Raw genomic sequence first — 114028 nt, 5'->3', positions numbered from 1 at the left:
GGCGATCTCGAGCAGGCGGATGCCGGAGTTGACCGCGAGGGACGACCCGGCGATGAGCAGCACGTCCGCGTCCGAGACGATGGCGCCCGCGTCGCGGAAGCGCTCGGTGGGCACGAGCTCCCCGAAGAACACCACGTCGGGCTTGAGCATGCCGCCGCAGACGCTGCAGACGGGGATCCGGAAGCGGTCGACGTCGTGCACCTGCGCGTCGCCGTCCGGGTTGAGCTCGACCGCGTCGGGCTGGTCGAGCCACGGGTTCTCGGCGCTAATGCGGTCGGCGATCGCGGAGCGCGCGTAGGCCTGGCCGCAGTCGAGGCAGAGGACGCGGTCGAGCGAGCCGTGCAGGTCCACGACGCGACGTGATCCCGCGCGCTCGTGCAGGCCGTCGACGTTCTGCGTGACGAGACCGCCCACCACGCCGGCGGCCTCGAGGTCGGCGAGCGCCCGGTGCCCGTCGTTGGGGCGCGCGGAGCTGAAGGCCTTCCAGCCGAGGTGCCCGCCCGCCCAGTAGCGGCGGCGGAAGTCGTCGCCCTCGCTGCGGAACTGCTGGAACGTCATGGGGTTGCGCTTCGGCGCGCCCTCGCCGCGGTAGTCGGGGATGCCCGAGTCGGTGCTGAGGCCGGCGCCCGTGAGGACGGCGGTGCGGCGGCCGCGCATCAGCTCGACCGCCTCGGCGATCGTGGACCCCGCGGGGGGTCGGGGATCGTCACGGAGAGCGGTGCTCATGGGGCCTCCCGGTGCCGAGCTGGCGCCCGGCCCGGTCGGCGGGCGGCGACGGGGCAGGGCATCATTGTCCTGTCGAGTCTAGACAGCGCATCCCCGCGACGGCTCCGCGCGAACTGGCTCCGCACCCCTCGCAGGCGGACCGAGAGAGGACCGGCGTGCACATCCACCGCATCGAGGACCTCTCCTCGCCGGGCCTCGAGGACTACTCGCGTCTCACGGACGTGGCCCTCCGTCGCGTGAGCGAGCCCGCGGGCGGCCTCTACATCGCCGAGTCGACCAAGGTCATGGGCCGCGCGCTCGCCGCGGGGCACGTGCCGCGCTCGGTCCTCGTGCAGGAGCAGTGGCTCGACGACGTCGCGCCGCTCCTCGATGGCTTCCCCGACGTGCCCGTGTTCGTGGGCGCGGCCGCCGTGCTCGAGCGGCTCACGGGCTACAACCTGCATCGCGGGGCGCTCGCCGCCATGCACCGCCCGCCGCTGCCCGCGGTCGCCGACGTCCTGCGGGACGCGCGCCGGGTCGTCGTGCTGGAGGACATCGTCGACCACACGAACGTCGGGGCGATCTTCCGCGCCGTCGCGGGCATCGGCGCCGACGCCGTGCTCATCACCCCGCGCTGCGCCGACCCGCTCTACCGGAGGAGCGTGCGCGTCAGCATGGGCACAGTGCTGCAGGTGCCGTGGACGCGCCTCCCCGAGTGGCCGGAGGCCGCGCCGCTCCTGCACGAGGCCGGCTTCCACCTCGCGGCGCTCGCGCTGGAGGACGACGCGGTGACGCTCGACGCCTTCGCCGCGGACCCGCCCGAGCGGATCGCGCTCGTGCTCGGCACCGAGGGCGACGGCCTGAGCCGGCACGCGCTCCGCCACGCGGACTCGACGGTCGTGATCCCCATGCTGCACGGCGTCGACTCGCTCAACGTGGCCGCGGCGAGCGCCGTCGCCCTCTACGCGCTGCGGGTCCCCGCGTGAGCCGCACCCGCCGCCTCACGCTGGCCGGCGTCGCCGCGGCGCTCCTGGTCTCGGCGGGCGTGTACGTCCCCGTCACCCTCACGGCGGATCCGCCGGCCGCGGTCGCGCAGGTCGACGCCCCGTCGCCCGTCGTCAACGTCCCGACGCCCGAGACGTGGCCGGCCGCGGGCGTGTCCGCCGTCGGCGCAGTCGGGTTCGACGGCGTCCTCGCGACGAACGACCAGGATCCGACGCCCCGGCCGATGGCGAGCATCACCAAGACCGTGACGGCCCTCGTCGTGCTGAAGGCGAAGCCGCTCGCGCCCGGGGAGGACGGGCCGCAGGTCACCTTCACGGCCGAGGACGAGGCGCTCCGCGGCGAGATCCTCAAGCAGGACGGCATCGTCGAGCCCGCGGTGCCGGGCACGAGCCTCTCGCAGCGCGACCTCCTGGAGGGCGCGCTGCTCGCCAGCGCCAACAACTACGCCGCGGCGCTCGGGGTGTGGGCGTACGGCTCGAACGACGCCTTCGTCGCGGCCGCGAACGCCTGGCTCGCGGAGCAGGGGCTGACCGGCACGCACGTCGCCGACGCGATGGGGCTCTCGCCCGAGACCGTGAGCACGACGTCCGACCTCGTCCGCATCGGCGAGATGGTGCTCGCCGACCCGGTCCTCTCGGGCATCGTCGACCAGCGCAGCGCCGACGTGGCGGGCGTGGGGAACGTGGAGAACCGCAACATGCTCGCGGGCGTGCCCGGATTCCGCGGCATCAAGACGGGCACGCTGGAGCAGGCCGGCAAGTGCCTGCTCTGGGCGGTGGACACGAAGGTGGGCGACCGCGACGTGACGCTCGTCGGCGTGACGCTCGGGGCGCAGGACCACGCCGAGCTGGCCCGCCAGGTGACCGCGCTGCTGCCGACGGTCGCGGCGAACCTGCACGTCGTGCAGGTGGCGACGGCGGGGGAGCCGTTCGCCGACTACACGACCGCGTGGGGCGCGACCGCGCAGGCCGTCGCCACCGAGGACGAGTCGCTGCTCGTCTGGGGCGACACGCCCGTCACCACGGCCGTCGAGGCGTCCGGATCCGGGGAGGCCGCCGCCGGCACCGAGGTCGGCGCGGCCACGGTCACGGCCGGGCAGCAGACCGTGCGGGTGCCGCTGGCGCTCGACCGCGCGATCCCGGGGCCCGACGGCTGGTGGCGGCTCGGCAACCCGGGCGAGCTGCTCGGCTGAGGCCCCGCCGGCCCGTCAGCTCCCGGCGTCGACCCGCGTCCACGGCGACGCGTCCGGCCGCTTGGCCGTCCGCCCGTCGCCCGAGGACTGGTGGCGGAGGCGTCGCAGCACCCACGGCACGAAGTACGAGCGCGCCCAGTCGATGTCGCCCGCGCGCGCCTGGCTCCAGGTGCGCGGCGGCAGCGGCTCGGGCTTGAGGGGCTCGAGGTCGTTCTCCACGGCGAGCGCCTGCAGCACCATGCGTGCGACGGTGTGGTGCCCGAGCGGCGCGAGGTGCAGCCGGTCGACGTCCCACATGCGCGGATCCTGGATCTCGGTGAGCGACCACTGGTCGGCCACGATGCAGTCGTGCCGGGCGGCGACCGCGCGGATGTCCTCGTTGTAGATCGCGACCTTGCCGCGGAGGCGCCCGAACACGGGGGAGAACTTGACGTCCGTGCCCGTGAAGAGCACCACGGTCGCGCCCTCGGAGGAGAGCCGGGCGACCATGGCGTCGAGGCGCTCCGCCAGGCGGTCGGGATCGGCGCCGGGCCGGAGGATGTCGTTGCCGCCCGCCGAGAGCGAGACGAGGTCGGGGTGCAGCGCGAGCGCGGGCTCGACCTGCTCGTCCGCGATCTGCCCGAGGAGACGGCCGCGGATCGCGAGGTTGGCGTAGGAGAAGCCGTCGACCTGGTCGGCCAGCACCTCCGCCACCCGGTCGGCCCAGCCGCGGTGCCCGCCGGGGCTCCCCGGCTCGGGATCGCCGATGCCCTCCGTGAAGGAGTCGCCGAGGGCGACGTAGCGGCGCCAGGGGTGGGGCTGGGTCATGCGGGTCCTTCCGGGTGGGTCGCTCCCATCATAGGAACGCCCTCGCGCGGCCCTCGGGAATGCCGGCGCGGATCCATTGGTTGAGCATTCAAGCAACTGGATGCACCACCGAGGAACGAGGACCCATGCCCGACCTGCTCTCCGCCGACACGACCATGGGTCCCGTGACCCTGCTGGTCGGCGACCTCGACCGGATGACCGCCTACTACCGCGACGCCGTCGGCCTCGAGCAGCTGGACGAGGGGACGGAGTCCGCGACGCTCGGGCGCGGGGGAGTGCCCGCGGTGGTCCTCGAGCCCGCACGCGGACTCGACCTCCCGAGCCCCGGGAACGCCGGCCTCTTCCACACGGCCGTGCTCTTCGACGAGCCCGCCGCGCTCGCTCGCTCCGTGGCCTCGCTCGCGCGGCGCGCGCCCGGCACCTTCACCGGCAGCGCCGACCACCTCGTGAGCCGCGCGTTCTACTTCACCGACCCCGAGGGCAACGGCGTGGAGCTCTACACCGACCGCCCGCGCGACGAGTGGACCTGGCAGGACGGGCGGGTCGTCATGGACAGCCTGCGGCTCGACCCGAACGCGTTCCTCCGCGACGAGCTCGCGCCGGTCGGCGACGCGGCCTCCGAGGCGGCGGGCATCGGGCACGTGCACCTCCAGGTGGGCGACACGGAGACCGCGGGAGCGTTCTACGTCGACACGCTCGGCTTCGAGCTCGTCGCGGGATGGCACGGATCCGCGATCTTCGTGTCCGCGGGCGGCTACCACCACCACATGGCCATGAACACGTGGAACAGCCGCGGCGCCGGCCGCCGTCCCGCGACGCTCGGGCTCGGCACCGTGCGCATCGAGGTGCCCACGCGCGACGAGGTCGAGGCGGTCGACGCGCGCCTCCGGGCCGCGGGAGTCGCCACGCGCGACGACGGCCGTGCTCTCGCCTTCGAGGATCCCTGGGGCAACGCGCTGGTGCTGTCGGCCGCCTGATCCCGCGGCGTCAGGCGGGCCGGGCGATGTGCGCACGAGGGAGGATGGGCGCATGACGCCCGCCGCCCCGGCCGACCCGCTCGATCCGCTCGCGCACCTCGACGACGCGCTCCTCGACCGGATCCGCTCCCGCGCCCCCGGGTACGACGCCCGCAACGCGTTCTTCGCCGAGGACCTCGACGAGCTCCGCGACGCCGGCCACCTCCGACTCCTCGTGCCGCACGACCTCGGGGGGTCAGGGGCCTCCCTCGCCGACGCCGTGCGCGCGCAGCACCTCCTCGCGCAGGCGGCGCCCGCGACGGCGCTCGGCGTGGGGATGCACCTCGTCTGGACGGCCGTCGCCCGGATCCTCGCCGGCCACGGCGACGACTCCCTCCGCGGCGTGCTCGAGGACGCGGGCCGCGACGAGCTGCTGGCGTTCGCGATCAGCGAGCCCGGCAACGACCAGGCGCTCGCCGACGCGCTCACCCGGGCCGAGCCCGACGCCGACGGCGGGTACCGGTTCACGGGGACCAAGTCGACGTCGAGCATGGCGCCCGCCTGGACCCGGCTCGGGCTCTTCGGGCGCGACGACACGGATCCGGAGCGGCCGCTCCTCGTGCACGCCTTCGTGCCGCGCGACGCGCCCGGCCTCGAGATCGTGCCCGACTGGGACACGCTCGGCATGCGGGCGACGCAGAGCCACACGGTGATCCTCCGCGACGTGCGCGCGGAGCCCGCCGACGTGGTCCGCCGCCGCGAGCACGGCCGTCGCGACGACCCGTTCGCGCTCGCCGTCCTGCAGGCGTTCGAGCTGCTCATCGCCGCCGTCTACGCCGGGATCGGGCAGCGCGCGCTCGACCTCGCCGTCGCGTCCGCGCTCCGCCGCACCTCGCGCGCGGCCGGCGGCGCCGCGCTCGCCGCGGACCCCGGGATCCGCCACCTCGTCGCCGAGGCCGCGCTCGCGCAGGACGCGCTCCTCCCGCAGCTCACGGCGCTCGCGGACGACGTCGACCGCGGCGTCGACCACGGCGACCGCTGGGCGTCCCTCCTCGTCGGCGCCAAGGTCCGGTCGACGCGCACGGCGGCCGAGGTCGTGCAGCGGGCGGTCGCCGTCGCGGGCGGGGGATCCCTCCGCACGGGCGACGAGCTCGGCCGCCTGTACCGCGACGTGCTCGCCGGCGGCTTCCACCCGTCGAGCGACCGGCAGGCCGCGGAGACCATCGCGACCACTCTGCTCGGTCCGGTGCCGCGCTCGTCCTGAGCGCCGCCCGGACGGTCCGGGGGAGCCGGTCGGGCGGCCACCGGCGCGACGCGCCCGGACCGTCACGGAGCCCCGGATCCGCCCGCGTCCCGCGCCGCCGATCCGAGGCCGTGGGCCACGCGGATCCGCCCGCCGCGCACCGCACGGACGCCTCCGCGATCGACGGGAGCGATCCCGCAGGCGGGTATCGTGAGGTCGAGTGAGCACCATGCCGACCCCTCCACCGCACGTCGGATCCGCCGCGGCCGAGCACCTCTCGCCGGCCTTCCCGGAGCGCGCCGCCTGGGGCACCGTCAGCAAGCTGCGGGCCTGGCAGGAAGAGGCCCTCACCGCGTACTTCGAGAACGAGCCGCGCGACTTCCTCGCCAACGCGACGCCGGGCGCCGGCAAGACCACGTTCGCGCTCCGCCTCGCCTCCGAGCTGCTGCACCGCAAGACCGTCGACAAGGTCACCGTCGTCGCGCCCACCGAGCACCTCAAGAAGCAGTGGGCCGACGCGGCGGCGCGCGCGGGCGTCCGCCTCGACCCCATGTACAGCAACGCGTCCGGCGCGCTCGGCCGGCACTACCACGGCGCCGCCGTCACGTACGCGCAGGTCGCCGCGAACCCCTACCTGCACAAGACCATGACCGAGTCGAGCCGCACCCTCGTGATCCTCGACGAGGTCCACCACGGCGGCGACGCGCTCAGCTGGGGCGACGCGATCCGCGAGGCCTTCGAGCGCGCCACCCGCCGCCTCTCGCTCACGGGGACGCCCTTCCGCTCCGACACGGCGCCCATCCCGTTCGTGAGCTATCTCCGCGACCACCGCGGCGTCCGCCTCTCGCAGACCGACTACGACTACGGCTACGGCCGCGCGCTCGCCGACGGCGTCGTGCGGCCCGTCATCTTCCTCGCCTACGCCGGCAGCATGCGCTGGCGGAACAAGATGGGCGACGAGATGGAGGCCCAGCTCGCCGAGGGCAACACGAAGGACATCACGTCGCAGGCGTGGCGCACCGCGCTCGCGCCCGACGGCGAGTGGATCCCGCAGGTGCTCGCCGCCGCCGACCGGCGCCTCAGCGAGGTGCGGCAGTCCATCCCCGATGCCGGCGGCCTCGTCATCGCGACCGACCACACGACCGCCCGGGCCTACGCGGCGATCCTGCAGCGGATCAGCGGGCAGCCCGTCACGCTCGTGCTCTCCGACGACGTCGAGGCGAGCGCCAACATCGACCGCTTCTCCGCCGGCACCTCGCGCTGGATGGTCGCGGTGCGCATGGTCTCCGAGGGCGTCGACGTGCCGCGGCTCGCCGTCGGCGTGTACGCCACGAGCGCGTCCACCCCCCTGTTCTTCGCGCAGGCCATCGGCCGCTTCGTGCGGGCGCGCCGCCGCGGCGAGACGGCGTCGATCTTCCTGCCGAGCGTGCCCAACCTCCTCGTGCTCGCCAACGAGCTCGAGCGCCAGCGCGACCACGCGCTCGACCGCGACTCCTCGAAGGAGGGCGACCTCTACAACCCCGAGGACGCCATGATGGGCGAGGCGAACCGCAGCGAGAAGGGGTCCGACTCCCTCCTCAGCGAGTTCTCGTTCGAGGCGATGGGATCCGAGGCCACGTTCGACAAGGTGCTCTTCGACGGCGCCGAGTTCGGGCAGATGGCCGACGTCGGCAGCCTCGAGGAGGAGGAGTTCATCGGGCTCCCCGGCATCCTCGAGCCCGAGCAGGTGCGCGAGCTGCTCGCCCAGCGGCAGCACCGGCAGTCCAAGCACGCGAGCGAGCGCGAGCGGAAGCAGGCCGAGAGCGGCGCCCCGAAGGATCCCGACGACATCCCGCTGTACCGCACGCTCAAGGAGCAGCGACAGCTCCTCAACAGCCTCGTCGGGATGCGCGCGAAGCTGCACGGCGAGCCGCACGGGCTCGTCCACGCGGAGCTCCGCCGCGTGTGCGGCGGGCCGGCGGTCGGCCAGTGCAGCGTGACGCAGCTGCAGCAGCGCATCGACCAGCTCCGGAAGTGGATGCGCAGCTAGCGCGCTCGGGCCGTCCACCTCGGCCGACGGCCGCCTCGGCTACGGTGTCGCGCATGGACTGGCGCGAGGGCCGGATCGGGTCGGCTCGAAGAGGAGAGAACCCCACCGTCCTCGCCGAGCTGGTGGCGGGGTACGCCGTCATCGGCGACGTGCAGTTCCTCCCGGGCTACTGCGTGCTGCTCGGCACGGACCCGGCCGCCACGGCGCTCGCGGAGATGCCGCGCATCGAGCGGGTGCGCTTCCTGGCCGACGCCGACCTCCTCGCCACCGCCGTCGAGCGGGTCTGCCGCGACCTCGTCCCGGGGTCCCGGCGCGTGAACATCGAGGTGCTGGGCAACGCCGACGCCTTCGTCCACGCGCACGTCTGGCCGCGGTACGCGTGGGAGCCGCCGGGGCTCGTCGCGCGCCCCGTCTGGCTGCACCCCGCCGAGCGGTGGCACGACCCCGCGACCGCGCTCGGCGACGCGCACGACGAGCTGCGCGTGCGGATCCGCGACGAGCTCCGGGAACTCGCCCGGGACGACGCGGTCGAGGTCAGGGCGCCGTGACGAACCCGTGGTCCACCATGAAGTCGTAGGCGACGTCCGCGGGCTCCTCGCCCTGGTCGTCGACGCGGAGGTTCATCTCGCGGAGGGCGTCGTCCGTGATGACGGGGGAGATCCGGTCGAAGACGTCCTGGAGCCCCGGGTACTCGGCGAGGGTCGCCGAGTCGAGGACCGGCGCGACGTTGTAGGCCGGGAAGAAGCCGAGGTCGTCCTGGAGGATCGTGAGGCCGAGCTTGTCGATCCGGCCGTCGGTCGTGAACACCTCGCCGAACTGGCACGTGCCGCGGTCCGTCGCCGTGTAGACCGCGCCCGTGTCGAAGATCGACACGTTGCCGTCGGGCACGCCGTCCGCGGATCCGCGCGGGATGCCGTAGGTCTCCAGCAGCGGCGACAGGCCGTCGGAGCGCGAGTTGAACTCCGCCTCCACGCAGAACGTGCGCTGGTCCACAGGCAGGTCCTTGATCTCGGACAGCTTCGTGATGCCGAGCTCGTCGGCCTCCTCGCTGCGGATGGCGAGCGCGTACGTGTTGTTGAGCGGTGCCGGTGTCAGCCAGGTGAGCCCGTTGGCCGCGTCGGCGTCGCGCACGGCCTCGTACTGCGCGCGCTGGTCCGGGATGCCCTTCGCCTCGCCCAGGTAGCTGAGCCACGCGGTGCCCGTGTACTCCCACGTCATGTCGGCGCCGTGGCTCGTCATGAGCTCGCGGGCGGGCACGCTGCCGGGGACGTTCGTCTGGTCGGTGACGTCGAACCCGGCCGCCTTCGCCGCGATGACGGCGATCTTGCCGAGGATCAGCTGCTCGGTGAAGTTCTTCGACGTGACCGTGAGGTGCGCGCCGGCCGGCAGGTCGAGCGGCTGGATGGAGCCGGGCGCGGTGTCCGGGACGTAGGCCGTCGCGGGCTGCAGTCCGCAGCCGGTGAGCGTCGCGAGGGCCGCGGCCACGAGCGCGGGCACGCCGAGCGCGCGACGCAGGCGCGCGGAGCGGGGGAGGGTCGTCACGGTCAGAGTCCCTTCGGGCGGGCGACGTGCTCGACGACGCGGCCGAGCCAGTCGATGGCGAGCGCGAGGAGCGAGATGAGCAGGGCACCCGAGATCAGCACGGGGTAGAGGTAGAGGCTGACGCCGGTGGTGATGAGCACGCCGAGCCCGCCGCCGTTGACGAACGCGGCGAGCGCCGCCGTCCCGACGAGGAGCACGAGCGCGGTCCGGATCCCCGCGAGCATCACCGGCACGGCGAGCGGCAGCTCGATGCGGAAGAGCACGGACGTGCGGCTCATCCCCATGCCACGGCCGGCCTCGACGAGGCGCTCGTCGACGCCGCGGATCCCGATCATGGTGTTCCGCAGCACGGGGAGCGCCGCGTAGAGCACGAGGGCCACGAGGCTGGCGGTGAACCCGCTTCCCGTCATCACCATGCTCAGCAGCACGACGAGCCCGATCGCGGGTGCCGCCTGGCCGAAGTTCGCGACCGCGAGCACGGGTGCGGAGTAGCCGCGGAACCGCCCGCGGGTGAGCAGCACCCCGAGCGGGACCGCGATGACGAGCACGATCGCCGCGGCCGAGAAGGTGAGCACCAGGTGCTCGAGCGTGGACTTCCCCAGCGCCGCGGGGTCGAGCGTGGTGCGCTCCGCGGCGGTGAGCGGCGCCACCGCGAGCCAGACGAGGTACGCCCCCAGCACCGCCGCGATCGCGACCGGCTGCGCGATGAGGCCGCGCCAGCCCTGCGCGCCGCCGACGGCGTCGGTGCGCGCGTCGGTCACGGCGCTCATCCGTCCTGCCCGTCGTGCGCGGCGGGCGACGCGTCGGCCGCCGCCTGCTCGGCTCGCGCGGCGTCGGCGCCCACGGTGCCGATCGTGCCGGTGTTCGTGCCGACGGGCGCGCCCTCGACGCCGCCGGCCGCCTGGGCCCGGACGCTCGTGATGGCGTCCATGACCGTCTCGACGTCGATCACGCCGAGGAAAGCCCCGCCGCGACCCGTGACGAGCGCGGCGCCCGCGCTGGAGACGAGCATGGTGTCGAGCGCGTCGTTGAGGGTCGCGCGGGAGCCGATCACCGGCAGGCGCGGCTCCGGCACGGCGCCGATCACGTCGAGCCGGCCGAGCTGGCGGCGGGACGGCCACTGGAGCGGGCGCTGGCGGGCGTCGACGACCACCGCGTGCCCGTGGCCGACCTCGTCCATGCGGGCGAGCACGTCGCGCGCGGCGTCGCCCGGGTGCGCGACGACGGCGTCCGCGAGCGGCACCTCGTCGACGCGGCGCAGCGTGAGCTGCTTGAGGCCGGCGCCCGAGCCGATGAACTCCTCGACGAACGCGTCGGCGGGCTCGGCGAGGATCCGCTCCGGAGTGTCGTACTGCACGATGCGGGCGCCCTCGGCGAAGACGACGATCCAGTCGCCGAGCTTCACGGCCTCGTCGAAGTCGTGCGTGACGATGACGATGGTCTTCTGCAGCTCGGCCTGGATGCGGATCAGCTCGTCCTGCAGGCGCTGCCGCGTGATCGGGTCCACGGCGCCGAACGGCTCGTCCATGAGGAGCACGGGCGGGTCGGCGGCGAGCGCCCGGGCGACGCCGACGCGCTGCTGCTGGCCGCCGGAGAGCTCCTTCGGGTAGCGGTCGCGGTACTGCTCGGGGTCGAGCGAGACCAGCTCGAGGAGCTCGTCCACGCGGGCGCGGATGCGGGCGGCGTCCCAGCCGAGCATCTTCGGCACCACGGCGATGTTCGCGGCCACGGTCATGTGCGGGAAGAGGCCGCCGGCCTGGATCACGTAGCCGATGCGTCGCCGCAGCTCGTCGCCGTCGATGCCCGTCACGTCCTCGTCGCCGAGGACGACGCGGCCCTCGGTGGGCTCGATGAGCCGGTTGATCATCTTCAGCGTCGTGGTCTTGCCGCAGCCGGAGGGGCCGACGAGCATGACGATCTTGCCGGCCGGGATCTCCAGCGTGATGCCGTCGACGGCGGGCTTCGCCTGTCCCGGGTACCGCTTGGTGACTCCGTCGAGCAGGATCGAGCGGCCGCTGATCTCGGGGGTGGTGGTGGTCTCAGACACGGATGCCTCTCGGGGTGGTGAGCCGGCCGATGCCGACGAGGACGAGGTCGAGCAGGAGGGCGAGCAGGACGACGCCGATGACGCCGGTGAGGACGGACTCGGTCGCGTTCGCGCCGCCGAGGCGGGAGAGCCCGGAGAAGATGAAGCCGCCGAGCCCGGGGCCGAGCACGTAGGCGGCGACCGCCGCGATGCCCATGACCATCTGCGCCGACACGCGGATGCCGCCGAGGATCACGGGCCACGCGAGCGGGAGCTCGACGCGCAGCAGCGTGCGGACGCGGCCCATGCCGATCCCGCGCGCGGACTCCACGATCGCGGGGTCGATGCCGGTGAGGCCGACCACCGCGTTCCGGAGGATCGGCAGCACGGCGAAGAACGTGACGACCGCGACGGCCGGCGCGACGCCGAACCCGAGCGGCGCGATGAGCAGCCCCACGAGCGCGAAGGCGGGGAGCGTCAGCCCGATCGCCGAGACGCTGTTGGCCAGCGAGCTGAGCGGTCGGCTGCGGTACACGAGCGCCGCGATCCCCACGGCGATGACGGTCGCGAGGACGAGGCACTGCACCACGAGGCTGAGGTGCTGCCACGCGGAGAACGCGATCTGGTCGGCGCGGGAGGACAGGAAGTCCCACATGTCGGTCTCCTCAGGATGTGTCGGTCACCGGGAGGGGCATCGGCGGTGGCCCACCCTACGCAGGCGACATGGATGCGCGAAGTTCGCCCCCGGCCGCCCTCCGGTGGTATCACGCGCGTCGCGCGGGCGAGCGCGCGCGCTGTCGTGCTGTACCGGCCTGGGCCGACCCGCGCTCGGGCGTCGTCCAGGCGGGCTCGCCTACGCTCGTGATCCTGGGAGCCGCCCGACCGGTTCCCGCGAGGAGCAATCGATGCCCGTCCCGTCGCGCGACGCCGACGCGTACGCCGTGCTCGGCGTCGAGCCGTCCGCGTCGCAGGACGAGATCCGCCGGGCCTACCGCCGCCGCGTGCGGGACGCCCACCCGGACATGGGCGGCAGCGCCGACGCGTTCCAGGCCGTGCGCGACGCGTTCGAGGCCGTGGGCGATCCCGAGAGCCGTGCCCGCTACGAGCGCACGCTGCGCGACGCGCCGGCACCCGAGGAGCCCGTCGGCCGCGCCCACCCCGCCTCCCCGGGCTCCGCCTCGGCGGGCGACGCATGGGACCCGGCGTCCCGGCGCGGTCGCCCCGGCGCCCCGCGCGAGCGTCCGACCGCGCGCACCCGCAGCTTCGGCCACCCGGGCGGGTTCGCCCGGCTCCGCTACCTGTCCCTCGTGCGCGAGTGGCTGGCGGATCCCGCGGAACCCTCCGTGCCCGCGGCCCCGGTCCCGCCGCGCGGCGGCACCGCGCTGTCCGACCGGCCGGAGCCCTACGTCCGGCGTGCACGCGCGATCGCGCCGCCCGTGCTCGGCGTCCTGCTCGCCCTCGTCCTGCTCGTCTCGGGGCTCGGGGCCCTGGCCGCCGTCATCGGCCTCGTCGTGGGCGCCGCCGCGGGTCTCGCCGCCGCGGGTCCGATCGGGCGCGCCTGGCACCGTGCGGAGGAGCCGCGTCGCCGGGCGGCGGAGCGGATGCAGGAGGAGGCCATCGCGCACGAACGGGCCCTCCGCGCCTATCCGGACCTCATGGCCGCGTACAGCGCGCGCCTCGCCCGCCTCGAGGGGCTGCGCCGGCGATTCGAGGCCGACGCCTACGCACCCGACCTCGTCGCCGAGGTGCCCGAGGCCGCGTCGGCGGCTCTGCGGGCGGCCGTCGCCCAGGAGGAGACCGCGCGCGAGCTGATGGAGCTCGGCCCGTCGTACGCGTTCTGGAACGGCGTCGCCGTGCCGCGCTCGGGCGACGCGATCGACCATCTCGTGCTCGGGCCGCAGGGCCTCGTCGCGGTCGAGTCGGTGCCCGCGGGATCCGCCGCCGCCACGGATCCGTCCGCGCGCGAGGCCGCGCTGCGGAGCCTGGACTCCCGCGCCCGCGCGCTCGCCCGCGAGATGGAGGTGCCCGTCGTCGGCCTCGTGCTCTCGCTGCCGTCCGGGGTCCTCGGCGCCGCGCCCGTCGTCCTGCACGCGGCCGACGACCCGCACGCGCTCCCGGCCTACGCGGTCGCCCGCACGCTCCTGGCCGACCACGTCGCCGCCGGGCTGCCGGGCCTCCACGCGATGGATCCGGAGCGCCTGCTCGCGGTCCGCACCCGCCTGGTGCTCGACGCGCGCTTCGTCTGAGACCGCGACCGCGACCGCGACCGGGGAAGTGTCCGGGCTCAGCGGGGGAGCGGCACGTCCAGCTCGCCCGCGCGCACCATCCACTCGACCGCCTCGCGCGCGGCCTCCTCGCTCGTGAACCGCGGCGCGTAGCCGAGGACGTCGCGGGCCTTGTCGATGCTCGCGACGTGGCTGCGGCTGAGGTGCTGCCAGCTGGCGTCGGCGTGATCCGGCTCGGTCCGGGCGCGGAACCCGTCCCAGTCGAGGTGCTCCAGCTCGGGCTCGCGGCCGAACCACGCGGCGGCCGCCCGGGCGAACCCGCGCACGGACAGCGCGCGCTCGGACACGGCGTGGAAGCTCTCGCCGACGCTCGTCTCGCGGTTGGCGATGGCGAGCTGCACGACCTGCGCGACGTCGTCGGCGTGCACGTGGTGCATCGTCTCGCTGCCGGATCCCGGCACGGCGAGGGGGTCGCCGGTGGCGAGCGCTGTCCACACGGCGGGGTCGAGGTTGCCGAGGGGGGTGATCACGGGCCAGCCGCCGCCGCTGATGTGACCCGGGTGCACCACCGTGCAGGGCACGCCGCCCGACCGGGACTCGGCGATGAGGTAGCGCTCGATCTCGGCCTTCTGGACGCCGTACTCGCCGAACGGCTCCTTCGGGTCGTCCTCGCGCAGCGGCAGGGACGTGCTGAGGCCGTGGGTCCAGATGCTGCCGATGTGGACGAGGTGCCGCACGCGCCCGCGGAGTCCCTCGACGAGGTGGCGCGCCGACTCGGGCGTGAAGCAGACCAGGTCGACGACGACCTCGGGGGCCAGGGCGGCGATCCGGTCGGCGAAGGTGCCGGCCGCGTCCTCGGCGTCGCGGTCGACGCGCACGCGCTCGACGCGATCCCACAGGGGCGACTCGCGGTACGGCTCGCGCGTGCCGCGGCTGACCGCCACGACGTCGTGCCCGGATTCGACGAGTCGGGGGACGAGGAAGGTCCCGATGTGGCCGGTGGCTCCGATGACGACGACGCGCATCCCGTCACCCTAGCGCCGCGCCGGACGCCCGACTCGCCCGCCGATCAGATCCAGCCGCGCTTCCGGAAGGCCGCGTAGAGGATGACGCCCATCACGACCATGAGGCCGAGCGCGAGCGGGTAGCCGTAGGTCCATTGGAGCTCCGGCATGTTGACGAAGTTCATGCCGTAGATCGTGCCGACGAGCGTGGGCGCGAACAGGATCGCGGCCCACGAGGAGATGCGCTTGACCTGGTCGTTCTGGGCGAGGCTCGTCTCGGTGAGCTTCTTCATCTCGTCGTTCTGGCGCTGGCCGACGAGCGTCGTGTGCACCGTGAGCGCGTTCTGCAGCAGCGTCCGGAAGGCGTCCGCGCGCTCGGCGACCCGGATGACGTGGTCGTGGACGTCGCGGAAGCCGCGGCGGAGCTCGAGGTCCACCTCGTGCTCCTCGGCGCGCTGCCGCAGGTCGTCGAGCATCGCGCCGAGGGGAGCCGTGGCCCGCTGGAAGGCCGTGACCTCGCGCATCAGCGCGTAGATGCGGCGGGAGACGTCGGGGTCGGCGCCGAAGATCTGGTCCTCGATCTCGTCAACGTCGTCCTCGAGGCCCGCGGCGACGGGGCCGTACTCGTCGACGACCTGGTCGAGGATCGCGTAGAGGACGGCGCGCGGGCCGAGCGCGAGGAGCTCGCGGTCCTCCTCGAGACGGTGGCGGACGGCGGCGAGGTCGGGCGACTCCGCGTGGCGGATGGTGACCACGAAGTCGGGCCCGACGAAGACGTGCAGCTCGCCGAACTCCACGCGCTCGTCGGCGTCGAGGTAGCGCGCGGGACGCAGCACCACGAACCAGGTGTCGCCGTAGCGCTCCATCTTCGATCGCTGGTGGCCGCTGAGCGCGTCCTCGACGGCGAGCGGGTGCAGGCCGAACTCGTGGGCGACGCGGTGCAGCTCCGCCGGGTCCGGCCGGTACAGGCCGATCCACGCGAGGCCCTGGCGCTCCCGCATCACCTCGAACGTCTCGTCGAGGCTCTCCGGGTCCGCGGTGCGGACCCCCTGGACGTACACGGCGCTGTCGACGACGGTCATCGGTTCTCGCTCTCGGGTCGGGGGACCCGTGCGCGGGCCGAGTGCGACTGTATCCGGGCACGCCGCGAGAAGAGGGGAGCGGGGCCGGAACGAGGAAGAGCCGGTCGGATCCTCGTGGATCCGACCGGCTCTCGTGTGTGTCCGAAGGGGGACTTGAACCCCCACGCCCTAATACGGGCACTAGCACCTCAAGCTAGCGCGTCTACCAATTCCGCCATCCGGACAGGATGTGCGGCCCGCCGTCTCCGGCTGCCGAGAGACGACATTAGCACGGCCCGGGAGGCTCTCCGACCACCCGGCGGCAGGACGCCCGCGTCCGGCCTCGATAGCGTGGACCCATGACCGACACGCTCCCCGACGACCTCGACGCCACCGCCCGGATCGCCCGCGACCTCATCCGGTTCGACACGACCAACCACGGCGAGGGCCGGTCGGAGGGGGAGACGGAGGCTGCGCAGTACGTCGAGCAGCACCTCAAGGACCTGGGCCTCGCGCCCGAGCTCATCGACGCCGCGCCCGGCCGCACGAGCGTCCTCGCGCGCATCCCCGGTCGCAACCGCGACAAGCCCGCCCTCGTGGTCCACGGCCACCTCGACGTCGTGCCCGCCGACCCCGCGAACTGGTCCGTCGACCCGTTCGGCGGCGTCATCAAGGACGGCATGCTCTGGGGCCGCGGGGCCGTGGACATGAAGAACATGGACGCGATGATGATCACCGCGCTGCAGGAGATCATCACCTCGGGTCGCGCGCCCGAGCGCGACCTGATCATGGGCTTCTTCTCCGACGAGGAGGCGGGCGGCGTGCTCGGCTCCGCGTACGTCGTCGAGAACCGGCCCGAGTGGTTCGCGGGCGCCACCGAGGCGATCAGCGAGGTCGGCGGCTACTCCATCGACCTCGCCGGGAAGCGCGCGTACCTGCTGCAGACGGGCGAGAAGGCCCTCATCTGGATCCGCCTGGTCGCCACCGGCACCGCGGGCCACGGCTCGCAGGTCAACCGCGACAACGCCGTCACGCGCCTCGCCGGTGCGGTCGCCCGGATCGGCATGGAGGAGTGGCCCGTCCACCTCACCGACACGACGCGCCAGCTGCTCGACGAGATCGCCCGCATCGTCGGGGCCGACCCCAAGCAGGTCACCCCGGACGACCTCGCGATCGCCACGGGCACGGCCTCGAAGTTCATCGCCGCGACGCTCCGCACCACGACGAACCCGACGCTCCTGCACGCCGGCTACAAGCACAACGTGATCCCCGACACGGCCGAGGCGCTCATCGACATCCGCGTCCTGCCGGGCGAGGAGGACGAGGTGCTCGCGCGGGTCGCCGAGCTCGCGGGGGAGGGCGTCGAGGTGCGCATCGTGCACCAGGACGTCGGCCTCGAGAACCCCTTCCAGGGACCGCTCGTCGACGCCATGGTCGCCACCCTCGGGGCCCACGATCCCGAGGCCGAGGTGCTGCCGTACATGCTCTCCGGCGGCACCGACAACAAGGCGCTCAGCCTCCTCGGGATCACCGGATACGGCTTCGCGCCGCTCAAGCTCCCGGCGTCCATGGACTTCCCGTCGATGTTCCACGGCGTCGACGAGCGGGTCCCGCTCGACGCACTAGTCTTCGGGAGGCAGGTCCTCCGCGACCTCCTCCTGAACTACTAGATCCGAGCCCCAGGTGGGCCACCCGACACGTGGAGCGCACGCTTGAGCTATCTCGAGGCGATCATCCTGGGCCTCGTCCAGGGTCTGACCGAATTCCTGCCCATCTCCTCGAGCGCGCACCTCCGCATCGCCGGGCTCTTCATGGGCGGCGACCCGGGCGCCACGTTCACCGCCATCACGCAGCTCGGCACCGAGCTCGCGGTCGTGGTGTTCTTCCGGAAGCGCATCGGCAAGGTCCTGTCGGCCTGGTTCCGCTCGCTCCGCGGCGGCATGCCGAAGGGCGACCCGGACGTGCGCATGGGCTGGCTCGTCATCATCGGCACCATCCCCATCGGCATCGCGGGCTACCTCTTCCAGGACACGATCCGCTCCACGTTCCGCTCGCTCTGGATCGTCGCGATCGTGCTCATCGTCTTCGGCATCCTGCTCGGCCTCGCCGACCGCTACAGCCGCAGCGACCGCCTCGAGAAGGACATGACCTACGGGCACGGCGTGAGCATCGGCATCGCCCAGGCGCTCGCCCTCGTCCCCGGCGTCTCGCGCTCGGGAGCCACCACCACGGCGGCGCGCGCGTTCGGGTACGCCCGCCCGGTCGCGGCCGAGTACTCGTTCCTCCTCGCCGTCCCCGCCGTGTTCGGCAGCGGCCTCTACGAGCTCGTGAAGAGCTTCGACGAGACCGGCCAGGCGGGCGCCGGTCAGACGGCGGTCGCGACGCTCATCGCGTTCATCGTGGGCCTCGCGGTCATCGCGGGCCTCATGCGGTACATCTCCACCCGCACGTTCATGCCCTTCGTGGTCTACCGCGTCGCCCTCGGCGTCGTGCTCCTGGTGCTCCTCGGCACCGGCGCGATCGCGGCCTGATCCCGTGCGCGCCTGGCCACGACCCTCCGTCCCCGAAGTCGCGGGGGAGCCGCCCGTCCCGTCGCTGTTCGACACGAGCGCCGGTTCCGTCCGCCCCGCCGAGTGCACGGGCGACGGCCGCGTGGGCCTCTACGTCTGCGGGATCACGCCGTACGACGCCACCCACATCGGCCACGCGTCCACCTACCTCGCCTTCGACACGCTGCAGCGCGTCTGGCTCGACCGCGGCTACGACGTCGCGTACGTGCAGAACGTCACCGACGTCGACGACCCGCTGCTCGAGCGCGCCACGGCCACGGGCGTCGACTGGCGTGATCTCGCCGCCGAGCAGGTGGAGCTGTTCCGCACCGACATGGAGGCGCTGCGGATCCTGCCGCCCGACTCCTACGTGGGCGTCACCGAGGTCGTCGACGAGGTCGCGGCCGCCGTCGCCGAGCTCGTCCGGCGCGGCACGGCCTACGCCGTCGCCACGCCCGACGCGGCCGAGGCCGGGGCCCGCGACCTCTACTTCGACGTGGCCCGCGCCGGCGAGGACGGCCCCTGGGCCCTCGGCGACGAGAGCGGCTACGACCGCGCGACCATGGCTACGCTCTCCGCCGAGCGCGGCGGCGACCCGGAGCGTCCCGGCAAGCGCGACCCCCTGGATCCGCTGCTGTGGCGCGCCGAGCGCGCGGGCGAGCCCGCGTGGGACAGCGCCGTCGGCCGCGGCCGGCCCGGCTGGCACATCGAGTGCGCCGTCATCGCGCTCCGGAACCTGGACCGGCCGGTCACCGTGCAGGGCGGCGGATCGGACCTGATCTTCCCCCACCACGAGATGTCGGCCGGCCATGCCGCGGCTCTCACGGGCGAGGACTTCGCGTGCGTCTACGCGCACAGCGGGATGGTCGCGTACCAGGGCGAGAAGATGAGCAAGTCGCTCGGGAACCTCGTGCTCGTGTCGCGACTGCGGGCCGCGGGCGTGGATCCTCGCGCCATCCGCCTCGCGCTCCTCGCGCAGCACTACCGTGCCGACTGGGAGTGGACGGACGCGCTCCTCGCGGAGTCCGTGGCGCGCCTCGCCGCGTGGGACGCGTGGGCCGCGGACGCGACGGCGCCGGCGGGTGCGGACGCAGGGGAGCCGGGCGAGCTCGTGCAGCTCGTCCGCGAGCGCCTCGCCGACGACCTCGACACGCCCGGTGCGATCCTGCTGCTCGACCTCCGCGTCGCGACCGGCGTCCCCGCGACGCCCGTCGAGGTGGCCGCGGTCGACGCGCTCCTCGGCGTGGCGCTCGGGAGTGCGGCGGCCTGAGCCGGGCGCCTACTGGTCCTTGGGGTCCTTCGGGTCCTTCGGCCGCCACGGCTCGTCGGGCCGGTCGTCGCCGCGACCGCGCGGCCCGTCGCCCCGGCGGAGGTACTTCTCGAACTCCTGCGCGATGGCCTCGCCGCTCGCCTCGGGGGAGTCGACCGTGTCGCGGGCCTGCTCGAGCTGCTGGATGTAGGACGCCATGTCCTCGTCCTCGCCCGCGAGCTGGTCGATGCCGGCCTCCCACGTCGCGGCCTCCTGGATCAGCTCGCCGCGCGGGATCACCACGTCGACCATCTCCTCGAGCTTGTCGATGAGCGCGAGCGTGGCCTTGGGCGACGGCGCGCTGTGCACGTAGTGCGGCACCGAGGCCCAGAGCGAGACGGTGGGCATGCCCATCTCCTCGGCGCGCTGGGCGATGATGCTGAGGATCCCGACGGGCCCCTCGTACGTGCTGCGCTCGATGCCGAGCTCGGTGCGCACGGCCGCGTTCTCGCTCGTGGAGTAGACGGAGATCGGTCGCGTGTGCGGCACGTCGGCCAGGAGGGCGCCGAGCAGCACGACGCCCTCGACCCCGGCGGCGCGTGCCGCGTCGAGCACCTCGGCGGTGAAGGCTGTCCAGTGCCTGGACGGCTCGACGCCGAGGAGGAGGTGGATGCTGCCGCCGTTGTCGCCGCTCACGCCGAGCTGCGCGTCGGCGGCCAGGTCCTGGGCGGGTCGGCGTGGGTCCTTCGGGCCGTAGAGCGTGGCGCCCGGCCACTCGAGCTCGCGGCTGCCGTCCTCCGCGAAGCCGATGGTGGGGCGGTTGAACTGGAAGTCGAAGTAGTCCTCGGGATCCACCGACGACACGGCCTCGAGGTCGAGCAGCTCCTTCAGCGCCCGGACCGCTCCGCTGGCGGCTTCGCCCGCGTCGTTCCAGCCCTCGAAGGCGACGACCAGCAGCCGTCCGCTCACGAACCTCTCGGCATCCGCCACGTGACTCCCGTTCCGTCTCGCCCTCGGACCACCCGGCCGGCGGTCATCGTACGATCCTAGGACGCACCGCCCCGCCGGTAGACTCGCTCCCCGTGATCAGCAACAGACCCGCGGCCGTCCTCTGGGACATGGACGGCACCATCGTGGACACGGAGCCCTACTGGATGGTGGCGGAGGAGGCCCTGGTCGGCTCCTTCGGCGGCACGTGGACCCACGAGGACGGGCTCCGTCTCGTCGGCAACGGGCTGGACGACTCGGCGCGCATCCTGCAGGAGGCGGGCGTCGACCTGCCCGTCGCGGAGATCATCGACCGCCTGAGCGACCGCGTCATGGAGCAGATCCTCGTCGAGGTGCCGTGGCGCCCGGGCGCGCGGGAGCTCCTCCGCGGGATCCGCGAGGCCGGCATCCCCACCGCGCTCGTCACCATGAGCATCGGCCGCATGGCGCGCCAGGTCGCCGACGCCGTGCCGTTCGACGCGTTCGACCACGTCGTCGCCGGCGACGACGTGGCGCGCAGCAAGCCGCACCCCGAGGCCTACCTCACGGCCGCCGAGCTGCTCGGCGTCGACATCCGCGACTGCGTCGCCATCGAGGACTCCGCGCCCGGCGTGGCGTCCGCGACCGCATCCGGCGCCACCGTGATCGCCGTCCCGCACCACGTCCCCCTGCCCGCCGACGACGCCTACGTGCTCTGGGACACGCTCGCCGGCCGCACGCTCGCCGACCTCGAGGCCGCCCACGCCGACCGCCGGGCCGCGGCCCCGATCCGCGACGAGGTGGACGCGTGACCGTCGACACCGCCGCCGCGCGCTTCAGCGGACCGTTCCGCGCGGGGGACCGCGTGCAGCTCACGGGCCCCAAGGGCCGGCTCAACACGATCCTGCTCGAGCCCGGCAAGGTGTTCCACACCCACCGCGGCATGATCGACCACGACGACCTCATCGGCCTGCCCGACGGCAGCGTCGTGAAGAACAGCGCGGGCATCGAGTGCCTCGCGCTCCGGCCGCTCCTCTCGGACGTCGTCATGTCGATGCCCCGCGGCGCCGCGATCATCTACCCGAAGGACGCCGCGCAGATCCTCGGCCTCGCCGACGTCTTCCCGGGAGCCACCGTGGTGGAGGCGGGCGTCGGATCCGGCGCCCTCTCCATGTGGCTGCTGCGGGCCCTCGGGCCGACCGGCACGCTCCTCTCCTTCGAGCGCCGCGAGGAGTTCGCGGACGTCGCCCGCGGCAACGTCTCGAGCTACTTCGGCCACAGCCCGGAGAACTGGTCCATCACCCTGGGCGACCTGGCGGAGGCGCTGCCGACTGTCACCGAGCCGCACTCCGTCGACCGGGTGATCCTCGACATGCTGGCGCCGTGGGAGTGCGTGGACGCCGTGGCCGAGGCGCTCACGCCCGGCGGCGTGCTGCTCTGCTACGTCGCCACCGTCACGCAGCTGTCGCGCGTCGCCGAGGCGCTCCGGGACTCGGGGCTCTTCACGAACCCGGACGCGAGCGAGACCATGATCCGCGGCTGGCACGTCGAGGGCCTCGCCGTCCGTCCCGAGCACCGCATGATCGGGCACACGGGCTTCCTCATCACCGCCCGGCGCCTCGCTCCCGGATCCGTCCTGCCGCAGCTCAAGCGCCGCGCGTCGAAGTCCGACTTCAGCGACGAGGACATGGAGGCGTGGACCCCCGGGTCCCTGGGCGAGCGCAGGGTGAGCGACAAGGTCCTGCGCAAGCGGGTCCGCATCGCGGAGCACGGCGCCCAGCTCGCGGGCGCCCGGGACCAGGCGGAGGCGGGCGACGCGGTCGATCCCGACGCCGCGTCCGATGCGCCGGAGCCCGGCGACCCCACCGCCTAGGATGACAGGGCCGATCACGCGGGTGCGTGCCGGCCGCCCCCACCACCGAAAGAGGAGTCACGTGCGCCGTTCCGCCGCGCTCACCGTTTGCGCAGGACTCGTCCTGACGCTCGCCGCCTGCAGCCCCTCCGGCTCCGGATCCGGTCCTGCGGCGGGCTGCACGCCCCTCGCCCAGGCCGGCACGTCGTCGAGCACGGTCACCGCCACGGGCGACGTCGGCAGCGCGCCCGCCTCCGTGACGTTCCCGACGCCGCTCAAGCCCTCGGGCGTCGAGGTCTCCACCCTCGTCGAGGGCGACGGGGCGCCGGTGCAGCCGCACCAGGGCATCACGGCCGCGGCCTCCATCGTCGACGGCAAGACCGGCAAGGACCTCGCGGCCTACGCGCGCATCGCGCCCAACGCCCGCACCACCGGTTCGCCTCTGTTCACCCCGGCCTCCCTGCACGAGTCGCTGCCGTACCTCGAGGACGCGATGACGTGCATGCCCGTCGGCTCGCGTGTCGCGGTGACGGTCCCCGTGTCCACGGTCTTCCCGGGCCAGGACCTCTCGTCGCAGGGCCTCGACGCCACCGACGGCCTCGTCCTCATCGTCGACATCACGTCCGCCTTCCCCGAGAAGGCCACCGGGGAGCCGCGGCCTGCCCAGGCGGGCTTCCCGTCCGTCGTCACGACGGACGACGGCGTCCCCGGCATCACCATCCCGCCGAGCACGCCGCCCACCGAGTACCGCGACGCGCTGCTCCGCGCGGGCGACGGCGCGGAGGTCGGCGACGGCGACACCGTCACGCTGCAGTACACCGGCGTCGTGTGGGGCACGAGCACGTCGGCCGAGAAGCAGGCCGTGTTCGGATCCAGCTGGACCGGCGGCGGCCCGCTGCAGGTGCCCGCCACCGCCACCACCACCGCGCCCTCGACGGGCGCCGCCTCCTCGCTCGTCGTCACGCCGGGCCTCGCGAAGGCCCTGGTCGGCAAGCACGTCGGCGACCAGGTCATCGCGGTCGTCCCGCCGGCCGACGGATTCGGCGACCAGGGCTCGGCCAAGGTGCCCGCCGGGTCCACGCTCGTCTACGTGGTCGATATCCTCGGGACGAGCACCACCAAGTAACGACGCATCGCCACCGGCCGGGGGCTGCACCGACGTGAGGACCACCGCGTGCCCGAGACATCCCGCCGACCGACCGTGCCCGTCGAGGAGCGCCTCTTCAGCCTCGTGCTGGCGCTGCTCGCCACCGAGCAGGGCCTGACCAAGAACGAGGTCCTGTCGAGCGTCCAGGGCTACCGCCAGCGGTACCGCGCCGGCGGTGACAACGCCAACCTGGAGCGCCAGTTCGAGCGCGACAAGGACGACATCCGCGACCTCGGCGTGCCGCTGGAGACCGTGGAGGCGCCGGGCCAGGAGGGCAACAACCAGCTCCTGCGCTACCGGATCCCGCGCGGCGCCTACGAGCTGCCGGCCGACCTGTCGTTCACACCGGAGGAGACGACGCTCCTCAACCTCGCGGCCATGGTGTGGCGCGAGGGGTCGCTCTCGGGGGAGTCGCGGCGCGCGCTCATCAAGCTGCGTTCCCTCGGCGTCGAGTCCGACGACCCGGTCATCGGCTATGCCCCCCGGCTGCGCACGCGGGAGGCGGCGTTCGCGCCGTTGAGCGTCGCGCTGGAGCGGCACGTCCTCGTCGCGTTCGGCTACCTCAAGCCGGGGGAGCGGACCGCTCGCATCCGCACCGTCGCGCCCCTCGCGCTCGTCCAGCACCAGGGCCGCTGGCACCTGCACGGCATCGACCAGGATGCCGACGGACCGCGCACGTTCCTCCTGTCCCGCATCGTCGACCGCGTGCGCGTGACGAGCCGCGGCTTCGTGCCCGAGGGGGAGGACCACGCCGAGCGCGCCCTCGCCGACCTCGATCGCGTGTGGGCGAACGGCGTCGGGGAGGTCACGGTGGCTCCGGGTTCCGACGCGGAGATCCGCCTCCGTCGCCGCCGCGGCACGGAGGACCTCGGCGACGGGCGGCTCCGCGTGCACTACTCGGACACCAACCTCTTCGCCGACGAGGTGGCGGGCTTCGGCCCGGAGGCCCGCGTGATCGCACCGCCGAAGCTGCGGGACGCCGTGCGCGCGCGGCTCGCCGAGACCGTCGCCGCCCACCGGGAGGAAGCATCATGACCGACCGCGCCACGCCGCTCCAGGCCCAGGACAAGCTGGCCTTCCTGCTGGCCCTCGTGCCGTACCTCACCGACCACGGGCGCGTCAGCGTGAGCCAGGCGGCCGCGCACTTCCGGGTGCCGCCCGAGCAGATCCGGCAGGCCGTGCGCCTCATCGCCGTGTCCGGCGTCCCCGGATCCACCGCCTCGTACCAGCACGGTGACCTTTTCGACATCGCCTGGGACGACTTCGAGGACAACGACCAGATCGTCATCACGCACATGGTCGCCATCGACGACTCGCCGCGCTTCTCGGCGCGGGAGGCGGCCGCGCTCATCGCCGGGCTGCAGTACGTCTCGTCGCAGGCGGACGCCAGCGACCTCGATCTCGTCGGCCAGCTCATGGCGAAGCTCGCGCGGGGATCCTCGGCGCAGCCCAGCCAGGTCGCCGTCGCGGCCGGGGCGGGCGACGGGACGCGCGACGATCTCCGCCGCGCCATCGCGGACGAGCGCCGCGTCGAGTTCGACTACCGCAGCCCCCGGGGCGGCACGGAGCACCGCGTCGTGGATCCCCTTCGCCTGGAGTCGATGGACGAGGACTGGTACCTGCGCGGCTGGGACCTGGCTCGCGGCGCCGTCCGCACGTTCCGCCTCGACCGCCTCGACGAGCTCGTCGTCACGGACCTGCCGCCGGAGCACCGGCCGCAGGACGTCGTGCTCGGCGACACCCTGTTCGAGCCGAGCCCCGACGACCTCCGCGTCACGCTCGAGGTCCAGGAGTCGGCGCTGCCGCTCCTCGGCGACTTCGTGGGCGACGAGCGGCCCGTCCCCGTCCCCGGACGCCCGGGCCGCGTCACCGTCACGGTGCGCGTGGCCCACTACCAGGGCCTCGTGCGCCTGGTCGCGGGCATGGCGGGCGTCGTGGTCGTCGTGTCACCGCCGGAGGCGCGGGCGGCGGTGGCCGAGTGGGCCGAGCGCGCCGCGGCGGCGTACGACGACGCCGACTGAGCCTCGACACCGAGCGTCCCGGGGTCGGGCTCCGAACCACGGGCATCGGGAGATCGCCGAGGCGGACCAGTGGCCGCCTCAGGGGAAATCCGGGTGAACCGCAATGCCGCACAGGGTGTCCTGACGGGTCGCGACGGTAGACTCGTCGCGGATCCCGACAACGACTGTCCGGCCCCCGACCTGAAGGAACGTGAACCACATGCTCGGAAACCTGACCGGATGGCACCTCGTCATCATCCTCGTCGTCATCGTGCTGCTCTTCGGTTCCACGAAGCTGCCCGCCCTCGCCAAGAGCGTGGGCCAGTCCATGCGCATCTTCAAGGGCGAGGTGAAGACGATGAAGGAGGAGAGCGGCTCCGACCGCCGCGACGACACCCGCGAGGAGAACCGCCGTCGCGACGAGGAGCGCTACCGCGCGGACGACCGCGACGCCACGCCGCGCGACTACGTGCGCCCCGGCGAATCCCGCGTCGACGAGCCCCGCTACGACGCCCCGCGCTACGACTCCCCGCGCGACGGCGGGGACTCCCGCCCCCGCGCCTGATCCGTGAGCACCACCGAGCGTCCCCGCCAGAAGAAGCGCGACGCGGAGGGACGCATGTCCCTCGTCCAGCACCTGCTGGAGCTCAAGAAGCGCCTGTTCATCGCGGGCGTCGCCATCATCCTGGCGATGGTCGTGGGCTGGTTCCTGTCGTCCTTCGTCCTCGAGGCGCTCCGCCAGCCCATCGAGACGATCAACGCGGAGCAGGGGCGCAATGCCAGCCTCAACTTCCCGACCATCACCTCGGCCTTCGACCTGCGCCTGCAGATCGCGCTCTACGTGGGCCTCATCATCTCCAGCCCCGTGTGGCTCTACCAGGTGTTCGCGTTCCTGGTGCCCGGCCTCACGAAGACGGAACGCCGCTACACCTTCGGCTTCTTCTTCTCCGCCGTGCCGCTGTTCCTGGCGGGATGCGCGGCCGGGTGGTTCGTGCTGCCGCACATCGTCGCGCTGCTCACGCAGTTCGCGGGCGCCGGCGACTCGTCGTTCATCACGGCCCGCGAGTACTTCGACTTCGTGCTGAAGCTCGTCTTCGCGGTGGGCATCGCGTTCGTGCTGCCCGTGTTCCTCGTGCTGTTCAACTTCATGGGGATCCTCTCGGGCGCGACGATCATCAGGTCGTGGCGCATCGCGATCCTGCTGATCATCCTGTTCTGCGCCATCGCCACGCCGGCCGCCGACGTCATGTCGATGTTCCTGCTGGCCGTCCCGATGACCCTGCTGTACCTGGTCGCCGCGGGCATCTCGCTGCTCAACGACCGGCGCCGCGCGCGCAAGGCCGCCGCGATGACGGACGACCTGCTGTCCTGACCCTCGGCGACCACGACGCCCGTCCCGCGAGGGGCGGGCGTCGTCGCGTCGGCGCCCGGCTGACGCGCGGATCCGGAGCCTAGGATGGCGGCATCGTGACAGACCAGCTCTCGCCCGCGGAACGCTACGCGGCCTCCCGCAGCCGCCGCAGCCTCCCGCTCCGCGAGTCGTTCGCGAGCGGCCTCCGCTTCGACCTCGACCCCTTCCAGCGTGCCGCCGCGGAGTCGCTGGAGAACGGCCGCAGCGTGCTCGTCGCGGCGCCGACCGGTGCGGGCAAGACGGTCGTCGCCGAGTTCGCCGTGTACCTCGCCATGCAGCGCCCGAGCGCGAAGATCTTCTACACGGCGCCGATGAAGGCGCTGAGCAACCAGAAGTACGCCGAGCTCGTGGCCGAGTACGGCCCCGACGAGGTGGGCCTGCTCACGGGCGACACCAACGTCAACAGCCGTGCGCGCATCGTCGTGATGACGACCGAGGTGCTGCGCAACATGCTCTACGCCGACTCCGACCTGCTCCGCGACCTCGCGTTCGTGATCATGGACGAGGTGCACTACCTGGCCGACCGCTTCCGCGGCGCCGTGTGGGAGGAGGTCATCATCCACCTCCCGCAGACCGTGCGCATGATCTCGCTGAGCGCCACCGTCTCGAACGCCGAGGAGTTCGGCGACTGGCTGCAGGCGGTGCGCGGGGAGACGGACGTCATCGTCTCCGAGGAGCGGCCCGTGCCCCTCGAGCAGCACGTCATCGTGCGGCACCGCATGGTGGACCTCTTCGACTCGTCGGGCCTCGCCGCGACGCACCGCGTGAACCCCGAGCTCGTCCGCATGACGCACGGCGGCGGACGCGAGGCCGTGCGCGTGCGCGGAGGCCAGGGACACTCGCGGGGCCGCGCGGGGGCGGGCGGCGGATCCGGCCGGAAGGCACCCGGACCGTGGGACCGCGGCCGCATGGACCGCCCCGAGGTCGTCGCCCTCCTCGAGGAGCGGAACCTGCTCCCCGCCATCTTCTTCATCTTCAGCCGCGCGGGCTGCGACGCCGCCGTCAAGCAGGTGCTCCGCGCGGGCGTCCGCCTCACCCACGCCCACGAGCGCGACGAGATCCGCGCCGTCGTGGAGGAGCGCTGCCGCACCCTCCGCGACGAGGACCTCGCCGTCCTCGGCTACTGGGAGTGGCTCGAGGGCCTCGAGCGCGGCGTCGCGGCGCACCACGCGGGCATGCTGCCGGCCTTCAAGGAGGTCGTCGAGGAGCTGTTCCAGCGGAAGCTCGTGAAGGCCGTCTTCGCGACGGAGACGCTCGCGCTGGGGATCAACATGCCCGCGCGCACGGTCGTGCTCGAGCAGCTGGAGAAGTTCAACGGCGAGGCGCGCGTGCCGCTGACACCGGGGGAGTACACGCAGCTGACCGGCCGCGCCGGCCGCCGTGGCATCGACGTCGAGGGCCACGCGGTCATCCAGTGGAAGGACGGGCTGGATCCGCAGGCCGTCGCCTCGCTCGCCTCCCGCCGCACCTACCCGCTCAACTCCAGCTTCCGGCCCACCTACAACATGGCCGTCAACCTCATCGACCAGTTCGGCCGGGAGCGCACGCGCGAGGTGCTGGAGTCGTCGTTCGCGCAGTTCCAGGCCGACCGCGCCGTGGTGGACCTCGCCCGGAAGGTGCGCACGCAGGAGGAGTCGCTGGCCGGCTACGAGAAGGCGATGGTCTGCCACCTCGGCGACTTCCGCGAGTACTCCGGCCTCCGCCGCGAGCTCAGCGACCTCGAGCGCGCCACCGCCGCCCGCGCCGACATGCAGCAGCCGGGCCAGCACGGCGAGCGGGACAAGCGCCAGCGCCAGCTGACGGACCTCCGTCGCCGGATGAAGGCGCATCCGTGCCACGCGTGCAAGGACCGCGAGTCGCACGCGCGCTGGGCGGAGCGCTGGTGGCGTCTCAAGCGGCAGACGGACGCGCTCGGGCAGCAGATCCGCACCCGCACCAACGCCGTGGCCAAGGTCTTCGACCGCGTCACCGAGCTGCTGCTCTCCCTCGGCTACCTGAAGCGCGCCGCCGACGGCCAGGTCGCGCCCACGCCCAACGGCCGCATGCTCAAGCGCATCTACGGCGACCGCGACCTCCTCGTCGCCGAGTGCCTGCGCACGCAGGTCTGGGTGGACCTGGACCCCGCCGCCCTCGCCGCCATGGCCGCCTCGCTCGTGTACCAGCCGCGTCGCGACGAGGGCGACCGCAACGACCGCAACCTCCCGCGCGGCCCGTTCCGCGCGGCGCTCGAGCGCACGGAGGACATCTGGTCACGGCTCGACGACGTCGAGCGCGAGCGCCGCCTGCCGACGACCGACCCGCTGTCCACCGGCCTGTGCGCGCCGATGCACCGCTGGGCGCGCGGCGGCAGCCTGGACGCCGTGCTCGACGAGGCCGACCTCGCCGCCGGAGACTTCGTGCGCTGGACGAAGCAGACGATCGACCTGCTCGACCAGCTCTCGATCGTGGCCGACGGCCCCGTATCGCGGAACGCCCGCACGGCGCTCGACAGCATCCGGCGCGGCATCGTCGCGTACTCGTCGGTGTGACCGCGCTCGTCCGCGCTCCCCGACGGGAGCGCTCCGCGACCGTCTCCGCCCCCGCGGAGACGATCCGTCCGCCGCTGCCGCTAGGGGGCGCGCTCCTCGCCGCCGCGGCGTCCGGACCCGTCATGGACGCCGCGTTCCCCGACCGCGGGCTGTGGCCGCTCGTCTTCCCCGGGATCGCGCTCGTGCTCCTCGCGCTGCGCGGCAGGCGTCCCGGTCCCGCGTTCCTCCTCGGGCTCGTCGCAGGGCTGGCCTTCTACCTCACGCACATCGAGTGGGCGTCGCTGTATCTGGGCCCGGTGCCGTGGATCGCGCTGTCGGCTCTGGAGTCGCTCTTCGTCGCCGTCGGGGCGGTCGCGATCGCGACGGCGACGCGCTGGATCCCGCGCGCGTTCCCCACGGTCGCCGGCCGCGTGGTCCTGCTGCCGGTCGCGGTCGCGGGCCTCTGGACCGCGCGCGAGGCGATCTCCGCGGTCTGGCCCTACGGCGGCTTCGCGTGGGGACGGGTGTCCCTGTCCCAGTCCGAGAGCCCCTTCGCGCACCTCGTGACCTGGCTCGGCCTCTCCGGCCTCTCCTTCGTGCTCGTCCTCCTCGTCGCGCTGCTGCTGGAGCTCGCGGCCGAGGAGCGCGTGCGGCGCTCGTCCCGGGCGCTCGTCGCGGGGATCGCGGTGGCCCTGGTGCTCGTCGTGCCCGCGTTCCCGGTGACGACCACGGGGACCACCCGCGTCGCCGCGGTGCAGGGGAACGCCAAGGCCGGGTACTTCGACGGCGCGCGCTACGGCGACATCCTGCGCGCGCACCTCGCCGCGACGGCGGAGATCCCCTCGGACGCCGGCGTCGACATGGTCGTGTGGCCGGAGAACGCCGCCGACGCGGATCCGCTCCGGGACCCCGGCTCGGCGGCCGCCCTCGATCGCGTGGTCGCGCGCCTCGGCGCCCCGCTCGTCGTGGGGACCGTCACCGAGCGCGATGGCCGCTACTACAACGAGTCGCTCGTGTGGACCGGGGGAGGGGCGACCGACTTCTACGACAAGAAGCACCCCGTGCCCTTCGGCGAGTACGTGCCGGATCGCGCGTTCTGGGAGCCGTTCGCACCCGACCTCATCGGCCTCATCCAGCGCGAGTACACGCCGGGCACGACGGATCAGGTGATGGACGTCGCGGGCGTGACCGCGGGAATAGCCATCTGCTTCGACATCGTCGACGACCAGCTGACGACGGACATGGTGCACGAGGGCGCTCGCCTCATCCTCGCCCAGTCGAACAACGCCGACTTCGGCCGCACCGACGAGAGCGTGCAGCAGCTGGCGATCGCCCGGATGCGCGCGCTGGAGACGGGCCGCAGCGTCGTCAACATCTCGACCGTCGGCACCAGCGCGATCGTCGGTCCGGACGGCCGCGACATCGACCGTCTGCCCTGGTTCACCGCCGGGTCGATGGTGGTCGACGTGCCGACCGCCGACGTCGTCACCCCGGCGATCCTCGTCGGGCGCGACATCGAGTGGCTCGTCTCGGGGCTCGGCCTGGGTGCGCTCGCGGTCTCCGGGCTCGCGCTCGGCCGCCGTGGCCGCCGCGCCGCGCGCTGACCGGCTGCCGCCACCACGCAGAGGAGCGCCCCTCGGCGATGCCGAGGGGCGCTCCTGTGATCGGTTCGCGAGCGGAGGGGTCGGGTCAGGCGCCGATGCGGTGCTGACCGCGCCGCGCGCGGAGGGTGGCGAGGCGCTCCTCGAGGAGCTCCTCCAGCTCGGCGCGCGTCCGGCGCTCGAGCAGCATGTCCCAGTGGCTCCGGGGGACCTTCGCCTCGACCTCGTCGTGGGCGACGGGCGCCCCCTCGGCGTCGAGGAGCCGACCCTCCAGGCCGCTCTTCGGCGACTCCCAGACCTCGGGGACCTCGGCGTCGGCCGAGAACACGACCTCGAACGTGGTGCCGTCGGTCGTGCGGTACGTCTTCCTCTGCCGGGGGGAGAAGCTGACGCCCTCCTCGCTCTGCAGGCTCGTGGAACCGAGCCGCATCCCGCGCAAGCTGCGATCTGCCATGGTGGTCTCCTCTCGCGATGCACTCCCCGTTGTAAACCGTGCGGCTGTGAGGATCCTTTCTCAGGACGCCCGGTTCCCAGGCGAATCCCAGTCCCTGCCGCCCAGGGCGGCGAGCGCGAGATCGGGGCGGTCGGTCACGATGCCGTGGACTCCCGCCCTGACCAGGCGGATCATCTCGTCGGGGTCGTCCACCGTCCAGACGTGCACCTCGCGGACGGCGCGGGCGAGCCGGCCGGCCATCACGGGCGACACGGTGCGGATCCCGATCACCCGACAGGGCATCTGCACGGCGTCGACGCCGCGGAGGGCGAGGCGCACGACCGGCGCGAGCGCGAGCCGCGCGCCGAGGACCGCGAGGACGAGGCGACCCGCGTCGGCGGACGTCGCAGCGCCGGGGAGCAGGGCCAGCGCGCGTCGTCGCCGGGAGCCCGAGAACGACGTGAGGAGCACGCGGTCGACGGCGTCGGCGTCGCGGATCGCCCGAGCGGCGGCGGCTGGCGCGTCCCGGCCCTTCACGTCGACGTTCAGCCGCGCGTCGGGCAGGGCCGCCAGGAGCTCGCCGAGCGTGGCGACGCGCGCGCCGGACCCGAGGTCGATGGCGCGCAGCTCCGAGAGCGTCGCGTCGCGGACGCGACCGGGGCGGCCCGTGAGGCGTCGGAGGTCGGCGTCGTGCCAGAGGATGCACGCTCCGTCGGCCGTGACGTGCACGTCCGTCTCGAGGTGGGTCACGCCGAGCTCCCACGCCGCGCGGAAGGCGTCGAGGGTGTTCTCCACGGCACCGGATCCGGTCCACCCGCGGTGCGCGAGGACGCGAGGCACGGCGCCGTCGAACCAGGCGCTGCGCGTCATGCGGGCCGATCTTCGTCGTCGTCGTCCACGGCAGCTGGGTCGCCCGGTCCGAGGTCGTCGCGCTCGCGACGGCCCTCGACGGGGAGGGCGCGGAGCAGCGCCGGTCGCGCGGATCCGAGCAGAGCGGCCGCGGCCACGAGCGCGACGACCGCCTGCAGCCACCAGCGCGCGCCCACGAGGCCGGAGAGCAGGGCCGCGAGAGCCGCGACGCCGCCGCAGAGACCCATCAGGTCGAGCCGCCGCATCTCCACGACGACCCCCGTGACGATGAGGGCGAGCCAGGCGATCCACGCGTGATCGTCGAGCAGGACCGTCACCCGCTACTCCCTCGCTCCGTGGACCGGATGACCCGAACCTAGCCCACCGCCCGGACGGCGGGCGATAGGCTCTCCTGGCCGTCCGCGTGTGTCCCGCCCGCGCGGCCCGTCCCGCCCCGTCCCTCGCCGGACGACCCGTCGCGCGCATCGGCGCGCACCCCTGGAGGAGTACCGCTGTGAGCACCGTCGACGAGATCCGCCCCTTCGCCCCCGACGAGCTCCGCGGCCGACGCGCGCTCGTCACGGGCTCGTCCCGCGGCATCGGCGCCGACACGGTCGCGTACCTGGCCGAGGCGGGCGCCGACGTCGTCGTGAACTACCGCAACAAGGCCGCGCGCGCCGAGAAGCTCGTCGCGAAGCTGGTCGAGGGCGGCACGAAGGCCATCGCGGTCGGGGCGGACCTCACGGATCCCGAGTCCGTCGACCGCCTCATGGAGACCGTCCGCGCCGAGCTCGGCGGCCTCGACGTGCTCGTCCTGAACGCGTCCGGCGGCATGGAGAGCGGCATGGCCGAGGACTACGCCATGACCCTCAACCGCGACGCGCAGCTGAACGTCCTGCGGAGCGCGCTGCCGCTCCTGTCCGAGGGCGGCCGGGTCGTCTTCGTCACGAGCCACCAGGCCCACTTCATCCGCACCACCGAGACGATGCCCGAGTACGAGGCCGTCGCCCGCAGCAAGCGCGCGGGGGAGGACGCCCTGCGCGAGCTCATCCCCGAGCTCGACTCCCGCGGCATCGGCTTCGTCGTCGTCTCCGGCGACATGATCGAGGGCACCATCACGGCCACCCTCCTCAGCCGCATGAACCCCGGGGCCATCCAGGAGCGCAAGGAAGCCTCCGGTGGCCTCTACAACGTCTCGCAGTTCGCGGCCGAGGTCGCGCGCGCGGTCGTCGACCCGATCCCCGCCGACCACCTGCGCCTCGTCGGCGACACGAGCAGCTTCCGCCCCGAGTGACCCGGGGCCGGGGGACGACCCGGGGCTAGGCTCGATCCGATGAAGACCACGGATCTCGACCTCCTCACCTCCGTCTCCCGCCCCGCCGTCTCGCCCGACGGCCGTCTGGCCGTCGTCTCCGTGACGCGCCCGCGGGTGCACGCCGACGCGTACACCGGGCAGCTGTGGGAGGTGACGACGGACGGATCCGCGCCTCCGCGGCGCATCACGCGCGGCTTCCGCGACACGGCGCCGCGGCTCTCGCCGGACGGCCGCGTCATCGCGTTCCTCCGCGCCGAGCCGAAGGGGCCGCCGCAGCTGCACGTGGTGCGCGCCACGGGCGGCGAGCCGGTCGCCCTGACCGACGAGCTGCTCGGCGTCGGCGCGTTCGACTGGTCGCCCGACGGCTCGCGCATCGTCTACGCCGCGCGTGTGGCCGAGCCCGGGCGGTACGGGAGCGTCGAGGGCGTGTCGCCCGCGGCGGAGCCCGCTCGCCGCATCACCACCACCAGGTACCTGGCGAACGGCCTGGGCTGGTCCACGGACCGGCACACGCAGCTCTTCCTCGTCGAGCTGCCCGAGCTGGACGCGGAGCCGTTCGTGGCCGCCGTCCCGTCCGGCTACCCGGGCGCTGCGGATCCCGCCGTCCGCGGCGACGGAGCCGGCTCCACGCCGTCGGCCGCCGAGCGCGCGGGCGTCCCGCCGGTCGTCCGCCTCACCGACGAGCCCGTGGACCACGACGCGCCGCGGTTCTCGGCCGACGGATCCGAGGTCCTGTTCGTCGCCTCGCGCCATGACGGCCGCGACGACGACCTGCTCTCCGGCGCGTACGCCGTGGCCGTGCCCGCGGCCGCCGACGCGGCTGCCGGCGTGCCCGAGGTCCGCACGGTCTTGTCGCACGAGGCCGGGCTCGGCGTCGCCGAGGTCGCCTCCGTCGACGGCGGTCGGATCTACCTGCTCGCGCAGGACCTGGGGGAGTCGGGCGTCGACTTCGTCGCCCGCAACACCGCGCTCTACGTGCTCGACGCCGACGACGCCGCGCCCCGCGTCCTCACGGACGCGGAGACCGTCGACCTCGGCGGCAGCGGCATCACGGTCGAGGACCGCGACGCCGTGCTCGTGCTCAACGGATCGCGCGGGACCGTGCAGCTGCTGCGCGTCACCGCGGACGGCGCCGTCGAGGCGCTCGTCGACGACCAGGTGGAGGTCACCGGGGTCGGCGTCGGGGGAGGGGCCGTCGTCGTCGCCCTGACCGACCCGCGCACGCACGGCGACCTCGCGCTCGTGCGCACCGACCGTGCGCCCGACGCCGGATCCGCCCTCGTCCCGCTCACCGACTTCTCCTCGCCGCTGCGCGAGACGGGGATCCGACCGCTGCACGAGCTGGTGGTGGAGGGTCGCGACGGCTACCCGGTGCACGGCTGGGTCGTGCTGCCGGAGGGCGAGGGGCCGCACCCGGTCCTCCTCGTGATCCACGGCGGGCCCTACGCCGCCTACGGCGTGCACCTCTTCGACGAGGCGCAGGTCTACGCCGACGCCGGCTACGCCGTGCTCCTGTGCAACCCGCGCGGCGCCGCCGGCTACGGCCAAGCGCACGGCCGGGTGATCAAGGAGCGCATGGGCACGGTCGACATGCACGACGTGCTCGACTTCCTCGACGGCGCGATCGCCGTGCACGAGTCCATCGACGGATCCCGCGCCGGCATCATGGGCGGCTCCTACGGCGGATACCTCACAGCCTGGACCATCGCGCACGAGCACCGCTTCCAGGGCGCGATCGTCGAGCGCGGCTTCCTCGACCCGGAGCTCTTCACGGGAACCTCCGACATCGGCACGTTCTTCGGCGAGGAGTACACGGGTCACGACGAGGAGACGCGACGCGCGCAGAGCCCGCAGGCGTTCGCGCACCAGGTGCGGACGCCGACCTTCGTCGTCCACTCGGAGGACGACCTGCGCTGCCCGCTGTCCCAGGCCGAGCGGTACCACCTGGCGCTCGTGCGCGCGGGCGTCGAGACCGAGATGCTCGTCTTCCCGGGCGAGGACCACGAGCTCAGCCGGTCCGGGCGACCGCGCCACCGCGTGCAGCGCTTCGCGGCGATCCTCGACTGGTGGGACCGGCACCTGCCGGTCGCCGGCGGCGCGCGATGACCGACGAGGTCGTGCGGCACGTCCGTGACACCGCGCGGATCCTGCTGGTCGACGAGCGCGAGCGGCTGCTGCTGTTCCTCACGAACTACTCGGTGGACGTCGACCTGCCGCCGCGCTGGCTCACGCCCGGCGGCGGCATCGACCCGGGGGAGTCGCCCGCCCAGGCGGCCCGCCGGGAGCTCTTCGAGGAGACCGGCCTCCGGGTCGACTCCGTCGGCGAGCCCGTCTGGGAGCACGACTACGCGCGCCGGCGCATCGACGGCGACCTCGACACCGGGCACTCGACCTTCTACCTGGTGCGCGCCGACGCGTTCGCGCCCGTGTCGGACAACTGGATGCCGGACGAGTTCGACGACATCCACGCGCACCGCTGGTTCACGCTCGACGAGCTCGCCGCGACGGAGGATCCCATCGAGCCGGCCGAGCTGGTGGAGGTCGCCCGCGAGGCGCTGTCCTGGCAGTCCTGAGGCGGCTCGATCCCGGCCCGTCCGGCCCGCTCGTGATGAGCCGATAATACACATTATGTCATGTAGGGTGTCTCTCCCGCGCATCTCGGTCGATCGTGCGGCCCGCGCGTCCCCGGAGTCGCGCCACCCGGAGGGCGTCCCCGTCCCCGAGCTCGCTCGTCGTCGCGCATGACGACGCTCCTCCCGTGGTCGCGCGGAGCGATTTGACACCCGCGGACGCCGGCGCCTACGTTGATTGAACGTTCAATGAATGCGCCGGGTCGTCGGCAGATCGATGTCGCGCGACGGAACCGACCGGTCGCGCACGTCATGCCGCCACGGCTCGCGCACGGCGCGTCCGGCTCGCGAGCGTGACCGGTGCGGACCTGCGCGCCCGCTCGGGTGCGCCGGGACGTCGTGCCGACGAGACCGGCAGGTCCGATCCGGGGCCGGGATCCACCCCTCCGGGCGGGATCGTCCGGCTGTCGGCGCTCCATCCGCACGAGGCCGACATCGGGACGTCGGGCGCCGGAGCCGATCCGGCGCGTCCACCCGCTCATCCACCGCACACAACCGACCGAGGAGAGAACCCGCATGCGCACGCTGCTCCACCCTGCCCGCCGGACCCCCGTCCTCCAGGACGCCGCCCTGCTCGTCTCCCGCGCCGCGATCGGCTTCATCCTGATCGCGCACGGGCTGCAGAAGTTCCTCGACTACACGCTCGACGGCACCGCCGCGTCCTTCACGCAGATGGGGGTGCCGGTCCCCGCCGTCGCGGCGCTCTTCGCCGCCACGGTCGAGACCGTCGGCGGGGCGGCGCTGATCCTCGGCCTCCTGACGCCCGTGTTCGCGGCGCTGAACGTCCTCAACCTGCTGGGGGCGCTCGTCATCGTGCACGCCGGCAAGGGCGTCTTCGTCGACGCCGGCGGCTACGAGCTCGTGCTCGCGCTCATGGCCGGTCTGATCGTCGTCGCGCTGGTGGGATCCGGCCGCTTCAGCGTCGACGGGCTCGTCAGCCGACGCGAGCGGGCCGTCTGAGCACGGGCGCCCGGTCCGCCGTCCGCGGGCTCCGCGTCAGCCCACGACGGGACCCGAGCCGTCGCGGGCCGCTGGATGACGGCGGTGGTCGCCGCCTGGCGGCTGGTGGCAGGCGCGTGGCCCCGCGATCGCCACGTCACTCCCCCGCCAGGAACTCCGCGAGGCTCGTGGGTCGTCGACCGAGGATCCGCTCGACGTCGCCGCTCACGTGCCCCATCTCGCCGGCGGCCATGGCCGTGTAGGTGCTGATCCACGCGTCGAGCTGCCACTCGGGTGCGCCCCAGACCGCTCGGGACGCTCGTGCCTCCTCGAGGGTCTCGTCCCGGTACGTGACCGCGCGGCCCTCGGCGGTGGCGACCGCGGCGGCGATCTCCGCCATCGTCAGCGCCTCCGGTCCGGTCAGCTCGTAGGTGGCGCCCGCATGGGTCCCCGGATCCCGCAGGATCGTCGCCGCCACCTCGGCGACGTCGGCGCGCGTGACCGCGGCCACCCGTCCTTCGCCGGCGGGACCGCGGATCACGCCGTCCTCGCCGACGAGCTGGCTCACGAAGTCGATGTAGAACGCGTCGCGCAGGAACGTCCACGCCATGCCGGACGCGCGGATCCGCTCCTCGGTCGCGTGATGGTCGCGCGCGAGCGTGAAGGTCGCGTCGGGAGAAGCGCCCGCGAAGGACGTGTAGACCACGTGACGGACGCCCGCCTCGGCCGCCGCGTCGACGAAGGCGATGTGCTGCGCGAGCCGATGCTCGTCCTCCGCGGCCGAGACCATGAGCAGCGTCGACACGCCCGTGAGCGCCGCCGTCGACGCGACCTGATCCCCGTAGGCCACCGCGTGCACGGTGGCGCCGGGCAGCAGGGGCGCTCGGTCGGGCGACCGCGCGAGGAGCCGCTGCGGGACGCCCGCCTCGGCGAGGCGTCGGGCCGCCGCTCCCCCGATGGCGCCGGTGACGCCGGTGACGCCGATCGCGCCGGTCTGCGTGGTCATGGTGGTCTCCCCTCCGCGCGGCGGGTGGCGCGGATGCGGTGGGATCCGGTGCGCCGCACGATCGTCCGACACTAACCCCGCACGAGCGCCACGCCTCGATGCCGTCGCGATCGAGGACCTGCTCCTGCGGAACGGTCGGCGTCACGATCGACGTCCCGTCCGCCGACGCGACCTTGGACTCTATCCCGACACGACGCTCCTCTCGACCCCGTGACCGGGCATTTGCCCATCCGGGACCCTGCTCGTAGGGTCGGCCGCGAATCCGATCCGAGGAGCGAGCCGCATCCATGACCACCGCGCGTGACGACGACCCGCCCTGGTCGGGACACGATCGCGGCTCCCGGGAGTACGGACGGATCCTCGTCGCCCTCCTCGGCGCCGGCATGGCGACGTTCGCGCAGCTGTACTGCCCGCAGGGCGTCCTGCCGCTGCTGGCGAGCGACCTCCGCGTCGACGCCGCGCAGGCCAGCCTGTCCGTCTCCGGCGCGACGATGGGCCTCGCGATCGGCACGCTCCCCTGGTCGCTGGTCTCCGACCGCATCGGCCGGGTGGCCTCGATGCGCATCTCGCTGACCGCGGCGACCGTCCTCGGGCTGGCCATGCCCTGGTCCCCCACCTTCGGTGCGCTGCTGGTCGTCCGGGTCCTCGAGGGCCTCGCGCTCGGCGGCATCCCGGCCATCGCCGTGACGTACCTCGGCGAGGAGATCCGACGGAGCCGGGTGGCCGTCGCCGCGGGCACCTACGTCTCCGGCACCACGCTCGGGGGGCTCGTCGGGCGGCTTGTCGCGGGTCCGGTCGCCGAGGTCGCCGGGTGGCGGGCAGGGACGTTCGCCGTGGCGATCCTGGGCGCGGCCGCCACGGCGGTCTTCTTCGCGGCGACGCCGCGTCCTCACGGATTCACCTCGAGGTCCGTCTCGGTGACGACCGTGCTCCGCTCCACCGGTCGCCTCCTGCGCGACCCGCGGCTGCTGGTCCTCCTCGCGCAGGGGGCGCTCCTCGCGGGGGCCTTCGTGGCCGTCTACAACTACCTCGCCTTCCGGCTGGAGGCCGCGCCGTTCGGCATCGCTCCCGGCCTGGCGAGCCTGCTCTTCGTCGCCTACCTGTCCGGCACCGTCTCCGCGCGCGTGGCCGGCGGGAGCGTGCCGCGGTACGGGCGGCGTCGCGTGCTCCTGTCCTCGACGCTCGTCATGGCCGCGGGTGTCGCGCTGACGCTCAGCGACCTGCTCCCGGTCGTCATCCTCGGCCTCGTCGTCATGACCGCCGGCTTCTTCGGCGCGCACTCCATCGCCTCGGGCTGGTCGGGGGTCCGCACCGCGCACGACCGGGCGCAGTCCGCCTCGCTCTACAACCTCGCCTACTACACCGGCTCGAGCGTGATCGGGTACGTCGGCGGGATCGCCTGGACGATGCTCGGCTGGCCGGGCGTGGTGGGGATGGGCATGCTGCTCATGTCCGTCGCCGGCACGTGGGCGATCCTGTCCGCGCGCGAGTGACGCTCCTCCCCCGAGGTGACGACGACGATCCCACGCCCTGCGGGAGGCGTGGGATCGTCGTGCCGTCGTCAGCGCATCACGAGCCGGCGCGCGTGACGATCACGTCGAAGTCGCTCGTCCGGACGTTGCCGGCGCGGTCCTCCGCGGTGCAGGTGACCGTCGTGGTGCCGACGGGGAAGATCCCGCTGCGCGGCGGCGCGCACACCACCCGCACGGCGCCGTCGCGCGTGTCGATCGCCGACGGCAGCGCGTACGGGACGCGCACGCCCGCGGCCTTCGTCGCCACCGCCGTGATGTCGTCCACGTCCGCGATGCGCGGCGCCGACAGGTCAGCGGGTCGCGCCGGGAGCTGCCGCGGATCCACCATGCCCCAGTAGGCGGGAGCCGCCTGCAGGTCGTCGTCGAACGGCAGCGGCTGCTCCCACGGACGCGCGATCGGCCACGTGCGCAGCCAGCTGCGCGCGTTGCTCACGCCCCAGAAGGTGACCGAGTCGATGGAGGCCGCCTGCTGGCGGATCATCTGGAACAGGTCGCGGTAGTAGTAGCCGACCTCGGCTCCCGCCTGCGCGTCGTCCGCGTACACGGGCGTGTACGGATCCTGCGGCGCGCCGCTCACGTCCGCGCCCTCGTTCTGGTTCGACGCGTTCACGTCGAGCTCGGTGATCGCCTGCAGCAGGCGCGTGTCGATGCGCTCGACCGCGCGGATGGAGTCGCGCAGCCACGAGACGGGCCGGGCGAAGTCGACGTGCGCCTGGTGGCCCACCCCGTCGATCGGCACGCCCCGGGCGACGAGCGCGGAGATCAGCTCGAGGTAGTCGGCCCGCTTGGTCGGCAGCTCCGTGTTGTAGTCGTTGATGAACAGCTTCACGCCCGGGAAGTGCGCGCGCGCCAGGCGGAAGCCCTCGTCGACGAAGCCCTCCCCCAGCACCTGGTACCAGCGGCTGTCGCGCATGTCGTGCGCGTTGTCGTTCGGGCCGTCGTCGATGACCTCGTTGACGACGTCCATCGCCCAGATGGGGCTGTCCCCGTCGGGATAGCGCGCGGCGATGTGGTCCGCGATGCCCTCGACTTGCGCCTCCATGCGCGCCTTCAGGATCGCCTGGTCGGCGGGGCTGTCGGTGAGCGGCCGGTCGCCGTCGAGGAAGAACCACGCGGGCGTCTGCGAGTGCCAGAACAGCACGTGGTAGTAGACCTTCGTCCCCGTGCGGTCGGCGTAGTCGAGCAGCTGGTCGAGCTGCGTGAAGGTGAAGCGCCCCTCCTCCGGCTGGACGCTCTCGGGCTTGCCCGCGTTCTCCGGGGTGAAGGCGTCGAACTGGCTGCTCACCAGATCCGCTCCGGCGCCGACGGTCTCGCGGCCGTCGATCGCGACGCCCACGTGCTCGATGCCGCGGGCGCCGAGCACGTCCTTGAGCGCCGGGATGTCGGTCTGCACCGGGGTGCCGACGGCGTCGCCGAGCTGGAAGTCGTCGAGGAGGAAGTCGGCGCCGACGGTCCCCTCCACGTACACCTGCGCCCGGTCGACCGGGCCGCCGAGCGTGTACGTGCCGGTGAGCTCGGTCCAGGCGTCGGCGGTCACGCGCGCGGCGGCTCCCGCCACCCCGTCGTAGCCGCTGCCGCCGCCGGTGTCGCGCTGCACGGAGACCTTGAGGGACGCGGGCTCTTCCCCCGCGGCCAGGCGCGCCCACACCGTGACCTCGACCTGCTGGCCCACGGCGAGGGCGCTCGTGACGTCGAGCGCGGCGCCGTGCCACTCCTGCGTGCGGTCGGTCACGAGCAGGCTGCCGGATCCGGTGCGCGCCTCGGTGCTCGGGGCGATGCGGACGCCGTCCCCGCGTGGCGCCCATGCGCCCGTGCCGGACTCGAAGTCGGATCCGATGCCGGCGGGAGCGGCGGCGTCGGCGGCCTGCGCGGCGGGGGCGGTGAGGGCGCCCGCCCCGGCGATGAGGCCGAGGGCGGTGAGGGCGGCCAGGCCGCGGCGGCGGTCGCCTCGAGGGCGGAGCGCGAGCCTGCTGCGGCTTGGGCGCGGGGGGCTGACGTCCGCGAGCGCGGACGTGTCGGTGCGGGGAATGCTCATCGTCGAACACCTCTCATGTGTTCCGACTTCGGTGTCGGATGCTCGCACCGTAGGCACCCTCCCCTACGGGGGGCAAGGTATTCGAAAACCTTTGTTGCGTGGGGCAACGAACGCGGCGCGGCCCCCGTCCTCGACGAGGACGGGGGCCGCGGTGGTCGCTCGGCCGGAGATCAGCCCTTCGGGAGGGGAGGGCGCGGCGGGAGCAGGCTCGGGTTCACGATGCCCCAGTAGGCGGGCATCGCCTCCTGATGGGTCCCGAACGGGAGCGGCTGCTCCCAGGGCTGGTCGATCGCCGGGCTGTGCAGCCAGGTGCGCGAGTTGTCCGAGCCCCAGAAGGTGACCGACTCGAGGCTGCCGGCCTCCTGCCGGATCATCGTGAACAGGTCCTTGTAGAACCAGCCGACGGCCGCGGCCGTGTCGTCCGGGTTCGAGTAGATCGGCGCCGTGTGGTTCCGGTTCTCGCTGTTGCCCGTCGCGGCGGCCTGCGACGCGCTGACGTCCAGCTCCGAGATGGCCTGGAGCAGGTGCGGATCGAGCGCCTTCACCGCGTGGATCGTGGTGCGGAGCTCCTCGATGTCGCTGCGGAGGCCGACGTGGCTCTGCTGCGACACGCCCTCGACCGGGATGTGCCGCTTCAGGAGGTCGGAGACGAGCCCGAGGTAGTCGGCGCGCTTGCTCGGCACGTCGGTGTTGTACTCGTTGATGAAGAGCTTGACGCCCGGGAAGTACTTCTTGGCGAGCTGGAAGCCCTCGTCGACGAAGCCCTCGCCGAGCACCCGGAAGAAGGGCGTGTTCTTCATGTCGTGCGGGTTGCCGTTGGGGCCGTCGTCGATGACCTCGTTGACGACGTCCATCGCCCAGATGGGGCTGTTCCCCTTCGGGTACCGGGACGCGATGTGGCCGGCGATCGCCTTCATGTGGGCGTCCATGCGCGCCTTGAGCAGCGCCTGGTCGGCCGGGCTGTCCGTCAGGGGCCGGCCGTGGTCGAGGAAGAACCAGTCGGGCGTCTGCGGCTTCCAGAAGGGGACGTGGAAGTACATCTTCATGCCGTGGGCGTCGGCGAAGTCGAGCAGCTTGTCGATGCCGCTGAAGTCGAACCGGCCCTCGACGGGCTGGATGGCGTCGGCCTTGCCCTCGTTCTCCGGCGTCATGGCGTTGAAGTGGCGCGCGATCAGGTCGGCGGAGGTGCCCTGCACCTCGCCGCTGCCCATCGCCACGCCGACGTGCTCGATGCCGGCGTCGCCGAGGACGTCCTTGAGCGCCGGGACCTGCATGCCGGGGACGGGCGTGCTCGGTGCGGCGGCGGATGCGGACACCGCCGGGACGCCGACGGCGACGGCGGTGAGGACGGCGGCGGCCGACGCGAGGGCGGCGAGGCCGCGACGGGGGCGACGGCGGGCGTCGCGGTTCGGGAGGGACGGTGTCGTGCGGACGGACGCCTCGGGACGGGGTGGGGTCGGGGTCACTGGTGCCTCTCGTACGGTGGATGGGACACCTGGACCCTAGGGAGGTCCGTCCGGCCGCCGAGCGGGTTGTGGACAGGAGGCAACGAGCTCCGCAGCGGGCGGCCGCACGGGCCGCGGGTCACCGGGGATCCGCGGCCGGCCGGTCACACCGGGCGTCGGCCGGTCACGACCCGGGTGCCGTCGTGTTCGTCGTCCGCGTCGTCCGCGGGTGCGGCGAGCGGGTCGGCTCGCGCCTCGAGGCCGGCGGTCGCGAGGGCGTCGAGGGCGGCGGCGAGCTGCGCGTCCGCGACCTCGACGAGGAGCAGCCCGTCGGGCGCGAGCCAGGATCCGCTCCCGCGCGCCACCCGCCGGAGCACGTCGAGACCGTCGGGGCCGCCGTCGCGCGTGGCCGCCGGCTCGTGCAGGCGCGCCTCGGGCGGCATGAGGTCGAGGGCGGCGTCCGGCACGTAGGGCACGTTGGCCACGAGGACGTCGATCCGCCCGCGGAGGTCGCCCGGCAGGGCGTCGAGCAGGTCGCCGCGGTGCACGCCGACGCCGCGCGGCACGAGGTTCTCCGCCGCGCACGCCACGGCCACGGGATCCACGTCGGCGGCGTGGACGATCGCCCCGGACAGCTGGTCGGCGAGCACGGCGGCGATGGCGCCCGATCCGCAGCACAGGTCGACGACGACCGGGCTCTCCACCTCGCGCGCCGCGGCGACGGCGGCCCCCGCCAGGCGCTCGGTGCGGCGACGCGGGACGAAGACCCCGGGCCGCACGATGATCCGGCGCCCGGCGAACGCGGCCCAGCCGAGGACGGTCTCGAGCGGCTCCCCCGCCACGCGGGCCGCTGTCATCGCCTCGAGCGCGGTCGCGCGCGCGTCTCCCCCGTCGTCCGGATGACGGTCGGCCGCCTCGACGACGAGCAGCGCGGCCTCCTCCTCGGCGAACACGCAGCCCGCGGTACGCAGGCGCGCGACCAGGTCCTCGTCGCGCCCGTCGCCGGTCGCGCGGTGCCCGCTCAGATGTCGTCCGTGGCGCGCAGGTGCTCGAGCAGCGCCGCGGCGCGCAGGAGGTCGTCGCCGTGCACGGGCGGCCGGGCCTGCCGCGCCGCCTGCTCGAGCCACTCGGCGCGGGCCGTCCGGACGCCCAGGAGGAGCGCCCGCCCACCGTCGGAGAGGTGCAGGTAGGACCCGACGGGGTCCTCGGACTCCAGCACGAGGCCCTTCTGCATGAGCGAGGCGAGGCTCGGCACGGTGGCCGCGCGGGCGGTGCGGGTGTCGAGCGCGAGCGACGCGCGGTCCATGCGCTCGGTGCCGGAGAGCCGACGGAGGATCAGGATCTGGACCCCGGTGAGCCCGTCCCAGCTGGCGTCGACTGACGCGTCGATGCGCTCGGACACGGAGCTGAGCGCGTCGGCGAGGCGGGAATGCGGGACGGTGTGATCGGTCACGATGCTCCTGACGGTGGTCCGTGGTCCGGGCTCCGGCGGGTCCGCGGCTCTCGCCTCCGGCCTGAGGGAGCGTCGTGTGGCTCACGCTAGCCCCCTCGCGCCCCCGATACGAGCGCGATGTCGTGCGGCGGTGCCGACGCGACGACGCCCGCCGCGGCGAGGAGCCGGGCGGGCGTCGTGGTGCCGGCGTGCCGGCGGGGGGATCAGGACGGGAACTGCGTGAAGTCCGCCGTCGCCGGGTCGGCGCCGAGGCGCGTGCCGGTCTCCAGGGTGTCGATCTCGGCGAGCTCCTCGACCGAGAGCTCGACCTCGATGCTCTGGAAGTTCTGGACGATGCGCTCGGGCGTGACCGACTTGGGGATCACGATGCGGCCCTGCGCGAGGTGCCAGGCGAGCACGATCTGCGCGGGGGTGGCGTCGTGCTCCTTCGCGAGGCGGGTGACGATGTCCGACTCCAGGTCGGCGCCCTGGCCGAGCGGGCTGTACGCCTCGACCTCGATGCCGCGCTCCACCGAGAAGGTGGAGAGGTCGTGCTGCTGGAACGTCGGGTGCACCTCGATCTGGTTCACCGCGGGCACGACGTCGCTCTCGGCGGCCAGCTTCTCCAGGTGCTCCGGGAGGAAGTTGGAGACGCCGATCGCGCGGATGAGGCCCTCGGCGTGCAGCGCCTCGAAGGTCTTCCAGGTCTCCACGTAGAGGCCGTGCTTCGGGTAGGGCCAGTGGATGAGGTAGAGGTCCACCGCGTCGACGCCGAGCTTGCGGCGGCTGTCCTCGAAGGCGGTGCGGGCGCTGTCCGCGCCCTGGTCGCCGTTGCGGAGCTTGGTGGTGATGAAGAGCTCCTCGCGCGGGATGCCCGTCGCCTTGATGGCGGCGCCCACGCCCTCCTCGTTGTAGTAGCCGGCGGCGGTGTCGATGTGGCGGTAGCCGGCCTCGAACGCGCGCTCGACGGCCTGCTGCGTCTCGGCGGGCGGGGTCTGGAAGACGCCGAAGCCCAGCTGCGGGATGGTGACGCCGTTGTTCAGGGTGATGAGGGGGGATGCCATGTGCTCTCGTCTTCTTCGTCTCGATGGTCACGTCGGATGCGGGAGGCGCCGTGGTGCGCGCCTCCCGACTCGGTCCACCGTACGCCCGGGCCGCACCCGACCGACCGGCACGGGCGCCTGCTCCGCGCTGGGCGAACAGATCGTGTCGGCGGATGACCGAGCGACACGTCAGCGGTGGGACGACGGACGGGCGCCGCCCTCTCGCGAGGTGCGGCGCCCGTCGGGGTCGAGCGGCGGTGCGGGTCAGCGGCCGGAGGTCTCCAGCACGTAACCCTCCTCGCCGTGGACGATCGTGTCGATGCCCGCGATCTCGTCCTCGTTCTTCACCCGGAAGCCCATGGTCTTCTGGATGATCATGCCGATGACGTACGAGAGCACGAACGAGTAGATCAGCACCGCGAAGGCGGCGAGGGCCTGCTTGCCGAGCTGCTCGAGCGAGCCCGAGTAGATGAGGCCGACGTTCGTCGCGAAGATGCCGATGTACAGCGTGCCGATGAGGCCGCCGATGAGGTGGATGCCCACGACGTCGAGCGAGTCGTCGAAGCCGAGCTTGAACTTCAGCTCGATCGCGACGGCGCAGACCGCGCCGGCGACGAGGCCGAGGACGATGGCCCACACCGGCGACAGCGCGGCGCACGCCGGGGTGATGGCGACGAGGCCCGCGACCGCGCCGGACGCGGCGCCCACCGAGGTCGGCTTGCCGTCGCGGATCTTCTCGACCACGAGCCAGCCGAGGATCGCGGCGGCCGGAGCGGCGATGGTGTTGAGGAACGCGATGGCCGCGATGCCGTCGGCCGCGAGCTCGGAGCCCGCGTTGAAGCCGAACCAGCCGAACCAGAGGAGCCCGGCGCCGAGGAGCACGAACGGCGGGTTGTGCGGCACGTGCATGCCCTTGGCGAACCCGACGCGCTTGCCGAGGACCAGCGAGAGGGCGAGCGCCGCGGCACCGGCGTTGATGTGGACCGCCGTGCCGCCCGCGAAGTCGATGGCGCCGACGTTGTAGGCGATCCAGCCGCCGTCGACCGTCGATCCGTCGGCGACCGTGAAGTTGAAGACCCAGCTGGCGACCGGGAAGTAGACGACCGTGGCCCACACGCCCGCGAAGACCATCCACGCGCCGAACTTCGCGCGGTCGGCGATGGCGCCGGAGATGAGAGCGACCGTGATGATCGCGAACGTGGCCTGGAAGGCGGCGAAGGCGAGGGTCGGGTACGCCGACGTCTGTTCGCCGAGGGCCGCGGTGTACGCGTCGCCGAGGCCGAGCTGGCCGAGGTCGATGCCGAGGACGCCGTCGATGCCGACGAAGCGCGGGTTGCCCGCGGCGCCGTCGGGGCCGTTGCCGAACGCGATGGCGTAGCCGTACAGGACCCAGAGGAGCCCGATCAGGCCCATGGCCCCGAAGCTCATCATCATCATGCTGATCACGCTCTTGGCCTTGACGAGCCCGCCGTAGAAGAACGCCAGACCCGGCGTCATCAGGAGGACCAGCGCCGCGGCGATCAGGAGGAAGGCGGTGTTGCCTTGATCCATGGTGTTTCACCTCTCGTAGATCGTGCAGGGGGTCGCACCGACGGAAGGCGAGCGGCCGCCCGTGTGGTCGGGTGGTTCGGCGCGAGCCGGATGCCGGGTACGCGTCCAGTGTCGGGGGGCGAGGTTTCGCCGGCTCGCCGGACGTGTTTCCGGCGCGTTACGCAGGTGGCGCGCGTGTGAACATCGTGTTTCCGCGCGCGGCGGGGATGCCCCCGACGGCCCCCGATCCAGGGACGACGGAGCGTCGTGGGCTAGAGGTCGCGTCCGGCCGCGGTGAGCGAGATGAGCCGCGAGATCGCGCGCAGGTACTTCTTGCGGTAGCCGCCCGCGAGCATCTCGGCCGAGAACGCCTCGTCGAACGGCGTGCCCGATGCGAGGAGCGGGATCTGCGCGTCGTAGACCCGGTCGACGAAGGCGACGAAGCGGAGGGCGTCGGTCTGGCCCTGCAGCTGCGTCACGCCGCGGAGCGCGATCGCGTCGACGCCCTCGATGACCTTGACGTACTTGGAGGGGTGCAGGCGGGAGAGGTGCGCCACCAGCTCGGGGAACCCGTCGACGGTCACGGAGCGGCCCGCGGCCTGCGCGGCCTCCGCACGCGCGTCGAGGTCGTCGGCGTCCACCGTGACCGCGTGGCCCTCGAAGGCGCGGCGCCGGTAGTCGAGCCCGTCGATGCGGATGGTGTCGAACCGGTCGCTCATGGCCTGGATCTCGCGCAGGAAGTCGGCCGCGGCGAAGCGCCCCTCCCCCAGGGCGTTCGGCGGGGTGTTGCTCGTCGCGGCGATCCGCGTGCCGTCGGCCACGAGGTCGGACAGCAGGCGCGTCATCATCATCGTGTCGCCCGGGTCGTCGAGCTCGAACTCGTCGATGGCCACGAGCGTCGCCCCGCGCAGGATCCCGACGGCGCCCTGGTAGCCGAGGGCGCCGACGAGCGCCGTGTACTCGATGAAGGTGCCGAAGTACTTCGGTCCCGGCATGGCGTGCCAGAGCGACGCGAGGAGGTGGGTCTTGCCGACGCCGAACCCGCCGTCGAGGTAGACGCCGGGCTTCAGGGCGGGCGCCTTCTTCCGCGAGAACAGGCCGCCGCGGGATCCGGCGCGGTCGCCCGAGAACGCACGCAGCACCTCGACGGCCCGCGCCTGCGTGTCGTACTCGGGGTCGGGCCGGTAGGTGTCGAACCGCGCGTCGTCGAACTGCCGCGGCGGCACGAGGTGCGCGGCGATCTCCGCTCCGGTGATGCTCGGCGAGCGGCCGACGAGGGCTCCGGGTCCCGTGCCCTCCGCGTCGTGGTCCCGGGATCCGATCTCGGCGTTCGTCACAGGTGGGTCTCCGGCTGTCATGTGGCGGTGTCGGGAAGTCCCGCGCAGGGCGAACCGTTACCGTGGATGGTGGTCGACGCGGTGCGCAAGGTGCCCGCGGGACACCCATCAGACTAATCGCGTCCCACCCAGCGCGGCCCCGCCGGCCGCGAGAGCAGGAGAGCCCCATGGCCGTCGAGCCGGACACCACCCCCAGGTTCGCCGAGTACGCCCACCCGGAGCGGCTCGTCAGCGGCGACTGGCTCCAGGAGCGCCTCGCCGACGGCGCGCTGACGCCGGGTCTCGTGATCGTCGAGTCCGACGAGGACGTGCTGCTCTACGAGACCGGCCACATCCCCGGCGCGGTGAAGCTCGACTGGCACACCGACCTCAACGACCCCGTGCAGCGCGACTACGTGGACGGCGAGCGGTTCGCGCAGCTCATGTCGGAGCGCGGCATCGCGCGCGACAGCACGGTCGTCATCTACGGCGACAGGAGCAACTGGTGGGCCGCGTACGCCCTCTGGGTCTTCACGCTGTTCGGCCACGAGGACGTGCGCCTGCTCGACGGCGGCCGCGACAAGTGGATCGCCGAGGGCCGCCCGACCACCACCGACCGCCCCGAGGCCACCCCGGTCGAGTACCCCGTCGTCGAGCGCCGCGACGAGGAGATCCGCGCGTTCAAGGACGACGTGCTCGCGCACCTCGGCAACCCGCTCATCGACGTCCGCAGCCCCGAGGAGTACACGGGCCAGCGCACGACGGCGCCGGCCTACCCGGAGGAGGGCGCGCTCCGCGCCGGCCACATCCCCACGTCGCAGAACGTCCCGTGGGCCAGGGCCGCGGCCGAGGACGGCTCCTTCAAGACCCGCGCCGAGCTCGACGCGGTCTACCGCGACGGCGCGGGCCTGGGTGACGGCGACGACGTCGTGGTCCTCTGCCGCATCGGCGAGCGCTCGAGCCACACGTGGTTCGTGCTCACCCACCTGCTGGGCTTCGAGGGCGTGCGCAACTACGACGGCTCCTGGACGGAGTGGGGCTCCGCCGTGCGCGTCCCCATCGTCCAGGGCGCCGAGCCCGGGGAGCTGCCCGCCCGATGACCGGTTCCCCCGAGCTGCCCGCGGCGCTCGCCGAGATCCGCGACGACTTCCTCGCGCTCGAGCAGCGCGACCGGCTCCTGCTCCTGCTCGACTTCAGCAACGAGCTGCCCGAGCTGCCCGCGCGGTACGCCGAGCACCCGGACCTGCTCGAGCGCGTGGAGGAGTGCCAGTCGCCGGTGTTCATGTTCGTGGAGGTCGTCGACGGCGACGTCCACGTGCACGCCCAGGCGCCGGCCGAGGCGCCGACGAGCCGTGGGTTCGCGTCGATCCTGGCGCAGGGCCTCGACGGGCTCCCGGCCGACGAGGTGCTCGCCGTGCCCGACGACTACCCGTCCACCATCGGGCTCGACGCCGCCGTGTCGCCGCTGCGCATGCGCGGCATGACGGCCATGCTCGGGCGGGTCAAGCGCCAGGTGCGCGAGCGGCTCGCCGGGTGAGGATCACCCGCGTCCTGCCCGTCCCCGGGCCGGGCGACCCGGCGCACGCGCGCGGGCTGGACGACGGCGGCACGAGGGAGTGGCTGGAGGACCTCTACCGTCCGGGATCCCCCGAGCACGTCCGCCTCAACTTCGTGGCGTCGGTCGACGGCAGCGTCATCGGCGCGGACGGCACGTCCGACAGCCTCTCGAGCGTCGTCGACCGGCGGATCCTCGGCGTGATCCGCGAGCTCGCGGACGTCGTGCTGGTGGGCGCGGGCACGGTGCGCGCCGAGCGCTACGTCCTCCCCCGCCGCACCCCCCTGGCCGTCGCCACCGCATCGGGCGACCTGGAGGGGCACCGCTTCGACCCGGACGCCGGGGCGGGCCGCCTCCTGGTGCTCTGCCCGCCCGAGGCGCGCGACCGTGCCGTGGCGACGCTGGGAGGCGTGCCCGCGGAGATCGTCCCCGTGCCGCTGGGCGCCGCAGCTGACGGGCGGATGGGCGGCGCCCACGTCGTCGACGCGCTCCGCGGCCACGGGCTGGCCCGCGTCGTGTGCGAGGGCGGGCCCGCGCTCGCCGCATCGCTCCTCGCGGCGGGGCGTGTGGACGAGCTCTGCCTCACCACCTCGCCCGAGCTCGTGACGCCGCTCACGCCGCTGGTGCCGGCGGGATCGGGCATCCACGCGGCGATGCGCCTCGTCCAGCTGCTCGTCGACGACGACCACCGCACCTACGCCCGCTGGACGGTGCCGCGGGGCTGATCCCCTGATCGCGAGGTCATCGGCGGCCGTGCCGCGCTTCCCTGCCGCGGCGTGGCTCCCGGCCCGTCGACCGGCGGACCATAGTCTGCACACGTGGTAGAGACCCGTGACAGTGCCGAGGATCCGCCCGAGTTCCGCGCGGCGCTGGACGCGCTGCGGCGCGCGACCACGCGGTCCGAGCTCGTGCTGACGGAGATCCCCTCGCCCTCGAGCAACCTGGCGCCGTACGCCGTGGCGCTCGCCGCGGACGTCTCGCCCTCGGGCCATGCCTCCGACTCGGAGCTCGGCACCGGCCGCTTCATCCTGCTGCACGACCCGGAGGAGCCCGATGCGTGGGGCGGCGCGTTCCGGGTCGTCTGCTTCGCGCAGGCGCCGCTCGAGACCGACATGGGCACGGATCCGTTCCTCGCCGACGTCGCGTGGTCCTGGCTCGTCGACGGCCTCGCCTCCCGCGGCGCCCGGTACTCCTCGCCGTCGGGCACCGCCACCCGGATCATCTCCACCGGCTACGGGGAGCTGGCCCGCCAGGGCAGCGGCGCCAAGATCGAGCTGCGCGCCTCGTGGACACCCGCGGACGCCGACGTGACCGCCCATGTGGAAGGCTGGGGGGAACTACTGTGCATGCTCGCAGGGCTCCCTCCCGCGGGCGAAGGAGTGACACTGCTATCAGCGCGACGCACCCGGACGTGAACGCCCCGTCCGACACCCCCGACCCCGACGCGACCGGCGGCGACGCCCCGGTCTCGCCGCCCGCCGGCCTGAGCCGCCCGGCCATGGGCACGTCCCTGTTCTCCGACGTCCCCGGATCCACCGCCACCGACGCCGTCGTCGCCCGGACGCGCACCCGCACCCGGCGGCCCGCGCCGGATCCGGCGCCCGACCGCGCGCCCGCCTCCGCGGCACCGCAGCAGGAGACGCGCGTGGCGTCGGTCGAGCGCGTCGCCGACGACGCTCCCGACCGGCCGCCCCTCCGCGAGGCCGCGGCGACGGGCGACCTCACCGTCATCGACACCCGGGAGGACTACCTCCGGGCGGTCGAGGCCATCGCGGCCGGCACCGGTCCCATCGCGGTCGACGCCGAGCGCGCCTCGGGCTTCCGCTACAGCCAGCGCGCCTACCTCATCCAGGTGTTCCGGCGCGGCGCGGGCACGTTCCTGTTCGACCCGCCCGCCGTCGGCGACTTCTCGGAGCTCGACGAGGTGATCCGCGACGTCGAGTGGGTGCTGCACGCCGCCAGCCAGGACCTGGCCTGCCTCCGCGAGGTGGGCCTCGACCCGCAGCGCATCTTCGACACCGAGCTCGCCTCGCGCCTGCTCGGCCTCCCCCGCGTGGGCCTCGGCACCGTGGTGGAGGAGCTGCTCGGGATCCACCTGGCCAAGGAGCACTCGGCCGCCGACTGGTCGACCCGACCTCTCCCCCGCGCCTGGCTCGTCTACGCCGCGCTCGACGTGGAGCTGCTGGTCGACGTGCGCGACGAGATCGCCCGCCGCCTCGAGGAGCAGGGCAAGACCGCGATCGCCGAGCAGGAGTTCGCCGCGACCATCGCCAAGGAGGCGAAGCCCGCCCGGGTCGAGCCGTGGCGGCGCCTCAGCGGCCTGCACGGGGTCCGCGGCGGCCGTGGCCTCGCGGTCGCGAAGGAGCTGTGGGAGGCCCGCGACGCCTACGCGCGCGAGGTCGACACGAGCCCCGGCCGACTCGTCCCCGACGGGTCCCTCGTCGCGGTCGCGCGCACCCTGCCGCAGACCAAGCGGGACCTCGCCGCGGTGCGCGAGTTCTCGGGCCGCGCCAGCCGCAGCGAGATCGACCGCTGGTGGGCCGCCGTCGAGCGGGGCCTCGCCGCCACCGAGTTCCCGCAGCTGCGCGGCACGGGCGAGACCATGCCGCCGCCGAAGGCCTGGGCGGACAAGGATCCCGCCGCGGACCGCCGCCTCAAGCGCGCCCGCGTCGCCGTGCAGGAGGTCGCGACCGGGATGGGCGTGCCGCAGGAGAACCTGCTGACCCCCGAGGTGCTGCGTCGCGTCGCCTGGACGCCGCCCGCCGACCTCACGCCCGAGGCCGTCGCCGAGGCCCTCGTGTCGTGGGGCGCGCGCCCGTGGCAGATCGAGGCGACGGCCGCTCCGGTGGCCGCGGCCTTTGTCGATGCTGACCAAGCCGACGACGCGACCGACGACGGGGCCTCGTAGGAACAGTCAACGGATTCGGCCCCCGTCCGGCTTCTTCCTAGGGTGGGGGAAATCGATGCGAGGAGGCGTCAGTGGTCGAGAGAGCCGAAGTCCATTTCGTGGACGGGGTCCGCACCCCGTTCGGACGAGCGGGCGAGAAGGGCATGTACTGGCGGACCCGCGCCGACGACCTGGTGGTCAAGGCCATGATCGGGTTGCTCGAGCGGAACCCCCAGGTGCCGAAGGACCGGATCGATGAGGTCGCCATCGCGGCCACGACGCAGACCGGTGACCAGGGCCTCACGCTCGGCCGGACGGCCGCGCTGCTGGCCGGACTCCCCCGCTCCGTCCCGGGCTTCGCCATCGACCGGATGTGCGCCGGCGCCATGACGAGCGTCACCGCCACCGCAGGCGGCATCGCGTTCGGCGCCTACGACCTCGCGATCGCGGGCGGCGTCGAGCACATGGGCCGCCACCCGATGGGCTTCGACGCAGACCCGAATCCCCGCTTCCTCGCCGAGCGCCTCGTGAGCCAGGACGCCCTCAACATGGGCAACACGGCCGAGCGCATCCACGACCGGTTCCCCGCGCTCACCCGCGAACGGGCCGACCGCTACGCGCTCGCGAGCCAGCAGAAGACCGCCATCGCCTACGCGAACGGGGAGATCCAGCCGGACCTCGTGCCCGTCGCGACCCGCTCCGAGGAGGGCTGGGGGCTCGCGACGCGCGACGAGGCCATGCGCCCCGAGACGACGCTGGAGGGCCTCGCCGGGCTCCGCACCCCGTTCCGCCCGCACGGCCGCGTCACGGCCGGCAACTCGTCCGGCCTCAACGACGGCGCCACGGCCGCCCTGCTCGCCAGCGGTGACGCGGTCAAGGAGCTCGGCCTCACGCCGAAGATGACCCTGGTGTCGTTCGCGTTCGCGGGCGTCGAGCCCGAGATCATGGGCATCGGACCCGTGCCGAGCACCGAGAAGGCGCTCCGGAAGGCCGGCCTCACGATCGACGACATCGGGCTGTTCGAGCTCAACGAGGCGTTCGCCATCCAGGTGCTGAGCCTGCTGGACCACTTCGGCATCGACGACGACGATCCGCGCGTCAACGAGTACGGCGGCGCCATCGCCGTCGGCCACCCCCTCGCCTCCAGCGGCGTCCGGCTGATGAACCAGCTCGCGCGCCAGTTCGAGCAGCACCCCGAGGTCCGCTACGGGCTCACGGCGATGTGCGTGGGCCTCGGCCAGGGCGGCAGCGTCATCTGGGAGAACCCGCACTTCACCGGCAAGAGGAAGAGGACCAAGTGACCGACACCAGCCGCTTCCGGGAGCTCGTGGCGCTCGATCCCGACGAGGTCGTCACGCACTCCTACGTCCGCGACGTCCCGCTGCCCTCGGGCGGCGTGCTCGCGCTCGTCACGCTCGACAACGGGCGCGACCACACGCGGCCGTCCACGCTCGGGCCGGCCACCCTGCTGGAACTCGCCGACGCGCTCGACGGCCTCGCGGCCCGGGCGGCGTCCGGCGAGATCCGCGGCGTCGCCATCACGGGCAAGCCGTTCATCCTCGCCGCGGGCGCCGACCTCAGCAAGGTCGGCGAGATCCCCAGCCGCGAGGTCGGCCGGCAGATGGCGCAGCTCGGCCACGACACGCTGGGCCGGCTGCACCGCCTCGGCGTGCCGTCGTTCACCTTCCTGAACGGGCTCGCGCTCGGCGGCGGGCTCGAGATCGGGCTGAACTCCGACTACCGCACGGTCGACGAGTCCGTGCCCGCCGTCGCGCTGCCCGAGGTCTTCCTCGGCATCATCCCCGGCTGGGGCGGCGCGTGGCTCCTGCCGAACCTCATCGGCATCGAGAACGCCCTCAAGGTGATCATCGAGAACCCGCTCAAGAACAACCGCACGCTCAAGGCGACCGACGTCATGGAGCTCGGCATCGCCGACGCGTCCTTCCCGTCCGCGTCGTTCCTCGAGCAGTCGATCCGGTGGGCCGACGGCGTCATCTCCGGGGCGATCGAGGTGAAGCGCCCGAACGCACCCGGCCGCCTCGAGCGCATCGCCAAGTGGGACATCGCCATCGGGATCGCCCGGAAGTCGCTCGAGCAGCGCATCGGCACGGTCGCCCTGTCGCCGTACCGCGCGCTCGACCTGCTGAAGGCCGCCCGGAACACGACACGCGAGGAGGGCTTCGCCGCCGAGGACGAGGCCCTCGCCGACCTCATCTCGGGCGACCAGTTCCGCGCGAGCATCTACGCGTTCGACCTCGTCCAGAAGCGCGCCAAGCGGCCCGCGGGAGCGCCGGACAAGGCGCTGGCCCGGAAGGTCACCAAGGTCGGGGTCGTCGGCGCCGGTCTCATGGCGTCGCAGTTCGCGCTGCTGTTCGTTCGCCGCCTCCAGGTCCCCGTGGTCATCACCGACCTCGACCAGGCGCGCGTCGACGCGGGCGTCGCCGGCATCCACGGCGAGATCGGGAAGCTCGCCGAGAAGGGGCGCATCTCGCCCGACGAGGCGAACCGGCTGCGGGCGCTCGTCACGGGCACGACCGACAAGGCCGACTTCGCCGACGCGGACTGGGTCATCGAGGCGGTGTTCGAGGAGCTCGGGGTGAAGCAGGCCGTCTTCGCCGAGATCGAGCAGCACGTGTCCGAGACCGCGATCCTCGCCACGAACACGTCGAGCCTCTCGGTCGAGCGCATCGCCGAGCGGCTGCAGCACCCGGAGCGCGTGGTGGGCTTCCACTTCTTCAACCCCGTCGCGGTGATGCCGCTCATCGAGGTCGTGCGCACGCCGCAGACCACCGACGAGACGCTGTCGACCGCGATGCAGGTGGCGAAGCAGCTCCGCAAGAACGCGGTGATCACCCGGGACACCCCGGGCTTCGTGGTGAACCGGATCCTCGCGAAGGTCCTCGGCGAGGCCATGCACGCGGTGGACACGGGTACGCCCTTCGAGGTCGTCGACCGCTCGCTCGCGCCGTTCGGCCTGCCGATGACGCCGTTCGAGCTGCTCGAGCTCGTGGGGCTGAAGGTCGGCGCGCACGTGCTCGACACGCACCACGCCGCGTTCCCCGATCGCTTCTTCGAGAGCCCCAACCTGCACCGGCTCGCGGAGCTCGGGCGCATCTACGCGCGTGACGCCAAGGGCCGCCCGACGGGCTTCGACAAGGAGGCCGTGCGCATCGTGAAGGGCGGCTCCGACCCGATGACGTCCGAGCAGATCCGCGAGCGCGTGGAGACGGGACTCGCGGACGAGGTGCACCGCATGCTCGAGGACGACGTCGTGCACGCGGCGGAGGACATCGACCTGTGCCTCATCCTCGGCGCCGGCTACCCGTTCCAGATGGGCGGCCTCACGCCCTACCTCGACCGCGTCGGGGCGAGCGGCCGGGCGTTCGGCGACACGTTCCACCACCCGCCCATCCGCGGCGTGGCGTAGCGCCACCGGCACGACAGGAGGGCCCGGCCGCATCGGCCGGGCCCTCCTCGCGTGCGACGGGCGGTCAGCCCTGCTCGTCGTCCTCCGCGCGGATGGAGACGCGCTCCTCGTCCCCCGGCAGCGGTCGGGCCGAGGGCACGCGGCTGCCGAGCACCTGGGCCACGACGTCCCGCGCGATGTGCTGGGGCGTGAGCCCGACGCGCTCGAGGATCTCCGAGCGCGTGCCGTGGTCGAGGAACTCGTCCGGCAGGCCCAGCTCGGTCACGCCCGTGTCGATGCCGGCCTCGCGCAGGTCCTGACGGATGCGCGTGCCGATCCCGCCGACCACGACGCCGTCCTCGATCGTCACGACGAGACGGTGGGTGCCGCCGAGCTCCACGACGCTGCGCGGAACGGGCACGACCCACCGCGGGTCCACGACGGTGGCGCCGATGCCCTGCGCGGCGAGGCGCTCGGCGACCTCGATGCCCATGGCGGCCATGGGCCCCACGGTGACGATGAGCACGTCATGCGACGCCGAGTCGTGCAGCACGTCGACGCCGTCGTCCAGGCGCCGCAGCGCCTCGATCTCGTCGCCCACGTTGCCCTTGGAGAAGCGCACGACGGTGGGTGCGTCGTCGACCTTCACGGCCTCGCCCAGCTCCTCACGGAGCCGGGTGGCGTCGCGCGGGGCGCTCAGGCGGATGTGGGGCACGATCTGCAGCAGCGCCAGGTCCCACATGCCGTGGTGGCTCGGCCCGTCGGGGCCGGTGACGCCGGCCCGGTCGAGCACGAAGGTCACGCCGGCGCGGTGCAGGGCCACGTCCATGAGCACCTGATCGAAGGCGCGGTTGACGAAGGTCGCGTAGAGCGCGACGACCGGGTGCAGGCCGCCGTACGCCAGTCCCGCGGCGCTCGTCACCGCGTGCTGCTCCGCGATGCCGACGTCGTGCACGCGGTCGGGGTGCTTCTCGGCGAACCTGTGGAGGCCCACCGGGCGGAGCATGGCGGCCGTGATGCCGACGATGCGCGGATCCGCGTCGGCGAGGGCCAGGATCTCATCCGCGAACACGCTCGTCCAGCTCACGGCCTGCGACGGATCGATGGGCTCGCCCGTCTCGGGGTCGATCTGCCCCACCGCGTGGAACTGGTCGGCGACGTCCCGACGAGCGGGCTCGTAGCCGCGGCCCTTCTCGGTGATGGCGTGGACGATGACGGGCGCGCCGTAGTCGCGGGCCTGCTCGAGCGCCTCCTCCATCGCCTGCTGGTCGTGCCCGTCGATGGGTCCCAGGTACTTGATGTCGAGGTTGGAGTACAGCGCCTCGTTGTCGGTGACGCGCGTGAGGAAGCCGTGCAGCCCGCCGCGGAGGCCGCGGTACAGGCTGTCCCCCGGCGCGCCGAAGACGCCGAACACGCGCTGGCTCGTCTCGTACAGCCCGCGGTAGGTGCGGCGGGTGCGCACGGTGTTGAGGAAGCGGGCCATGCCGCCGATCGTCGGCGCGTAGGAGCGGCCGTTGTCGTTGACGACGATGATCAGCTTCCGCGTGTTGTCGTCGGAGATGTTGTTGAGCGCCTCCCACGTCATGCCGCCGGTGAGGGCGCCGTCGCCCACCACCGCGACGACGTGGCGGTCGGTCTGGCCCGTGATCCCGAACGCCCGCGAGATCCCGTCCGCCCAGCTCAGCGAGCTCGACGCGTGCGAGCTCTCGACGATGTCGTGCTCGGACTCCGAGCGCTGCGGGTACCCGGCGAGGCCGCCCGACTCGCGCAGCCGGGAGAAGTCCTGGCGACCCGTGAGCAGCTTGTGCACGTACGACTGGTGGCCGGTGTCGAAGACGATGGGGTCCTTCGGCGAGTCGAAGACCCGGTGGATCGCGAGCGTCGTCTCGACGACGCCGAGGTTCGGGCCCAGGTGGCCGCCCGTCTTGGAGACCTCCGCGACGAGGAACTGCCGGATCTCGGCGGCCAGCTCGAGCATCTGCTCGCGGCTCAGCCGGTCGAGGTCCCGGGGTCCCGTGATCGTCTCGAGGATTCCCATGCTGACCGCCTTCCATCGGGCGTCATGGAACGACGCCCGCCTCATCGAGTGTACGCAGGGCCCTGCATGCACGAAGGAGGCCGGACGTCGCCGTCCGGCCTCCTCAGGTTGCTGTTACGCGACGAGGCTGCGCAGCACGTACTGCAGGATCCCGCCGTTGCGGTAGTAGTCCGCCTCGCCGGGGGTGTCGATGCGCACGACCGCGTCGAACTCCACCGTCTCCTTGCCCGCGGGCGAGTCGGCGGTGGGTGCCGCGACGACGTGCACCGTGCGCGGCGTGGTGCCCGAGTTCAGCTCCTCGAGACCCGTGATGGTGATCTCCTCGGTGCCGTCGAGCCCGAGCGACGCCCAGGTCTCGCCCGCCGGGAACTGCAGCGGGACGACGCCCATGCCGATGAGGTTGGAGCGGTGGATCCGCTCGAAGCTCTCGGTGATGACCGCCTTGACGCCCAGGAGGCTCGTGCCCTTCGCCGCCCAGTCGCGCGACGAGCCGGAGCCGTACTCCTTGCCGCCGAGGATGACGAGCGGGGTGCCCGCCGCCTGGTAGTTCTCGGACGCGTCGTAGATGAACGACTGCGGGCCGCCCTCCTGCGTGAAGTCGCGCGTGTAGCCGCCCTCGACGCCGTCGAGCAGCTGGTTGCGGAGGCGGATGTTCGCGAACGTGCCGCGGATCATGACCTCGTGGTTGCCGCGGCGCGAGCCGTAGGAGTTGTAGTCCTTGCGGCCGACGCCGTGCTCGTCGAGGTAGCGGCCCGCCGGGCTGTCCGCCTTGATGGAGCCGGCCGGGCTGATGTGGTCGGTCGTGACCGAGTCGCCGAGCTTCGCGAGGACGCGCGCGCCCTGGATGTCGGAGACCGGCGTGGTCTCCATCGTGAGGCCCTCGAAGTACGGGGGCTTCCGCACGTAGGTCGACTCCGCGTCCCACTCGAACGTCGCGCCCGTGGGCGTGGGGAGTGAGCGCCAGCGCTCGTCGCCGTCGAAGACGCCGGCGTACTGGTGCGTGAACATGCCCGTGTCGATGGAGCTGTCGATGGTCGACTGGACCTCGTCCGCGTCGGGCCAGATGTCCTTGAGGAACACGTCGTTCCCCTCGGTGTCGGTGCCGAGCGCGTCGGAGTCGAAGTCGAAGTTCATCGAGCCGGCCAGCGCGTACGCGATCACGAGCGGCGGGCTCGCGAGGTAGTTCATCTTCACGTCGGGGTTGATGCGGCCCTCGAAGTTGCGGTTGCCCGAGAGGACGGCCGTGACGGCGAGGTCGTTGTCCTGCACCGCGGTGGAGATCTCGTCGATCAGCGGGCCGGAGTTGCCGATGCAGGTGGTGCAGCCGTAGCCGACCGTGTAGAAGCCGAGGTCCTCGAGGTACGTGGTGAGGCCGGACTTCTCGTAGTAGTCCGTGACGACCTTGGATCCGGGCGCCAGCGTGGTCTTCACCCACGGCTTGGCCTTGAGGCCCTTCTTGCTCGCGTTGCGGGCGAGGAGCCCGGCCGCGAGCATCACCGACGGGTTCGACGTGTTGGTGCAGGAGGTGATGGCCGCGATGGCGACCGCGCCGTGGTCCAGCGTGAAGTCGCTGCCGTCCTCGAGGGTGACGTGCGTCGGCTTCGAGACCGAGGAGGGGCTCTGCGACGCGTGGTGGTGCTCGTGCGACGAGTGCTCGTCCTCCGGCTGCAGCTCGCCCGGGTCGGACGCGGGGAAGCTCATCGCCGTGGTGAGGTCGACGATGTCGTGGTCGACCTGCGCGTAGTCGTTGAGGTCGCGCTCGAACTGCGACTTCGCGTCGGTCAGCTCGATGCGGTCCTGCGGGCGCTTCGGGCCGGCGATGGACGGGACGACCGTGGAGAGGTCGAGCTCGAGGTACTCGCTGAACGACGGCTCGACGTCCGCGTCGTGCCAGAGCTTCTGCTCCTTGGCGTACGCCTCCACGAGCGCGACCTGCTCCTCGCTGCGCCCGGTGAGGCGCAGGTACTCGAGGGTGACGTCGTCGATGGGGAAGACGGCGGCGGTGGAGCCGAACTCGGGGCTCATGTTGCCGATGGTGGCGCGGTTGGCGAGCGGGACGGCGCCGACGCCCGTGCCGTAGAACTCGACGAACTTGCCGACGACGCCGTGCTTGCGGAGCATCTGCGTGATGGTGAGCACCACGTCGGTGGCGGTGACGCCCGTGGGGATCTCGCCCGAGAGCTTGAAGCCGACGACCTTGGGGATGAGCATCGAGACGGGCTGGCCGAGCATGGCCGCCTCCGCCTCGATGCCGCCGACGCCCCAGCCCAGCACGCCCAGGCCGTTGACCATGGTGGTGTGCGAGTCGGTGCCGACGCAGGTGTCGGGGTACGCCTGGAGGACGCCGCCCACCTCGCGCGTCATGGTGACGCGGGCGAGGTGCTCGATGTTGACCTGATGGACGATGCCGGTCCCGGGCGGGACGACCTTGAAGTCCTCGAACGCCGTCTGGCCCCAGCGGAGGAACTGGTACCGCTCGCCGTTGCGCTCGTACTCGATGTCGACGTTGCGCTCGAGCGCGTCCTCGGAGCCGAAGAGGTCGGCGATGACCGAGTGGTCGATCACGAGCTCCGCGGGCGCGAGCGGGTTGATCTTCGTCGGGTCGCCGCCCAGCTCGCCGACCGCCTCGCGCATGGTGGCGAGGTCGACGATGCACGGCACGCCGGTGAAGTCCTGCATCACGACGCGCGCGGGGGTGAACTGGATCTCGGTGTCGGGCTCGGAGTCCGGGGCCCAGTCGCCGAGGGCGCTGATCTGGCTGCCGGTGACGTTCTTGCCGTCCTCGGTGCGCAGGAGGTTCTCGAGCAGCACCTTGAGGCTGAACGGGAGACGCTCGTGGCCCGCCACGGTGTCGATGCGGTAGATCTCGTAGTCGGTGTCCCCGACGCGGAGTGTGTCCTTCGCGCCGAAGCTGTTGATTGCAGACACGTGGCCCTCTTCCCTCGCTGGATGGGCGCGGAAGTCGATTCCGCCCGTCATCCGATCTTGGTCGCCCGCCGCGGCCGGGTCCAGTAAGGCGACCCTGATCGGGCACGCCGACGCGAGGCGGGACGGCGCCGATGTATCTCGACGTCGAGATGAATCTACCATCGCGTCGCCGTGCTGGACGCCGCGGCGCGTGGTGCCGTCCGTGCCGTCGGGAGAGCCCGGGGATCAGTCGGTCGCGGGCGCCGCCGGGTCCTTCGCGTACACGGCGCGCACGAAGAGCCACGACAGGACGAGGAGCACGCCGTAGAGTGGCGTCCCCATCACCAGGCGCGCGACGCCGAGCGCGTCGATGGAGTCGGAGAGGTAGAGCGGGAGCTGCACCGCCAGGCGCAGGGCGAAGAAGCCGACCCACACGAGCGTGAGGACGCGGAGGGCCCTGGCCTTCCTGCGGTCCTGCCGCCACGCCGTGCCGTCTCCCATGAGGAAGCCCACGGCGACGCCGACGAGGGGCCAGCCGACCACGACGGAGACCAGGAGCACCGCGAAGTACGCGCCGTTCGTCCAGAGGCCGAGCGCGTAGAAGTCGCGCCCCTCCCCCGAGCGGAGCGCGAGGAGCGCGGAGATGACGATGCCGACGAGCCCGCCCACCGCGGGGGCGACGGCCGAGCGCTGCACGAGCCGGGCCACGACCGCGGCGACGGCGACGACGACCGGGACGGCGACCGAGAGCACGATGTCGCGCGTGAGGGTGAAGGCGACGAGGAAGAGGAGCCCGGGCACGATCGCCTCGAGGACGCCCCGGATGCCGCCCATGGCGGCGAGGAGCGTCGCGGCGGTCATGGTCTCGCCGCGCGCCGCCTGCCCGAGGCCCGCGCGCTCGGCGGCCTGGGCCATGCTCGCGCCGAGCGCCTCGCCGGGCGCGGGCGCGGATCGCCGCGACGTGCCATCGGGCGCGGGGAGCCCGTCCGTCGACGCGGGGTGCCGGGGATCCTCCCCGACCGGGCCCTCCCCCGACACGCTCAGGCGCCCAGCGCGGGGGCCGGGCTCTCGCCGGCCGGAGCGGCGCCCGGGGTGGTGCCGACCTGGGCCGCGGGCATCTTGAGCGGGATGAGGTCACGCGGGGGCATGGGCGAGGATCCCCGCACGACGACGACGCTGCGGAAGAGGTCCTCGACGGCGGCGGCGGCCTCGGGGTCGGTCACGGCGCGGCCGGTGATGACGCCGCGCAGGAACCACCGGGGGCCGTCCACCCCGATGAAGCGGGCCTCGCGCGTGCTCGCCGCCGGTTGACCGGGCTGCTGCACGACCGGGATGACGGCGTGGAGCTCGGGACCGAACGGCCCATCGGCCAGGCGGGTCGTGCCGCCCTGCCGCTGGATCTGCTCCCCGATGGTCGTGCGGATCTCATGCCACAGTCCGCTCGAGCGCGGCGCGGCGAACGGCTGCACCTGCAGGCTGGACTCGGCGAAGTCGAGGCCGATCGCGACGACCTGCTGCGTGCCCTCGGCCACCTCGAGACGCAGGTGCAGGCCCTCGCGCGGCAGGATCTTGATCCCGCCGAGGTCGACGTAGGGACGGACCGGGTTCGCCTCGGTCTCGTCGAGCGGGCCCTCGTCGGCCCGGTCGTCGGGCGCGGACTTGGCGTCCAGGACGTGCTCGGCGTCGTCCGCGACGGCGTCGTCCGGCTGGTTCGCGTTCTCGTCGGTCATGTTCGGTCTCCTGGGTCTCGGACGGGGAGGGCGCCGGTGCCCGTGGAGCCGAAGCCCCCCGTGCCGCGGTGGCTCCCGGGCAGCTTCTCGACGGGCACGAAGCGCACCCGGCTGACCGGCATGACGACGACCTGCGCGATGCGGTCGCCGACCGCGACATCGTACGCGGCCTCGGCGTCGGTGTTGAGGAGGGTGACCCGGATCTCGCCGCGGTACCCCGCGTCGACGGTGCCGGGCGCGTTGACGATCGTGATGCCGTGGCGGGCGGCGAGGCCGCTGCGCGGGAGAACGAAGGCGGCGTACCCGTCCGGGAGGGCGATCGACACGCCCGTGCCGACGGTGGCCCGCTGGCCGGGCTCGAGGCGCAGGGCCTCCGCGCTCACGAGGTCGGCGCCGGCGTCGCCGGGATGCGCGTAGGCCGGGATGGGGGCGTCGCCCGCGATGAGGACGTCGACGGGATCGGGCACGGTCCGAGGCTAGTGCAGGAATCTGATGCAATAGGCGCATGCCCGCATCCCCCTACCGCGAGCGGCTGTGGCCGGCTCCCTGGCTCTTCGTCGCCACCGCCCTCGTCATCCCCGCGAGCCTGCTCGTGTTCCTTCCCATCAGCGTCGTCGCCGGGGTCATCGTCGCGATCGTGCTGTACGCGGGCGTCGTGGCCACGCTCGTGCTCACCAGCCCGGTCATCGAGGTCGCCGAGGGGCGGCTGCGCGCCGGCCGCGCGTCCATCGCCGTCGACCAGCTCGGCGACCCCGAGGGCTTCCGGAGCGCGCAGGCGACGGCAGAGCGCGGTACGCGGCTGCACGCGCGGGCGTACCTCGTCATCCGCGGGTGGGTGGATCCGGTGGTCAAGGTGCCGCTGATGGACGCCGCGGACCCCGCCCCCTACTGGCTGCTGTCCACCCGCAGCCCGGAACGACTGATCGCCGCGATCCGGGGATCGCGGCGATCATGACGTGCGGTCAGGCGCGGGGCCTGTAGGGGCTCTCGCCCGGCGTCGCTCTAGGCGGCGCACTCCTGGCAGATGGGCCCGAGCTTCTCCTGGTGGTCGATCTGCGAGCGGTGCTTCACGAGGAAGCAGCTCACGCAGGTGAACTCGTCCGCCTGCGGCGGCAGCACCACCGTCTCGAGCTCGAGGTCGGAGAGGTCGGCTCCGGCGAGGTCGAAGCTCCCGGGGTTGTCGGCATCGTCGACGTCCACGACCCCGGACATGCGGTCCGGGACGCGCTCCTTCAGAGCCTCGATCGAGTCGGAGTCGTCCTCCGTCTTGCGCGGGGCGTCGTAATCAGTTGCCATTCCTGTCCACTTCTCGAATAACCGCCGAACGGAATCGGCGGGCACAGTTTGCATGAATCGCATCCGGATAGCAAACCGTCCTGAGGCCCCCGTCGGGGGCCCTGATCGGCGGTTTGGATGCGGGGAGCCGGCCCGTCCCCGGGCCGCGGATGCGGACTCACACGGTACACCGTTCGCGCACGAACAACCTGCGTCCGGGGCCCGTGATCCCGCCCTCCGGCGCTCTCGTCGGACTCAAGTCGCGGCGCGCCACGCGTATTCCCCGGAAGAGGGGTCGACTCGTGCGATCGTGAATCGTCCAGTGAGCGCGAGAGGCGTGGAACACATGCAGGATCTGAAGATCGTCGGAGTCGAGGACGGCGCCCTCGTCGTCGAGACCGCGGGCGGTGACCGGCACCGCCTCGTGATGGACGACGCGTTCCGGTCCGCGCTGCGCCGCCAGTCCGCCGACGGCGGCCAGACGCGCAAGGCCGCGCCGCGCATCATCCAGTCCTTCATCCGCCAGGGCATGAGCGCCGAGGACGTCGCGCGGGAGACCGGCGCGTCCGTCGAGTACGTCCGCAAGTTCGAGGGTCCCGTCGTCGCCGAGCGCGAGCACGTCGTGCGCAGCGCGATGAAGGTGCCCGTGCACACCGCCATCGAGGTCGACCCGATGGGCCAGGGCACGCTCTTCGGCCAGGTCATCGAGGAGCGCCTCGAGTCGCTCGGCGCCGAGGACGTGCGCTGGAGCAGCTGGAAGGAGCAGCTCGGCGGCTGGGTCGTCAAGGTGGCCTTCACGAGCGAGGAGATCGAGCACGACGCGAGGTGGTCCTACGACGCCAAGAAGCACGCGCTCTCCCCCGCCAACAACGAGGCGATCACCTTGTCGCAGCAGGGCGAGATCCGCGGTGCCCTCATCCCGCGGCTCCGTGCCCTTCCGCCCGAGGTCGCGGACACGCACGAGGAGGCCGGCGTCACGCGATTCGACAGCGGGGCCTTCCGCCTGCCCGAGCCGACGGCGTCGAGCACGCAGGACACCGCCCCCCAGCCGTGGGAGGCGCCTCGCCGCGACGAGGGCGCGTCCGTCTCGCACCTCGGTCGACAGGGCAACCACCCCGCGGGCAGCCAGCAGCCCGCGCGCGTGGCGCAGGTGGAGCTGAACGAGACCGCCGACCTGCTCGAGGCGCTGCGGCGCCGGCGGGGCGAGCGGGAGTCCGTGCCGCGCGAGGACGAGGGGGACGACGTCGCGGAGGACGCGCCCGCGCCCGCCGCCCGGCGCGACGAGCCGCTGTCCCGCCCGCGCGGCGGTCAGCGCTCGGTGCCGCCGCTGCGGTCCGCCGTGATCCCCGGGATCGGCCGCGTCGACACGGGACGCGACGTCCCGCGCGACGAGGCCGAGGACGAGGGTCTGCGCACGCCCGGCACCGGCGAGGGTCGTGGCTCCGGGAAGCCGTCTGGACGGCGCGGGCGCACGGCGATGCCGAGCTGGGACGAGATCGTCTTCGGCGCCCGCAGCGACGACGACCACCTGGCCTGATCCCGCTCCGTCGGCGTCCCGGGGCTCAGTCGCGCGCGAACGCCCCGGCGCGGATGAGCGGCACCAGGCGCTCCTCGTCCGAGAACGACCCGTGCTGGCCGATCATGCGACGGGCGCCCTGGTCCCGCGGGCGGCCGTCGTAGTAGGCGATGAGCGAGCGCGTCGCGACGACCACGTCGCCGATGCGCGCCGCCACGCCGTCGCGGACGGGTCCGTACCATCCCGCGGCGATCGCCTCGGCGCGCGTCGCCACGTGGGCTCTCGTCCCCTCCGAGGCGCGCCAGGCGTCGGCGAGGGCGTCGGCGTCCGCGCCCGGCTCGAGGTGCAGGTGCAGGCAGCGCGGCTCCCCCGCCACGTGCCGGACGCCCGCCACCAGCTCCGGCACCCGGTCGAACAGCACCTGGGATCCGGCGGGCACGTCGACGATGCCGTGGTCGGCGGTGATCAGCGCTCCCTCTCGCGGGCCGAGACGGTCGAGGAAGGGCCCCGCCGCCTGGTCGAGCTCCTCGAGCAGGCGGAGCCAGCGATCCGACTCCCAGCCGTGCGAGTGGGCTGCCTGGTCGAGCTCGGGGACGTACAGGTAGACGAGCGCGCGCGGCTCCCGGTCCATGAGGGCGCGGGTGGTCGCGAACCGCTCCGCGATCGACTCGGCCGCCACGTAGGTCGCCCCGCGCAGCGCCGCCCGGGAGAACCCCGAGTCGGCGTAGCGGGCCGAGCCGACGACGAACGCGGGGACGCCCGCGGCGACCGCCCGCTCGAACGCGGTCGGCACCGGCTGCCACTCCTCCGGCACGCTGCGGGCGTCCCACCCGGACAGGAGCTTGAGGACGCGGTCGTGCGCGGGATCCAGCGCGGCGTAGCCGACGAGGCCGTGCTCCCCCGCGCGCACGCCGGTGGTGAGGGAGGTGATGCTGGCGGCGGTCGTGGTCGGGAAGCCCACGTCGACGACGTCCTTCTTCCGCCAGCCCTGGACGAGGTGGCGCGCGTGCCCGGCGCGGGCGCGGAGGGCGGCGGAGCCGAGCCCGTCGACGAGGACGACCACGGCCCGGTCGACGGACGGGAGGCCGGCCTCGGACTCCTCCCCCGCGAGGGCGGCGAGGCAGCCGGGCATGACCGCGGTGAGGCTCATCCGGCGGGATCCGGGCGCCGGTAGCATGGGGGCCATCCGGCCCAGTCTGCCACAGCAGCCCGGCGCGCATCCGCGTCACGACGCCGATCGACGCAGCGCCGATCCCGACCCAGAGAGTCCATGAGTCCCTCCACCACGAACACCACGCCCGACGAGCCCGCCGAGCGGATCGAGGACGTCGACGTCTCCACCGAGATGGAGAACTCGTTCCTCGAGTACGCGTACTCGGTCATCTACTCCCGGGCCCTGCCCGACGCCCGCGACGGGTTGAAGCCCGTGCAGCGCCGCATCCTGTACCAGATGAGCGAGATGGGCCTGCGTCCCGACCGCGGGCACGTGAAGTCCGCCCGAGTGACGGGCGAGGTGATGGGCAAGCTCCACCCGCACGGCGACTCCGCCATCTACGACGCGATGGTGCGCATGGCGCAGCCGTTCACGCTGCGCGTGCCGCTCATCGACGGGCACGGCAACTTCGGGTCGCTCGACGACGGGCCGGCCGCGCCCCGCTACACGGAGGCCCGGCTCGCCGCGTCCGCGCTCGCGATGGTCGAGGGGCTCGACGAGAACGTCGTCGACTTCGTCCCGAACTACGACAACGCGTTCATGCAGCCGGCCGTGCTCCCGGCCGCGTTCCCGAACCTGCTCGTCAACGGCGCGAGCGGCATCGCGGTCGGCATGGCGACGAACATGGTGCCGCACAACCTCATCGAGGTCGTGGGCGCGGCGCGGCACCTGATCGACCACCCGGACGCCTCGCTCGACGACCTCATGGCGTTCGTCCCGGGTCCCGACCTGCCGACAGGCGGCACGATCATCGGGCTGTCGGGCGTGAAGGACGCGTACCTCACCGGCCGCGGCAGCTTCAAGACCCGCGCGCGCGTCTCCGTGGAGAGCCTCACCCCGCGGAAGTCGGGGCTCGTCGTGACCGAGCTGCCGTACCTCGTGGGCCCCGAGAAGGTCATCGAGAAGATCAAGGACGGCGTCCAGAACAAGAAGCTGTCCGGCATCACGAACGTCACCGACCTCACGGACCGGACGCACGGGCTGCGGCTCGTCATCGAGATCAAGACGGGCTTCAACCCCGAGGCGGTGCTCGAGCAGCTCTACCGCTACACGCCGCTCGAGGACGGCTTCAGCATCAACAACGTGGCGCTCGTCGACGGCAGCCCGCAGACGCTGGGGCTCAAGGAGCTCCTGCAGGTCTACGTGGCGCACCGCCTCGACGTGGTCACGCGGCGCACGCGGTACCGGCTCGCCCGCAGGCAGGAGCGGCTGCACCTCGTGCTCGGGCTGCTGATCGCGATCCTCGACATCGACGAGGTGATCCAGGTCATCCGCGGCAGCGACGACACCGAGCAGGCGCGCGCCCGCCTCATGGACGTGTTCGACCTCTCGACGCTGCAGGCCGACTACATCCTGGAGCTGCGTCTCCGCCGGCTCACGCGGTTCAGCCGCATCGAGCTGGAGGAGGAGCGCGACAAGCTGCAGGCCGAGATCGCCGAGCTCGAGGCGATCCTCGCCGACCCGCGCCGGCTCCGCGCGCTCGTCTCGACCGAGCTGCAGGAGGTGGCCGACCGCTTCGGCACGCCGCGCCGGACGCTCCTGACGGAGGCCGCGCCGAGCGTCGCCGGGGCGTCGAGCCGTCGTGCCGCGCCCGTCCTCGAGATCGCCGACGTGCCCTGCCGGGTGCTGCTGTCGACGACCGGGCGCGCGGTGCGCGTCGACCTGCCGACGGACGCGCCGGGCACGCCCCTGCAGACGGTCCGTCGCAGCTCCCACGACGCCGTCCTCACGGCCATCGAGACCACGAGCCGCACGCGCATCGGCGCCATCACGAACACGGGCCGGCTCATCACCATGACTCCGGTCGACCTCCCCGTGGTCCCGGTCGCGAGCGTGCAGCTGGGGGCCGGCGTCCGCATCCGCGACTACCTCGGCCTCGCGGACAAGAAGGAGCGCGTCGTCGCGCTCGTGGCGCTCGGCACGGAGGAGGCGATCGCCCTCGGCACGCGCCAGGGCGTCGTCAAGCGCATCGCCCCGTCCGCCCTGCCCGCGAAGCCGGAGTTCGAGGTCATCGCGCTGAAGAAGGGCGACGAGGTCGTCGGCGCGCGGCAGGGGGCGGAGACGGACGAGCTCGTCTTCGTCACCAGCGAGGCGCAGCTGCTGCACTTCCCCGCGGTGTCGGTGCGGCCGCAGGGCATCCAGGCGGGCGGCGTCGCCGGCGTCAACCTCGCAGCCGGCGCGCGCGTGCTGTTCTTCTCCTCCGTCGCCCCCGAGGGCGCCCAGGTCGTCACGATCTCGGCGTCGTCGGCCACCATCGCTGGGGTGGATCCCGGCCGCGCCAAGGTGAGCGCGTTCGCCGACTTCCCGCGCAAGGGCCGTGCCACGGGCGGGGTGCGCGCGCACGCGTACCTCAAGGGCGAGGACCACCTCGCCCTCGCCTGGGTCGGCCCCGGGCCCGCCCTCGCGGTCGGGCCGGCCGGCGAGGTCAGGCAGCTGCCGCCCACCGGCATGAAGCGCGACGGGTCGGGCATCCCGCTGGAGAAGGCGATCGGGAGCGTCGGCCAGGCGGTCACCCCCGCCGACGCGCCCGACGCCGCGTCGGGCGCGGCCGCGGGCGTCGTCGAGCCGTCCGCCGAGGACGGCTCCGCGCCGCTCGAGACGTAGACGCGCCCGTAAGACGAACGCGGACGGCCGCGGACCGGGGGGTCCGCGGCCGTCCGCGCATCCGGCACCGGGCCGGCGGGTCACACGTCGATGCGGTCCCGCACCGATCCGGCGCCGTCGATGATGAACTCCTTGCGCGGTGCGACGTCGTTGCCCATGAGCAGCTCGAACATGCGCGCCGCGGCCTCGGCGTCGTCGACGCGCACGCGGCGGAGCGTGCGGTTCCGGCGGTCCATCGTGGTGGTCGCCAGCTGATCGGCGTCCATCTCCCCCAGGCCCTTGTATCGCTGGATCGGGTCCTGGTAGCGCTTCCCCTGCCGCTTGGCCTGCGCGAGCACCGCCGCGAGCTCCCGCTCCGAGTAGGTGTAGATCACGTCGTTGGGCTTCGAGCCGGGGTTCATCACCACGACGCGGTGCAGCGGCGGCACGGCGGCGAACACCCGGCCCTCGTCGATCATCGGCCGCATGTAGCGGAAGAAGAGCGTGAGCAGCAGCGTGCGGATGTGGGCGCCGTCGACGTCGGCGTCGCTCATGATGATGATCTTCCCGTAGCGCGCCGCCGACAGGTCGAAGGTGCGCCCGGAGCCCGCGCCCAGCACCTGGATGATCGACGCGCACTCGGTGTTGGAGAGCATGTCGGGCAGCGACGCCTTCTGCACGTTGAGGATCTTGCCGCGGATGGGCAGCAGCGCCTGGTACTCGCTGTCGCGCGCGAGCTTCGCCGTGCCGAGCGCCGAGTCGCCCTCGACGATGAAGAGCTCGCTGTTCGCGACGTCGTTCGAGCGGCAGTCCACGAGCTTCGCGGGCAGCGACGAGCTCTCCAGGGCGTTCTTCCGCCGCTGCGTCTCCTTGTGGGTGCGCGCGGAGATCCGCGACTTCATCTCGCCCACGACCTTCTCGAGGAGGACCGCGGTCTGCGCCTTGTCCTCGCGGCGCGTGGACGCGAAGCGCTCGGCCATGGCCTTCTGCACGACCTGGGACACGATGGCGCGCACGGCGGGCGTGCCCAGCACCTCCTTGGTCTGCCCTTCGAACTGCGGCTCGGGGAAGCGCACGGTGAGCACGGCCGTGAGACCCGCGAGCACGTCGTCCTTCTCGAGCTTGTCGGTGCCGACCTTGAGCTTGCGCGCGTTGGCTTCGACCTGCGCCCGGACGAACTTGAGCAGGCCCGCCTCGAAGCCGGCCTGGTGCGTGCCGCCCTTGGGCGTCGCGATGATGTTGACGAACGACTTGAAGCGGGTGTCGTAGCCCGTGCCCCAGCGGAGCGCGATGTCGACGGCGCACTCGCGCGTGAGCTCGGTCGGGACCATGGCACCGCCGTCGGTGAGCACGGGCACGGTCTCGGTGAAGGTGCCGGATCCCTCGAGCCGCCACGTGTCCGTGAGCGGCGCGTCGACGGCCAGGTGGTCGACGAACTCGGCGATGCCGCCGTCGAAGCGGAACGACTCGCGCACGGGCTGCTCGCCGCGCAGGTCCTCGATGTCGATGCTGAGCCCGGGGACGAGGAAGGCGGTCTGCCGCGCGCGACCGAGGAGCTCCTCGGTGAGGAAGGACGCGCCGCGGGTGAAGATCTGCCGGTCCGCCCAATAGCGGATCCGCGTGCCGGTGACGCCCTTGCGCACCTTGCCGACCACCCGCAGCTCGCTGCCGGACGTGAAGGGACGGAACGGCGCGTCGGGGCTGGCCTCGCCCTGGTCCTCGAAGATGCCCGGCTCGCCGCGCCGGAAGGACATGGCGTAGGTCTTGCCGCCCCGGTCGACCTCGACGTCGAGGCGCTCCGAGAGGGCGTTGACGACCGAGGCGCCTACGCCGTGCAGGCCGCCCGACGAGGCGTAGGAGCCGGATCCGAACTTGCCGCCGGCGTGCAGCTTGGTGAAGACGACCTCGACGCCGGAGAGTCCGGTCTTGGGCTCGATGTCGACCGGGACCCCGCGGGCGGTGTCGCGCACCTCGACGCTGCCGTCGGGGTGGAGCCGCACGTCGATGCGGTCCCCGTGCCCGCCGAGCGCCTCGTCGACGCTGTTGTCGATGATCTCCCAGAGGCAGTGCATGAGACCGCGCGAGTCGGTCGATCCGATGTACATGCCGGGCCGCTTGCGGACCGCCTCGAGGCCCTCGAGGACGGAGAGGTGACGGGCGGAATAATCGGATGCTGCCACGTGCTGTCCTCCAAGTACGTCCGGCATTCGCCGGACGCGAGCCGACATCGATCTTAACCGTCGCCCGCCGCCTCCCCCTCCGAATCGCCGCCAGCCGCACCGCGCCCTACGCGCAGAGCGAAACAGGCGACAGCGGTCGGGCTGACTGCCGGGAGCACGTGGTCTACTTGATCCATTCGGCTCGACCAGACCCGACCCGGAGGGGAGCATCACATGACACCGACCGCGACCGAGCGTCCCGTGGACGAGCTCGACAACCACCAGCTCACCGCCAACGACCGCTGCGACAGCTGCGGTGCTCAGGCGTACATCCGCGTCGAGGTGAACAGCAGCGAGCTCCTCTTCTGCGCCCACCACGGCAAGAAGTACCAGGAGAAGCTGTCGGCCATCGCCACGAGCTGGCACGACGAGTCGAGCCGCCTGCTCGACGAGCGCGCCTAGGACGACCTGCGTCGGCTCCGGCCGACGCGGGACGAAGGGCGCATCCCCACCGGGGATGCGCCCTTCGTCATGTCCCCGCCCGGCCGACGACGGGGATCCGCTCCCTCAGTAGTGGGCGGGTCGAGCCATGACGGTGGCGCGTGCCTCGCGCGCCCAGCCGTCGAGCCGGTCGAGCGTCCCGGAGATGTCGGCGGGCAGCTCCCGATCGTGCCGCGCCAGTGCGGCGGACAGCAGCTCGTCGGCGAGCCGCGGATTGAGCGCCAGGACGGGGCCGCCGAGGTGCGTGCCGATGGAGGCGCCGACGCGGACGCCCTCCCCGCCACCCTGGCCGCCGTTGCCGAAGCCCGCGCGGACCGAGCCGAGCGGAGCGTGCGCGCCGATGTCGAGGGTCGATCCGTGGTTCTCGTAGCCGACCACCTCGCCGTCCGGCGTGTCGAGCACGAGGTCGCCCACGCGACGCTCGGCCGTCAGGGTGGTGCGCACCGGCAGCACGCCGGCGCCCACGAGCTCGCCGCCGTCGGTGAGGCGCACGGACTCCCCCAGCAGCTGCAGACCGCCGCCCACCGCGAGGATCGGGACGCCGGCCTCCCGGAGGCCGACCAGGTGCGGGGCGTGCGCGACGAGGTCGGGCAGGACGGCGCGCTGCGCGGTGAGCGGCCCGGAGCCGATGACCACGAGGTCGGCGTCGCCCGGATCCCCGCCACCCGGAGCGTGACGCACGACCTCCGTGCGGATGCCGCGGATGCGCGCGCGCTCGACGAGCACGGTCACGTTGCCGCGATCGCCGTTGATGCCGAGCTCATCGGGGTAGAGGTGCAGGATGCGCAGCGCGTCGCTCACGCGGGGCCTCCCTCGAGGTCCGTGTAGCCGAGGATGCGGCGGATCGCCATCATCTGCTCGTAGTTGACGATCATGGTCTTGACGCCGCGGGACGGCTTCTCCAGCGTGATGAACGCCTGCACCGCCCGGCGCAGGTCCGGCTCCACGCGGCCGACCTCGAGGCCCTCGTAGCCGAAGCGCACGGCCAGCTGGTAGCCCTTGGTGCCCGAGACGATGTCCGCGTGCGTGAGCGCGGAGAGGTCGGTGTCGTAGATCCACGACGGGTCGGGGGTCCCGTCGTCGACGGCGAGCAGCACCTGCTCCGGCGGATCCCCCAGCGCGTCGAGGTTCATCTGCAGGCTCGCCGGGTTCTTCATCATGATGATCTCGATGTCCTCATCACCCGCCCGCAGCATCTCGCCGCGTCCGTACACGGCAGCCACGGAGCCCAGGCCCTCGGCAGCGCGGACCGGGTCGAACCGGTCGCCGAGCACGCGGCGCGCCGTCGCCAGCGCGCCAGCGGCGTCGACGGCGTAGTGCAGGCCGCGCGACGGGAGCGTCACCGGGAGTTCGCCGGACGCCAGACGGAACACGGCGTCGCGACGCGAGAGGGCCACGGCCTCGACGCCCGCGTCGACGTGCACCGGGTCGGGGTCCTCGGAGCCGAACCGCGGGGCGGACGCCAGCCCGTGCTTGCTGTCGCCGAGGAGCTCCTCGGACACGCCGAACCAGTCCACCGCGGCGCGGCCGGACCGCGCCGTGTGCGCGGCGATGGCGTTGACGTGCGCGTCGTCGCGGTTGGCGACGACCGCCTCGGTGGCCGTGGCGGCGATGCGCTCGAGCATGCCGACCACGCGGTCCGGCTCGTGGAACCGGTTGAGCTGGTCGATCTGGATGTTGAGCAGGAGCACCGTGCGCGGGGTGAGCAGCGCGGAGAGCGCGACGCCGTACGCCTCGTCGATCTCGAGGACCGCGACGTCGGCGTCCAGGCGGCCCGATGCGTCGGCGTCCGCGAGCACGGCCGATGCGATGCCCTGCGGCAGGTTCCCGCCGGACGGGTTCGTGAAGACGCGGAGCCCGTGCGCGCGGAGCACCGCGGTGAGCATGTGGGTGGTCGTCGACTTGCCGTTGGAGCCGGTGACGGCGACCACGCCGTGCGGCAGGTCGGCGATGGTGCGCTCGAGGAAGCGGGGCTCGAGGCGGAGGGCGACGACGCCGGGCACGGCGGATCCGCCGCCGCGGAGACGGGCGGCCCAGCGGGCGGCCCGTCCCGCGGCGACGGCGAGGCGCAGGGGCACGGCCTACTCGAGGTAGTCGCGCAGCGACTGCGAGCGCGACGGGTGGCGGAGCTTGGCCATGGTCTTCGACTCGATCTGGCGGATGCGCTCGCGCGTGACCCCGAACGTGTCGCCGATCTGGTCGAGCGTCTTCGGCATGCCGTCGCCGAGGCCGAAGCGCATGCGGATCACGCCCGCCTCGCGCTCGGAGAGCGAGTCGAGGAGCGACTCCAGCTGCTTCTGCAGCATGGTGAAGCCCACCGCGTCGGCCGGGACGACCGCCTCGGTGTCCTCGATGAGGTCGCCGAACTCGCTGTCGCCGTCCTCGCCGAGGGGCGTGTGCAGGGAGATGGGCTCGCGGCCGTACTTCTGGACCTCGATGACCTTCTCGGGCGTCATGTCGAGCTCGCGCGAGAGCTCCTCGGGCGTGGGTTCGCGACCCAGGTCCTGCAGCATCTGGCGCTGCACGCGGGCGAGCTTGTTGATGACCTCCACCATGTGCACCGGGATCCGGATGGTGCGGGCCTGGTCGGCCATCGCTCGCGTGATGGCCTGGCGGATCCACCACGTGGCGTACGTGGAGAACTTGAAGCCCTTGGTGTAGTCGAACTTCTCGACCGCGCGGATCAGGCCGAGGTTGCCCTCCTGGATCAGGTCGAGGAACTGCATCCCGCGACCCGTGTAGCGCTTGGCGAGGCTGACCACGAGTCGGAGGTTCGCGCCGAGCAGGTGGCTCTTCGCGCGCTGGCCGTCGCGGGCGACCCAGCGCAGCTCGCGCTCGAGCTCGCGGGAGATGCCGGGGGTGTTCGCCAGCTTGTCCTCGGCGAACAGGCCCGCCTCGATGCGCATGGCGAGCTCGACCTCCTCGGCGGCGTTGAGCAGCGCGACCTTGCCGATCTGCTTGAGGTAGTCCTTGACGGGGTCGGCCGTGGCGCCCGTGATCGTCGTCGAGTAGACGGGGACGTCCTCGTCCTCCTCCTTGTTCGACAGCACCATGGCCCCGGTGGGGAGCGGCTCGAGCACGACGGGCGGCTTGACGGCGCCGTCCTCGACGACCTCGTCGTCGGTGTCCTCCTCGGCTACCGGGACCACGACCTCCTCGGCGTCCTCGTCCGACGACTCGCCGTCCGTGGCGGTCTTCTTCGCGGCGGTCTTGCGCGGCGCCTTGGCGGGCGCGGCCTCGCCTGACGCGGCAGCGGCCTTCTTGGCGGCGGCGGCCTTCGCACGGGCTGTGGGCGCCTTGGCAGGAGCCGTGGAGGCATCCTCGGAGGCGGTCCCGTCGGCCTCTGCTGCTGCCGCGGCCTTCGCCGCGGCGGCCTTGGTCGGGGCCTTCGCGGTGGTCGCGGCCTTCGCCGCGGGTGCCTTGGTCGCCGCGGTCTTGCGGGCGGGGGCGCGCTTCGCGGGTGCCTTCGCCTCACCCGTCGCGGCGTCGTCGGCCGTGCCGGTCGCGGCGGCCGCGTCCAGGGTGGCGGACGGGGTGGAGGGGGTGGCCATGCGAACACCTTTCGTCCCCACGACGACCGGTCGTGCGCTCCGCGGTGACGCTGCGGGGTGACCTGCCGGAGGTGGGTCGGGGTTGTTTTCGGACATTGCTAGGACCCATGTCAAGTCCGCTGCTCGAACACCACCGAGGTGATGCCGCCACCGAGGTGGCGCGCGATGCAGGACATGAACGGGTCCGTACCTGATTATTGCACGGATGGGCGCGGGGGCGAGCCACTGCCGCACGTGTGCGGGCCGGCGTCATGTGCGGCGTCGGCGTCGCCTGTCGAGGTAGGCAACCCAGAGGGGCCCCACCCGTATTCCCTCGTCCGCCAGGAGCCGCCGCGTCCGCCGCCGGGTGCGCACCAGCATCACCGCGCCGAAGCCGACGACGAGGTACTGCACGGCGAAGGCGACGCGGAAGGAGTCGAACGCGTAGAGGTCGCTCGGCGCCCCGCCCGCGACCCGGATCCCGTCCTGCACGTCGAGAGCGATGCCGATGAGCAGCATCATCGTGAAGCTCGCGGTGAACCCGGCGACGTTCACGATGCCGGACGCCGCGCCGAGGCTCCGGGGAGGGTTGAACGTGCGCGCGAAGTCGAGACCGACCTGCGAGCCGGGGCCGCCGATGCCGATCGCGACGACCACGAGGACCACGACCGGCAGCGGGGGCGTGCCCGGCCAGAGGAGCAGGACCGCCCAGGCCGCGCCCATCATCGCCACGACGCCGAGGACGAGGTTGGAGCGCCGGAACGGGAATCGCCCGGTGAGGATGCCGATCACGGGCCCCACCACCATCCCGGACGCCACGATCACGATGAGGAGCCCGGACGCGAGCGCCGGGCTGTACCCCAGGGCGCCCACGAGGAACGGGAAGCCCCAGAGCAGGCTGAATACCACACCCGACGACTGCGTGACGAAGTGGGACCAGAAACCAAGCTGCGTCCCCGGGCGACGCAGGCTCCGGCCGAGCTCGCGCATCGAGTCGCCCCACGGCAGCCGGGGAGGTGGCGCGTCCCCCGCGGGCCGGTCGCGCACGGCCACGACGACCGCGATGAGGGCGACGACGGCGAGGGACGCGGACCCCAGGAACGCGGGCGTCCACCCCGCCGTGTGCAGCACGAGCGAGAGCGGGATCGCCGAGAGCACCTGCCCGAGCTGCCCGACGTTGGCGAACCACTGCGACAGCACCGGCACGCGGGGACCCGAGAACCAGGAGTTGATGAGTCGCAGACCCGACACGAACGTCATCGCGTCGCCGGCGCCCACGAGCATGCGTCCGACGATCGCGACCTCGAGCGACGTGGAGAGCGCCAGGGTGACCTGCCCGGCCACCATGAGCAGCGCGCCGGTCGCGAGCAGAGCGCGCGGGCCGATCCGATCGATCAGCACGCCGACCGGGATCTGCAGCGCGGCGTACACGACGAGCTGCGTGACGGCGAGCGTCGAGAGCAGCGATGCCGAGACGTGGAAGCGCTCCCCCGCCTCGACGGACGCGATGCCGAGCGACCCGCGCTGGAGAACGGAGGAGAGGTACGCGACCATGGCCACGCCGAGGACGATGCGGGCGCGGCGGGTGCTCATCGGCACGAGGATACCGGCCCGGCGCGTGCGTCGCGGCGGGCCCGGACGGCCCGCGCGCGGATCAGCTCGAGGCCGTCAGGCCGCGTCGCCGTCGCCGGGGCGGCGCCGTGCGAGGAACTTCTCCAGCTCGGCCGCGATCTCGTCCGCCGTCGGCAGCGCCCCGTCCTCGTCGGTGAGCGGCGACTTCAGGGGCGTGTCCTCCATGTAGCTGTCGTAGCGCTCCTCGAGCGTCGTGACCAGGCGCGCCAGCTCCTGGTTGCCCGCCACCTGCTCGTCGATGCGGCCGACGAAGTCGCGGCCCTCCTCGCGGAGGCGGTCGGTCGGGAAGATGAGGCCCGTGGCCGCGCTGATGCTCTCCAACGCGGCGACAGCGGCGAGGGGGAACTCCGTGTCCGCGAGGTAGTGCGGGACGAGGAGCACGAATCCCGCGACGGGGTGCCCGGCGTCGTGCAGGCGGTGCTCCACCAGGTGCAGCGCGTTCGCCGGCACTTGGGTGTTCGGCTTCCACACGCTGAGCGCGTCGATCAGCTCGGTGCGGTTCCCGCTCACGGTGACGTTGATGTCGCGCGTGTGCGGGACCGGCATGGGGATGGCGTGCACCCAGGTGGTCGTCGAGACCCGGTAGCGGTCGACGATCCCCAGGACGGCCGCGGTGAACGCCTCCCAGCGGAAGTCGGGCTCGAACCCGGTGAGCAGGAGGAACGGCTGCCCGATCTCGTCGTGCGCCAGGTAGAGCGCCAGCCGGGCCGGTCGATAGTCGGCGAGGTGGTCCTGGTCGAAGTAGATGGTGGGGCGGCGGGCACGGTAGTCGAGGAGGGTGTCGGTGTCGAAGCGCAGCACGTCGCGGTGGCTCAGGGTGCTCAGGAGGTACTCGCTGACCTGGGACACGCCGGATCCCGCGTCGGAGAAACCGGTCAGCCCGGCGACCAGGGGCAGGCCGGTCGGGACCTCGCCGATGTCGGTGTCGATCTCGTACAGTCCGTCCGCATCTGCCATGGATCCACTCTAAGCCGCGCCTCCGACGGCCCCTCCCCGGCGGGGCGTCGCGCGTGCCGCCGAGAGCGAACACGCTCGCCGAGGGCGCCGGGACGCCCGCATCCGCCGGGTCGTCGGGGGCCCGCGCTCCGATCCGGGACGCATGCCTGCATGGGTAGGCTCGTCGCCCATGACCCTCCCCCAGCTCTCCGTGTCCTCCGACCGCGCCGTCGACGTGGAGGCCGACGCGCTCGTCGTCGCCGTCTCCAGCGAGAAGGAGGGGATCCGGGTGCACGCGCCCGAGGGCCTCGGGCTCGACGTGGACGGCCTGTCCGCGATCGGCGTCACGGGGGGCCGCGACGAGGTCGTCCGCGTCGCCGGGACCGGCACCGCCGCCCGCACCGTCGCGCTCGTGGGCCTGGGATCGGGGCCCCTGGACGCCGTCGCGCTCCGCTACGCCGTGGGCAGCGCGACCCGCCAGCTGCGCGGTGTGGAGCGGGTCGCGGTGGCGGTGCCGGTCGCGTCGCTCGAGGAGCTCACCGCCGTGCTGGAGGGTGCGGCGCTCGGGGTCTACTCCTTCGACTCCTACCGCCGCGACTCGCTCGCCGGCCAGAAGCCGCGCGCCTCGTCCGTCACCGTGGTCGCGCAGGGGGACTCCTGGACGCCCGAGGACGCCGATGAGGCGGTCGCGCGCGCCGTCGCGGTCGCGGGAGCCGTCGCGGGCACCAAGGACCTCGTCAACACCCCGCCGCTCGACCTGTATCCCGCGACGTTCGTCGACGCCGTGCAGGAGCGCACGAGCGGCCTGCCCCTCGACGTCCGCGTCTGGGACGAGGACGCGCTCGCGGCCGACGGCTTCGGCGGCATCCTCGGGGTCGGCCAGGGCTCGACGCGCCCGCCCCGCCTCGTGAAGGTCTCCTACTCCCCCGCCGGCGCGACGCGCCACCTCGCGCTCGTCGGCAAGGGCATCACCTACGACACCGGCGGCATCTCGCTCAAGCCGGCCGTGCCGATGATCGGCATGAAGTACGACATGACCGGTGCCGCGACGATCCTCGAGGTCGTCGTCGCCGCCGCGCGGCTCGAGCTGCCAGTGCGCCTCACCGCGTGGCTCTGCATCGCCGAGAACATGCCCTCCGGCTCCGCCATCCGCCCGGACGACGTGCTGCGCATGCGCGGGGGCACGACCGTCGAGGTCCTCAACACGGACGCCGAGGGTCGACTCGTGATGGCGGACGGGATCGTCGCCGCGAGCGAGGAGCACCCGGACGCCATCGTCGACATCGCGACGCTCACGGGTGCGCAGGTCGTGGCGCTCGGTGAGCGGTACTCCGCCGTCATGGGCGAGGACGCGCTCGTCGCCCGTCTGCTCGACGCGGCCCGCGAGCAGGGAGAGAGCATGTGGGGCATGCCGCTCCCGGAGGAGATGCGCGCGCTCCTCAACTCCGACATCGCGGACATCGCCAACGTCAAGCCCGGCAATCCCGCCGGCGGCATGCTCGTCGCGGGCGTGTTCCTCAAGGAGTTCGTCGGCCGGACCGGCGACGCGGACGACGCCCCCCGGATCCCGTGGGCGCACATCGACATCGCGGGCCCGTCGCACAACAAGGGCGGCGGTCACGGCTTCACGGGGAAGGGCCCGACGGGAGTCGCGGTCCGCACGCTCCTGGCCCTGGCTGCCGGGTTTTCACGCGCGTAGTAGGCTCGGAGAGGCCTCCTGAGGGGGTCCCGCGCCTGCCCGGTCGGGCGGTCGCATGAGACGACCTTGATGCATACGAGGGAGATCCTGGGTGTCGGAACAGAACTTTGACGTGGTGGTGCTCGGCGGCGGGAGCGGCGGCTACGCAGCGGCGCTCCGTGCGGTGCAGCTGGGCAAGACCGTGGGCCTCGTGGAGAAGGGCAAGCTGGGCGGCACGTGCCTGCACCGCGGCTGCATCCCGACCAAGGCCCTCCTGCACTCGGCCGAGGTGGCCGATGTCTCGCGGGAGTCGGAGAAGTACGGCGTCAACGTCACGTTCGACGGGGTGGACATCGCCCGCGTCAACGCGTACCGCGAGGCCATCGTCGCTAGCAAGTACAAGGGCCTCCAGGGCCTCATCAAGGCCCGCGGCATCACGGTCATCGAGGGCGAGGGTCGCCTGACCTCCGGCACGACCGTGCAGGTCGGCGACCAGACCATCACCGGGAAGAGCGTCGTCCTCGCGACCGGCTCCTACTCCCGGACGCTCCCCGGCCTCGAGATCGGCGGCCGCGTCATCACGAGCGAGCAGGCGCTCGAGCTCGACTACATCCCGAAGAAGGTCGCGATCCTGGGCGGCGGCGTCATCGGCGTCGAGTTCGCCTCCGTCTGGCGCTCCTTCGGCGTGGACGTCCAGATCATCGAGGCCCTCCCCCACCTCGTTCCCAACGAGGAGGAGTCCATCAGCAAGCAGTTCGAGCGGGCGTTCCGCAAGCGCGGCATCGCGTTCTCGCTCGGCGTGCGCTTCAAGTCGGTCACGCAGGACGACCAGGGCGTCCAGGTCGCCCTCGAGGACGGCACGACCTACGACGCCGACCTCCTGCTCGTCGCCGTCGGACGCGGCCCGGCGACCCAGGGCCTCGGCTTCGAGGAGGCGGGCGTGAAGACCGACCGCGGCTTCGTGCTGACCGACGAGCGGCTCCAGACCAGCGTCCCCGGCGTCTACGCCGTCGGCGACATCGTCCCCGGCCTGCAGCTCGCGCACCGCGGGTTCCAGCAGGGCATCTTCGTGGCTGAGGAGATCGCGGGCAACAAGCCCGTGGTCGTCGAGGACATCAACATCCCCAAGGTCACCTACTCCGACCCCGAGGTCGCGAGCGTCGGCTACAGCGAGGCGAAGGCGGCCGAGAAGTTCGGCGCCGACAAGGTCTCGAGCTACGAGTACAACCTCGGCGGCAACGGCAAGAGCTCCATCCTCGGCACGGCAGGGTCCATCAAGGTGGTCCGCGTGCAGGACGGTCCCGTGGTCGGGATCCACATGATCGGCGCCCGCGTCGGCGAGCTCATCGGCGAGGGCCAGCTCATCGTGAACTGGGAGGCCTACCCCGAGGACGTCGCCAGCCTGGTGCACGCCCACCCCACTCAGAACGAGGCGCTCGGCGAGGCCCACCTGGCACTCGCGGGGACACCTCTGCACGCCCTGTAGCACCCCGCCAACACCGACACACAAGCCGGGTCCGGAGTCGGGCCTGAAGGAGACAACCCCATGAGCGAATCCGTCAACCTCCCCGCACTCGGCGAGAGCGTCACCGAGGGCACGGTGACCCGCTGGCTCAAGAACGTCGGCGACCACGTCGAGGTCGACGAGCCCCTGCTCGAGGTGTCGACCGACAAGGTCGACACCGAGATCCCGTCGCCGGTCGCCGGCGTCATCGAGGAGATCCTCGTCCAGGAGGACGAGACCGTCGAGGTCGGCGCCGTGCTGGTCCGCATCGGCGACGGTTCCGGCGGGGGCGACGCTCCCGCAGAGGAGCCGGCCGCCGAGCAGGCCGCTGAGCCCGAGCCGGCAGCCGACGAAGCCGTCGAGGAGACCGTGATCCCCTCCACCGAAGCGGACGACGACTCCGAGGCCCCTGCGCCCGTCGAGCCCGAGCCGGCTCCCGCCGCCGAGCAGGCCGACCCCGAGCCGACCCCGGCTCCCGCGCCCGCCGCTCCCGCACCCGTGGCCGCGACCCCCGCTCCGGCGCCTGCCGCGGCCGCGGCTCCCGCCGCCTCCCCGGCTCCCGCCGCCTCCGGCAACGCGGGCTACGTGACTCCGCTCGTCCGCAAGCTCGCCAACGAGCGCGGCGTGGACATCAGCTCGGTCGTCGGCACCGGCGTGGGAGGTCGCATCCGCAAGGAGGACGTGCTGGCCGCCGCCGAGGCTGCCGCGTCTAAGAGCGCCCCGGCGGCAGCCGCCTCGGCTGCTCCGGTCGCCGCGCCCCTCGAGACGTCGCCGCTCCGTGGCACCACCGCCAAGATGTCCCGCATGCGCAAGCTCATCGCCGACCGTGCGGTCGTGTCGATGCAGTCCACCGCGCAGCTCACCTCGGTGGTGGAGGTCGACGTCACCAAGGTGGCCCGCTTCCGTGACCGCGTGAAGGGTGACTTCCTGGAGAAGACCGGCGTCAAGCTGTCGTTCCTCCCCTTCTTCGCCCTCGCCGCCGCCGAGGCCCTCAAGGCCTACCCCGTCGTCAACGCGACGGTCGACGGCGACAGCATCGTCTACCCCGACCACGAGAACATCAGCATCGCGGTCGACACGGAGCGCGGCTTGCTCACCCCCGTCGTGAAGAACGCCGAGGGCAAGAACCTGGCGCAGTTCGCTTCGGAGATCGCGGACCTCGCCGCCCGGACGCGCGACAACAAGCTGTCCCCCGACGAGCTGGCCGGCGGAACCTTCACGCTGACCAACACCGGCTCGCGCGGTGCGCTGTTCGACACCCCCGTGGTGTTCCTCCCGCAGTCCGCCATCCTCGGCACCGGCATCGTCACCAAGCGCCCCGTGGTCATCACGGCGGACGGGCAGGACACCATCGCCATCCGCTCCACCGTCTACCTCGCCCTGTCCTACGACCACCGGATCGTCGACGGTGCCGACGCGTCGCGCTTCCTCGTGGCCGTCAAGAACCGCCTCGAGGCGGGTGCGTTCGACGCCGACCTGGGCATCTAGGTCGTCTCCGGACCGGACGGCGACACTCATCGGTCGTCCATCAGGTCCCTGATCCGCCACCCGGCCTCTCCCCTGACGATCAGGAGGGAGGCCGGTCGGCGTCCGGGAGCCGGCGACTCGGATCCGGGCTCGACCTGGGGTCGCAGGCCGACGAGCGCGCTGTCACCGAGACGCTGAGCAGGGCCGAGGAGATCCGCGGCGTGGAGCGCGGCAGCCTCCAGGACGGCCGTCGCATCGGACGCGACGGCGCTGCGATCGGCGTCCTCCGCCGCGGAGCCGTCCTCGTCCACCTCGCGCAGGCAGCCGACGTCGCCCCCGCGGAGGCAGGAGGCACGGAGGCGGAGGAGCGCGGGGGCCGCGACATCGGGATCCGGCGAGGCCGTCGCCTCCACGTCGGCATCCGATGTCGTCGATGGTGCGCCCTCCACGGACGCGGACGCTGGGGGCGTGGGCACGCTCGTCGGCGCTGCCGTCGCGCCGCGAGCGGGGCCGGTGAGGGCGGGCACCGCGACGGCGCCGGCGACCAGGAGCAGGAGCGCGGAGGCTCCGAGCGCCCAGATGCGCGGGCGCACCGAGGCGAGCTCGGCCGTGACCCGAACCCGCAGCGCCCGCTGACGTGATCGAGCGTCGTCCGCCCGAGGCTCACGCACCGCACGATGCCGACGGTGACCTGCCCGTCGCCCCCGCGCGACGGGCAGGAACCCACGGCGGGTCCGGGTCCTCTGCGTGGTGCTGACGCCGAGGGGACGGGGGCGGACAGCGCCGAGCGCCGCATCGCGCGGCAGCACGCGATCGTCGTCGGAGGAGCTCGGCAGCACGCGATCGTCGTCGGAGGAGCGCGGCGGGGCGCCCGCGTCGGCCAGGGGGGCTGCGTCCGCGACGTCGAGGAGCCGGTCGGCGAGGTCGTGCGCGGTGAGATCGGACTCCCCGTGGATGGCGGAGTCGAGGAGCGCCAGCCAGTCGTCCCACCGGTCCTCGGATGCGCGTCCGCGAGCGTCCGCCGGTTCGCGCAGCGCCTGGACGATCCGCGACACGCGCACCAGGTCCTGTTCGACGGGGTCGGCCCCGACGCTGCCGTCCGCGCCCGCCCCCACCTCTCCGCCGACGACGCGGGAGGCGCCGAGCCCGCTCAGCAGCGGACGCCCCGTGGCGTCGAGGACCACGTGCGTCAGGTCGACCGCGCCATGCGCGATGCCCGCGTCGTGGAGGTCGCCCAGCCCTCGGAGCACGGACGCGACGAGGGTCACGGTCTCGCCGGGCGTGATGCTGCCGCGTCGGCCGAGCAGGGCAGACGCCGTGCCACGCTGGCCGAGCGACTGCACGATGCACAGGCTGCCGTCGGCCAGAGTGGCGACGTCCCTCAGCGTGACGACGTGCTCGGAGGACACCGCCTGCAGAGCGACGATCTCCGCCTCCCCGCGGCTGCGCTCGGTCGCGGGCACGATCTTCACCGCGACGTTGTCCGCCGAACCGACCGCGGCGTCATGGGTTCGGCAGGGTCGGGCGAGGTGCACCTCACAGCGCGTGCCCCTCCCGACGAGCCGCACGAGGCGATATCCCGCGACGACGGTGCCGCTGGCGCCCGCCGCGTCGGGAAGCGGGCGTGCCGCGCTCCTCCGCCTCCGCAGCGCTCGCTCCTTGGCGGATGCCGATCGACGCAGGTCGACCGCCCTGTCGGACGACCAGGTGCCCTGGTCCTCACTCGAGACCCGCCCGTCGTGCGCGTGAGCGCGTCCGTCATCCATCGCCCCACGTCCTCTCCTCGCTGCGACCCCGTCCGCGTCCACCGGCGGGGCGGGTGCCCGTCGCCGTGAGTGTGCGCGCCGGCCGGGCGACGCCGAGCCGCGAAGGCGATCGCTGGGCATCTCGTCGGCATCGAGCCCCTGTGAGGGAACGGGACGGCGCATCGACCTCACGCCGTTCCGGCGGCCGCCCGCGCACCGGTATCCTGGGCACCATGGCCCGCAAGACAGCCTCGAAGAAGGCACCCAAGGAACCCGGCCGCATCAAGCAGATGTGGCAGGTCTTCCAGATGACCCGGCGGTACGACAAGAGCTCGGTCTGGTGGATGCTCCTGGCGCTGCTGGGTCCCATCGTCGTGGGCGTCCTGCTGGCGGTCTTCGCGACCGGCGGGAGCTGGCTCACCGCCATCCTCTTCGTCATCGCCGGCGTGTTCGCGGGCATCCTGGCCTTCCTCATCGTCCTCGGACGCAAGGCGGAGCGTGCGGCCTACCTGCAGATCAAGGGCCAGCCCGGAGCCGTCGGCGTGGTCCTCCGCAGCTCGCTCAAGCGGGGATGGGTCGGCAGCGAGATGCCGGTCGCCGTGAACGGGAAGTCGCAGGACGCCGTGTACCGCGCCGTCGGGCGCCCCGGCGTGGCCCTCATCGGCGAGGGCCCGAAGAGCCGCACGACGCGCATGCTCGAGGACGAGCGCCGGAAGATCGCCCGTGTGCTCCCCAACGTCCCCGTCCACTTCGTGTTCGTCGGACCCGACGCCGACTCGGTCGAGCTCCACAAGCTCGCCGGTCGCCTGCAGCGGTTCCCCCGCACCATCACGAAGGCGGAGGTCCTGGCGGTGAACAACCGCCTGACCTCCCTCGGGCAGAACAGCATGCCCATCCCCAAGGGCGTCGATCCGTTCAAGGTCCGTCCGTCCCGGGCACGCTGATCCTCGGTTCGGGCGACGTTTGCGCGGGCATCGCGCCCGGCGCAGACTGAGCCCATGGATCCGTCCTCCGCTGCGGTGCTGCTCGGCGTCGACGCGGACGCCGACCGCCCGACCATCAGCCGCGCGTACCTCCGACGGGCGCGCGAGACGCATCCCGACCGGCTTCCCGGTGCGACGCCGCAGCAGCTGAGGACCGCGCACGAGCGCTTCGTCCAGCTGACCCTCGCGAGGGACGTGCTCCTCCTTCGAGGGCGCGGGGCGACGGGAGACGCGGCTCCTCCCGCGACGGGCCAGGGGCCGGCGCATCAGGGACCGATGCCGCCGAACCCGCCCCGGCCGCAGCCGACGTCGGAGCGGCTGTCCCCCTACGGCCGTTCTCGACGCGAGCGGGCCCGACGCGGTCTGGGGCCGTCCATCGCCGCGGTCTGCGCGCTGGCCGGCGTCCTGGTCGTCGTGGTCAGCTTCCAGGACTCGACGCGGGCGCGGTTCACGACGGTCGGCGCCGACCTCACGCAGGGCGCGGTCGTCGTCCCCGTCGAGGATCCTGCGTCGCGCGCGAGCGAGTGCGTGGACACCACCTCGTGCACGCTCCTCGACATGACGGCCCCGGAGGACTGCAGCGCGGCGCTCGTCCGCTTCGAGGTGACGACCGGGAGGTCCGACGACGGGCGGGAGACCGAGAGCCGGGAGCTGGGCGCGGTGCGCGCCGGGTCACCCGCCCGCGTGGTGCTGGGCGGGGTCGACCCCGAGCTCGTGTACCTCGGATGCGAGCCCGGCTGACTCCTCGCCGACGAGCGGCGCGGTGGTCACGAGGTGCGGACCAGCACCGTCCCCGAGAACACGTCGTGGAGACCCCGCTGGTCGGCGTTCCACACGACGGCGGGGACCACCAGGCACAGCAGCACCGTGCGAAGGGCCGGTCGCCACAGCGACACGTATCCGCCGCCGAGCGGGCGCACGCGCATCCCGAGCACGACGTGCCCGACGCTCCCTCCGAGGGTGACGATGAGGACGTACTGCATCACGGCGAAGATCACGAGAGTGGCTGTGGCGTCGTAGGCGAAGAAGGCCCAGGAGATCAGGACGGCGAGGGCCCAGTCGATGCAGATGCCCACGATGCGCCGACCGGCGCGGGCGACGGAGCCCCGGCCGCGCTCCGGCAGCCCGAGCCGCTCCCCCGGCCAGCGGTTGCGGCCGGGATCGCCGAGGTCGGGGTTCGTGGGAGTCGCGGGCACCTCCCGATCCTAGGCGCGCATGCAGCGGATCCCCTGATCCGCGGGCCCTGGGAGCACTCGCCGACGCGCCCGGGCGGGGGTGCGTAACATCGCGGAAACACGGCGGTTATGGCGAGGTAACCCCTTCCCCCTAGGGTCGGAGAGGCTGAAACCGTCAGTCTCATCCGCTCCGGCCCCCTTTTGGAGACACCACATGTTCAGAGACTCATCCGAGGTGCTCGCGTTCATCAAGGACACCGACGTCAAGTTCCTCGATATCCGGTTCACCGACCTCCCCGGGGTGCAGCAGCACTTCAACATCCCCGCTTCCACGGTCGACGAGGAGTTCTTCTCCGTCGGCCAGCTGTTCGACGGCTCCTCCATCCGCGGCTTCGCGAGCATCCATGAGTCGGACATGCAGCTGATCCCGGACGTGACGACGGCGTACATCGACCCGTTCCGCATCGAGCGGACGTTGATCATGGTCTTCGACATCTACAACCCCCGGAATGGCGAGATCTACGCGCGTGATCCGCGTCAGGTGGCGAAGAAGGCGGAGAAGTTCCTCGCGGCGTCCGGGATCGCGGACACGGCGTTCTTCGCGCCGGAGGCGGAGTTCTACATCTTCGATGACGTCCGGTACGAGGTGAACCAGCACACGAGCTTCTACTCGGTGGATTCCGAGGAGGGTGCGTGGAACTCGGGTCGTGAGGAGGAGGGCGGCAACCTCGGGAACAAGACCCCGTACAAGGGCGGCTACTTCCCCGTGAGCCCGGTCGACAAGCAGGCCGATCTCCGTGATGACATCAGCCTGAAGCTGATCGATGCGGGTCTGATCCTGGAGCGTGCGCACCATGAGGTGGGTACCGGTGGGCAGGCGGAGATCAACTACCGGTTCGACACGATGGTGCACGCGGCGGATGACATCCTGAAGTTCAAGTACATCGTGAAGAACACGGCCGAGCAGTGGGGCAAGACGGCGACGTTCATGCCGAAGCCGCTGTTCGGGGACAACGGGTCGGGGATGCACACGCACCAGTCGCTGTGGAACGACGGGAAGCCGTTGTTCTACGACGAGGCCGGCTACGGCGGTCTGTCGGATGTCGCGCGGTGGTACATCGGCGGGATCCTCAAGCACGCGCCCGCGATCCTGGCGTTCACGAACCCGACGGTGAACTCGTACCACCGTCTCGTGCCGGGCTTCGAGGCGCCCGTCAACCTGGTGTATTCGGCGGGGAACCGGTCGGCGTCGATCCGGATCCCGATCACGGGCACGAACCCGAAGGCGAAGCGGATCGAGTTCCGGGCGCCGGATGCGTCGAGCAACCCGTATCTCGCGTTCGCGGCGCAGCTGATGGCCGGGATCGATGGGATCAAGAACCGCATCGAGCCGCACGAGCCGGTCGACAAGGACCTGTACGAGCTGCCGCCCGAGGAGGCGAAGGGCATCCCGCAGGTCCCCGCGTCGCTCGGTGCGGCGTTGGAGGCGCTCGAGGCGGACCATGAGTTCCTCACCGCGGGGAACGTGTTCACGCCGGATCTGATCGAGACGTGGATCGAGTACAAGCGCGAGATGGAGATCAAGCCCCTCGCGCAGCGCCCGCACCCGTTCGAGTTCGAGCTGTACTACGGCGTCTGATCGCCACCACGCCCCCGCGGCGTGATGCACGGGCCGTCCTCCACCAGGAGGGCGGCCCGTCGTCGCCGGTGCCGAGGATCCGAGGGCGTCAGGCGCCGCGCGGATCCGGCTGGTCGTCGACCCCGTAGAACAGGCGCTCGAAGACGGCACGGGAGCGGCGGGTGACGCCGAGGTACTCCTCCTCGAGCACGGACGCGGACCCGGGCGGGTACTCGAGCAGCCGCGCGATGGCGTCGAGCGCGGCGCGCTCGGCGGGCAGGACGTCGGCCGTGCGGTTGGTCCAGAGCGTCATCGCGGAGCGCACCCGGGACGCGAGGAGCCAGGCGTCCCGCAGACGCGCCGCGTCGTCCTCGGCCACGAGGTGCGACGCCACGGCGGCGTCGAGCGCTCCGAGCGTGGTCGGCGTCCGCAGGGCGGGATGCGGGTGCGCGTGCTGCAGCTGGGTCAGCTGCACCAGCCACTCCACGTCGCTGAGTGATCCGCGGCCGAGCTTCAGGTGCCGTGTGGGATCCGCACCCTGCGGGAGCCGCTCGTTCTCCACGCGCGCCTTGATGCGCTTGATCTCGCGTACGTCCGCGTCGCCGATGGACTCGGGGTAGCGGATGCGGTCGGCGAGTGCCGTGAAGTCGGCGATGAGGCCGCTGTCACCGACGACCCCGCGTGCGCGGAGCAGCGCCTGCGCCTCCCACGTCAGGGACCAGCGCTCGTAGTAGGCGCGGTAGGACGCGAACGAGCGCACCACGGGCCCGTTTCGTCCCTCCGGCCGGAGGCCGGTGTCGAGGTCGAGCGGCAGGCGCGAGTCCTCCGTGAGGCGCGTCAGCTCGGAGACGATGAGCTGGGCGCGGCGTTGGGCGAGCTCGGGATCCATGCCGGCGATCGGGCGGAACACGTACATGACGTCGGCGTCGGATCCGAAGCCGAGCTCCGCGCCCCCGTAGCGGCCCATCGCGACCACGGCGAACTCGGGCCAGGGGCCGTCCTCGCGGCGGATGGCGCGCATCACGCCGCGGAGGGTCGCCGTGGTGATGTCGGCCAGCGACGGTCCGAGCGTCTCGACGTGCGTGACCCCCACGATTGCGCCGATGGCGAGGCGCAGGACCTCGCGGCGGCGGAGCGTGCGCAACGCGGCTGCGGCGGCATCGGCCGTGGGATGCCGGTTCACGGTGGCGACGGCCTCCTCCTCGAGGGCAGCCCAGGTGCGGGGGCGCAGGTCCTCGTCGCGCGCGAGCCATGCGGCGGTCTCGGGGACGCGGTCCAGCAGCTCCGACACGAAGCGGGATCCCGAGAGCACCTGCGCGAGGCGCTGCGCGGCACCCGCCGAGTCCCGGAGCATCCGGAGGAACCAGTTCGACTCCCCCAGCGCCTCGCTGAGCCGACGGAACGCGAGGAGGCCGTGGTCGGGATCCGGGCCGTCGGCGAACCACTGCAGGAGCACCGGGAGCAGGTGGCGCTGGATGGCGGAGCTGCGCGACACCCCCTGCGTGAGCGCGCGGATGTGCGCGAGCGCGCCGCGCGCGTCGACGAAGCCGATGGCGGAGAGGCGCGCTGCCGCCTGGTCGCTGGTGAGCGCGAGCGACTCCTCGGGGAGCGACGCCACCGCGGCGAGGAGCGGCCGGTAGAACAGCCGCTCGTGCAGCGTGCGCACGGCGGTCTTCGTGGCGCTCCAGCGCGCCGTGAGCTCTTCCGCGCGCCCGTCGAGGCCGGTGCTGCGGGCGAGGATGCGCAGGCGCTCCTCGTCGGTGGGCATGAGGTGCGTGCGCCGCAGCTGGTCCAGCTGCAGCCGGTGCTCCAGGAGCCGGAGGTAGCGGTAGTCCTTGGCGAACTCGCCGGCCTCCGTGCGGCCGATGTAGCCCGCGTCCGCGAGGGCCACGAGCGCGGCCAGCGTGCTGCGGTCCCGGACGGTCTCGTCGCCCTGCCCGTGCACGAGCTGCAGGAGCTGCACGGTGAACTCGATGTCGCGGATCCCGCCCGGCCCGAGCTTGATCTGCTGGTGCAGCTGGTCGGCGGGGATGTTGTCCGTGACGCGCGTGCGCATGCGCTGGACCTGCCCGACGAAGCCCTCGCGGGAGGCGCTCGACCACACCAGCGGCGCCACCGCGCCGGCGTACCGCTCCCCCAGCTCGGCGTCGCCGGCCAGCGGGCGGGCCTTGAGCAGCGCCTGGAACTCCCAGTCCTTCGCCCATCGCTCGTAGTAGGCCAGATGCGAGTCGAGCGTGCGGACGAGCGCGCCGGCCTTCCCCTCGGGCCGGAGGTTGGCGTCGACCTCCCAGAGGGCCGGCTCGATCTCGTGTTCGTCGATGCCGCGCATGGTCAGCACGGCGAGGCGCGTCGCGAGCTCGACCGCGCGGGACGGCTCGATGACCGGTTCGCCGTCCGCGTCCGTCGCGGCCTCGGCGACGAAGATCACGTCGACGTCGCTGACGTAGTTGAGCTCGCGGGCGCCGGCCTTGCCCATGCCGATGACGGCGAGGCGCGTCGCGGCGATCTCCTCGGGTCGCGCGCGACCGAACGTCCCGGGGACGGACAGCTCCGCGCGCGCGACGGCGAGCGACGCCTCGAGGGCCGCGCCCGCGAGGTCCGCCAGGGCTGCGGTGACCGGGCGCACCGCCGCGAGCGGATCGGGGTGCACGAGGTCCCACGCCGCGACGCGCGCGACGAGGGCCCGGTAACGGACGCGCAGGGCCGTCCGGGCGGCCGGGCCGGTGATCCCCGCCACGCCGTCGACCGCGCCCACTGCATCGAGCAGTCGTGCCCGCACATCAGCCGGGGCCGGTACGCCATCCAGCGGACGGGCGAAGGCGTCGAGCTCGACGGTGTGGCGCGCGAGGAACTCGGCGAGGCCACGTGACGATCCGAGCACGCGCGCCAGCCGATGGCGGGCGTCGGGGTCGGCGAGCACGGCGCGCGTGCGCTCGGGATCCTCCCGGAGCAGCCGCACGAGGGCGTCGAGGGCGCCGTCCGGGTCCGCGCTCGAGTGCAGGGCCTCCACGAGGTCGGCCTCCGCCCACCCGGACAGCGCAGCGGCCTCCTCGAGGGCCTCGCCGACCTCGCTCAGCCGCGCGAAGCCGGCGCGCGCCAAGGGGCCGAGCAGCGTCTGCCCACGTCTCATGGCTCGCTCCGGCCTCGTCGTCGGATGTCGGTCGTGGTGCTCGTGTCGGGGATCCGGCTCAGAGCATCTCGAGGTTGGAGCGCAGCTCGTACGGCGTCACCTGGGCGCGGTAGTCGCGCCACTCCTGCCGCTTGTTGAGCAGGACATAGTTGAACACCTGCTCCCCCAGCGTCTCGGCGACGAGCTCGGAGCGCTCCATGATCTGCACGGCGTGGTCGAGGCTCGACGGCAGCGGCGCGTACCCGAGGGCGCGACGCTCGGCGTCGCTCAGCGTCCAGACGTTGTCCTCGGCCTCGGCCGGGAGCTCGTAGCCCTCCTCGATGCCCTTGAGGCCCGCGGCCAGCATGAGGGAGAAGGAGAGGTACGGGTTCGCTGCCGAGTCGATGGCGCGGTACTCGACGCGGGAGCTGTTGCCCTTGTTGGGCTTGTACAGCGGCACCCGCACGAGCGCGGACCTGTTGTTGTGCCCCCACGTGACGAAGCTCGGCGCCTCGCCGCCGCCCCAGAGCCGCTTGTAGGAGTTCACGAACTGGTTCGTCACCGCCGTGATCTCGGGTGCGTGCTTGAGCAGTCCGGCGATGAACTGGCGGCCGATCGTGGAGAGCTGGTACTCGGCGCCGGACGCGTAGAACGCGTTGACGTCGCCCTCGAAGAGCGACATGTGCGTGTGCATCCCGCTGCCGGGGTGCGCCGCGAGCGGCTTCGGCATGAACGTCGCGTAGACGCCCTGCTCGATGGCCACCTCCTTGATGACCGTGCGGAACGTCATGATGTTGTCGGCCGTGGTGAGCGCGTCCGCGTAGCGGAGGTCGATCTCGTTCTGGCCGGGGCCCGCCTCGTGGTGGCTGAACTCGACGGAGATGCCGAGGTCCTCGAGCATGCGCACCGAGCGGCGGCGGAAGTCGTGCGCCGTGCCGCCGGGGACGTTGTCGAAGTACCCGGCCGCGTCCACCGGCTCCGGGCCGTCGACGCCGAACTCGCTCGACTTGAGGAGGTAGAACTCGATCTCCGGGTGCGTGTAGAAGGTGAAGCCGCGGTCGGCCGCCTTCTCCAGCGTGCGCTTCAGGACGTTGCGGGGATCCGCGATCGCCGGCTGCCCGTCGGGCGTCGAGATGTCGCAGAACATGCGCGCGGTGGGGTCGATCTCGCCGCGCCACGGGAGGATCTGGAACGTCGTCGGATCCGGGTGGGCCAGCATGTCGGCCTCGTACGACCGGGTGAGGCCCTCGATGGCCGAGCCGTCGAATCCGAGGCCCTCCGCGAACGCGCCCTCGACCTCCGCCGGGGCGATCGCCACCGACTTCAACGTGCCGGTCACGTCGGTGAACCACAGGCGCACGAACTTGATCCCGCGCTCCTCGATCGTCCGCAGGACGAAGTCACGCTGCTTGTCCATCCACCACCCTCTCGTCGGTGTCCAACCTACCGGCTGACCAGGGGTCGGGCCGAGAGCGCGCGGGGCCCGCCGTAGACTCCGAGGCATGCAGAGCCCCGACGCTGCCGTCTCCCCGCCCGATCCCGCCCGCCTCCCGACCGAGCCCGCCGGGCCGCCGAAGCGGGTGCGGATCCGCCACTTCGCGCGGGCCAAGGAGCAGGGCCTCAAGATCACGGGGCTCACCAGCTACGACATGCTCACGGCGGGCATCTTCGACGAGGCCGGCATCGACTTCCTGCTCGTCGGCGACTCCGCCGGGAACACGGTGCTCGGCTACGACACGACCGTGCCCGTCACGGTCGACGAACTGATCCCGCTGGCCCGCGCCGTCGCGGGCTCCGCCCATCGGGCCCTCGTCGTGGCCGACCTGCCCTTCGGCTCCTACGAGTCGGGACCGGACCAGGCGCTCGCCACCTCCGTGCGCTTCATGAAGGAGGCGCGCGCCCACGCCGTGAAGCTGGAGGGCGGCGTGCGCAGCGCCGAGCAGATCCGTCGCGTGGTCGCCTCGGGCATCCCGGTGATGGGGCACATCGGCTTCACGCCGCAGAGCGAGCACGGCCTCGGCGGGCACATCATCCAGGGCCGCGGGGATGCGGCCGAGGCGCTGCTCGCCGACGCGCGCGCCGTCCAGGACGCGGGCGCGTTCGCCGTGGTGCTCGAGATGGTGCCCCAGGAGGTCGCGCGCCGCGTGAGCGAGGAGCTGCGCATCCCCACGATCGGCATCGGCGCCGGGAACGGGACGGACGGGCAGATCCTCGTCTGGACCGACTTCGCGGGTCTCACGAGCGGTCGCGTGCCGCGCTTCGTGCGCCGCTACGCGGACATGCGCCAGCTGCTCCTCGACGCGGCGACGCGCTACCGCGACGACGTCGTCGGCGGCACGTTCCCGGCCGAGGCGGAGAGCTACTCCGACTGACCCGCGGGATCAGTCGTCGTCGCGGTCCTCCGCGGCCCACTGCTCCGCGCGCTCGCGCAACCGCTGCGGCGCCTTCGCGGCCTCCTCCGCCGTGGCGAACGGGCCGATCCGATGGGCAGCCGGGGACAGCATCCCCTTCTCCACCTCGCCCGTGCGGTCGTCGTACCAGTACTGCTCGTCGTTGTCGCTCATGCTGCCGATGCTAGGCCCGTCCGCACCGCGTGCGCCGGCCGGACGAGGCCGGACGAGCCGGTAGGGTCGGTCCCATGAGCGACGACGCGACGACCGCAATCGGCATCGACATCGGCGGGACCGGCATCAAGGGCGCCATCGTGGACGTCGCGACCGGCGAGCTGCGCAGCGAGCGCGTCAAGCTGCCGACGCCCCAGGGTGGCGAGCCGGACGACATCGTCGCGACCGTGAAGCAGATCATCGACGCGCTCGGCGAGGTCCCCGCCGGGACGCCCCTCGGCGTGTGCTTCCCGGCCGCGATCGTCCACGGCACCACCATGTCGGCCGCCAACGTCTCCCCCAGCTGGATCGGCCTCGAGGCCGAGAAGCTGTTCGAGGAGCGCCTGGGCCTCGAGATCACCTTCGTCAACGACGCCGACGCGGCCGGCTACGCGGAGGCCCGCTACGGCGCGGCCAAGGACGTGCGCGGCCTCGTCATCATGACCACGCTCGGCACGGGGATCGGAACGGCCCTCATCCACGACGGCGTCCTCATCCCGAACGCCGAGCTCGGCCACATGGACGTCGCGGGTCGCCGCGACTTCGAGCGCCGCGCCTCGTACGCGGCCAAGGAGCGCGCGCACCTGAACTGGAAGCGCTGGGCCGCGCGGCTGCAGGTGTACTACGGCCAGCTCGAGAAGCTGATGTGGCCCGAGCTGTTCATCGTCGGCGGCGGCGTGTCCAAGAACCACAAGCACTTCCTGCCGCTGCTGCGCCTGCGCACCCCGATCGTGCCCGCCGAGCTGCGGAACAACGCGGGCATCATGGGCGCCGCGGCCCTGGCCGCGCACGCGGCGGGCGCCGTGACGCACGCGCCCGCGTCCGACCTCGTCGACAAGACGAAGCCCGAGGACTGAGCGCCGCAGCACCGCACGACGAAACGGCCGGATCCCCGAGGGATCCGGCCGTTTCGTCGTGATGCGCGGGGTGCGGATGGGCCGGCTGATACGCCGGGTTCTGTCCCGGTGCCTCGCGGCACCATGGACGGCCATCTATCTCGGAGCTGCGTCACCGCAGCCCTCCAGCGGTCTACCCGGGGACTGGACGAGCAGCCTGTGCGTCCCCTGTTCGACCTTGCTCCGGGCGAGGTTTGCATAGCCGACCCGATCACTCGGGCCGCTGGTGGTCTCTTACACCGCCGTTTCACCCTCACCCGCCGCTTCCGCGACGGGCGGTCTGCTCTCTGTTGCACTGTCTCGCGGGTCGCCCCGGGTGGGTGTTACCCACCGCCCTGCTCTGCGGAGCCCGGACGTTCCTCGACGCGGTCTCCCCCTCTCGGGATCCTCCGCGGCGCGACCGTCTTGCCGACCCATCCGCGGGGTCGAGTCTAGGGCAGCCGGTGGGCAGGCCTCCCCTAGAGCCCGGACTCGTCCGTCCGCACGAGGATGGCGTTGCTCTCGGGATCGATGACCACGTCGTCCGGAGCGCGCTTGCGGAGCGCGTCGAGGTCGCTCTGGTGCAGGGCGATGTTGCTGCCGAGGGAGATGCCGCGGTGCAGCATCGCGGCGCCCACGCCGTACCTGGCGCGCTGCTTCTCGTAGAGGGCGAGGAGGTCCTCGGGGAACCGCGGCGCGAGCGCGTCCCGGTCCTTCTTCGCCTGCTCCGCCTGGACCCGCAGCTCGACCGCCGCGGCGTCGCGCTCGGCCTCGACCGCGGCGAGCCGCTCCGCGAGGGCGTCGCGCTCGACGACCACCTCGGCCTGCGCCGCCTGCGCCTCCTCGAGCTTCTGCATCACCTCGAGCTCGACCTCCTCGAGGGTGTCGCGGCGACGCAGCAGCGACTCGAGCTCGCGCTCGAGCGCCTGGACGTCCTTCGAGCTGCCGCCGGCCTCGATGCGGGTGCGGTCGCGGTCCATGCGCGCCTGCACGACCGCCACGTCGGACTCGATGCGCGTGAGCTCGGTCTGGGCGTCCTCCACGACGCCGGTCCGCTCGCCGAGGCGGCGTCGGACGAGCTCCATCTCCCGCTGCAGCGCGTCGATCTCCTTCAGCTGCGGGAGCTGGGCGAGCTGGCGCGTGAGGTGCGTGAGCCGGGTGTCGATCTCCTGCAGGTCGAGGAGCTCCTTCTGGATGCTCGGATCGGCTTTCATGCTCTCCCTCTCGTGGTGCGGCTCCGCCGGTGTGCGGCGTGCGCGCGATGCGTGCGTCGTGGATGCGCGGGACCGTCCGCGCGGCGGCCGGTCACTGCGTGACGGCGAAGTCCCAGGGGTCCGTCCGGATGTCGCTGACGGTGACCTCCACGTCCGGGAGCGCCGCGCGCAGCGTGCCAGCGGCCTGGTCGAGCCAGAGCCACTCGCTCGCCCAGTGGGAGGTGTCGATGAGGTACGGCGTGCCGCCGCGGAGGGCGGCGGACTCGCGGGCCTCGCTGGCCGGGTGGTGGCGGAGGTCGGAGGTGACGTAGACGTCCGCGCCGACCACCTCGGGCGCGGCGAGCAGCGAGTCCCCCGCTCCTCCGCAGAGTGCGACGCGGGTGACGGGCGCGTCGTAGGGGCCCGCGACGCGGATCCCCGTGGCCGTCGGCGGCAGGATCCGGGCGAGCTCGCCGGCGAGGCGGCCGAGCGTGGTCGGGGCGGGCAGATCCCCGACGCGGCCGATGCCGCGCACGCCGCCCGCGGCGGGATCGAGCGGTCGGATGGTCTCGGGCACCAGGCCGAGGAGCGCCGCGAGCCGGCCCGACGTGCCCTCCTCGACGACGTCGGCGGTGGTGTGCGCGGCGTGCAGGGCACAGTGGGCGCGCACGAGGTCGGCGAGGAGCGCGCCCTTGTAGCCCGTCTCGGCGATGGTCGTGACGCCGCGGAGCAGCAGCGGATGGTGCACGAGCAGCAGGTCGGCGTCGGCGGCGACGGCCTCGTCCACCGTGGCGCGGACGGCGTCGACGGCCAGGTGGATGCGGCGGACCCGCCGACGCGGATCCCCTGACACGAGTCCCGAGGAGTCCCAGTCGGACGCGCCCGCGGGCGGCCAGGCGTCCTCGACGACTCGGACGACGTCGGCGAGGGTGGGGATCACGTGCCCATCGTAACGAAGGGCCGGTCGCGGCCCGTGACGCGCCGTGCGCCGATCAGCCCCGGCGCCTGGCGCGGCGGGGGCGTGCCTCGTCCCGCGGCCCGTCGGGCGCGACGCCCGGCGAGGGCACGAGCGGCTCGAGCGGCCAGAGGCTCCGCTGGGCGGATCCGCGGTGGGTGCTGGACCCGTGCGTGGCGGCGTCGACGACCGACCAGGCGTCGGCGCCATCGGCCGTGTCGGAGCTCATGGGTGGATGCTATCGCGACACGCCCGCGGCGACACGGCTCGCGCGGCCCGTGGACATCGCGATCGAGGGTGCCGCCCGGCCCGTCACCTGACCCCGCGGGCGGTGAGCGCGTCGCCGAGCTGGTCCGCGTGCTTGAGGGCGAGGACGAGGAAGGGGACGACGAACGTCCGCAGTCCCGGGCGGGCGCCCCGTGCGCGCTGCGCCTCGCGGACGTCGCCGGCCAGGCGTCCGAGGACGGGGACGGTGCCGGCGGTGACCGTGAGCAGCAGCGAGATCCGCTCCGTGTCGACGCCGAGCCGCCGCAGCGGAGCCAGGCCGCGCTCGATGCTGTCGAGGAGCGCGGTCATGGAGGTCGTGAGGACCAGCAGGCCGGCGATGGCGATCGCCGCCGTGACGCGCGCCGTGTTCGCGACGGCGGGCTCGGGCCCGAGCAGCACGAGCTGGCTGACGAGCGTGAACAGCATCACCCAGCGCACGGCGCGCACCTGCCCGGCGAGGCGGCGCATGCCGAGGAGGCCGTCGCCGAGCTGCGCGGTCGCGTAGGCGACGACCGCGACGGCGACCGCCGCGACCGCAGCCCACCAGGTGGACGGCAGGAGCGAGACGCCGAGCACCACGACCATGAGCGCGACCAGCTCAGGACCGGCGGGCATGCGTTCGAGACGGCCGGGGCGCCTGGGCTCCGTCGGCGTCACCCGAGCATCGCCTCGTACTCGGCGATGACGGCGGCGGGAGGGCCCGTGCGGATGAGGCGGCCGCCGGCGAACAGGACGGCGGCGTCGCACCGGGCCGCCGCGGCGAGGTCATGGGTGACGAGCACGAGCCGGTGGCCCTCCTCGAAGAGGTGGTCCGCGACCCGACGGGCGTTGCGGGCGTCGAGGTAGGCGGTGGGCTCGTCCGCGATCACGAGCTCGGGGCGTCGGACGAAGGCCCCCGCCAGCGCGAGCAGCTGCTTCTGCCCGCCGGACAGCTCGTGCGACGAGCGGTCGGCGAGGTGCTCGATGCCGAGCCGTCGGAGGGCCTCGGCGACGCGCGCGTCGGCATCGGCGCGCGACGGGCGCTCCGGCCGCAGGGAGAACGCGACGTCCTCGGCGACGGTGGGCATGACGATCTGGGCGTCCGGGTTGCTGAACACGAGGGCCACGCGGCGTCGCAGCTCGCGGGATCCACGTCCCGGGTCGACGCCCAGCACGCGCAGCTCCCCCGACGTGCGCTCGACCAGACCGCCGACCACGCGGGCGAAGGTGCTCTTGCCCGAGCCGTTCTCGCCGATGACGGCTACCGTGCGCGCATCCACGTCGAGCGTGATGTCGCGGAGCGCCTCGACGTCGCCGAGACGGACGCCGACGCCCGCGAGGTGCAAGGCCGTCGCGCCGCCGGGCCCGTCCGTCGGGGTCACCGGGCGTTCGCCGCCACGACGTCCTGCCGTGGCGGCGTCCAGCCGGATGGACGCCGGAAGGCCCGGGGGTAGCCGCGCACCAGCGTCATCACGATCGCCGTGGCGATGGCCGCCTTGACCAGGTCGCCGGGCAGGAAGACGAGGCTGGTGTACGCCGTCTGGGTCAGCGGGAGTCGCGTGACGAGGCTCTGCACGGGGATCCCCACGGCGTAGATGACGACGATCCCCCCGAGCACCATGGCGACGGCCGTCCGCCACGCGGTGGGCCGCCGGCCGCCGAGGTGGACGAGGAAGCCCACCACGGCGGCCCCGGCGATCCAGCCCACGAGGTATCCGGCGGACGGGCCCAGGAAGACCCCGAGGCCGCCCGTGCCCCCGGAGAGCAGCGGCAGCCCCACCGCGACGAGCGCGAGGAGGACGGCGAGGGCGAGGGCCCCGAGGCGGGGCCCGAGGACGGCGCCCGCGAGCATGACCCCGAGCGTCTGGGCGGTGATGGGGACGCCGCCGAACACGCTGATGCTGCCCGGGAGCCCGAGCACGGCGACGACCGCCGCGAGGACGGCGACCCGCGCGAGGTCGGTGGCGTCGAGCCGCGCGCGGCGGCCGGCGCGGAGGGGCAGGGAGCGGGACGGGGTCATGGGCTTCCTTCTGCTCGATGCGGCCGCGCACGACCTGAACGACGTTCACCTGAACGGCGTTCACTATAGTGGCGGCATGGCACGGGCGCATGCGGCGGGGCGGCACACCCGCGACGACGTCGCCCGCACGGCCCTGCGGATCCTCGACGAGCACGGCCTCCCCGACTTCACGATGCGCCGCCTCGCCGCCGCGCTCGACGTGCAGCCGAGCGCCCTCTACTGGCACTTCCCCGACAAGCAGAGCCTCCTGGCGGAGCTGGCCGACCGCATCGTCGCCGAGGCGGCGACCGCGACGACGGTCGGCCGGGACGCCGACTGGCGCAACCGGGTCCGGCACGCGGCGGAGGGGCTCCGCGGGGCGCTCCTCGCGCACCGGGACGGCGCCGAGGTGGTGGCCAGCACGACGGCGATGGGGCTCGGCGCGACCGCGGCACGCGACATGCTGTCCGCGGCCGTCGCCACGGGCGGGTTCCGGGACGCCGAGTGCGGCCGCGCGGCGTCGGCCCTCCTGCACTTCGTGCTCGGCCACGTGGCGCACGAGCAGGAGCGCATCCAGCTCGACCGCCTCGGCCTGCTGCCCGTCGCCGCGGGAGAGGAGGAGCCGGCACGGGACTTCGCCTTCGGGGTGGACCTGCTCGTCCGCGGCCTCGGGACCCTCGCCTGATCGCGGGCGGGGAGCGGGCTCGGGCCGACGCCGGCGCGTGGGTGGGCCCTGCCGGGCTCGAACCGACGACATCCACGGTGTAAACGTGGCGCTCTACCAACTGAGCTAAAGGCCCCCGCGCCCGGTCGCCGGGCGCCCGGCCATGCTAGCCGACCGCATCGGCGCGCCCCGGCCGCCCCGCGGGCGCGCGTCGTAGCCTCTCCCCCGTGCCCATCCACCCCTCCCGGCGCACGGTCGCCGAGCCGCGCTGGCCCGCCGCCGTCGGCCTCATCGTCGCCGTCGCGCTGTACGGGGTGGCGCCGACCGCCGTCCCCGCTGGCGTGCGGATCGCCGTGGTGGCGATCGCCGTCGCCCTGCTCGTGCCGCTGGTCGCGCTCAACCCCCGACGCTTCGTGCGCGAGACCCCGTGGTCGCGCGGCCTGGGGCTCGCGCTCGGCGGCCTCCTCGTGGTCGCCAACCAGGTCAGCCTCGTCGTCCTGGTGATCGCGCTGGTCGACGCCTCGGAAGCGGGACCGGAGCTGCTGCTCACGGCCTTGCAGGTGTGGGTCGCCAACGTGCTGGCCTTCGCGCTCGTCTTCTGGGAGCTGGACCGCGGCGGCCCCGTGGCGCGCCGCACGCACGCCCGTGCGGCCCTCGCGCCCGCGGACTTCCGCTTCCCGCAGGACGAGGACTCCGGGGCGGTGTCGGAGGTCGCCCGCCGCTCGTCGCAGCACGCGGACTGGGTTCCGGGCTTCGTCGACTACGCGTACTTCTCGCTCACGAACTCGATGGCCTACAGCCCCACCGACGTCATGCCGCTCTCCCACCGCGCCAAGTCGCTCATGGCGCTCGAGGCGTTCGCCGGGTTCGTGATCCTCGCGCTGGTCATCGCCCGCGCGGTGAACATCCTCAGCTGAGGCGCCGCGAGAACCGGATCAGGCCGGGACGAGAGCCAGATCGCGGATCGCCGTGCGGTACGCCTCGAGCTCGCGCGCCTCGCCGGGTGCGGTGATGAAGCTGCCGCGGATGATGCCCCGCGTGTCGATGAGGAAGGTGGCCCGGTTCGCGAAGCCCTTCTCCTCGAGGAACACGCCGTACTCCTTCGCCACCTGGCCGTGGGGCCAGAAGTCGGCGAGGAGCTGGAAGTCGATGCCCTGCTGCTGGGCCCACGCGCGCAGCGTGTGCTTGCTGTCGACGCTGATGCCGATCAGCTCCACGCGGCTGTCGGCGAAGAGGCCGAGGTTCTCCTCGAGCTGGCACATCTCGCCGGTGCAGGTGCCGGAGAAGGCGAGGGGGAAGAAGACGAGGGCGACCGCGCGGTGCCCGCGGTACTCGCTCAACCGGACGCGCTCGCCGAACTGGTTGGCGAGCTCGAAGTCGGGAGCCTGTGTGTCGTTGGCCAGGGCCATGGGGTGCGGATCCTTCCGTGCCGGCAGATGTCCCCTGTCTGGCACGAGGAGCCACACTACGCCCGGGATCCGCGAAGTCCAGCTCCCCGGCCCGTCCGGGCGGCCCGACAGGCCGCGTCGTCCGTAGTCCGAGACCGTCGGCCGTCATGGGTAGGCTGGCCCTCGGCGTACGCGCGGTCTCGCACCCTTCGAGCCCCGTGGCACCGAAGACGATGTCTGCACACCACAGGAAGAGGTCGAGGGTGACTGTCAACGACCAGGATCCGTACTCGGTGAACCACACCGACCAGGATCCGGAAGAGACCGCCGAATGGAACGAGTCCCTCGACGGGCTCGTCGAGACGCAGGGTCGGGGTCGCGCACGCGACGTCATGCTCAGCCTCCTCAAGCGCTCGAAGGAGCTGCACCTCGGCGTGCCGATGGTCCCGACCACGGACTACATCAACACCATCGCGCCGGAGAACGAGCCCGACTTCCCCGGTGACGAGGACCTCGAGCGCCGCTACCGCGCGTGGATCCGCTGGAACGCGGCCGTCACCGTGCACCGGGCCCAGCGCCCCGGCATCGCGGTCGGCGGGCACATCGCCACGTACGCCTCCTCGGCCGCCCTCTACGAGGTCGGCTACAACCACTTCTTCCGCGGGCAGGACCACCCGGGCGGCGGAGACCAGGTCTTCGTGCAGGGCCACGCCTCCCCCGGCACCTACGCCCGCGCCTTCCTCGAGGGACGCCTGAGCGAGCACCAGCTCGACGGCTTCCGCCAGGAGAAGAGCCACGCGGGCGGCGGCCTCTCGTCGTACCCGCACCCGCGCCTCATGCCGGAGTTCTGGCAGTTCCCCACGGTCTCCATGGGCCTCGGCCCGATCAACGCGATCTACCAGGCGCAGGCGAACAAGTACCTCACCAACCGCGGGATCAAGGACGCCAGCGACCAGCAGGTCTGGGCCTTCCTCGGCGACGGCGAGATGGACGAGGTCGAGAGCCGCGGCCAGCTCCAGGTGGCGGCGAACGAGAAGCTCGACAACCTCAACTTCGTCATCAACTGCAACCTGCAGCGCCTCGACGGCCCCGTCCGCGGCAACGGCAAGATCATCCAGGAGCTCGAGAGCTTCTTCCGCGGCGCCGGCTGGAACGTCATCAAGGTCGTCTGGGGCCGCGAGTGGGACGACCTGCTCGCCCGCGACACGGAGGGCGCGCTCCTCGACCTCATGAACCGCACGCCCGACGGCGACTACCAGACCTACAAGGCCGAGAGCGGCGCCTACATCCGCGAGAACTTCTTCGGGCGCGACGAGCGCACCGCGAAGCTCGTCGAGGGCTACACCGACGACCAGATCTGGAACCTCAAGCGCGGCGGCCACGACTACCGCAAGGTCTACGCGGCCTTCAAGGCGGCCAGCGAGCACACGGGCCAGCCCACGGTCATCCTCGCGAAGACCGTCAAGGGCTACGGCCTCGGCCCGAGCTTCGAGGGCCGCAACGCGACCCACCAGATGAAGAAGCTCACGCTCGACAACCTCAAGCAGTTCCGCGACGAGATGCGCGTGCCGATCACGGACGCCCAGCTTGAGGAGAACCCCTACCTGCCGCCGTACTACCACCCCGGCCAGGACGACGAGGCCATCCAGTACATGCAGGAGCGCCGCCGCGCGCTCGGCGGGTACTCGCCCGAGCGCCGCACGCAGCACACGGCGATCACGCTGCCGGACGACTCGGCGTACCGCATCTCCAAGAAGGGCTCCGGCACGCAGGAGATCGCCACGACCATGGCGTTCGTCCGGCTGCTGAAGGACCTCATCCGCTCCAAGGACTTCGGCAACCGCGTCGTCCCGATCATCCCGGACGAGGCGCGCACCTTCGGCATCGACGCCTTCTTCCCGACGGCGAAGATCTACAACCCGAACGGCCAGCACTACACGTCGGTCGACCGCGAGCTGCTGCTGTCCTACAAGGAGAGCCCGCAGGGCCAGATCGTGCACGTGGGAATCAACGAGGCGGGCGCCCTCGCGGCGTTCACCAACCTCGGCACCACGTACTCGACGCAGGGCGAGCCGCTCATCCCGATCTACGTCTTCTACTCGATGTTCGGGTTCCAGCGCACGGGTGACGCGATCTGGGCGGCGGGCGACCAGATGGCGCGCGGCTTCCTCATCGGCGCCACCGCGGGACGCACCACGCTCACGGGCGAGGGCCTCCAGCACGCCGACGGCCACTCGCTCGTCCTCTCGCAGACGAACCCGGCGATCGTGTCCTACGACCCGGCGTACGCCTACGAGATCGGCCACATCGTGCGGTCCGGACTCGAGCGCATGTACGGCGGGGAGCACGAGGACCCGAACGTCATGTACTACCTGACGGTCTACAACGAGCCGATCATCCACCCGAGCGAGCCCGAGGGAGTGGACGTGGACGGCATCGTCCGCGGCGTCTACAAGCTCAAGGACGGCTGGGTCGACGGACCGAAGGCGCAGCTCATGGCGTCCGGCGTCGCGGTGCCGTGGGCCCTCGAGGCGCAGCAGCTGCTGGCCGACGACTGGGGCGTGTCCGCCGACGTGTGGTCCGTCACCTCGTGGGGCGAGCTGCGCCGAGACGGTCTGGCCGCCGAGGAGCACAACATGCTCCACCCGCACTCCGAGACCCGGGTCCCGTACCTGGAGGAGAAGCTGCGTCACGCCGAGGGCCCGTTCGTCGCGGTCACGGACTTCTCGCACGCGGTGCCCGACCAGATCCGGCAGTTCGTCCCCGGCGACTACTCGACGCTCGGCGCCGACGGCTTCGGCTTCTCGGACACGCGTCCGGCTGCCCGCCGCTTCTTCGCGATCGACGGTCCGTCGATGGTCGTGAAGACGCTGCAGCGGCTCGCGAAGCAGGGCAAGGTCGACCAGGACGCGCCGAAGTGGGCGATCGACAAGTACCGCCTGCTCGACGTGAACGCTGGCACGACCGGATCGGCGGGCGGCGAGGCGTGAGCTGCGCCGACCTGACGTGACACCGAGCGACCGGCACGACACCGACGTGGAGACCGGGGAGACGAAGGCGGAGACGCTGACGTGGCTCCGGTCCCTGTCGGGCGAGCTCGCGAGCGCGACGCTCAAGCGGCTGGAGGACACGCTGCCCTGGTACGGCGAGATGCCGCCCGGGCGGCGGTCCGCCGTGGGGCTGGTCGCGCAGGCCGGCATCACCTCCTTCATCCACTGGTACGACGACCCTGACTCCACGCCGTGGATCGCCGCGGACGTCTTCGGCGCCGCGCCCCGCGAGCTCCTCCGCTCGGTGAGCCTGCAGCAGACGCTGCAGCTCATCCGCGTCACGGTGGAGGTCGTCGAGGACCGGGTCCGCGACCGGCACCGCACGGTGCGGGACGCGATCCTGCTGTACTCGCGGGAGATCGCGTTCGCCGCGGCAGACGTGTACGCGCGCGCCGCGGAGGCCCGCGGCCTCTGGGACGCCCGGCTCGAGGCGCTCGTCGTCGACAGCATCCTCTCCGGCGAGTACGACGACGAGCTCCCGTCGCGGATCGCCGCGCTCGGCTGGCACGGGCACGGCGAGGTCTCCGTGCTCGTGGGCACGGCTCCCGCGGTGCTCGACGTCGATCAGCTGCGTCGCACGGCGCGGCACCTCGAGGCCGACGTGCTCATCGGCGTCCAGGGCAGCCGGCTGGTCCTCGTCATCGGACGCGCGTCCCCCGCGGTCGTGGATCCGGAGGCCGCCGCGGCGGAGACGCCTCCCGTGTCGTTCCTCGAGATCGCGACGCAGCTCGAGCCCGGTTTCGGATCCGGGCACCTGGTGCTCGGCCACGAGGTGCCGAGCCTGGTGGAGGCGTCGCGGAGCGCGCGGGCGGCACTCGCCGGGTTCGCCGTCGCCCGGTCGTGGCGGAACGCGCCCCGGCCCACGCTCGCCGACGACCTCCTCCCCGAGCGCGCCCTCGCCGGCGACCCGCTCGCCAGGTCCACCCTCATCAACCGGATCTACAAGCCGCTGCAGGCGCATTCGACCGAGCTGCTCGCGACGCTGTGGTGCTACCTCGACACCGGCCGCTCGCTCGAGGCGACCGCGCGGGAGCTGTTCGTGCACCCCAACACGGTGCGCTACCGGCTCAAGCGCGTCTCCGACGTCATCGGGTGGGACGCCACGGGCGCCCGCGAGGCGCTCATCCTCCAGGCGGCTCTCATCATCGGCAGCATCGCGGAGGCCGGCACCACGGTCCCCAAGCAGCAGGGCTCCGGTCGCGCGCGACCCAAGCGCCAGGCGGCGCGGTGACGCGCGCTGCGTGTGGCATCGACACAATGTCCTGGCGGATCCTCTGTAGGACGCCGACTCCGACGGGCCTCGCTGCGGACGGGAAGATGGACGGATGATCATCGTCGTCTGCCCGGGGCAGGGCTCCCAGAAGCCCGGCTTCCTCTCCTCCTGGCTCGAGCACCCCGAGCACGCGCGGCGATTGGGTGAGCTGGGCGACGCGGCGGGCCTCGACCTCGTCACGCACGGCACCACGTCCGACGCCGACACCATCCGCGACACCGCCGTCGCGCAGCCGCTCATCGTGGCCGCCGGCATCGTCGCCCTGCACGCGCTCCTCGCCGACGGCCGTGACGCGTACGTCGCCGGCATCGCGGGCCACTCGGTCGGCGAGATCACGGCGGCAGCGGGGGCCGGCATCCTCACGGACGACGAGGCCATGCGCGTCGTGCGCACCCGCGGCGATGCGATGGCGGAGGCCGCCGCGATCACGAGCACGGGCATGAGCGCCGTCGTGGGCGGCGACCAGGACGCCGTCCTCGCGCGCCTCGCCGAGCTCGACCTCGAGCCCGCCAACTTCAACGGCGGCGGCCAGATCGTCGTCGCCGGCGCCCCCGACGCCCTCGTTGCCCTGCAGGCCGAGCCCCTCCGCGGCACGCGCGTCATCCCGCTCCAGGTCGCCGGTGCCTTCCACACGCACCACATGGCTCCCGCGGTCGACGCCCTGCGCGCCGCCGTCGCGCCGCTCGCGCCCCGCGATCCGCGCTTCCCCGTCTGGACCAACCGGGACGGGAGCCGCGTCGAGTCCGGTGCCGCGTACCTCGACCTCATTGTGGGCCAGGTCGCGAGCCCGGTGCGCTGGGACCTCTGCATGGAGTCCTTCGCCGCCGCAGGCGTCACCGGCCTCATCGAGGTCGCTCCCGCCGGAGCGCTGACCGGCCTCGCCAAGCGCGGCCTCAAGGGCCTCCCGACGCTCGCGCTCTCCACGCCCGACGACCTCCCGGCGGCCATCGACATGCTCGACGCGCACGCCTGATCCCGCCTCACCGACACCGAACAGGCACCCATGACCGACCAGCCCCGCCCCACCATCCTGACCGCGCCCGTGGTCGAGCGCTTCACCCGCATCTGGGGCCTCGGCGCCGCGCGCGGCGAGCTCGACGTCCCGAACGACGACCTCGTCGGCCCGATCGACTCCTCCGACGAGTGGATCCGCCAGCGCACCGGCATCATCACGCGCAAGCGCGCCGGCGCCGACGTCGACGCGGTGGACCTCGCGACCACGGCCTCGCTCGAGGCCATCGCGAAGGCGGGCATCCGGCCGGAGCAGATCGGCATCGTCCTCGTCAGCACCGTGAGCAACACCGTCCAGACGCCGTCGATGGCGGCGCTCCTGGCGGACCGCATCGGCGCGAACCCGGCGCCCGCCTACGACATCTCGGCCGCGTGCGCGGGGTACACCTACGGCATCGCCCAGGCCGACTCCTTCATCCGGTCGGGCCTCGCGGAGTACGTCCTCGTGGTCGGCGCGGAGAAGCTGTCCGACATCGTCGACCCGACCGACCGCTCCATCTCGTTCCTCCTCGGCGACGGCGCCGGCGCCGCGATCGTCGGCCCGAGCGACACCCCCGGCATCTCTCCCACGGTGTGGGGATCGGACGGCTCGAACTGGGACGCCGTCGGCATGACCGGCACCCTGAAGAGCATGCGCGACGGATCCGCGTGGCCGACGCTCCGCCAGGACGGCCAGAAGGTCTTCCGCTGGGCGGTGTGGGAGATGGTCAAGGTCGCCAAGGAGGCACTCGACCGCGCCGGCATCGCCCCGGAGCAGCTCGCCGCCTTCATCCCGCACCAGGCCAACATGCGCATCGTCGACGAGTTCGCGAAGCAGCTCGGCCTCCCCGAGTCCGTCGCCATCGCGCGCGACATCGCCACCACCGGCAACACCTCCGCCGCGTCCATCCCGCTCGCCACCCACCGCCTGCTCGAGGAGGACCCGTCGCTCTCCGGCGGCCTCGCCCTGCAGATCGGGTTCGGCGCGGGACTCGTCTTCGGCGCGCAGGTCGTCGTCCTGCCCTGAGCCCCACCGCCCCATAAGCTGTTCCGGTCATCACGAACCACGAGGAGATACACATGGCACTGTCCACCGAAGAAGTCCTGGCCGGCCTGGCCGAGCTCGTCAACGACGAGACCGGGATCGCCACCGACACCGTCGAGATGGACAAGTCGTTCACCGACGACCTGGACATCGACTCGATCTCGATGATGACGATCGTCGTCAACGCCGAGGAGAAGTTCGACGTCAAGATCCCGGACGAGGAAGTTAAGAACCTCAAGACCGTCGGCGACGCGGTCACGTTCATCACCAACGCGCAGTCCTGACCGCGCGGAGCATGGCCGGTCCCGCTTCCGGGGCCGGCCATCTCCCTCCCCCGTTCCCGACGTCGAGGAGACGCCACGCATGACCACCCCCAAGAAGATCGTCGTCACCGGCATCGGCGCGACGTCTCCGCTCGGCGGCACCGCCGAGGACACCTGGCAGGCGCTCCTGCGCGGCGAGTCGGGCATCCGCACCCTCGAGCAGGACTGGGTCGCCAAGTGGGAGATCCCCGTCACCTTCGCCGGCCAGGCCAAGGTGCCGTCGTCCGAGGTCATGCAGCGCATCGAGACCAAGCGCCTCGATCCGTCGAGCCAGTTCGCCCTGACGGCCGCGCGTGAGGCGTGGGCCGACGCCGGGTCGCCCGAGGTCGACCCGTTGCGCTTCGCGGTCGACTGGGCGACGGGCATCGGCGGCGTGTGGACGCTGCTCGACGCCTGGGACACCCTCCGCGAGAAGGGCCCCCGCCGGGTCCTCCCGATGACCGTGCCCATGCTCATGCCCAACGGCCCCGCGGCCGCGGTCGGCATGGACCTCGGCGCGCGCGCGGGCATCCAGACCGTGGTCTCCGCCTGCGCCTCCAGCACCGAGTCCATCGCCAGCGCCTACGAGCACCTCCAGGCGGGTCGAGCGGACATCATCGTGGCCGGCGGATCCGAGGCCTCCATCCACCCGCTCCCCATCGCCTCGTTCGCCGCGATGCAGGCGCTCTCCAAGCGGAACGACGACCCCCAGCGCGCGTCGCGTCCGTACGACATCGCGCGCGACGGCTTCGTGCTCGGTGAAGGCGGCGCCGCCCTCGTCCTCGAGACAGAGGAGCACGCGAAGGCCCGCGGCGCCCGCATCTACGCCGAGCTCGTGGGCGGCGCGGTCACGAGCGACGCGTTCCACATCACGGCCCCGGATCCCGAGGGCACGGCCGCCGCGCGCGCCATGATCCAGAGCATCGAGGGCGCCGGCTACTCGCGTTCCGACGTCTCGCACATCAACGTGCACGCGACGAGCACGCCCGTCGGCGACATCGCCGAGTACAAGGCCCTCGAGCGCGTCTTCGGCGACGCGGTGCACGGCATCCCCGTGAGCGCCACGAAGGCGTCCACGGGCCACCTCCTCGGCGGCGCGGGTGCCATCGAGGCCGTCTTCACCGTGAAGGCGCTGGCGGAGCGCACCGCTCCCCCGACGATCAACCTCACGGAGCAGGACCCCGACATCCTCCTGGACGTCGTCACGTCGCCGCGGTCGCTGGGCGACGGCGACCTGCTCGCCATCAGCAACTCGTTCGGCTTCGGCGGGCACAACGCGGTCATCGCGTTCCGCAGCGTCTAGCGGCACGAACGACGAGAGGCCCCGACCGGATGGTCGGGGCCTCTCGTCGTGCGGGCGGGCGGGGAGGAGCCGCGCGCCGAGTGGGGCGCGGGTCAGCCGACCTTGTGCAGCCAGACGACCGGGCTGAAGTCGCTCGCGTGGCGGAAGGCCTCCAGCTCGTCGTCCCAGGCCTGGCCCATGGCGAGGCGGAGCTCCCGGTGGAGCTCGAGCGTGTTGGAGCCGGCGACGTCGAGGGCGTAGCGGATGCGGTCCTCGGGGATCACGGTGTTGCCGGCCGTGTCGGTCTGCGCGAAGAACACGCCGAGGTCGGGCGTGTGCATCCAGCGACCGCCGTCACGGCCGGGGCCGGCGTCCTCGGTGACCTCGTAGCGCAGGTGCTCCCAGCCGCGGAGGCCGCTGGCGATGGCGGCGCCAGACCCCTCCGGACCCTCCCAGTAGTATTCGGCGCGCATGGCGCCCTTGAGCACGGGCTGCGGATCCCACGTGAAGTTCACGGCATGACCCAGCGCACGACCGGCGGCCCATTCGACATGGGGGCAGAGCGCGCGAGGAGAGGAGTGCACGTAGAGCACTCCTCGAGCCGGTCTTGAGTTGGCGACGGGTGCTTCCATGGGTCTCCTCCATCCGATCAGATGCGTCTTCCCCAACGATCTGCGTGCGATGGACGAGCTCCACACCTGCCGGTGCGGCCGACGCGAGCGCCGACGGGTCCCATCATGGCGGGTGATCCTGTGCGCGGGCAACATGCGGGTCGCGACGCGCCGCAGCCGGAGGCCGCGCGTCCTCCGGCGTCCCCGGCGGGTCCGACCGGGATGCATGCCGGGAATGCCTATGCTCCAGGTGTCGGCCCGCCGTGGCCGGGAGACGGGGCGGGCATGTCGGTGCGGCACGCGCTCCTCGCGGTCCTCACCGAGGGCACGTGCTACGGCTACCAGCTCCGGACGGAGTTCTCGCGGCGCACGGGCACCGCGGCGCCGCTCAACGTCGGCCAGATCTACAACACGCTGGATCGGCTCGAGCGCGATGGGCTCGTCGTGAAGGGCGCCATGGACGACGCGGGGCACGTGCCCTACACGATCACCGAGGCCGGTACGGCGGAGGTCCGCGCCTGGCTCGCGGCGAGCGTCGGCGTCGTCGGCGCGCGCGACGAGCTGGTGGTGAAGGTCACGCTGGCGCTGTCGCTCCCCGACGCGGACGCGCGTGAGGTCGTGCGGATCCAGCGCGAGGGATCGCTCGCCGAGGCGGCCGTGCTCGCCCGGGCCCGAGAGCGGCTCGAGGCGGAGGCCGGGGAGCCGGCGCTCGCGCGGATCCTGTCCGTGGAGGCCCAGGAGACCCAGGTGCACGCGCGGTTGGCGTGGCTCGACGCGGCCGAGCGGCGTATCGGCGACGCGCGCGCGACGGGCGCGCGACCCGCGGGGCTCGCCGCGGCTCCCCGTCGGGGGCGGCCCTCGCGAGCTCCGGGCGGATCCGCCGCCTGACCTAGTGCAGCAGGCCGCCGTCCTTGGCGAGCACGTTCTTCTCCCCCGCCTCGATGGGGACGGCGAAGCGGTTCTGCTTCGGCGGCATCGGGCAGTTGAAGTTGTAGCTGAACGCGCACGGGGGCAGATATGCGCGGTTGAAGTCCAGCGTGATCGTCCCGTCCGGTGACGGTGCGACCATGAGGAAGCGGCCGACGCCGTACGTGGACTCGCCGCTCGTCGCGTCCGAGAAGACCAGCAGGAGCGCGCGGCCCTCGCGGAAGGCGGCCAGCGAGTAGTCGACGCCGTCCTTGGTGAAGGTGATCTCGCCGGGCACGATCTTGTCCTTGGTCGCGCCGTCGTCCTTGAGGTGCTCGAAGCCCATCGCCCGGCCGCCCTCGATGGGCGTGAAGTCCGCCTTCACGACCCACTCCTCGGAGTACGGGAACGCGTCGATGCCGCCGAAGTCGCGGATCGCGTCGGACTGCGCGTCCCAGACGCGGAGCGCGTACGCGCCCTCCTCGCTGGCGATGACGAACGCCGACACCGTGTCGCTGGCGACGACGGACGAGGGCTGCGGGTCGTCGCGTCCGCGGACGACCGCCTCGCCGTCGACGAGGACGCCGTCGACGTGGAGTCCGTCCGCCGCGGTCGCCTGGACCCGGAGGCCGGAGGCGCCGGGTGCCAGGGGCGACCACGCACCGGGGATCCCGTAGACGGGCTGCGGAGCGGCGTCCGCGGAGATCCACTGCGTGTTGACGAGGGCCAGGTTGCCCTGCGGCAGGACCACCATCTGCTCGCGACGGGCGCGGTAGACGGCGAGCACCTCCGCCGGGTCGGTGGGAGCGGGGGCGGCGGGGGCGGGATCGGTCATGGACCCATCCTCGCGGGCCGCGGGGCCCCGGCCAAGTCGGGCGCGCATGCGCCGTCGGGGTTCCCCGCGGAGCACCGCGAGCGTACGGTCGGGGCATGAGCACAGATCACGAGAGCACCTCGACCGACGACGACGGCACGGCCACGCACACCGAGGAGCACGTGGAGTCGTCCTCCTCCTCGGTCACGTCGGAGAGCGGTTCGGACGGGTCGACCCCCGACGGCTCCGGCAGCAACACGGATGAGGGCGACGACCACACGGGCGACGTCGCCTCCGGCGGCTGATCCCCCACGAGCTCACGACGCCCGGTCCCGCGAGGGGCCGGGCGTCGTCATGTCCGGGCTCGGCTCACTTGGCCTGCGCGTAGTCGTCGACGACCGCGATCGTGACGGGGAAGTCCACGGGCGCGTCGCCGAACAGCAGGCGGCCGGCCTCCGCGGCGGCCTCGGCCACGGCCAGGCGCACCTCGTCGACGCGGTCGTCGGGTGCGTGCACCATGACCTCGTCGTGCAGGAAGAAGACGAGGTGCGGGCGGGATCCGGGCCGCTCCATCGCGGCGAGGCGGCGCCGGAGTCCGGCGAGCCAGCAGAGCGCCCACTCCGCGGCGCTGCCCTGGACGACGAAGTTCCGGGTGAATCGACCCTGGTCGCGGGCGGACGTGCGGGCGCGGGCGGCGTCCGTCGCGGACGCCTCGCCCGCGCGTCCGATCTGCTGCACGTCCACCCACGCGTCGGCGGGCGGTGGGGACGACCGCCCGAGCCGCGTGCTCACGATCCCCCCGCTCTCCCCCGCCCGCGCCGCGCGCTCCACGTAGCCGGTGGCCCGCGGGTACGCCCGGACGAGCCGCGGCATCAGGCGCCCGCTCTCCCCGGAGGTGGCGCCGTACATGGCACCGAGCATCGCGACCTTGGCGTGGGCGCGGGTGTCGACGACGCCGGTGTCGACGAGTCCCTGGTACAGGTCGGTGCCGCGACCCGCGTCGGCCATGGCGCGGTCCTCCGCCAGCGCGGCGAGCACGCGCGGCTCGAGCTGCGCGGCATCGGCGACGACGAGCCGCCAGCCGGGATCCGCGCGGACGGCGGAGCGGATCTGGCGGGGCAGCTGCAGCGCGCCCCCTCCGCTGGCGGCCCAGCGTCCGGTGACCACGCCGCCGGGGACGTACTCGGGGTGGAAGCGGCCGTCGCGGATCCATGTCTCCATCCACGTCCACCCGTTCGCGGTGAGGAGGCGGGACAGCTTCTTGTGCTCCAGCAGCGGCGCGATGACGGGGTGGTCGATCTCCTGCAGCTCCCACTGCCGGGTGCTGGTGGCGTCGATGCCGGCACGACGGAGCGCCCGCAGCACGTCAGGCGGGCTGTCGACGTTGAGGTCGGGGGCGGCGAGGAGCTCCCGGATCCGCGCGGCGAGCCGCAGCAGCGCGGGAGGCGCGCCGCCGTGCGCGGGCCGACCGCCGAGCAGGTCGATCAGGAGCGCGTCGTGGACGGCCGTGTCCCACGGCAGCCCGTCGGCGGACATCTCCGCGGCGACGAGGGCGCCCGCCGACTCCGCGGCGAGGAGGAGGCGCAGGCGGCCGGGTTCGGCGCTGCCCGCGACCGCCTCGAGCTGGAGGCGGAGCTCGGCGACCAGCTCGTCGGGCGAGCTGGCCTCGGGTGCGTCGAGGTCGTCGAAGAGCGTCGCGGACGTCGAGGGCTCGCGCTCCGACGGGGCGGCCCGGTCCCAGGGCCCGGCGGGCATCCGGGCCAGCGGGCTGTCGGCGGTCTGCGTGGACAGCCGCAGGATCGCGTGGCAGAGACGGAGATCGTGGCAGCGGGCGACGCGGACGCCTCCGGCGATCAGCGCGCGCGCCCAGACAGCGGTGTCGTCCCAGACCCAGCGTGGCGCGGGGTCGGCCCGCTCGCGGGCGGCGGCGACGGCTGGCCACTCGGCGGACGCGACGTCGCGCGTGGCCGTGACGGTGCCGTTCGCGTCGAGGTCGACCAGCCGCACGCCGGAGGGCGTCCGCGCGGCCAGGATGTGCATGCCCTCATCATCCCTCGCGCGTCCGACGTCGGCCTCCGCCCGGGCTCGCCGCAGCTCCCCCGC

Annotated in this window: 101 protein-coding genes, 2 tRNA genes and 1 other RNA gene (1 of these 104 only partly in view); 53 read left to right on the top strand and 51 right to left on the bottom strand. The window is 72.9% G+C overall.

What is annotated here, in order from left to right; translation table 11 throughout:
- Positions 1-726, bottom strand: the 5' portion of a protein-coding gene (locus tag JOE38_RS03630) for a Sir2 family NAD-dependent protein deacetylase (RefSeq protein ID WP_204574902.1). 129 nt of this gene lie to the left of the window's left edge; 726 of the gene's 855 nt are visible here — the first part of the coding sequence; the start codon lies at positions 724-726; its stop codon lies beyond the left edge, outside the window.
- A gap of 155 nt (positions 727-881) precedes the next feature.
- Here JOE38_RS03630 and JOE38_RS03625 point away from each other — a divergent pair, with 155 nt between their 5' ends.
- Both JOE38_RS03625 and JOE38_RS03620 read left to right on the top strand, forming a co-directional pair.
- On the top strand, positions 882-1691 hold the full coding sequence (locus JOE38_RS03625) for a TrmH family RNA methyltransferase (protein ID WP_204574901.1): 810 nt from the start codon (positions 882-884) through the stop codon (positions 1689-1691).
- Positions 1688-2902, top strand: a complete 1215-nt coding sequence (locus tag JOE38_RS03620) for a D-alanyl-D-alanine carboxypeptidase family protein (protein WP_204574900.1) — start codon at positions 1688-1690, stop codon at positions 2900-2902. The genes JOE38_RS03625 and JOE38_RS03620 overlap by 4 nt, the downstream gene beginning before the upstream one ends.
- Before the next feature lie 15 nt (positions 2903-2917).
- On the opposite strand, the gene JOE38_RS03615 is transcribed toward JOE38_RS03620, so the two are convergent.
- Positions 2918-3709: an SGNH/GDSL hydrolase family protein gene (locus tag JOE38_RS03615; RefSeq protein WP_204574899.1), complete on the bottom strand. Its 792-nt coding sequence runs from the start codon at positions 3707-3709 to the stop codon at positions 2918-2920.
- Between the two features lie 125 nt (positions 3710-3834).
- Here JOE38_RS03615 and JOE38_RS03610 point away from each other — a divergent pair, with 125 nt between their 5' ends.
- The 4 genes from JOE38_RS03610 (at position 3835) to JOE38_RS03595 (ending at position 8485) form a co-directional block, all read left to right on the top strand.
- Positions 3835-4686, top strand: coding sequence for a VOC family protein (locus JOE38_RS03610; RefSeq protein ID WP_204574898.1), 852 nt, complete (start codon positions 3835-3837; stop codon positions 4684-4686).
- 52 nt (positions 4687-4738) lie between these two features.
- Entirely contained in the window at positions 4739-5929 is a 1191-nt protein-coding gene (locus JOE38_RS03605; RefSeq protein ID WP_204574897.1) for an acyl-CoA dehydrogenase family protein, read from the top strand.
- 208 nt (positions 5930-6137) lie between these two features.
- Positions 6138-7937 carry a DEAD/DEAH box helicase gene (locus JOE38_RS03600; RefSeq protein WP_204574896.1) on the top strand — a complete coding sequence of 600 codons (1800 nt, stop codon included), beginning with the start codon at positions 6138-6140 and terminating at the stop codon, positions 7935-7937.
- 53 nt (positions 7938-7990) lie between these two features.
- Positions 7991-8485 (top strand): diadenosine tetraphosphate hydrolase, encoded by a 495-nt coding sequence (locus JOE38_RS03595; protein ID WP_204574895.1) that lies wholly within the window; start codon positions 7991-7993, stop codon positions 8483-8485.
- Here JOE38_RS03595 and JOE38_RS03590 read toward each other — a convergent pair.
- From JOE38_RS03590 to JOE38_RS03575, 4 genes are read right to left on the bottom strand one after another with little or no spacing between them, the layout of a single operon-like run.
- Entirely contained in the window at positions 8472-9479 is a 1008-nt protein-coding gene (locus JOE38_RS03590) for a glycine betaine ABC transporter substrate-binding protein (protein ID WP_204574894.1), read from the bottom strand. The two genes, JOE38_RS03595 and JOE38_RS03590, sit on opposite strands and share 14 nt — an antisense overlap.
- A 2-nt stretch (positions 9480-9481) precedes the next feature.
- Complete coding sequence (locus JOE38_RS03585; protein ID WP_204574893.1) at positions 9482-10249, bottom strand: ABC transporter permease; 768 nt, start codon at positions 10247-10249, stop codon at positions 9482-9484.
- Positions 10246-11526 carry an ABC transporter ATP-binding protein gene (locus tag JOE38_RS03580; RefSeq protein WP_204574892.1) on the bottom strand — a complete coding sequence of 427 codons (1281 nt, stop codon included), beginning with the start codon at positions 11524-11526 and terminating at the stop codon, positions 10246-10248. Before JOE38_RS03580 ends, JOE38_RS03585 begins: the two co-directional genes overlap by 4 nt.
- Entirely contained in the window at positions 11519-12160 is a 642-nt protein-coding gene (locus tag JOE38_RS03575; protein WP_043586755.1) for an ABC transporter permease, read from the bottom strand. Before JOE38_RS03575 ends, JOE38_RS03580 begins: the two co-directional genes overlap by 8 nt.
- A 250-nt stretch (positions 12161-12410) precedes the next feature.
- On the opposite strand from JOE38_RS03575, the gene JOE38_RS03570 reads away from it, so the two are divergent.
- Positions 12411-13751 (top strand): DnaJ domain-containing protein, encoded by a 1341-nt coding sequence (locus tag JOE38_RS03570; protein WP_204574891.1) that lies wholly within the window; start codon positions 12411-12413, stop codon positions 13749-13751.
- Between the two features lie 38 nt (positions 13752-13789).
- Here JOE38_RS03570 and JOE38_RS03565 read toward each other — a convergent pair whose 3' ends face one another.
- The 3 genes from JOE38_RS03565 to JOE38_RS03555 form a co-directional block, all read right to left on the bottom strand.
- Entirely contained in the window at positions 13790-14755 is a 966-nt protein-coding gene (locus JOE38_RS03565; protein ID WP_204574890.1) for an NAD-dependent epimerase/dehydratase family protein, read from the bottom strand.
- Between the two features lie 44 nt (positions 14756-14799).
- Positions 14800-15816, bottom strand: a complete 1017-nt coding sequence (locus JOE38_RS03560; protein ID WP_204574889.1) for a magnesium and cobalt transport protein CorA — start codon at positions 15814-15816, stop codon at positions 14800-14802.
- Between the two features lie 138 nt (positions 15817-15954).
- Positions 15955-16040, bottom strand: a tRNA-Leu gene (locus JOE38_RS03555).
- A gap of 114 nt (positions 16041-16154) precedes the next feature.
- Between JOE38_RS03555 and JOE38_RS03550 the strand changes: the two genes are divergently transcribed.
- The 3 genes from JOE38_RS03550 to mshC are packed head-to-tail and all read left to right on the top strand — an operon-like array spanning position 16155 to position 19614.
- On the top strand, positions 16155-17465 hold the full coding sequence (locus tag JOE38_RS03550; RefSeq protein WP_204574888.1) for a M20/M25/M40 family metallo-hydrolase: 1311 nt from the start codon (positions 16155-16157) through the stop codon (positions 17463-17465).
- Positions 17466-17507: 42 nt separating this feature from the next.
- Positions 17508-18326: an undecaprenyl-diphosphate phosphatase gene (locus JOE38_RS03545; RefSeq protein WP_204574887.1), complete on the top strand. Its 819-nt coding sequence runs from the start codon at positions 17508-17510 to the stop codon at positions 18324-18326.
- Between the two features lie 4 nt (positions 18327-18330).
- Positions 18331-19614 carry a cysteine--1-D-myo-inosityl 2-amino-2-deoxy-alpha-D-glucopyranoside ligase gene (mshC, locus tag JOE38_RS03540; protein WP_204574886.1) on the top strand — a complete coding sequence of 428 codons (1284 nt, stop codon included), beginning with the start codon at positions 18331-18333 and terminating at the stop codon, positions 19612-19614.
- A 9-nt stretch (positions 19615-19623) separates the two neighbouring features.
- On the opposite strand, the gene JOE38_RS03535 is transcribed toward mshC, so the two are convergent.
- Positions 19624-20583, bottom strand: a complete 960-nt coding sequence (locus JOE38_RS03535; protein WP_204574885.1) for a PAC2 family protein — start codon at positions 20581-20583, stop codon at positions 19624-19626.
- Positions 20584-20675: 92 nt separating this feature from the next.
- On the opposite strand from JOE38_RS03535, the gene JOE38_RS03530 reads away from it, so the two are divergent.
- From JOE38_RS03530 to lnt, 9 genes are all read left to right on the top strand, one after another.
- A complete protein-coding gene (locus tag JOE38_RS03530) occupies positions 20676-21371 on the top strand; it encodes an HAD family hydrolase (RefSeq protein WP_204574884.1) in 696 nt (231 codons plus the stop codon).
- On the top strand, positions 21368-22432 hold the full coding sequence (locus JOE38_RS03525; protein WP_204574883.1) for a tRNA (adenine-N1)-methyltransferase: 1065 nt from the start codon (positions 21368-21370) through the stop codon (positions 22430-22432). The genes JOE38_RS03530 and JOE38_RS03525 overlap by 4 nt, the downstream gene beginning before the upstream one ends.
- Positions 22433-22493: 61 nt before the next feature.
- A complete protein-coding gene (locus JOE38_RS03520; RefSeq protein WP_204574882.1) occupies positions 22494-23537 on the top strand; it encodes an FKBP-type peptidyl-prolyl cis-trans isomerase in 1044 nt (347 codons plus the stop codon).
- A 48-nt stretch (positions 23538-23585) separates the two neighbouring features.
- Positions 23586-24593 (top strand): helix-turn-helix transcriptional regulator, encoded by a 1008-nt coding sequence (locus JOE38_RS03515; RefSeq protein ID WP_204574881.1) that lies wholly within the window; start codon positions 23586-23588, stop codon positions 24591-24593.
- On the top strand, positions 24590-25579 hold the full coding sequence (locus JOE38_RS03510) for a helix-turn-helix transcriptional regulator (protein WP_204574880.1): 990 nt from the start codon (positions 24590-24592) through the stop codon (positions 25577-25579). Before JOE38_RS03515 ends, JOE38_RS03510 begins: the two co-directional genes overlap by 4 nt.
- Before the next feature lie 199 nt (positions 25580-25778).
- Complete coding sequence (gene tatA, locus JOE38_RS03505) at positions 25779-26123, top strand: Sec-independent protein translocase subunit TatA (protein WP_045528036.1); 345 nt, start codon at positions 25779-25781, stop codon at positions 26121-26123.
- A gap of 54 nt (positions 26124-26177) precedes the next feature.
- The gene (tatC, locus tag JOE38_RS03500) at positions 26178-26930 is read left to right on the top strand and encodes a twin-arginine translocase subunit TatC (protein ID WP_204577119.1); all 753 of its coding nucleotides are present in this window, start codon (positions 26178-26180) and stop codon (positions 26928-26930) included.
- 95 nt (positions 26931-27025) lie between these two features.
- A complete protein-coding gene (locus tag JOE38_RS03495; RefSeq protein WP_204574879.1) occupies positions 27026-29497 on the top strand; it encodes a DEAD/DEAH box helicase in 2472 nt (823 codons plus the stop codon).
- Positions 29494-31080, top strand: a complete 1587-nt coding sequence (lnt, locus tag JOE38_RS03490) for an apolipoprotein N-acyltransferase (RefSeq protein WP_204574878.1) — start codon at positions 29494-29496, stop codon at positions 31078-31080. The genes JOE38_RS03495 and lnt overlap by 4 nt, the downstream gene beginning before the upstream one ends.
- Before the next feature lie 85 nt (positions 31081-31165).
- Here the strand turns inward: lnt and JOE38_RS03485 are convergent, their stop codons facing one another.
- From JOE38_RS03485 to JOE38_RS03475, 3 genes are read right to left on the bottom strand one after another with little or no spacing between them, the layout of a single operon-like run.
- Positions 31166-31531 carry an RNA polymerase-binding protein RbpA gene (locus JOE38_RS03485; protein ID WP_012038371.1) on the bottom strand — a complete coding sequence of 122 codons (366 nt, stop codon included), beginning with the start codon at positions 31529-31531 and terminating at the stop codon, positions 31166-31168.
- A 60-nt stretch (positions 31532-31591) separates the two neighbouring features.
- Positions 31592-32380 carry a glycerophosphodiester phosphodiesterase family protein gene (locus JOE38_RS03480; RefSeq protein ID WP_204574877.1) on the bottom strand — a complete coding sequence of 263 codons (789 nt, stop codon included), beginning with the start codon at positions 32378-32380 and terminating at the stop codon, positions 31592-31594.
- Positions 32377-32697, bottom strand: a complete 321-nt coding sequence (locus JOE38_RS03475) for a hypothetical protein (protein WP_194682510.1) — start codon at positions 32695-32697, stop codon at positions 32377-32379. Before JOE38_RS03475 ends, JOE38_RS03480 begins: the two co-directional genes overlap by 4 nt.
- A gap of 176 nt (positions 32698-32873) precedes the next feature.
- On the opposite strand from JOE38_RS03475, the gene JOE38_RS03470 reads away from it, so the two are divergent.
- The 4 genes from JOE38_RS03470 to JOE38_RS03455 all read left to right on the top strand — a co-directional run bounded on the left by JOE38_RS03470 (position 32874) and on the right by JOE38_RS03455 (position 37264).
- Positions 32874-33653 (top strand): SDR family oxidoreductase, encoded by a 780-nt coding sequence (locus JOE38_RS03470; protein WP_204574876.1) that lies wholly within the window; start codon positions 32874-32876, stop codon positions 33651-33653.
- A 39-nt stretch (positions 33654-33692) separates the two neighbouring features.
- Positions 33693-35780, top strand: a complete 2088-nt coding sequence (locus JOE38_RS03465; RefSeq protein WP_204574875.1) for a S9 family peptidase — start codon at positions 33693-33695, stop codon at positions 35778-35780.
- Positions 35777-36247 carry an NUDIX hydrolase gene (locus JOE38_RS03460; RefSeq protein WP_204574874.1) on the top strand — a complete coding sequence of 157 codons (471 nt, stop codon included), beginning with the start codon at positions 35777-35779 and terminating at the stop codon, positions 36245-36247. Before JOE38_RS03465 ends, JOE38_RS03460 begins: the two co-directional genes overlap by 4 nt.
- Positions 36248-36820: 573 nt before the next feature.
- Positions 36821-37264 carry a DoxX family protein gene (locus JOE38_RS03455; RefSeq protein ID WP_204574873.1) on the top strand — a complete coding sequence of 148 codons (444 nt, stop codon included), beginning with the start codon at positions 36821-36823 and terminating at the stop codon, positions 37262-37264.
- 136 nt (positions 37265-37400) lie between these two features.
- On the opposite strand, the gene JOE38_RS03450 is transcribed toward JOE38_RS03455, so the two are convergent.
- Positions 37401-38249, bottom strand: a complete 849-nt coding sequence (locus tag JOE38_RS03450; RefSeq protein WP_204574872.1) for an SDR family oxidoreductase — start codon at positions 38247-38249, stop codon at positions 37401-37403.
- 287 nt (positions 38250-38536) lie between these two features.
- On the opposite strand from JOE38_RS03450, the gene JOE38_RS03445 reads away from it, so the two are divergent.
- Positions 38537-39742, top strand: coding sequence for an MFS transporter (locus tag JOE38_RS03445; protein ID WP_204574871.1), 1206 nt, complete (start codon positions 38537-38539; stop codon positions 39740-39742).
- A 76-nt stretch (positions 39743-39818) separates the two neighbouring features.
- Here JOE38_RS03445 and JOE38_RS03440 read toward each other — a convergent pair whose 3' ends face one another.
- From JOE38_RS03440 to zapE, 7 genes are all read right to left on the bottom strand, one after another.
- On the bottom strand, positions 39819-41816 hold the full coding sequence (locus tag JOE38_RS03440) for an endo-1,4-beta-xylanase (RefSeq protein WP_204574870.1): 1998 nt from the start codon (positions 41814-41816) through the stop codon (positions 39819-39821).
- 170 nt (positions 41817-41986) lie between these two features.
- Entirely contained in the window at positions 41987-43282 is a 1296-nt protein-coding gene (locus JOE38_RS03435) for an endo-1,4-beta-xylanase (protein ID WP_204574869.1), read from the bottom strand.
- 143 nt (positions 43283-43425) lie between these two features.
- Complete coding sequence (locus JOE38_RS03430; RefSeq protein ID WP_204577118.1) at positions 43426-44286, bottom strand: putative protein N(5)-glutamine methyltransferase; 861 nt, start codon at positions 44284-44286, stop codon at positions 43426-43428.
- Complete coding sequence (locus JOE38_RS03425; RefSeq protein WP_204574868.1) at positions 44283-44714, bottom strand: MarR family transcriptional regulator; 432 nt, start codon at positions 44712-44714, stop codon at positions 44283-44285. The genes JOE38_RS03430 and JOE38_RS03425 overlap by 4 nt, the downstream gene beginning before the upstream one ends.
- Before the next feature lie 203 nt (positions 44715-44917).
- Complete coding sequence (locus JOE38_RS03420) at positions 44918-45757, bottom strand: aldo/keto reductase (RefSeq protein WP_204574867.1); 840 nt, start codon at positions 45755-45757, stop codon at positions 44918-44920.
- Between the two features lie 243 nt (positions 45758-46000).
- Positions 46001-47287, bottom strand: coding sequence for an ammonium transporter (locus JOE38_RS03415; protein WP_204574866.1), 1287 nt, complete (start codon positions 47285-47287; stop codon positions 46001-46003).
- Between the two features lie 251 nt (positions 47288-47538).
- The gene (zapE, locus tag JOE38_RS03410; RefSeq protein ID WP_204574865.1) at positions 47539-48603 is read right to left on the bottom strand and encodes a cell division protein ZapE; all 1065 of its coding nucleotides are present in this window, start codon (positions 48601-48603) and stop codon (positions 47539-47541) included.
- A 167-nt stretch (positions 48604-48770) separates the two neighbouring features.
- On the opposite strand from zapE, the gene JOE38_RS03405 reads away from it, so the two are divergent.
- The 7 genes from JOE38_RS03405 to JOE38_RS03375 all read left to right on the top strand — a co-directional run bounded on the left by JOE38_RS03405 (position 48771) and on the right by JOE38_RS03375 (position 56451).
- Entirely contained in the window at positions 48771-49682 is a 912-nt protein-coding gene (locus JOE38_RS03405; RefSeq protein ID WP_204574864.1) for a sulfurtransferase, read from the top strand.
- On the top strand, positions 49679-50119 hold the full coding sequence (locus tag JOE38_RS03400) for a SufE family protein (RefSeq protein ID WP_204574863.1): 441 nt from the start codon (positions 49679-49681) through the stop codon (positions 50117-50119). Before JOE38_RS03405 ends, JOE38_RS03400 begins: the two co-directional genes overlap by 4 nt.
- Entirely contained in the window at positions 50116-50862 is a 747-nt protein-coding gene (locus JOE38_RS03395; RefSeq protein ID WP_204574862.1) for a dihydrofolate reductase family protein, read from the top strand. The genes JOE38_RS03400 and JOE38_RS03395 overlap by 4 nt, the downstream gene beginning before the upstream one ends.
- Positions 50863-50955: 93 nt before the next feature.
- Positions 50956-51552 carry a DUF3000 domain-containing protein gene (locus JOE38_RS03390; RefSeq protein WP_204574861.1) on the top strand — a complete coding sequence of 199 codons (597 nt, stop codon included), beginning with the start codon at positions 50956-50958 and terminating at the stop codon, positions 51550-51552.
- On the top strand, positions 51549-53045 hold the full coding sequence (locus JOE38_RS03385) for a ribonuclease D (protein ID WP_204574860.1): 1497 nt from the start codon (positions 51549-51551) through the stop codon (positions 53043-53045). The genes JOE38_RS03390 and JOE38_RS03385 overlap by 4 nt, the downstream gene beginning before the upstream one ends.
- A 71-nt stretch (positions 53046-53116) precedes the next feature.
- Entirely contained in the window at positions 53117-54325 is a 1209-nt protein-coding gene (locus tag JOE38_RS03380; RefSeq protein WP_204574859.1) for a thiolase family protein, read from the top strand.
- On the top strand, positions 54322-56451 hold the full coding sequence (locus tag JOE38_RS03375) for a 3-hydroxyacyl-CoA dehydrogenase NAD-binding domain-containing protein (protein WP_204574858.1): 2130 nt from the start codon (positions 54322-54324) through the stop codon (positions 56449-56451). The genes JOE38_RS03380 and JOE38_RS03375 overlap by 4 nt, the downstream gene beginning before the upstream one ends.
- A gap of 64 nt (positions 56452-56515) precedes the next feature.
- On the opposite strand, the gene dxs is transcribed toward JOE38_RS03375, so the two are convergent.
- From dxs to dut, 5 genes are all read right to left on the bottom strand, one after another.
- Positions 56516-58468: a 1-deoxy-D-xylulose-5-phosphate synthase gene (dxs, locus tag JOE38_RS03370; RefSeq protein ID WP_204574857.1), complete on the bottom strand. Its 1953-nt coding sequence runs from the start codon at positions 58466-58468 to the stop codon at positions 56516-56518.
- 114 nt (positions 58469-58582) lie between these two features.
- Entirely contained in the window at positions 58583-61396 is a 2814-nt protein-coding gene (acnA, locus tag JOE38_RS03365; protein WP_307838830.1) for an aconitate hydratase AcnA, read from the bottom strand.
- A 225-nt stretch (positions 61397-61621) separates the two neighbouring features.
- On the bottom strand, positions 61622-62290 hold the full coding sequence (locus JOE38_RS03360; protein WP_239544737.1) for a DUF3159 domain-containing protein: 669 nt from the start codon (positions 62288-62290) through the stop codon (positions 61622-61624).
- Positions 62291-62415: 125 nt separating this feature from the next.
- Positions 62416-63105, bottom strand: a complete 690-nt coding sequence (locus JOE38_RS03355; protein ID WP_086522276.1) for a DUF3710 domain-containing protein — start codon at positions 63103-63105, stop codon at positions 62416-62418.
- Complete coding sequence (gene dut, locus JOE38_RS03350) at positions 63102-63572, bottom strand: dUTP diphosphatase (RefSeq protein ID WP_204574854.1); 471 nt, start codon at positions 63570-63572, stop codon at positions 63102-63104. Before dut ends, JOE38_RS03355 begins: the two co-directional genes overlap by 4 nt.
- A 38-nt stretch (positions 63573-63610) precedes the next feature.
- Between dut and JOE38_RS03345 the strand changes: the two genes are divergently transcribed.
- Positions 63611-64060 (top strand): DUF3093 domain-containing protein, encoded by a 450-nt coding sequence (locus JOE38_RS03345; protein ID WP_204574853.1) that lies wholly within the window; start codon positions 63611-63613, stop codon positions 64058-64060.
- Between the two features lie 47 nt (positions 64061-64107).
- On the opposite strand, the gene JOE38_RS03340 is transcribed toward JOE38_RS03345, so the two are convergent.
- Complete coding sequence (locus tag JOE38_RS03340; RefSeq protein ID WP_012038342.1) at positions 64108-64401, bottom strand: DUF4193 domain-containing protein; 294 nt, start codon at positions 64399-64401, stop codon at positions 64108-64110.
- 325 nt (positions 64402-64726) lie between these two features.
- Here JOE38_RS03340 and sepH point away from each other — a divergent pair, with 325 nt between their 5' ends.
- Entirely contained in the window at positions 64727-65917 is a 1191-nt protein-coding gene (sepH, locus tag JOE38_RS03335) for a septation protein SepH (protein ID WP_204574852.1), read from the top strand.
- A gap of 25 nt (positions 65918-65942) precedes the next feature.
- On the opposite strand, the gene JOE38_RS03330 is transcribed toward sepH, so the two are convergent.
- A complete protein-coding gene (locus JOE38_RS03330; protein WP_204574851.1) occupies positions 65943-67082 on the bottom strand; it encodes an alkaline phosphatase family protein in 1140 nt (379 codons plus the stop codon).
- A gap of 84 nt (positions 67083-67166) precedes the next feature.
- Between JOE38_RS03330 and JOE38_RS03325 the strand changes: the two genes are divergently transcribed.
- Positions 67167-69713 carry a DNA gyrase/topoisomerase IV subunit A gene (locus tag JOE38_RS03325; protein WP_204574850.1) on the top strand — a complete coding sequence of 849 codons (2547 nt, stop codon included), beginning with the start codon at positions 67167-67169 and terminating at the stop codon, positions 69711-69713.
- 80 nt (positions 69714-69793) lie between these two features.
- On the opposite strand, the gene JOE38_RS03320 is transcribed toward JOE38_RS03325, so the two are convergent.
- Positions 69794-71872 (bottom strand): DNA gyrase/topoisomerase IV subunit B, encoded by a 2079-nt coding sequence (locus JOE38_RS03320; protein WP_204574849.1) that lies wholly within the window; start codon positions 71870-71872, stop codon positions 69794-69796.
- A 213-nt stretch (positions 71873-72085) separates the two neighbouring features.
- On the opposite strand from JOE38_RS03320, the gene JOE38_RS03315 reads away from it, so the two are divergent.
- Positions 72086-72313, top strand: a complete 228-nt coding sequence (locus tag JOE38_RS03315) for a DUF7455 domain-containing protein (RefSeq protein WP_012038337.1) — start codon at positions 72086-72088, stop codon at positions 72311-72313.
- A gap of 105 nt (positions 72314-72418) precedes the next feature.
- On the opposite strand, the gene JOE38_RS03310 is transcribed toward JOE38_RS03315, so the two are convergent.
- The 5 genes from JOE38_RS03310 to JOE38_RS03290 form a co-directional block, all read right to left on the bottom strand.
- Complete coding sequence (locus JOE38_RS03310) at positions 72419-73153, bottom strand: type 1 glutamine amidotransferase (RefSeq protein ID WP_204574848.1); 735 nt, start codon at positions 73151-73153, stop codon at positions 72419-72421.
- A complete protein-coding gene (locus JOE38_RS03305; RefSeq protein WP_204574847.1) occupies positions 73150-74430 on the bottom strand; it encodes a Mur ligase family protein in 1281 nt (426 codons plus the stop codon). Before JOE38_RS03305 ends, JOE38_RS03310 begins: the two co-directional genes overlap by 4 nt.
- A 3-nt stretch (positions 74431-74433) precedes the next feature.
- Complete coding sequence (locus JOE38_RS03300; RefSeq protein ID WP_204574846.1) at positions 74434-75903, bottom strand: RNA polymerase sigma factor; 1470 nt, start codon at positions 75901-75903, stop codon at positions 74434-74436.
- A 249-nt stretch (positions 75904-76152) separates the two neighbouring features.
- Positions 76153-77475 (bottom strand): MFS transporter, encoded by a 1323-nt coding sequence (locus tag JOE38_RS03295; RefSeq protein ID WP_204574845.1) that lies wholly within the window; start codon positions 77473-77475, stop codon positions 76153-76155.
- A gap of 75 nt (positions 77476-77550) precedes the next feature.
- A complete protein-coding gene (locus JOE38_RS03290) occupies positions 77551-78471 on the bottom strand; it encodes a proteasome assembly chaperone family protein (protein WP_204574844.1) in 921 nt (306 codons plus the stop codon).
- Between the two features lie 169 nt (positions 78472-78640).
- Between JOE38_RS03290 and JOE38_RS03285 the strand changes: the two genes are divergently transcribed.
- The 3 genes from JOE38_RS03285 to sucB all read left to right on the top strand — a co-directional run bounded on the left by JOE38_RS03285 (position 78641) and on the right by sucB (position 83120).
- Positions 78641-80149 carry a leucyl aminopeptidase gene (locus tag JOE38_RS03285; protein ID WP_204574843.1) on the top strand — a complete coding sequence of 503 codons (1509 nt, stop codon included), beginning with the start codon at positions 78641-78643 and terminating at the stop codon, positions 80147-80149.
- Positions 80150-80240: 91 nt separating this feature from the next.
- Positions 80241-81614 carry a dihydrolipoyl dehydrogenase gene (gene lpdA / locus JOE38_RS03280; protein WP_204574842.1) on the top strand — a complete coding sequence of 458 codons (1374 nt, stop codon included), beginning with the start codon at positions 80241-80243 and terminating at the stop codon, positions 81612-81614.
- Positions 81615-81674: 60 nt separating this feature from the next.
- Complete coding sequence (gene sucB, locus JOE38_RS03275) at positions 81675-83120, top strand: 2-oxoglutarate dehydrogenase, E2 component, dihydrolipoamide succinyltransferase (protein ID WP_204574841.1); 1446 nt, start codon at positions 81675-81677, stop codon at positions 83118-83120.
- Between the two features lie 26 nt (positions 83121-83146).
- On the opposite strand, the gene JOE38_RS03270 is transcribed toward sucB, so the two are convergent.
- Positions 83147-84865, bottom strand: a complete 1719-nt coding sequence (locus tag JOE38_RS03270) for a protein kinase domain-containing protein (protein ID WP_204574840.1) — start codon at positions 84863-84865, stop codon at positions 83147-83149.
- 212 nt (positions 84866-85077) lie between these two features.
- On the opposite strand from JOE38_RS03270, the gene JOE38_RS03265 reads away from it, so the two are divergent.
- On the top strand, positions 85078-85788 hold the full coding sequence (locus JOE38_RS03265) for a DUF4191 domain-containing protein (protein WP_204574839.1): 711 nt from the start codon (positions 85078-85080) through the stop codon (positions 85786-85788).
- Positions 85789-85842: 54 nt separating this feature from the next.
- Positions 85843-86568, top strand: a complete 726-nt coding sequence (locus tag JOE38_RS03260; RefSeq protein WP_204574838.1) for a J domain-containing protein — start codon at positions 85843-85845, stop codon at positions 86566-86568.
- Between the two features lie 26 nt (positions 86569-86594).
- Here the strand turns inward: JOE38_RS03260 and JOE38_RS03255 are convergent, their stop codons facing one another.
- On the bottom strand, positions 86595-87023 hold the full coding sequence (locus JOE38_RS03255) for an RDD family protein (protein ID WP_204574837.1): 429 nt from the start codon (positions 87021-87023) through the stop codon (positions 86595-86597).
- Positions 87024-87216: 193 nt separating this feature from the next.
- Here JOE38_RS03255 and glnA point away from each other — a divergent pair, with 193 nt between their 5' ends.
- Positions 87217-88641, top strand: coding sequence for a type I glutamate--ammonia ligase (gene glnA / locus JOE38_RS03250; RefSeq protein WP_079533154.1), 1425 nt, complete (start codon positions 87217-87219; stop codon positions 88639-88641).
- A gap of 88 nt (positions 88642-88729) precedes the next feature.
- Here the strand turns inward: glnA and JOE38_RS03245 are convergent, their stop codons facing one another.
- A complete protein-coding gene (locus JOE38_RS03245) occupies positions 88730-91750 on the bottom strand; it encodes a bifunctional [glutamine synthetase] adenylyltransferase/[glutamine synthetase]-adenylyl-L-tyrosine phosphorylase (protein ID WP_204574836.1) in 3021 nt (1006 codons plus the stop codon).
- Between the two features lie 58 nt (positions 91751-91808).
- Complete coding sequence (locus JOE38_RS03240; protein ID WP_086522294.1) at positions 91809-93146, bottom strand: glutamine synthetase family protein; 1338 nt, start codon at positions 93144-93146, stop codon at positions 91809-91811.
- Positions 93147-93231: 85 nt separating this feature from the next.
- On the opposite strand from JOE38_RS03240, the gene panB reads away from it, so the two are divergent.
- The gene (gene panB, locus JOE38_RS03235) at positions 93232-94101 is read left to right on the top strand and encodes a 3-methyl-2-oxobutanoate hydroxymethyltransferase (protein ID WP_204574835.1); all 870 of its coding nucleotides are present in this window, start codon (positions 93232-93234) and stop codon (positions 94099-94101) included.
- Positions 94102-94110: 9 nt separating this feature from the next.
- Here the strand turns inward: panB and JOE38_RS03230 are convergent, their stop codons facing one another.
- Entirely contained in the window at positions 94111-94293 is a 183-nt protein-coding gene (locus JOE38_RS03230) for an SPOR domain-containing protein (RefSeq protein WP_204574834.1), read from the bottom strand.
- A 74-nt stretch (positions 94294-94367) separates the two neighbouring features.
- On the opposite strand from JOE38_RS03230, the gene ppgK reads away from it, so the two are divergent.
- Complete coding sequence (gene ppgK / locus JOE38_RS03225) at positions 94368-95189, top strand: polyphosphate--glucose phosphotransferase (RefSeq protein WP_204574833.1); 822 nt, start codon at positions 94368-94370, stop codon at positions 95187-95189.
- Between the two features lie 73 nt (positions 95190-95262).
- Here the strand turns inward: ppgK and rnpB are convergent.
- From rnpB to JOE38_RS03190, 7 genes are all read right to left on the bottom strand, one after another.
- An RNA gene (gene rnpB, locus JOE38_RS03220) (RNase P RNA component class A) lies at positions 95263-95644 on the bottom strand.
- A gap of 42 nt (positions 95645-95686) precedes the next feature.
- Positions 95687-96421 carry a zinc ribbon domain-containing protein gene (locus JOE38_RS03215; protein ID WP_204574832.1) on the bottom strand — a complete coding sequence of 245 codons (735 nt, stop codon included), beginning with the start codon at positions 96419-96421 and terminating at the stop codon, positions 95687-95689.
- Between the two features lie 91 nt (positions 96422-96512).
- Positions 96513-97340: a Nif3-like dinuclear metal center hexameric protein gene (locus tag JOE38_RS03210; protein ID WP_204574831.1), complete on the bottom strand. Its 828-nt coding sequence runs from the start codon at positions 97338-97340 to the stop codon at positions 96513-96515.
- Positions 97341-97392: 52 nt separating this feature from the next.
- Complete coding sequence (locus JOE38_RS03205) at positions 97393-97584, bottom strand: hypothetical protein (RefSeq protein ID WP_204574830.1); 192 nt, start codon at positions 97582-97584, stop codon at positions 97393-97395.
- Between the two features lie 83 nt (positions 97585-97667).
- A complete protein-coding gene (locus JOE38_RS03200) occupies positions 97668-98279 on the bottom strand; it encodes an energy-coupling factor transporter transmembrane component T (RefSeq protein ID WP_204574829.1) in 612 nt (203 codons plus the stop codon).
- A complete protein-coding gene (locus JOE38_RS03195; RefSeq protein ID WP_204574828.1) occupies positions 98276-98983 on the bottom strand; it encodes an energy-coupling factor ABC transporter ATP-binding protein in 708 nt (235 codons plus the stop codon). Before JOE38_RS03195 ends, JOE38_RS03200 begins: the two co-directional genes overlap by 4 nt.
- Entirely contained in the window at positions 98980-99621 is a 642-nt protein-coding gene (locus tag JOE38_RS03190; protein WP_204574827.1) for a biotin transporter BioY, read from the bottom strand. The genes JOE38_RS03195 and JOE38_RS03190 overlap by 4 nt, the downstream gene beginning before the upstream one ends.
- 76 nt (positions 99622-99697) lie before the next feature.
- Here JOE38_RS03190 and JOE38_RS03185 point away from each other — a divergent pair, with 76 nt between their 5' ends.
- Positions 99698-100285, top strand: a complete 588-nt coding sequence (locus tag JOE38_RS03185) for a TetR/AcrR family transcriptional regulator C-terminal domain-containing protein (RefSeq protein ID WP_204574826.1) — start codon at positions 99698-99700, stop codon at positions 100283-100285.
- Between the two features lie 42 nt (positions 100286-100327).
- On the opposite strand, the gene JOE38_RS03180 is transcribed toward JOE38_RS03185, so the two are convergent.
- Positions 100328-100400 (bottom strand) — tRNA-Val (locus JOE38_RS03180).
- A gap of 91 nt (positions 100401-100491) precedes the next feature.
- Between JOE38_RS03180 and JOE38_RS03175 the strand changes: the two genes are divergently transcribed.
- Positions 100492-101181, top strand: a complete 690-nt coding sequence (locus JOE38_RS03175) for a hypothetical protein (protein WP_204574825.1) — start codon at positions 100492-100494, stop codon at positions 101179-101181.
- A gap of 18 nt (positions 101182-101199) precedes the next feature.
- On the opposite strand, the gene JOE38_RS03170 is transcribed toward JOE38_RS03175, so the two are convergent.
- On the bottom strand, positions 101200-101673 hold the full coding sequence (locus JOE38_RS03170) for a peroxiredoxin (protein ID WP_012038310.1): 474 nt from the start codon (positions 101671-101673) through the stop codon (positions 101200-101202).
- Between the two features lie 242 nt (positions 101674-101915).
- Between JOE38_RS03170 and aceE the strand changes: the two genes are divergently transcribed.
- The 6 genes from aceE to JOE38_RS03140 all read left to right on the top strand — a co-directional run bounded on the left by aceE (position 101916) and on the right by JOE38_RS03140 (position 109615).
- The gene (aceE, locus tag JOE38_RS03165; RefSeq protein ID WP_204574824.1) at positions 101916-104642 is read left to right on the top strand and encodes a pyruvate dehydrogenase (acetyl-transferring), homodimeric type; all 2727 of its coding nucleotides are present in this window, start codon (positions 101916-101918) and stop codon (positions 104640-104642) included.
- A 16-nt stretch (positions 104643-104658) separates the two neighbouring features.
- On the top strand, positions 104659-105933 hold the full coding sequence (locus JOE38_RS03160) for a PucR family transcriptional regulator (RefSeq protein WP_204574823.1): 1275 nt from the start codon (positions 104659-104661) through the stop codon (positions 105931-105933).
- A 94-nt stretch (positions 105934-106027) separates the two neighbouring features.
- Positions 106028-106948, top strand: a complete 921-nt coding sequence (locus tag JOE38_RS03155; RefSeq protein ID WP_204574822.1) for an ACP S-malonyltransferase — start codon at positions 106028-106030, stop codon at positions 106946-106948.
- A gap of 30 nt (positions 106949-106978) precedes the next feature.
- Entirely contained in the window at positions 106979-107992 is a 1014-nt protein-coding gene (locus JOE38_RS03150; protein WP_204574821.1) for a beta-ketoacyl-ACP synthase III, read from the top strand.
- A gap of 53 nt (positions 107993-108045) precedes the next feature.
- The gene (locus JOE38_RS03145; protein ID WP_012038305.1) at positions 108046-108294 is read left to right on the top strand and encodes an acyl carrier protein; all 249 of its coding nucleotides are present in this window, start codon (positions 108046-108048) and stop codon (positions 108292-108294) included.
- A 79-nt stretch (positions 108295-108373) separates the two neighbouring features.
- Positions 108374-109615, top strand: coding sequence for a beta-ketoacyl-[acyl-carrier-protein] synthase family protein (locus JOE38_RS03140; protein ID WP_204574820.1), 1242 nt, complete (start codon positions 108374-108376; stop codon positions 109613-109615).
- Positions 109616-109707: 92 nt separating this feature from the next.
- Here JOE38_RS03140 and JOE38_RS03135 read toward each other — a convergent pair whose 3' ends face one another.
- Positions 109708-110226: a DUF3145 domain-containing protein gene (locus JOE38_RS03135; RefSeq protein WP_012038303.1), complete on the bottom strand. Its 519-nt coding sequence runs from the start codon at positions 110224-110226 to the stop codon at positions 109708-109710.
- 264 nt (positions 110227-110490) lie between these two features.
- Between JOE38_RS03135 and JOE38_RS03130 the strand changes: the two genes are divergently transcribed.
- A complete protein-coding gene (locus tag JOE38_RS03130; protein WP_204574819.1) occupies positions 110491-111093 on the top strand; it encodes a PadR family transcriptional regulator in 603 nt (200 codons plus the stop codon).
- 1 nt (position 111094) lies between these two features.
- Here the strand turns inward: JOE38_RS03130 and JOE38_RS03125 are convergent, their stop codons facing one another.
- Positions 111095-111946, bottom strand: a complete 852-nt coding sequence (locus JOE38_RS03125; RefSeq protein WP_204574818.1) for a DUF1684 domain-containing protein — start codon at positions 111944-111946, stop codon at positions 111095-111097.
- A 95-nt stretch (positions 111947-112041) separates the two neighbouring features.
- On the opposite strand from JOE38_RS03125, the gene JOE38_RS03120 reads away from it, so the two are divergent.
- Positions 112042-112230 (top strand): hypothetical protein, encoded by a 189-nt coding sequence (locus tag JOE38_RS03120; protein ID WP_204574817.1) that lies wholly within the window; start codon positions 112042-112044, stop codon positions 112228-112230.
- Positions 112231-112294: 64 nt separating this feature from the next.
- On the opposite strand, the gene JOE38_RS03115 is transcribed toward JOE38_RS03120, so the two are convergent.
- Complete coding sequence (locus JOE38_RS03115; RefSeq protein WP_204574816.1) at positions 112295-113965, bottom strand: bifunctional 3'-5' exonuclease/DNA polymerase; 1671 nt, start codon at positions 113963-113965, stop codon at positions 112295-112297.
- Positions 113966-114028: the final 63 nt, after the last annotated feature.

Origin of the sequence: Clavibacter michiganensis, assembly GCF_016907085.1 — a bacterium.
In the GTDB taxonomy this organism is placed as follows: domain Bacteria; phylum Actinomycetota; class Actinomycetes; order Actinomycetales; family Microbacteriaceae; genus Clavibacter; species Clavibacter michiganensis_O.
This window is presented reverse-complemented; position numbering and strand designations above follow the sequence as displayed.

Bases quoted from the DNA above. Each gene is read 5' to 3' on its own strand.
- tatC (WP_204577119.1), top strand. From the start codon at position 26,178: ATGTCCCTCGTCCAGCACCTGCTGGAGCTCAAGAAGCGCCTGTTCATC.
- JOE38_RS03295 (WP_204574845.1), bottom strand. From the start codon at position 77,475: ATGAGCACCCGCCGCGCCCGCATCGTCCTCGGCGTGGCCATGGTCGCG.
- JOE38_RS03355 (WP_086522276.1), bottom strand. From the start codon at position 63,105: ATGACCGACGAGAACGCGAACCAGCCGGACGACGCCGTCGCGGACGAC.
- ppgK (WP_204574833.1), top strand. From the start codon at position 94,368: ATGAGCGACGACGCGACGACCGCAATCGGCATCGACATCGGCGGGACC.
- JOE38_RS03360 (WP_239544737.1), bottom strand. From the start codon at position 62,290: ATGGCCCAGGCCGCCGAGCGCGCGGGCCTCGGGCAGGCGGCGCGCGGC.
- JOE38_RS03290 (WP_204574844.1), bottom strand. From the start codon at position 78,471: ATGGCAGATGCGGACGGACTGTACGAGATCGACACCGACATCGGCGAG.
- JOE38_RS03130 (WP_204574819.1), top strand. From the start codon at position 110,491: ATGTCGGTGCGGCACGCGCTCCTCGCGGTCCTCACCGAGGGCACGTGC.
- dxs (WP_204574857.1), bottom strand. From the start codon at position 58,468: ATGGGAATCCTCGAGACGATCACGGGACCCCGGGACCTCGACCGGCTG.
- glnA (WP_079533154.1), top strand. From the start codon at position 87,217: ATGTTCAGAGACTCATCCGAGGTGCTCGCGTTCATCAAGGACACCGAC.
- JOE38_RS03265 (WP_204574839.1), top strand. From the start codon at position 85,078: ATGGCCCGCAAGACAGCCTCGAAGAAGGCACCCAAGGAACCCGGCCGC.
- panB (WP_204574835.1), top strand. From the start codon at position 93,232: ATGCAGAGCCCCGACGCTGCCGTCTCCCCGCCCGATCCCGCCCGCCTC.
- JOE38_RS03150 (WP_204574821.1), top strand. From the start codon at position 106,979: ATGACCGACCAGCCCCGCCCCACCATCCTGACCGCGCCCGTGGTCGAG.
- JOE38_RS03585 (WP_204574893.1), bottom strand. From the start codon at position 10,249: ATGAGCGCCGTGACCGACGCGCGCACCGACGCCGTCGGCGGCGCGCAG.
- JOE38_RS03595 (WP_204574895.1), top strand. From the start codon at position 7,991: ATGGACTGGCGCGAGGGCCGGATCGGGTCGGCTCGAAGAGGAGAGAAC.
- JOE38_RS03285 (WP_204574843.1), top strand. From the start codon at position 78,641: ATGACCCTCCCCCAGCTCTCCGTGTCCTCCGACCGCGCCGTCGACGTG.
- JOE38_RS03120 (WP_204574817.1), top strand. From the start codon at position 112,042: ATGAGCACAGATCACGAGAGCACCTCGACCGACGACGACGGCACGGCC.
- JOE38_RS03480 (WP_204574877.1), bottom strand. From the start codon at position 32,380: ATGACGCGCAGCGCCTGGTTCGACGGCGCCGTGCCTCGCGTCCTCGCG.
- JOE38_RS03600 (WP_204574896.1), top strand. From the start codon at position 6,138: ATGCCGACCCCTCCACCGCACGTCGGATCCGCCGCGGCCGAGCACCTC.
- JOE38_RS03405 (WP_204574864.1), top strand. From the start codon at position 48,771: ATGGCCGTCGAGCCGGACACCACCCCCAGGTTCGCCGAGTACGCCCAC.
- JOE38_RS03575 (WP_043586755.1), bottom strand. From the start codon at position 12,160: ATGTGGGACTTCCTGTCCTCCCGCGCCGACCAGATCGCGTTCTCCGCG.
- JOE38_RS03125 (WP_204574818.1), bottom strand. From the start codon at position 111,946: ATGACCGATCCCGCCCCCGCCGCCCCCGCTCCCACCGACCCGGCGGAG.
- JOE38_RS03270 (WP_204574840.1), bottom strand. From the start codon at position 84,865: ATGGATGACGGACGCGCTCACGCGCACGACGGGCGGGTCTCGAGTGAG.
- JOE38_RS03330 (WP_204574851.1), bottom strand. From the start codon at position 67,082: ATGGCCCCCATGCTACCGGCGCCCGGATCCCGCCGGATGAGCCTCACC.
- sepH (WP_204574852.1), top strand. From the start codon at position 64,727: ATGCAGGATCTGAAGATCGTCGGAGTCGAGGACGGCGCCCTCGTCGTC.
- JOE38_RS03415 (WP_204574866.1), bottom strand. From the start codon at position 47,287: ATGGATCAAGGCAACACCGCCTTCCTCCTGATCGCCGCGGCGCTGGTC.
- JOE38_RS03565 (WP_204574890.1), bottom strand. From the start codon at position 14,755: ATGCGCGTCGTCGTCATCGGAGCCACCGGCCACATCGGGACCTTCCTC.
- JOE38_RS03140 (WP_204574820.1), top strand. From the start codon at position 108,374: ATGACCACCCCCAAGAAGATCGTCGTCACCGGCATCGGCGCGACGTCT.
- JOE38_RS03340 (WP_012038342.1), bottom strand. From the start codon at position 64,401: ATGGCAACTGATTACGACGCCCCGCGCAAGACGGAGGACGACTCCGAC.
- JOE38_RS03615 (WP_204574899.1), bottom strand. From the start codon at position 3,709: ATGACCCAGCCCCACCCCTGGCGCCGCTACGTCGCCCTCGGCGACTCC.
- JOE38_RS03560 (WP_204574889.1), bottom strand. From the start codon at position 15,816: ATGACCGTCGTCGACAGCGCCGTGTACGTCCAGGGGGTCCGCACCGCG.
- JOE38_RS03205 (WP_204574830.1), bottom strand. From the start codon at position 97,584: ATGAGCTCCGACACGGCCGATGGCGCCGACGCCTGGTCGGTCGTCGAC.
- JOE38_RS03245 (WP_204574836.1), bottom strand. From the start codon at position 91,750: ATGAGACGTGGGCAGACGCTGCTCGGCCCCTTGGCGCGCGCCGGCTTC.
- JOE38_RS03145 (WP_012038305.1), top strand. From the start codon at position 108,046: ATGGCACTGTCCACCGAAGAAGTCCTGGCCGGCCTGGCCGAGCTCGTC.
- JOE38_RS03455 (WP_204574873.1), top strand. From the start codon at position 36,821: ATGCGCACGCTGCTCCACCCTGCCCGCCGGACCCCCGTCCTCCAGGAC.
- JOE38_RS03325 (WP_204574850.1), top strand. From the start codon at position 67,167: ATGAGTCCCTCCACCACGAACACCACGCCCGACGAGCCCGCCGAGCGG.
- JOE38_RS03170 (WP_012038310.1), bottom strand. From the start codon at position 101,673: ATGGCCCTGGCCAACGACACACAGGCTCCCGACTTCGAGCTCGCCAAC.
- JOE38_RS03485 (WP_012038371.1), bottom strand. From the start codon at position 31,531: ATGGCAGATCGCAGCTTGCGCGGGATGCGGCTCGGTTCCACGAGCCTG.
- JOE38_RS03460 (WP_204574874.1), top strand. From the start codon at position 35,777: ATGACCGACGAGGTCGTGCGGCACGTCCGTGACACCGCGCGGATCCTG.
- JOE38_RS03420 (WP_204574867.1), bottom strand. From the start codon at position 45,757: ATGGCATCCCCCCTCATCACCCTGAACAACGGCGTCACCATCCCGCAG.
- JOE38_RS03605 (WP_204574897.1), top strand. From the start codon at position 4,739: ATGACGCCCGCCGCCCCGGCCGACCCGCTCGATCCGCTCGCGCACCTC.
- JOE38_RS03240 (WP_086522294.1), bottom strand. From the start codon at position 93,146: ATGGACAAGCAGCGTGACTTCGTCCTGCGGACGATCGAGGAGCGCGGG.
- JOE38_RS03610 (WP_204574898.1), top strand. From the start codon at position 3,835: ATGCCCGACCTGCTCTCCGCCGACACGACCATGGGTCCCGTGACCCTG.
- JOE38_RS03345 (WP_204574853.1), top strand. From the start codon at position 63,611: ATGCCCGCATCCCCCTACCGCGAGCGGCTGTGGCCGGCTCCCTGGCTC.
- JOE38_RS03445 (WP_204574871.1), top strand. From the start codon at position 38,537: ATGACCACCGCGCGTGACGACGACCCGCCCTGGTCGGGACACGATCGC.
- JOE38_RS03300 (WP_204574846.1), bottom strand. From the start codon at position 75,903: ATGGCCACCCCCTCCACCCCGTCCGCCACCCTGGACGCGGCCGCCGCG.
- JOE38_RS03260 (WP_204574838.1), top strand. From the start codon at position 85,843: ATGGATCCGTCCTCCGCTGCGGTGCTGCTCGGCGTCGACGCGGACGCC.
- tatA (WP_045528036.1), top strand. From the start codon at position 25,779: ATGCTCGGAAACCTGACCGGATGGCACCTCGTCATCATCCTCGTCGTC.
- JOE38_RS03115 (WP_204574816.1), bottom strand. From the start codon at position 113,965: ATGCACATCCTGGCCGCGCGGACGCCCTCCGGCGTGCGGCTGGTCGAC.
- JOE38_RS03570 (WP_204574891.1), top strand. From the start codon at position 12,411: ATGCCCGTCCCGTCGCGCGACGCCGACGCGTACGCCGTGCTCGGCGTC.
- JOE38_RS03315 (WP_012038337.1), top strand. From the start codon at position 72,086: ATGACACCGACCGCGACCGAGCGTCCCGTGGACGAGCTCGACAACCAC.
- JOE38_RS03465 (WP_204574875.1), top strand. From the start codon at position 33,693: ATGAAGACCACGGATCTCGACCTCCTCACCTCCGTCTCCCGCCCCGCC.
- JOE38_RS03550 (WP_204574888.1), top strand. From the start codon at position 16,155: ATGACCGACACGCTCCCCGACGACCTCGACGCCACCGCCCGGATCGCC.
- JOE38_RS03185 (WP_204574826.1), top strand. From the start codon at position 99,698: ATGGCACGGGCGCATGCGGCGGGGCGGCACACCCGCGACGACGTCGCC.
- JOE38_RS03135 (WP_012038303.1), bottom strand. From the start codon at position 110,226: ATGGAAGCACCCGTCGCCAACTCAAGACCGGCTCGAGGAGTGCTCTAC.
- JOE38_RS03400 (WP_204574863.1), top strand. From the start codon at position 49,679: ATGACCGGTTCCCCCGAGCTGCCCGCGGCGCTCGCCGAGATCCGCGAC.
- JOE38_RS03190 (WP_204574827.1), bottom strand. From the start codon at position 99,621: ATGACCCCGTCCCGCTCCCTGCCCCTCCGCGCCGGCCGCCGCGCGCGG.
- JOE38_RS03440 (WP_204574870.1), bottom strand. From the start codon at position 41,816: ATGAGCATTCCCCGCACCGACACGTCCGCGCTCGCGGACGTCAGCCCC.
- JOE38_RS03215 (WP_204574832.1), bottom strand. From the start codon at position 96,421: ATGAAAGCCGATCCGAGCATCCAGAAGGAGCTCCTCGACCTGCAGGAG.
- JOE38_RS03450 (WP_204574872.1), bottom strand. From the start codon at position 38,249: ATGACCACGCAGACCGGCGCGATCGGCGTCACCGGCGTCACCGGCGCC.
- sucB (WP_204574841.1), top strand. From the start codon at position 81,675: ATGAGCGAATCCGTCAACCTCCCCGCACTCGGCGAGAGCGTCACCGAG.
- JOE38_RS03155 (WP_204574822.1), top strand. From the start codon at position 106,028: ATGATCATCGTCGTCTGCCCGGGGCAGGGCTCCCAGAAGCCCGGCTTC.
- JOE38_RS03230 (WP_204574834.1), bottom strand. From the start codon at position 94,293: ATGAGCGACAACGACGAGCAGTACTGGTACGACGACCGCACGGGCGAG.
- JOE38_RS03510 (WP_204574880.1), top strand. From the start codon at position 24,590: ATGACCGACCGCGCCACGCCGCTCCAGGCCCAGGACAAGCTGGCCTTC.